The 112768-nt window shown below is 71.6% G+C and carries 102 protein-coding genes, 2 tRNA genes and 1 pseudogene (2 of these 105 running past the window's edge); 51 read left to right on the forward strand and 54 right to left on the reverse strand.

The window, feature by feature from the left end:
* Positions 1-128, forward strand: partial view of a bifunctional FO biosynthesis protein CofGH gene (locus IG84_RS0103460; RefSeq protein ID WP_281179307.1) — the end only. The gene continues 2527 nt to the left of window position 1, outside the view; the window shows 128 of its 2655 coding nt (coding positions 2528-2655); the start codon falls outside the window, past its left edge; it ends in the stop codon at positions 126-128.
* A 77-nt stretch (positions 129-205) separates the two neighbouring features.
* On the opposite strand, the gene IG84_RS0103465 is transcribed toward IG84_RS0103460, so the two are convergent.
* A complete protein-coding gene (locus IG84_RS0103465; protein WP_030261803.1) occupies positions 206-463 on the reverse strand; it encodes a hypothetical protein in 258 nt (85 codons plus the stop codon).
* Positions 464-698: 235 nt separating this feature from the next.
* Between IG84_RS0103465 and IG84_RS0103470 the strand changes: the two genes are divergently transcribed.
* Positions 699-1820 carry an ADP-ribosylglycohydrolase family protein gene (locus IG84_RS0103470; protein ID WP_031051150.1) on the forward strand — a complete coding sequence of 374 codons (1122 nt, stop codon included), beginning with the start codon at positions 699-701 and terminating at the stop codon, positions 1818-1820.
* Between the two features lie 111 nt (positions 1821-1931).
* On the opposite strand, the gene IG84_RS0103475 is transcribed toward IG84_RS0103470, so the two are convergent.
* From IG84_RS0103475 to IG84_RS0103495, 5 genes are all read right to left on the reverse strand, one after another.
* Positions 1932-3485, reverse strand: a complete 1554-nt coding sequence (locus tag IG84_RS0103475; RefSeq protein WP_031051153.1) for a sodium:solute symporter family protein — start codon at positions 3483-3485, stop codon at positions 1932-1934.
* A gap of 383 nt (positions 3486-3868) precedes the next feature.
* Positions 3869-5137, reverse strand: coding sequence for an aminotransferase-like domain-containing protein (locus IG84_RS0103480; protein WP_078648577.1), 1269 nt, complete (start codon positions 5135-5137; stop codon positions 3869-3871).
* Positions 5138-5497: 360 nt separating this feature from the next.
* Positions 5498-5707, reverse strand: coding sequence for a DUF397 domain-containing protein (locus IG84_RS0103485; RefSeq protein WP_030261811.1), 210 nt, complete (start codon positions 5705-5707; stop codon positions 5498-5500).
* A 254-nt stretch (positions 5708-5961) separates the two neighbouring features.
* On the reverse strand, positions 5962-6828 hold the full coding sequence (locus IG84_RS0103490) for a helix-turn-helix domain-containing protein (protein WP_031051160.1): 867 nt from the start codon (positions 6826-6828) through the stop codon (positions 5962-5964).
* Positions 6829-7635: 807 nt separating this feature from the next.
* Positions 7636-8397 carry a GOLPH3/VPS74 family protein gene (locus tag IG84_RS0103495; protein ID WP_031051163.1) on the reverse strand — a complete coding sequence of 254 codons (762 nt, stop codon included), beginning with the start codon at positions 8395-8397 and terminating at the stop codon, positions 7636-7638.
* Positions 8398-8621: 224 nt separating this feature from the next.
* On the opposite strand from IG84_RS0103495, the gene IG84_RS0103500 reads away from it, so the two are divergent.
* Both IG84_RS0103500 and IG84_RS0103505 read left to right on the forward strand, forming a co-directional pair.
* Complete coding sequence (locus tag IG84_RS0103500) at positions 8622-11417, forward strand: D-alanyl-D-alanine carboxypeptidase family protein (protein WP_245659206.1); 2796 nt, start codon at positions 8622-8624, stop codon at positions 11415-11417.
* A 192-nt stretch (positions 11418-11609) separates the two neighbouring features.
* The gene (locus tag IG84_RS0103505) at positions 11610-13094 is read left to right on the forward strand and encodes a glycosyltransferase family 39 protein (protein WP_051861327.1); all 1485 of its coding nucleotides are present in this window, start codon (positions 11610-11612) and stop codon (positions 13092-13094) included.
* 89 nt (positions 13095-13183) lie between these two features.
* Here the strand turns inward: IG84_RS0103505 and recQ are convergent, their stop codons facing one another.
* From recQ to IG84_RS0103520, 3 genes are all read right to left on the reverse strand, one after another.
* Positions 13184-15301, reverse strand: coding sequence for a DNA helicase RecQ (gene recQ, locus IG84_RS0103510; protein WP_078648578.1), 2118 nt, complete (start codon positions 15299-15301; stop codon positions 13184-13186).
* A 156-nt stretch (positions 15302-15457) separates the two neighbouring features.
* Complete coding sequence (locus tag IG84_RS0103515) at positions 15458-16186, reverse strand: excalibur calcium-binding domain-containing protein (RefSeq protein WP_078648579.1); 729 nt, start codon at positions 16184-16186, stop codon at positions 15458-15460.
* Positions 16187-16275: 89 nt separating this feature from the next.
* Positions 16276-17034, reverse strand: coding sequence for a VC0807 family protein (locus IG84_RS0103520; RefSeq protein WP_051861329.1), 759 nt, complete (start codon positions 17032-17034; stop codon positions 16276-16278).
* A 149-nt stretch (positions 17035-17183) separates the two neighbouring features.
* On the opposite strand from IG84_RS0103520, the gene IG84_RS0103525 reads away from it, so the two are divergent.
* The 3 genes from IG84_RS0103525 (at position 17184) to IG84_RS0103535 (ending at position 19435) form a co-directional block, all read left to right on the forward strand.
* Entirely contained in the window at positions 17184-17771 is a 588-nt protein-coding gene (locus tag IG84_RS0103525) for a PadR family transcriptional regulator (protein ID WP_031051180.1), read from the forward strand.
* Between the two features lie 140 nt (positions 17772-17911).
* Entirely contained in the window at positions 17912-18997 is a 1086-nt protein-coding gene (locus IG84_RS0103530; protein ID WP_157848805.1) for a terpene synthase family protein, read from the forward strand.
* A 198-nt stretch (positions 18998-19195) separates the two neighbouring features.
* Entirely contained in the window at positions 19196-19435 is a 240-nt protein-coding gene (locus IG84_RS0103535) for a hypothetical protein (RefSeq protein ID WP_031051183.1), read from the forward strand.
* Between the two features lie 100 nt (positions 19436-19535).
* On the opposite strand, the gene IG84_RS0103540 is transcribed toward IG84_RS0103535, so the two are convergent.
* From IG84_RS0103540 to IG84_RS41460, 7 genes and pseudogenes are all read right to left on the reverse strand, one after another.
* Entirely contained in the window at positions 19536-20327 is a 792-nt protein-coding gene (locus IG84_RS0103540) for an ABC transporter permease (RefSeq protein ID WP_245659207.1), read from the reverse strand.
* Positions 20328-20586: 259 nt separating this feature from the next.
* A pseudogene (locus IG84_RS0103545) lies at positions 20587-21354 on the reverse strand (ABC transporter ATP-binding protein); the annotation flags it as partial.
* A 206-nt stretch (positions 21355-21560) separates the two neighbouring features.
* Entirely contained in the window at positions 21561-22631 is a 1071-nt protein-coding gene (locus tag IG84_RS0103550) for a polyprenyl synthetase family protein (RefSeq protein ID WP_245659208.1), read from the reverse strand.
* Positions 22632-22940: 309 nt separating this feature from the next.
* Positions 22941-23615 carry a GOLPH3/VPS74 family protein gene (locus tag IG84_RS0103555; protein WP_031051194.1) on the reverse strand — a complete coding sequence of 225 codons (675 nt, stop codon included), beginning with the start codon at positions 23613-23615 and terminating at the stop codon, positions 22941-22943.
* A 174-nt stretch (positions 23616-23789) separates the two neighbouring features.
* A tRNA-Arg gene (locus IG84_RS0103560) sits at positions 23790-23862 on the reverse strand.
* A 146-nt stretch (positions 23863-24008) separates the two neighbouring features.
* Positions 24009-24365, reverse strand: a complete 357-nt coding sequence (locus tag IG84_RS0103565) for a hypothetical protein (RefSeq protein ID WP_031051197.1) — start codon at positions 24363-24365, stop codon at positions 24009-24011.
* Positions 24362-24520, reverse strand: coding sequence for a hypothetical protein (locus IG84_RS41460; RefSeq protein ID WP_169749851.1), 159 nt, complete (start codon positions 24518-24520; stop codon positions 24362-24364). The genes IG84_RS0103565 and IG84_RS41460 overlap by 4 nt, the downstream gene beginning before the upstream one ends.
* Before the next feature lie 138 nt (positions 24521-24658).
* Here IG84_RS41460 and IG84_RS0103575 point away from each other — a divergent pair, with 138 nt between their 5' ends.
* Positions 24659-25288 carry a TetR family transcriptional regulator gene (locus IG84_RS0103575; protein ID WP_031051200.1) on the forward strand — a complete coding sequence of 210 codons (630 nt, stop codon included), beginning with the start codon at positions 24659-24661 and terminating at the stop codon, positions 25286-25288.
* A gap of 29 nt (positions 25289-25317) precedes the next feature.
* Here IG84_RS0103575 and IG84_RS0103580 read toward each other — a convergent pair whose 3' ends face one another.
* On the reverse strand, positions 25318-26775 hold the full coding sequence (locus tag IG84_RS0103580; protein WP_051861332.1) for a M6 family metalloprotease domain-containing protein: 1458 nt from the start codon (positions 26773-26775) through the stop codon (positions 25318-25320).
* Positions 26776-27041: 266 nt separating this feature from the next.
* Between IG84_RS0103580 and IG84_RS0103585 the strand changes: the two genes are divergently transcribed.
* Both IG84_RS0103585 and IG84_RS0103590 read left to right on the forward strand, forming a co-directional pair.
* The gene (locus IG84_RS0103585) at positions 27042-27695 is read left to right on the forward strand and encodes a TetR/AcrR family transcriptional regulator (protein ID WP_031051203.1); all 654 of its coding nucleotides are present in this window, start codon (positions 27042-27044) and stop codon (positions 27693-27695) included.
* 161 nt (positions 27696-27856) lie between these two features.
* Positions 27857-29383 (forward strand): MFS transporter, encoded by a 1527-nt coding sequence (locus tag IG84_RS0103590; protein ID WP_031051204.1) that lies wholly within the window; start codon positions 27857-27859, stop codon positions 29381-29383.
* Between the two features lie 63 nt (positions 29384-29446).
* Here IG84_RS0103590 and IG84_RS0103595 read toward each other — a convergent pair whose 3' ends face one another.
* Complete coding sequence (locus IG84_RS0103595; protein WP_031051205.1) at positions 29447-29944, reverse strand: MarR family winged helix-turn-helix transcriptional regulator; 498 nt, start codon at positions 29942-29944, stop codon at positions 29447-29449.
* Positions 29945-30151: 207 nt separating this feature from the next.
* Here IG84_RS0103595 and IG84_RS0103600 point away from each other — a divergent pair, with 207 nt between their 5' ends.
* Together IG84_RS0103600 and IG84_RS0103605 are read left to right on the forward strand one after the other, a co-directional pair.
* On the forward strand, positions 30152-30577 hold the full coding sequence (locus IG84_RS0103600) for a pyridoxamine 5'-phosphate oxidase family protein (protein ID WP_031051208.1): 426 nt from the start codon (positions 30152-30154) through the stop codon (positions 30575-30577).
* 54 nt (positions 30578-30631) lie between these two features.
* Entirely contained in the window at positions 30632-31159 is a 528-nt protein-coding gene (locus IG84_RS0103605; RefSeq protein ID WP_245659209.1) for a pyridoxamine 5'-phosphate oxidase family protein, read from the forward strand.
* 63 nt (positions 31160-31222) lie between these two features.
* Here the strand turns inward: IG84_RS0103605 and IG84_RS0103610 are convergent, their stop codons facing one another.
* Together IG84_RS0103610 and IG84_RS0103615 are read right to left on the reverse strand one after the other, a co-directional pair.
* Positions 31223-31642 (reverse strand): hypothetical protein, encoded by a 420-nt coding sequence (locus IG84_RS0103610; protein WP_031051214.1) that lies wholly within the window; start codon positions 31640-31642, stop codon positions 31223-31225.
* A gap of 53 nt (positions 31643-31695) precedes the next feature.
* Entirely contained in the window at positions 31696-32232 is a 537-nt protein-coding gene (locus tag IG84_RS0103615; protein WP_031051216.1) for a GNAT family N-acetyltransferase, read from the reverse strand.
* A 187-nt stretch (positions 32233-32419) separates the two neighbouring features.
* On the opposite strand from IG84_RS0103615, the gene IG84_RS0103620 reads away from it, so the two are divergent.
* The 4 genes from IG84_RS0103620 (at position 32420) to IG84_RS0103635 (ending at position 37621) form a co-directional block, all read left to right on the forward strand.
* A complete protein-coding gene (locus IG84_RS0103620) occupies positions 32420-33421 on the forward strand; it encodes a sigma-70 family RNA polymerase sigma factor (RefSeq protein WP_031051217.1) in 1002 nt (333 codons plus the stop codon).
* A 312-nt stretch (positions 33422-33733) separates the two neighbouring features.
* Positions 33734-34495: a DeoR/GlpR family DNA-binding transcription regulator gene (locus tag IG84_RS0103625; RefSeq protein WP_030261865.1), complete on the forward strand. Its 762-nt coding sequence runs from the start codon at positions 33734-33736 to the stop codon at positions 34493-34495.
* Positions 34492-35439 carry a 1-phosphofructokinase gene (pfkB, locus tag IG84_RS0103630; RefSeq protein ID WP_031051221.1) on the forward strand — a complete coding sequence of 316 codons (948 nt, stop codon included), beginning with the start codon at positions 34492-34494 and terminating at the stop codon, positions 35437-35439. The genes IG84_RS0103625 and pfkB overlap by 4 nt, the downstream gene beginning before the upstream one ends.
* 118 nt (positions 35440-35557) lie before the next feature.
* Complete coding sequence (locus tag IG84_RS0103635) at positions 35558-37621, forward strand: PTS fructose transporter subunit IIABC (RefSeq protein ID WP_031051223.1); 2064 nt, start codon at positions 35558-35560, stop codon at positions 37619-37621.
* A gap of 90 nt (positions 37622-37711) precedes the next feature.
* On the opposite strand, the gene IG84_RS0103640 is transcribed toward IG84_RS0103635, so the two are convergent.
* Positions 37712-38995, reverse strand: a complete 1284-nt coding sequence (locus IG84_RS0103640) for a L,D-transpeptidase (RefSeq protein ID WP_031051225.1) — start codon at positions 38993-38995, stop codon at positions 37712-37714.
* 79 nt (positions 38996-39074) lie between these two features.
* The gene (locus tag IG84_RS0103645) at positions 39075-40262 is read right to left on the reverse strand and encodes a CaiB/BaiF CoA transferase family protein (RefSeq protein WP_382467562.1); all 1188 of its coding nucleotides are present in this window, start codon (positions 40260-40262) and stop codon (positions 39075-39077) included.
* Positions 40263-40766: 504 nt separating this feature from the next.
* Between IG84_RS0103645 and IG84_RS0103650 the strand changes: the two genes are divergently transcribed.
* Positions 40767-41018, forward strand: a complete 252-nt coding sequence (locus tag IG84_RS0103650) for a hypothetical protein (RefSeq protein ID WP_031051231.1) — start codon at positions 40767-40769, stop codon at positions 41016-41018.
* A gap of 29 nt (positions 41019-41047) precedes the next feature.
* Here IG84_RS0103650 and IG84_RS0103655 read toward each other — a convergent pair whose 3' ends face one another.
* The 3 genes from IG84_RS0103655 to IG84_RS0103665 all read right to left on the reverse strand — a co-directional run bounded on the left by IG84_RS0103655 (position 41048) and on the right by IG84_RS0103665 (position 43761).
* The gene (locus tag IG84_RS0103655; protein ID WP_078648583.1) at positions 41048-41653 is read right to left on the reverse strand and encodes a YIP1 family protein; all 606 of its coding nucleotides are present in this window, start codon (positions 41651-41653) and stop codon (positions 41048-41050) included.
* A gap of 77 nt (positions 41654-41730) precedes the next feature.
* Entirely contained in the window at positions 41731-42882 is a 1152-nt protein-coding gene (locus IG84_RS0103660) for a P1 family peptidase (protein ID WP_078648584.1), read from the reverse strand.
* Between the two features lie 54 nt (positions 42883-42936).
* Positions 42937-43761: a hypothetical protein gene (locus IG84_RS0103665; RefSeq protein ID WP_031051240.1), complete on the reverse strand. Its 825-nt coding sequence runs from the start codon at positions 43759-43761 to the stop codon at positions 42937-42939.
* Positions 43762-44164: 403 nt separating this feature from the next.
* On the opposite strand from IG84_RS0103665, the gene IG84_RS37640 reads away from it, so the two are divergent.
* Positions 44165-44716, forward strand: a complete 552-nt coding sequence (locus IG84_RS37640; protein ID WP_245659210.1) for a group III truncated hemoglobin — start codon at positions 44165-44167, stop codon at positions 44714-44716.
* A gap of 16 nt (positions 44717-44732) precedes the next feature.
* Here IG84_RS37640 and IG84_RS0103675 read toward each other — a convergent pair whose 3' ends face one another.
* Positions 44733-45833 carry a methyltransferase gene (locus IG84_RS0103675; RefSeq protein ID WP_342668392.1) on the reverse strand — a complete coding sequence of 367 codons (1101 nt, stop codon included), beginning with the start codon at positions 45831-45833 and terminating at the stop codon, positions 44733-44735.
* Positions 45834-46127: 294 nt separating this feature from the next.
* On the opposite strand from IG84_RS0103675, the gene IG84_RS0103680 reads away from it, so the two are divergent.
* Together IG84_RS0103680 and IG84_RS0103685 are read left to right on the forward strand one after the other, a co-directional pair.
* Positions 46128-47378 carry an amidohydrolase gene (locus IG84_RS0103680; RefSeq protein WP_031051247.1) on the forward strand — a complete coding sequence of 417 codons (1251 nt, stop codon included), beginning with the start codon at positions 46128-46130 and terminating at the stop codon, positions 47376-47378.
* Positions 47379-47516: 138 nt separating this feature from the next.
* Positions 47517-48623 (forward strand): MerR family transcriptional regulator, encoded by a 1107-nt coding sequence (locus IG84_RS0103685; RefSeq protein WP_063761737.1) that lies wholly within the window; start codon positions 47517-47519, stop codon positions 48621-48623.
* A gap of 29 nt (positions 48624-48652) precedes the next feature.
* Here IG84_RS0103685 and IG84_RS0103690 read toward each other — a convergent pair whose 3' ends face one another.
* Complete coding sequence (locus tag IG84_RS0103690) at positions 48653-49897, reverse strand: NAD(P)/FAD-dependent oxidoreductase (protein ID WP_051861336.1); 1245 nt, start codon at positions 49895-49897, stop codon at positions 48653-48655.
* Positions 49898-50147: 250 nt separating this feature from the next.
* On the opposite strand from IG84_RS0103690, the gene IG84_RS0103695 reads away from it, so the two are divergent.
* Positions 50148-50660 (forward strand): AMP-binding protein, encoded by a 513-nt coding sequence (locus tag IG84_RS0103695; protein ID WP_078648585.1) that lies wholly within the window; start codon positions 50148-50150, stop codon positions 50658-50660.
* 236 nt (positions 50661-50896) lie between these two features.
* Positions 50897-51115 (forward strand): hypothetical protein, encoded by a 219-nt coding sequence (locus IG84_RS0103700; RefSeq protein WP_031051261.1) that lies wholly within the window; start codon positions 50897-50899, stop codon positions 51113-51115.
* A 44-nt stretch (positions 51116-51159) separates the two neighbouring features.
* Here the strand turns inward: IG84_RS0103700 and mscL are convergent, their stop codons facing one another.
* The 5 genes from mscL to IG84_RS0103725 form a co-directional block, all read right to left on the reverse strand.
* Positions 51160-51675 carry a large conductance mechanosensitive channel protein MscL gene (gene mscL / locus IG84_RS0103705; RefSeq protein ID WP_031051263.1) on the reverse strand — a complete coding sequence of 172 codons (516 nt, stop codon included), beginning with the start codon at positions 51673-51675 and terminating at the stop codon, positions 51160-51162.
* A 671-nt stretch (positions 51676-52346) separates the two neighbouring features.
* Positions 52347-53180 (reverse strand): S-methyl-5'-thioadenosine phosphorylase, encoded by an 834-nt coding sequence (locus IG84_RS0103710; protein WP_031051267.1) that lies wholly within the window; start codon positions 53178-53180, stop codon positions 52347-52349.
* 97 nt (positions 53181-53277) lie between these two features.
* A complete protein-coding gene (locus IG84_RS39525) occupies positions 53278-53607 on the reverse strand; it encodes an FmdB family zinc ribbon protein (RefSeq protein WP_078648586.1) in 330 nt (109 codons plus the stop codon).
* A 69-nt stretch (positions 53608-53676) separates the two neighbouring features.
* On the reverse strand, positions 53677-54897 hold the full coding sequence (locus tag IG84_RS0103720; protein ID WP_051861367.1) for an MFS transporter: 1221 nt from the start codon (positions 54895-54897) through the stop codon (positions 53677-53679).
* 482 nt (positions 54898-55379) lie between these two features.
* On the reverse strand, positions 55380-56885 hold the full coding sequence (locus IG84_RS0103725) for a potassium/proton antiporter (RefSeq protein ID WP_031051275.1): 1506 nt from the start codon (positions 56883-56885) through the stop codon (positions 55380-55382).
* A gap of 193 nt (positions 56886-57078) precedes the next feature.
* Between IG84_RS0103725 and IG84_RS0103730 the strand changes: the two genes are divergently transcribed.
* A complete protein-coding gene (locus IG84_RS0103730) occupies positions 57079-59793 on the forward strand; it encodes a penicillin acylase family protein (protein WP_031051276.1) in 2715 nt (904 codons plus the stop codon).
* Positions 59794-59873: 80 nt separating this feature from the next.
* Here the strand turns inward: IG84_RS0103730 and IG84_RS0103735 are convergent, their stop codons facing one another.
* Entirely contained in the window at positions 59874-60506 is a 633-nt protein-coding gene (locus IG84_RS0103735; RefSeq protein ID WP_078648588.1) for a 5-formyltetrahydrofolate cyclo-ligase, read from the reverse strand.
* Positions 60507-60562: 56 nt separating this feature from the next.
* On the opposite strand from IG84_RS0103735, the gene galU reads away from it, so the two are divergent.
* The 7 genes from galU (at position 60563) to IG84_RS0103770 (ending at position 66067) form a co-directional block, all read left to right on the forward strand.
* Complete coding sequence (galU, locus tag IG84_RS0103740) at positions 60563-61465, forward strand: UTP--glucose-1-phosphate uridylyltransferase GalU (RefSeq protein WP_031051288.1); 903 nt, start codon at positions 60563-60565, stop codon at positions 61463-61465.
* A 4-nt stretch (positions 61466-61469) separates the two neighbouring features.
* Positions 61470-62786 (forward strand): molybdotransferase-like divisome protein Glp, encoded by a 1317-nt coding sequence (gene glp / locus IG84_RS0103745; RefSeq protein ID WP_031051290.1) that lies wholly within the window; start codon positions 61470-61472, stop codon positions 62784-62786.
* A 152-nt stretch (positions 62787-62938) separates the two neighbouring features.
* Positions 62939-63442: a cyclic pyranopterin monophosphate synthase MoaC gene (gene moaC / locus IG84_RS0103750; RefSeq protein WP_031051293.1), complete on the forward strand. Its 504-nt coding sequence runs from the start codon at positions 62939-62941 to the stop codon at positions 63440-63442.
* Entirely contained in the window at positions 63439-63969 is a 531-nt protein-coding gene (locus IG84_RS0103755; protein WP_051861337.1) for a MogA/MoaB family molybdenum cofactor biosynthesis protein, read from the forward strand. Before moaC ends, IG84_RS0103755 begins: the two co-directional genes overlap by 4 nt.
* Before the next feature lie 14 nt (positions 63970-63983).
* Positions 63984-64598, forward strand: a complete 615-nt coding sequence (locus IG84_RS0103760; protein WP_037799145.1) for a GNAT family N-acetyltransferase — start codon at positions 63984-63986, stop codon at positions 64596-64598.
* A gap of 151 nt (positions 64599-64749) precedes the next feature.
* On the forward strand, positions 64750-65919 hold the full coding sequence (gene sepX / locus IG84_RS0103765) for a divisome protein SepX/GlpR (RefSeq protein ID WP_031051299.1): 1170 nt from the start codon (positions 64750-64752) through the stop codon (positions 65917-65919).
* Between the two features lie 75 nt (positions 65920-65994).
* A tRNA-Ala gene (locus tag IG84_RS0103770) sits at positions 65995-66067 on the forward strand.
* Between the two features lie 88 nt (positions 66068-66155).
* Here the strand turns inward: IG84_RS0103770 and IG84_RS38710 are convergent.
* From IG84_RS38710 to IG84_RS37650, 3 genes are all read right to left on the reverse strand, one after another.
* A complete protein-coding gene (locus IG84_RS38710) occupies positions 66156-67028 on the reverse strand; it encodes a DUF2637 domain-containing protein (RefSeq protein WP_245659211.1) in 873 nt (290 codons plus the stop codon).
* A gap of 77 nt (positions 67029-67105) precedes the next feature.
* Complete coding sequence (locus IG84_RS0103780; RefSeq protein WP_031051304.1) at positions 67106-67306, reverse strand: hypothetical protein; 201 nt, start codon at positions 67304-67306, stop codon at positions 67106-67108.
* 483 nt (positions 67307-67789) lie between these two features.
* Entirely contained in the window at positions 67790-68320 is a 531-nt protein-coding gene (locus IG84_RS37650) for a murein hydrolase activator EnvC family protein (protein ID WP_037799147.1), read from the reverse strand.
* A gap of 199 nt (positions 68321-68519) precedes the next feature.
* Between IG84_RS37650 and IG84_RS0103790 the strand changes: the two genes are divergently transcribed.
* On the forward strand, positions 68520-71570 hold the full coding sequence (locus IG84_RS0103790; protein WP_031051307.1) for an alpha-mannosidase: 3051 nt from the start codon (positions 68520-68522) through the stop codon (positions 71568-71570).
* Here the strand turns inward: IG84_RS0103790 and IG84_RS0103795 are convergent.
* Positions 71567-72001: a hypothetical protein gene (locus IG84_RS0103795; protein ID WP_031051308.1), complete on the reverse strand. Its 435-nt coding sequence runs from the start codon at positions 71999-72001 to the stop codon at positions 71567-71569. The two genes, IG84_RS0103790 and IG84_RS0103795, sit on opposite strands and share 4 nt — an antisense overlap.
* A gap of 89 nt (positions 72002-72090) precedes the next feature.
* Here IG84_RS0103795 and IG84_RS0103800 point away from each other — a divergent pair, with 89 nt between their 5' ends.
* Positions 72091-73011 (forward strand): helix-turn-helix domain-containing protein, encoded by a 921-nt coding sequence (locus IG84_RS0103800; protein ID WP_245659212.1) that lies wholly within the window; start codon positions 72091-72093, stop codon positions 73009-73011.
* Here the strand turns inward: IG84_RS0103800 and IG84_RS0103805 are convergent.
* The 6 genes from IG84_RS0103805 to IG84_RS0103830 all read right to left on the reverse strand — a co-directional run bounded on the left by IG84_RS0103805 (position 73008) and on the right by IG84_RS0103830 (position 78114).
* A complete protein-coding gene (locus tag IG84_RS0103805; RefSeq protein ID WP_031051314.1) occupies positions 73008-74303 on the reverse strand; it encodes a glycosyltransferase in 1296 nt (431 codons plus the stop codon). The genes IG84_RS0103800 and IG84_RS0103805 overlap by 4 nt on opposite strands.
* Positions 74300-75091 carry a MerR family transcriptional regulator gene (locus tag IG84_RS0103810; protein ID WP_031051317.1) on the reverse strand — a complete coding sequence of 264 codons (792 nt, stop codon included), beginning with the start codon at positions 75089-75091 and terminating at the stop codon, positions 74300-74302. The genes IG84_RS0103805 and IG84_RS0103810 overlap by 4 nt, the downstream gene beginning before the upstream one ends.
* Positions 75092-75190: 99 nt before the next feature.
* Positions 75191-75577 carry a GntR family transcriptional regulator gene (locus IG84_RS0103815; RefSeq protein WP_031051319.1) on the reverse strand — a complete coding sequence of 129 codons (387 nt, stop codon included), beginning with the start codon at positions 75575-75577 and terminating at the stop codon, positions 75191-75193.
* A gap of 49 nt (positions 75578-75626) precedes the next feature.
* Positions 75627-76592: an ABC transporter permease gene (locus IG84_RS0103820; RefSeq protein WP_031051322.1), complete on the reverse strand. Its 966-nt coding sequence runs from the start codon at positions 76590-76592 to the stop codon at positions 75627-75629.
* The gene (locus IG84_RS0103825; RefSeq protein WP_031051324.1) at positions 76589-77518 is read right to left on the reverse strand and encodes an ABC transporter ATP-binding protein; all 930 of its coding nucleotides are present in this window, start codon (positions 77516-77518) and stop codon (positions 76589-76591) included. The genes IG84_RS0103820 and IG84_RS0103825 overlap by 4 nt, the downstream gene beginning before the upstream one ends.
* Positions 77519-77631: 113 nt before the next feature.
* Positions 77632-78114: a GNAT family N-acetyltransferase gene (locus IG84_RS0103830; RefSeq protein ID WP_031051325.1), complete on the reverse strand. Its 483-nt coding sequence runs from the start codon at positions 78112-78114 to the stop codon at positions 77632-77634.
* Positions 78115-78181: 67 nt separating this feature from the next.
* On the opposite strand from IG84_RS0103830, the gene IG84_RS0103835 reads away from it, so the two are divergent.
* A complete protein-coding gene (locus IG84_RS0103835; protein WP_031051327.1) occupies positions 78182-78979 on the forward strand; it encodes an exodeoxyribonuclease III in 798 nt (265 codons plus the stop codon).
* 96 nt (positions 78980-79075) lie between these two features.
* Here IG84_RS0103835 and IG84_RS40990 read toward each other — a convergent pair whose 3' ends face one another.
* The 3 genes from IG84_RS40990 to IG84_RS0103845 are packed head-to-tail and all read right to left on the reverse strand — an operon-like array spanning position 79076 to position 82312.
* Positions 79076-79720, reverse strand: a complete 645-nt coding sequence (locus tag IG84_RS40990) for a hypothetical protein (protein WP_157848807.1) — start codon at positions 79718-79720, stop codon at positions 79076-79078.
* A 4-nt stretch (positions 79721-79724) separates the two neighbouring features.
* On the reverse strand, positions 79725-82010 hold the full coding sequence (locus IG84_RS0103840) for a DUF6571 family protein (protein ID WP_031051330.1): 2286 nt from the start codon (positions 82008-82010) through the stop codon (positions 79725-79727).
* A complete protein-coding gene (locus IG84_RS0103845) occupies positions 82010-82312 on the reverse strand; it encodes a hypothetical protein (protein ID WP_342668393.1) in 303 nt (100 codons plus the stop codon). Before IG84_RS0103845 ends, IG84_RS0103840 begins: the two co-directional genes overlap by 1 nt.
* A 403-nt stretch (positions 82313-82715) precedes the next feature.
* Here IG84_RS0103845 and IG84_RS42545 point away from each other — a divergent pair, with 403 nt between their 5' ends.
* Complete coding sequence (locus IG84_RS42545; RefSeq protein ID WP_031051334.1) at positions 82716-83705, forward strand: hypothetical protein; 990 nt, start codon at positions 82716-82718, stop codon at positions 83703-83705.
* A 55-nt stretch (positions 83706-83760) separates the two neighbouring features.
* Here the strand turns inward: IG84_RS42545 and IG84_RS0103855 are convergent, their stop codons facing one another.
* On the reverse strand, positions 83761-84522 hold the full coding sequence (locus IG84_RS0103855) for a MerR family transcriptional regulator (RefSeq protein ID WP_031051337.1): 762 nt from the start codon (positions 84520-84522) through the stop codon (positions 83761-83763).
* A gap of 212 nt (positions 84523-84734) precedes the next feature.
* Between IG84_RS0103855 and IG84_RS0103860 the strand changes: the two genes are divergently transcribed.
* The 4 genes from IG84_RS0103860 (at position 84735) to IG84_RS40995 (ending at position 88364) form a co-directional block, all read left to right on the forward strand.
* Entirely contained in the window at positions 84735-86261 is a 1527-nt protein-coding gene (locus tag IG84_RS0103860; protein WP_031051339.1) for a flavin-containing monooxygenase, read from the forward strand.
* Positions 86258-87250, forward strand: a complete 993-nt coding sequence (locus tag IG84_RS0103865; protein ID WP_037799151.1) for an alpha/beta fold hydrolase — start codon at positions 86258-86260, stop codon at positions 87248-87250. The genes IG84_RS0103860 and IG84_RS0103865 overlap by 4 nt, the downstream gene beginning before the upstream one ends.
* Positions 87247-88128, forward strand: a complete 882-nt coding sequence (locus tag IG84_RS0103870) for an SDR family oxidoreductase (protein WP_031051341.1) — start codon at positions 87247-87249, stop codon at positions 88126-88128. Before IG84_RS0103865 ends, IG84_RS0103870 begins: the two co-directional genes overlap by 4 nt.
* Positions 88129-88217: 89 nt before the next feature.
* On the forward strand, positions 88218-88364 hold the full coding sequence (locus IG84_RS40995; RefSeq protein WP_157848808.1) for a hypothetical protein: 147 nt from the start codon (positions 88218-88220) through the stop codon (positions 88362-88364).
* A 64-nt stretch (positions 88365-88428) separates the two neighbouring features.
* Here the strand turns inward: IG84_RS40995 and IG84_RS0103880 are convergent, their stop codons facing one another.
* The gene (locus IG84_RS0103880) at positions 88429-91698 is read right to left on the reverse strand and encodes a S41 family peptidase (protein WP_051861373.1); all 3270 of its coding nucleotides are present in this window, start codon (positions 91696-91698) and stop codon (positions 88429-88431) included.
* Between the two features lie 436 nt (positions 91699-92134).
* Here IG84_RS0103880 and IG84_RS0103885 point away from each other — a divergent pair, with 436 nt between their 5' ends.
* The 4 genes from IG84_RS0103885 to IG84_RS0103900 all read left to right on the forward strand — a co-directional run bounded on the left by IG84_RS0103885 (position 92135) and on the right by IG84_RS0103900 (position 96118).
* Positions 92135-93289 carry an energy-coupling factor ABC transporter permease gene (locus IG84_RS0103885; RefSeq protein ID WP_031051347.1) on the forward strand — a complete coding sequence of 385 codons (1155 nt, stop codon included), beginning with the start codon at positions 92135-92137 and terminating at the stop codon, positions 93287-93289.
* Position 93290: 1 nt separating this feature from the next.
* Positions 93291-94052 carry a cobalt ECF transporter T component CbiQ gene (gene cbiQ, locus IG84_RS0103890; RefSeq protein WP_031051348.1) on the forward strand — a complete coding sequence of 254 codons (762 nt, stop codon included), beginning with the start codon at positions 93291-93293 and terminating at the stop codon, positions 94050-94052.
* Positions 94049-94807 (forward strand): energy-coupling factor ABC transporter ATP-binding protein, encoded by a 759-nt coding sequence (locus IG84_RS0103895; RefSeq protein ID WP_031051352.1) that lies wholly within the window; start codon positions 94049-94051, stop codon positions 94805-94807. Before cbiQ ends, IG84_RS0103895 begins: the two co-directional genes overlap by 4 nt.
* A 102-nt stretch (positions 94808-94909) precedes the next feature.
* Positions 94910-96118: a serine hydrolase domain-containing protein gene (locus IG84_RS0103900; RefSeq protein WP_031051354.1), complete on the forward strand. Its 1209-nt coding sequence runs from the start codon at positions 94910-94912 to the stop codon at positions 96116-96118.
* 29 nt (positions 96119-96147) lie between these two features.
* On the opposite strand, the gene IG84_RS0103905 is transcribed toward IG84_RS0103900, so the two are convergent.
* From IG84_RS0103905 to IG84_RS0103920, 4 genes are all read right to left on the reverse strand, one after another.
* Positions 96148-96999 (reverse strand): EamA family transporter, encoded by an 852-nt coding sequence (locus IG84_RS0103905; RefSeq protein WP_031051356.1) that lies wholly within the window; start codon positions 96997-96999, stop codon positions 96148-96150.
* Positions 96996-97511 carry a YbaK/EbsC family protein gene (locus tag IG84_RS0103910; RefSeq protein WP_031051357.1) on the reverse strand — a complete coding sequence of 172 codons (516 nt, stop codon included), beginning with the start codon at positions 97509-97511 and terminating at the stop codon, positions 96996-96998. The genes IG84_RS0103905 and IG84_RS0103910 overlap by 4 nt, the downstream gene beginning before the upstream one ends.
* 90 nt (positions 97512-97601) lie before the next feature.
* Positions 97602-99257, reverse strand: coding sequence for a penicillin-binding transpeptidase domain-containing protein (locus IG84_RS0103915; RefSeq protein WP_031051360.1), 1656 nt, complete (start codon positions 99255-99257; stop codon positions 97602-97604).
* 196 nt (positions 99258-99453) lie between these two features.
* Complete coding sequence (locus tag IG84_RS0103920; protein ID WP_031051362.1) at positions 99454-101232, reverse strand: dolichyl-phosphate-mannose--protein mannosyltransferase; 1779 nt, start codon at positions 101230-101232, stop codon at positions 99454-99456.
* Positions 101233-101317: 85 nt separating this feature from the next.
* Here IG84_RS0103920 and rsmI point away from each other — a divergent pair, with 85 nt between their 5' ends.
* From rsmI to IG84_RS0103965, 9 genes are all read left to right on the forward strand, one after another.
* A complete protein-coding gene (gene rsmI / locus IG84_RS0103925; protein ID WP_031051363.1) occupies positions 101318-102187 on the forward strand; it encodes a 16S rRNA (cytidine(1402)-2'-O)-methyltransferase in 870 nt (289 codons plus the stop codon).
* A gap of 178 nt (positions 102188-102365) precedes the next feature.
* Positions 102366-102800, forward strand: coding sequence for a hypothetical protein (locus tag IG84_RS0103930; protein ID WP_031051365.1), 435 nt, complete (start codon positions 102366-102368; stop codon positions 102798-102800).
* A gap of 31 nt (positions 102801-102831) precedes the next feature.
* Entirely contained in the window at positions 102832-103701 is an 870-nt protein-coding gene (locus IG84_RS0103935) for a TatD family hydrolase (RefSeq protein WP_031051369.1), read from the forward strand.
* A 103-nt stretch (positions 103702-103804) separates the two neighbouring features.
* On the forward strand, positions 103805-105352 hold the full coding sequence (locus IG84_RS37655; protein WP_078648589.1) for a resuscitation-promoting factor: 1548 nt from the start codon (positions 103805-103807) through the stop codon (positions 105350-105352).
* Complete coding sequence (gene rsmA, locus IG84_RS0103945; protein ID WP_031051380.1) at positions 105349-106230, forward strand: 16S rRNA (adenine(1518)-N(6)/adenine(1519)-N(6))-dimethyltransferase RsmA; 882 nt, start codon at positions 105349-105351, stop codon at positions 106228-106230. The genes IG84_RS37655 and rsmA overlap by 4 nt, the downstream gene beginning before the upstream one ends.
* Entirely contained in the window at positions 106227-107141 is a 915-nt protein-coding gene (locus tag IG84_RS0103950) for a 4-(cytidine 5'-diphospho)-2-C-methyl-D-erythritol kinase (protein WP_031051382.1), read from the forward strand. The genes rsmA and IG84_RS0103950 overlap by 4 nt, the downstream gene beginning before the upstream one ends.
* A gap of 95 nt (positions 107142-107236) precedes the next feature.
* Complete coding sequence (locus IG84_RS0103955; RefSeq protein ID WP_031051386.1) at positions 107237-109033, forward strand: ABC-F family ATP-binding cassette domain-containing protein; 1797 nt, start codon at positions 107237-107239, stop codon at positions 109031-109033.
* Positions 109034-109292: 259 nt separating this feature from the next.
* Complete coding sequence (locus IG84_RS0103960) at positions 109293-111152, forward strand: outer membrane protein assembly factor BamB family protein (protein ID WP_031051388.1); 1860 nt, start codon at positions 109293-109295, stop codon at positions 111150-111152.
* Positions 111153-111419: 267 nt separating this feature from the next.
* Positions 111420-112127 (forward strand): helix-turn-helix transcriptional regulator, encoded by a 708-nt coding sequence (locus IG84_RS0103965; RefSeq protein WP_030617335.1) that lies wholly within the window; start codon positions 111420-111422, stop codon positions 112125-112127.
* A gap of 12 nt (positions 112128-112139) precedes the next feature.
* Here IG84_RS0103965 and IG84_RS0103970 read toward each other — a convergent pair whose 3' ends face one another.
* Positions 112140-112463 carry a hypothetical protein gene (locus IG84_RS0103970; protein ID WP_031051389.1) on the reverse strand — a complete coding sequence of 108 codons (324 nt, stop codon included), beginning with the start codon at positions 112461-112463 and terminating at the stop codon, positions 112140-112142.
* Between the two features lie 19 nt (positions 112464-112482).
* A protein-coding gene (locus tag IG84_RS0103975) for a sodium:solute symporter family protein (protein WP_031051392.1) crosses the window boundary here: on the reverse strand, positions 112483-112768 show its 3' portion. Its footprint extends 1385 nt past the window's final position; the window shows 286 of its 1671 coding nt (coding positions 1386-1671); the start codon falls outside the window, past its right edge; the stop codon is at positions 112483-112485.

The raw sequence follows: 112768 nt of genomic DNA on the forward strand, positions 1-112768 counted from the left end.
TCGCCGAGGAGGCCGGGCGTCCGGCCCGGGCGCGTACGACCACGTACGGGCCGGTGTCGGAGGAGCGCCAGGAGGCGGCGCTCCGCTCCGACGGACACCTGCCGGAGCTGCTGCCGGTACTGGAGTAGCGCACGGGGTCTCCAGGGGCCTCCGGAGCTTCTCCGGAGGCCCCGACGGGTCTCCAGAGGCCCCTGGTGACTCGTTCTCACCCCTCCCCGCTGTGCTCCGTCTCGTGCTGGAGGATGCACTGCTGCCAGCGTGCGAGGGCCTCCGCCCGGTCGCCGCCGGCGTCCTCCGCCGCGGTGATGAGCGCGTCGGCGGCCATCGCCGCGAGCCGTACGGCGATATGGCAGGTGTCGCGCTGGGGGAGCGGGCGCAGCAGCTCCACCGCCCCCTCGCTGTCCCCGGCCAGCGCGCACGCGACGACGGCCATGGTCGTGCGGTCCCACTCGTACTCGGACATGGTCGGAGCATGCCCACACCAGGGGCGGAGGATGACTCCTGCGCCGATATTGCGCAGGTGACCGGAAAGTTCCGGAAGCGATCAAAAGCCGCCTCCTGGTCGCCTCTTCGCATTCCCTTCCTGCCCATTAGTGGCCGAAACCCTGTCGATTACAGTGCCCTGCGTCAGCGAGCGTCAGAAGGGCGTCGGAAGCGGCAGCACGGGTCCAGGAGGGCACAGTGCCAGGAGGGACACAGTGAGCGCAGCGGGCGGCGGCAACGCCATCTGGGGCCGCGCCGAGCAGCAGGACTTCCGCAGCCGGGTGCGCGGCTGCCTGCTGGGCGGGGCGATCGGCGACGCGCTCGGCTCGGGCGCCGCGCACGCCTCGCTCGACGCCCTCCGCCAGGCACACGGCGCTGAGGGCCTCACGGACTACGCCGTGGTCTTCGAACAGCGCGGCGCCATCACGGACGCCACCCAGCTCACTCTCTTCACCGTCGACGGCCTCATACGGGCCCAGGTGCGCCGTGACACCGGCGCCTGGCACCCGCCCACCGACCTGTACCGCGCCTACCGGCGCTGGGCCGTCACACAGCACGACTGGGGCCCGGACGAGCGCCGTACCGACGACGGCTGGCTGGCCCGCGAGGAGTGGCTGTACGCCCGCCGCGACCCGGCCCGCGAGTGCCTCTCCGGCCTCGGTGACGGCGTCATGGGCACCCTGGACGCGCCCCGCAACCCGCAGGCCAACGGAGGCGGCGCGGTGATGCGCTCGGCCCCCTTCGGGCTGCTGGTCGGCTGGGAGCCGCAGCTCGTCTTCCAGCTCGCCGTGGAGTGCGCGGCACAGACCCACGGCCACCCCACCGGCTATCTCGCGGCCGGCGCGCTCGCCGTCATCACCCACTCCCTCGCCCGCGGCGAGGACCTCGACAGCGCTGTCCAGAAGGCGCTGGCGCACTTGGCAACCCGCCCCGGCCACGACGAGACCACCGACGCGCTCAAGCGGGCGCTGGGCGCCGTACGGCAGGGCATGCCGACCCCCGCCCGGGTCGAGGCACTGGGCGAGGGCGGACATGCCGGCAGCGCGCTGGCCATCGCCGTGTACTGCGCGCTGGTCGCCGAGGACATCCGGCACGGGCTGCTGCTCGCGGTCAACCACGGCGGCGCCTCCGACCTCACCGGCGCGATGTGCGGCAACCTCCTCGGCACGCTGCACGGCGAGACGGCGCTGCCGCCGGTCTGGCTGGTCGAGCTGGAGGGCCGCGCCACCGTCCTCCAGCTCGCCGACGACTTCGCCATGGAGATGACCCAGGGACCGGCGCTCCACGGACCCGGCAACTCGGCACCGGGATGGCTGGCGCGGTACCCGAGGGCGTGAGCCCGTAGCGCTGCTTCATGGGCCGAGCGCTGCCTTACGGGCACAGCGCTGCCCTACGGGCACAGCGGCGCCTCCCGGTTGCGGCGGCTGCGCGGGACTTCGTTGCGGCGACTACACCGGCTTCTTCTGGTCCTGCCGAGCGGACTGCCCGGGTACGGCCAGTGCCGCCGCACCGGGACCGTCGTCGTCCCCGTCGGAGTTGATCCGGGCCAGTACCGCGTCCCGCTCCGGCGTGGCCTCCGGCTTCACCAGTCCGATCAGCACGAAGAGCACCAGCGAGACGGCGACCGGCGAGACGATCTGGATCTGCAGCGAGACGTCGGCGATCCCGTAGTTCGTCAGCCAGAACGCGAACAGGCCGGCTGCCCAGGAAGTCAGCGCCGCGATCGGCCCCGACCTGCGGAAGAGCGGCAGCATACCCAGCAGGAACGGGATCGAGATCGGCCCGACGAGTCCGGCCACCCACTTGATCACGACCGAGATGATGCCGGCGAAGGCCGGCGAGTTCACCTGCGTCGCGATCGCCATCGACAGGCCGAGGAAGGCGAGGGTGGACAGCCGCGCGGCCACCAGCCCCGCCCGGTGCGACCAGTCACGTGCCTTCGCCGAGACGGCCGGCGCGATGTCCCGGGTGAACACCGCCGCGATGGCGTTGGCGTCCGACGAGCACATCGCCATCGTGTGCGAGAAGAAACCCACGATGACCAGGCCCAGCAGCCCGTGCGGCAGCAGCTGCTCGGTGAGCAGCGCGTACGAGTCCGACGCGTCCGGCTTCTCCGCCTTCACGAGCAGCGGCGCGACCCACATCGGGAAGAACAGCACCACAGGCCAGACGAACCACAGTGCGGCCGACAGCAGTGCCGAGCGCCGCGCCTCACGGGCGCTGCTCGTGGCCATGTAGCGCTGCGCCTGGTTCCACATCCCGCCGCTGTACTCGAAGGTCTTGATGAACAGGTACGCGAGCAGGAACGTCAGCGTGTACGGGCCGACCGTCGGCTGGGTGTGGGTGTCCGGCAGCCGGTCCCACACCGTCCACAGCGCGCTGACGCCGCCCAGTTCGGACAGCACGGTCACCAGCATCGCCACGCCCGCCAGCAGCTGGATCACAAACTGCCCCAGCTCGGTGAGGGCGTCCGCCCAGAGCCCGCCGACCGTGCAGTACACGGCCGTGACCACGCCCGTGATCAGGATGCCCTGGTTGAGCGACACCCCGGTGAAGACGGACAACAGGGTCGCGATCGCGGCCCACTTGGCGCCCACATCCACGATCTTCAGCAGCACGCCCGACCAGGCGAGCGCCTGCTGGGTGGGCAGGTTGTATCGGGTCTTCAGGTATTCGAGTGGCGAGGCGACGTGCAGCCGGGAGCGCAGCCGGTTCAGCCGGCCGGCGAAGAGCCTGGCCCCGATGGCGATGCCGATCGCGATGGGGAAGGACCAGGTGACGTACGAGGTGATGCCGTACTGGTAGGCGATGCCCGCGTACCCGGTGAACATCACGGCGCTGTACCCGGACATGTGGTGCGAGATGCCGGACAGCCACCAGGGCATCCGGCCACCCGCGGTGAAGAAGTCGCTCACGTTGTCGACGCGTTTGTGCGACCACACGCCGATGGCGACCATGACGCCGAAGTATCCGATGAGCACAGTCCAGTCGAGACCGTTCATGCCCCCTCCAAGGGGTCCGCCTTGTGAACGTGCAAGAACGCAAACGCACTTCGCCTCGGCGGCGCCCCCGTGCGGGAGTGGGGACTTCCGGGATTGAACCGTTGGCACGGTGCCTGGTCAAGGGGGCCCGTAGGTCACGGATGTGAACCTGGGTCACCTAACCGAACGATTTTACTTTCTCTTGACCCCACGCCTCGTTGTCGTGCCTACGACGGCGCCCGCACCATGAACGGACACTTCGCCAGGCTCAACACAGCAAATCCGCACAGAAAAAAGCACCACACGGGAGCGGGATCCCGTGCGGTGCAGGAGGGGAGGTCGTATACGGAGCCACCCGACGGTTCGTACGACGCGTCGCATGACGGGCCGTAGGCGGAAGGGCGTCAGCGAAGGGCCGCGCCCAGTCGCCGCAGACCTTCCCGGATCTCCTCCGGGGAGTGCGTCACGAAGGACAGCCGCATGGTCGCCGCGTCGGCCTGCCCTGCGAAGAACGGCGCCCCCGGGACGTACGCGACGTCGTGCTCGACCACCGACGGCAGCAGCTCCGTCGCGTCGTACCCGGCCGGCAGCTGCGCCCACACGAACATGCCGCCCGTGGGACGGTTCCAGCGCGAGCCCTCCGGGAGCGCGTCGCCCAGCCCCGCGAGCAGCGCGTCCCGCCGCTCGCGGTACGCGACCTGCACCCGGCCCAGGTGCGCGGCCAGGTCGGCGTGCGCCAGGTAGTGCGCCGTCGCTGCCTGGTCGATCGTCGAGGTGTGCAGGTCGGCGGCCTGCTTGGCGATCACGCAGGCGCGCCGCAGCGCGGCGGGCGCGCGCAGCCAGCCCAGCCGCAGCCCCGGCGCCATGATCTTGGAGAACGAGCCGAGCAGCGCCGTACGGTCCTCGGCGCCCGGGAAGGTCGCCACCCACGGCACCGGCTCGCCCTCGAAGCGCAGCTCGCCGTACGGGTCGTCCTCCACGATCCACAGCCCGCGGCGCGCCGCCACCGCACCGATCGCGGCGCGGCGCTCGGCGGGCAGCGTGCGCCCGGTCGGGTTCTGGAACGTCGGCACGGTGTACAGCAGCTTCGGCCGCTCCCGCGCGACGATCTCGTCCAGCGCCTCGGGGTCCAGCCCGTCGTCGTCGCACGGCACGGACACCACCCGGGCGCCCGCGAACGAGAAGATCTGCAGCGCCGCGAGGTAGCAGGGCGCCTCCACCACGACCGTGTCGCCCGGCTCCAGCAGCGCGGTCGACAACAGGGTGAGGCCCTGCTGCGAGCCGGTGGTGATCAGCAGGTCGTCGGGGCCGGTGGCCAGGCCGCGCGCGGTCGCCCGCCCGGCGACGATCCCGCGCAGCGCCGGGTCGCCCTCGGTGGTCGAGTACTGCAGCACCTGCTGCGGACGGTCCGCCAGTACGTGCCGGAAGGCGTCGGCGATGCCCTCCGCGTCGAACAGCTCCGGCGCCGGCAGCCCGCCGGCGAACGAGATCACCTCGGGCCGCGCGGTCAGCGCCAGGATCTCCCGCACGGGCGAGGCCCCGGTCCGCGACGCCCGCCCGGCGAGCTCCGGAACGGGCGCTGCGGTTACGGAGCCGGCGGCGAAGTCGGCGGTCGTGGCCAGGGATACGGCCGTGGAGACGGTCGTGGCAGTGGCGGATGCGGCTCCGGGCATGGTGGCTGGCTCCAATCGCTCGTCTCGCACTCACGTCGTTAACCGGCGTTAGCTGCAAGGTGCAGGGAGCTTATGTCTCCGGACGTACGGCTCGCACAGTTATCCGCATTGTGGGCACTCCTGGGTGTTCCTGCCTGCGCCAACTGCCGCCGGGCGGCGCGTCGTCGGGGAGGCGTGACGCCGGACCGGCGGGAAGGCCGAGCCCCCTCGGCCGGGACGGCGATCCAGTCGAGAGGGCTCGTTGCGGTGGTGCGGTGTGGTGAGGCGATGGAGTTGTAGAACTGTGGAGTTGTAGAGATGTGAGGCTGTGCGGATTTGGGTGCGGAATCTGAACTTCTGAGGGGCTGGACGACGGGCCGCTCAGGCCACGTCGTACGAACCGGCGCCGACCTCCGCCACGAACGTGCTCCAGGCGGCGGTGTCGAACGTCAGGCGGGGACCGTCGGGGTCCTTGGAGTCGCGCACCGCGATGGCCTCGGTCGTCGGGACGGCGATCTCCACACAGGCGCCGTTGCCACCGGAGTACGAGGACTTCGTCCAGGAAAATGCGGAATTGGGCTTGGTTGCCATGTTTACTCCGACTCACTCTGGGTTGCCGCGACTTGGCGCGGATTCGGTATGCATGACGCTACGCGCCAACATCACCGACGCCAGAGGGGTGTCACTCATTCGTATGGCATATTCCTTGATCTCTTTTCAAGGAAACCGGCCCAGGTGTACCGTGCCCACTTCCGATCCGGAATTCGCTATTCGGCCGCCTTGCGGGCCGTTTCCCGCCAGGTGAAGTCCCGCCGGGCCGGCTCATTCGCCGCCCGGCCCGCGCCTCACCTCGTGCTGTCGGCATGCCGCTTGGCGGCCTCGGCGATGAACTCCCGGCTCTGGTCGGCGTTGAGCGCCTGGGCCCGCAGATGCTCGTACATGATCGTGTACTTGTGCACGTCGTTGGTCTTCTCCAGGTACAGGTCGCTCGTGACGCCCTCGATGTAGACCACGCTGGAGTCGGCCGCGTCGTCGAACTCCAGGATTGAGAACGTCCCCGACATCCCGGCGTGCGCACCCGTGTCGTACGGCAGCACCTGGACCGTCACATGCGGCAGCTTGCTGACCTCCACGAGGTGTTCGAGCTGCTCGCGCATGATGAGGTGGCTGCCCACGACGCGACGCAGCGCGCTCTCGTCCAGCACGACCCACAGCCGCAGCGGGTTGTGCGGATCGCTGACCCGCTCCTGACGCCGCATGCGGACCTGGATGCGCTTCTCGAGCTGGTCCGGCGCCAGCTCCGGGACGGTCCCCGGGATCACCGCCTCCGCGTAGCCGGGCGTCTGCAGCAGACCCGGCACGAGCAGCGATTCGTACACCCGCAGCGAGGCGGCCTCGGTCTCCAGGCCGATGTAGACGCTGTACGGGATGTCGCCGAAGGCGTGCCACCAGCCTTGCTGGCGCGAATCCTTCGCCATCTGCATCAGCGAATCGACGATGCGGTGATCCTCGACTTCGTACACCCCGCAGAGGTCTCGGACGTCGCGCTGGCTGATGCTGCGGCGGCCGTTCTCAAGCCTGCTGATCTTCGATTGCGAGACCAGCAGCCGCTCCGCGACCTCCTCCGCGGTCATGCCCTTGAGCTCCCGGAGCCTGCGCAGCTCCTGGCCCAACCGGCGTCGCCTGACGGTGGGATTCACATTGGACGCCACGGGACGTGCACCTCCGGCTCCGGACTGCTGTTTTTTCCTGTTCAGCAGATTGCCACCACTGGTCGGCGCCGCGCTGGGAAATGGCCGGACAAGGTGGGCACGGGTACGAGACGTCCTACGGGATGCGCCGGGCCGGACGGCGCTCGCTGCGACGTACGGGCGGATACCGGGAGCGCGTACGGGCGTGTACGGGGCGTGTGCGCGAGCGCGCACGGAAGCGGAAGCGGAACCGGCGTGCGGGGTCTGGGCCGGAGGAGCCGGGGCGGGGGCCTGGAAGGCGGTGTGCGGCCCGTACGCGCCCGCTGGGGAGCCGCGGGAGCGCCGTTTGGGGCGCGGGCCGACAGGCGGTCCGGTGGGGCCGGGAAAGGGCGCAAAGGGGCGCGGGGTGGTGGGCTCGCCGTCGTCCAGAACGGCAGGTCCACCACCCCGCGCTTGGTGCGGCTCCCGGACGGGATCTGGGGACGGTGCTGCGGTGTGTTGCCGGGTGCTGCGTTACCGGCTGTTCGGCCGCCGGGTACTGCGTGTTGGCGGCCGGTTCGGCACCGGGCGCTACGTTGTCGGTACTGCGGTCGTGCGGAAGGGGTGCTGCTGCGGACGGGAGGGGTCCGGCAGGCAGTCGTCGCGCGCTGCTGCCGCGCGAACGCTGCTCGTGCCGGTGCCGCCCTGGGGTCGGCGGCGTCCTGCTGCTGTCCCGTCCTGTGAGGTGCGTCCGGTTCCTGTCCGTCCCGGTCCTGTCCGCCCCGGGAATCCGTCCGTACCGGGGCGTTGTCCGCCCGGTTCTGTCCGTACCGGGGTGCTTCCGTCCGGCTAACGGGCGCCGACGCGGGCCATGCTGCCCCGCATTGGCTGTGCCGGAACGCCTGGCGTCCCGTCCGTGGCCCGGGCGGCCGGCTGCCGGCCGGCTCCGGGGCCGGGCCCCGCTGCCGTTGCGCGCCTCGGCTGCGCCGCGACGCCGTTCTGCACGTCCATGACGGCGTGCGCGACCAGCCCGCCCATGGGGTCGTGCCGGATGAGATCCCGGAGGCGGGAGCGCGATGAACGCCCCTCGTTACCGGGGTAGAGGTGCTTGCCGAGGCCGACCGCGTGGGCCAGTGCGGCGAGCGCCGCGGTCCGCGGGTCCGGTGGTACGCCGGTGCGGATCGCGTTGTCCAGCCGGGCCCTGATTTCCCGGCTGATGGCCGTGTCCGTCGCTTGGTAGCGAGTCGTCGGCAGCACCCCGCACATCTGACCCGCCACGGCATGCACCATGCCGCACCGCTCCAGATGCGTGAGGTAGGTCTGGCGCAGCCCCAGCCGGGGCCCGCCGATCCAGTGGACCGCGCGCACCGGGCTGCCGCGCCGTCGCAGCAACTCGAGCGCCGAATCCAGTGTCGGATCTCCAGTCGGCCGTGGCATCACCACGGCGATACGATCCCCGTCAGGGGCTATCCGTCCTGCCAGAGCCAGCTCTACTAGCTGGGCCCCGGCCAGGCCGAGGTCGAGCGACTGCGGCTGCGCTGTGGTTCCCGTGGCCGGGTCCAAAGCGAGCAGCAGAAGCTCCTCCGGAATTGTTCTGCGGCTCCTGCCCATCCATGCCTCCCCGCGTGGATGAATGACAGGGTGACCCCTCTCACATTCATCTGTCGAGAGTGCCTGGGTGATTCGGCAGGGAACCGGTAGGTATGTCGTTCTCGTCTACTGCGAGGGCGACAGCCTCTGAGGGCGGGGCGCGAGCCCCGGACCGCGCGGCGGCGGCGCCGCGCTTCTCGCACACAGGACACTTGGCAACACTGGGCAGATCAGCAGCGCGACGTATGAAGGAGATACCGGTGGCGGGCGAGTCCCCCGACAGGTCGGAGCAGAAGCAGTCGTCGGGGGAGACGGCGGAGAGCGAACGCGATCCGCGGCTCGCGGTCTTCCGTGATGCACCGACGGATACGGAGACCTCCGAGAAGGAACCCGAGTCCGGGGAAGCATCCGAGAAGGCGTCCACGGAAGCGTCGACGGAGACGCCTGCGGAGCCGGATCCGGTTGCGGCGGCCGGGGAGAAGAGCGATTCCGAGGGCGACCTGGACGGTCAGGACGGCCAGGACGGTGCGAAGGGCGACTCGGACGACCCCGAGGACGGCTCGGACGCGCCCGAGGGTGGCGAGGGCGGCGATGCTCGGCTCAAGGCTGCGGTGGCCGCTTGGGTGGCGGGCAAGGATGCCCCGGAGGGCGCGGAGGGCGCGGAGGGCGCGGAGGGCGCGGAGGCCGCGGGGGGCGCGAAATCGGGCGCGGACGCCCCTGAGGCCCCTTCCGGCGCCTCTGAGGCCCCTGCGGGCGACGAGGCCGCCGAGGGCGCGGCCGGCGCCGAAGCGGAGTCCGCGCTGCCCGTACGGAAGCCCGGCGGCAAGGCCAAGAAGGGCGCCGGTCAGCCGGACCAGCCGACGGCCGTCTTCCGCGCCGTGACCCCGAAGTCGGCCCCCACCGATGACGCCACCCGAGTGTTTGCTGCCGTAAAGCCGAAGGGTGCGGAGGAGGCTCCCGCCAAGGACGCCGAGAAGGCCGCGGAGAACGGCGCCAAGAAGGACGCGGAGGCCCGGAAGGCCACGGCGGCTGCCATCCCCAAGCGGTCCGAGACGGCGAAGAAGGCCGAAGCCGCCGCCACGCCCAAGGACGCCGAGCCCACCGGCAGCGAGGCCAAGAAGGACGCCAAGAAAGACGCGGAGAAGGACGCGAAGAAGAGCGACGGAGGCGGCGCCAAGAAGGACGCCGAGGACAGCAAGGCGTCCGAAGACAGCAAGGCGTCCGAGAGCAGCAAGGAGTCCAAGGGCGGCGAGGAGCCCAAGGACAGCAAGGACGCCAAGGGCACCGCGGCCGCAGCCAAGAGCGCCAAGGACAGCAAGAGCAGCAAGGGCGAAGAGGCCGGCAAGGCCGGCAAGGGTGGCGAGGCGTCCAAGAGCGCCGAGAAGCCCAGTAAGGAATCCGGTAAGGACTCCGGTAAGGAAAAGGAAGACGCCGAGAAGTCCGGCAAGGCGGCTGCCGAGCGGGACGCCGAGCGGACCAGTCAGTTCGTCGCGCTGAAGTCGGCGGACGAGCGGCCGGTCAAGCCGCCGAAGCCGGTCGGCAAGGCCGTCGACAAGCCGGCCGCCAAGGCCGGCGCCGCCTCGGACACCGCCAAGGACGCCAAGGACCCCAAGGTCCTCGGCGGCACCGCCGCGTCCGCCCCGCTCCCGCCGGCCGCGGCCCCGGCCACCACCCAGCCGCAGCCGGCCGCCCAGCCGTCGTCCGCTGCCCCCGAAGGGGCCCCGCTGCCCGAATCCGAGCGTACGAAGCAGCAGCCGCTGCCCCCGCTCGACCTGCTCGCGCAGCTCACCAACACCCCGCCGCCGCCCGAGACCCCGATCCGCACCATCGTGCGGCGGTTCAAGATCTGGACCCCGCTGGCCCTGCTGGTCCTGCTGGTCTTCGTGATCGTGCAGGCCGTGCGCCCGCTCCCGGACCCGGCGCTCACGCTGACCTCGGACGCCACGTACTCCTTCGACGGCGGCAAGCCGTCCCTGCCCTGGCCGACCGAGGGCCAGGCGTACGTCGAGGTGTCCGGCCTGGGCCCGATCGGCTCGTACGGCGCGCAGAAGCCGGTCCCGATCGGCAGCGTCGCCAAGACGATGACCGCGTACATCATCATGCGCGACCACCCGCTGAAGCCCGGCAAGAAGGGCGACATGATCCGGGTGGACAAGCAGGCCGAGGAGGACGGCAAGAAGGGTGCCGGGCACGGTGACGAGTCGGTCCTCGACACCGTCAAGGAAGGCGATCACATCTCGCAGAAGGACGCGCTGTCCGCGGTCATGATCCCCTCCGCGAACAACATCGCCCGGCTGCTGGCCCGTTGGGACGCCGGTTCCCAGGAGGCGTTCGTCAAGAAGATGAACGCCACCGCCAAGGAACTCGGCATGAAGAACACCACCTACACCGACCCCAGCGGACTGATCGAGACCACCGTCAGCACCGCCCAGGACCAGGTGAAGCTGGGCAAGAAGGCGATGGAGATCCGCTCGCTGGTGGACATCACCAAGCTGCCGTCGTGGACCGACCCCTCCGGCAAGACCTGGCGGAACTTCAACACCCTGCCGCCCTACAACAACGCGATCGGCCTCAAGACCGGCTCCACCTCGAAGGCGGGCGGCAACCTGCTCTTCGCCGGACAGCAGCAGGTCGGCGACACGACCCAGCTCATCGTCGGCGCGGTGCTCGGCCAGCACCGGCCGCCGATCATCGACACCGCCAACGCCATCAGCAAGGACCTGCTCACGACCACCCAGGGCGCCCTGGAGGACCGTACGGTCGTGAAGGAGGGCGACGTCGTCGGCGTGGTGGACGACGGCCTCGGCGGCACCACGCCGGTCGTGGCGACCGAGGACCTCAAGGCGGTCGGCTGGAACGGCCTGACGGTCAAGCTGGGGCTGACGGACAAGGGTAAGGCCATCCCGCACACGGCGAAGGCCGGCACGAAGGTCGGCGTGCTGACCGCGGGTAGCGGGCCGGGCCAGGCCACCGTCCCGGTGGCGCTCCAGAAGGACCTCGCCGAACCGACCTTCGGCGCGAAGCTCACGCGCGTGGGCTGACCCGGCGACCCGTCCCGTACGCACCGCAACGCCCCGGTTCCGCCGGGGCGTTGCGCGTACCGTAGGGCGGGCGATCCGTCCGGGGCGCCAGACCCGATTCCGACCGCTCGGGAGCCCGCCATCGATACCGCGCTGAACGTCCGGACCGCCACGGGCCACGTACGCGCCGAGTCCGCGCCCTGGACCAGGGTCGTGCCGGCGCCGTGCGCGCTGTCGCTGGCGCTGGGCCTGTGGGGCGTCCGCCGCCAGGGCAGCATGTGGCGCGACGAGGTCGTCACCTACGACATGGCGCACCGCAGCCTCCCCGAGCTGTGGGACACGCTGCAGAACGTCGACGCCGTGCACGGCTTCTACTACCTCTTCATGCACGCCCTCTTCGACGTCGTGGGCGGTGGCGTGCTGACCCTGCGGCTGCCCTCCGTACTGGCGATGACCGCGGCCGCCGCGGGGGTCGCGCTCCTGGGGGCGCGGGTGGCCGGGGAGCGCGCGGGCGTGGCGGCGGGGCTGGTCTTCCCGCTGCTGCCGCTCGTGCAGCAGTACGCGCAGGAGGGCCGGTCGTACGCGCTCGTCTGCGCGCTGGTCACCTGGTCCACGTACTTCCTCGTCCGGGCGCTCGCCGCGAGCCCTGCCGCCGTGGACGCGCCGCGACTCGGGCTGTTCGGCGTGCCCGGTGCCGCGCGGCGCTGGTGGACCGCGTACGTGCTCGTGACGTTCGTCGCCTGTCTGCTGCACGAGTTCGCCGTGCTGGTGCTCGTGGCGCACGGCACGACGGTGGTGCTGTCCGGCGTGCGGGGAGCGGTCCGCGGTGCCGTCCGCCGTACCTGGCTCGTGGCCGCCGGGGTGGTGATCGCCGGTCTCGCGCCGATGGCGCTCTTCAGTGCGGGACAGTCGGCCCAGCTCGGCTGGGTGTTGTGGCCCGACCCCGTGCAGTTGGTGACCTTCGGGGTGCTGGCGGTGGTGGGCGTGGTCTGTGCTCGAGTACCGGTACGGACGCGCGGGCCGGCGCACGGTCCGGTCCGGCTGCGCCCGCTCGCGCTGCCGCTGCTGATCGCGCCGCCGGCCACCCTGCTGCTGCTCTCGCAGCTCAAGCCGATGTACGTCGACCGCTACGTCCTCTACTACGTTGTCGGCTTCGCCCTCCTGATGGGCGCCGCCCTGGACCGGGTGTTCCGGCCGCTCGGCGGCGACGGCGGCCGGGCCCGCAGGCGGCGCGCGGTGGGGGCGCTGGTGGCCGTGCTGGCGGCGCTGCTGCCCGCCGCCGTGTACCTGCGCACCCCGGAGAGCCGGAAGGACGACGCCACCGCCGTCGTCCGGGCCGTACGGGCGGTGGCGGAGCCCGGTGACGGGCTGCTCTTCATGCCGGCCCGGCGTCGGGTGTGGACCCTGTCCGAGCCGGAGCGGTTCCGCGACCTGACCGATCTGGCGCTGTCCCGGGCGCCGGACTCCTCGGGCACGCTGTACGGCACGGAGGTACCCGCCGACGGCATCCGCGCCCGGATGCTCGCCACCGAGCGCATCGTCGTGCTCAGCGACCCGCGCGGCGAGCCGGAGGACGAGAACTCCCGGGAGGTCACCAAGCGCACCACCCTCCGCGACGCCTTCACCCCGTGTCGCACCCAGGACGTCACCGGCGCCCGCGTCACGGTGTACGCCCACCGGGGCCACTGCGACGACTGACGCCTGACCTCGCGGGGGACTGGCGGCGCCGGGGCCGATGACGCCGGGAGCTGACCGCGGTATGGGCCCGTCCGTGGGCCCTTCGGCTTCTACCAGTCGTCCATGGGCGGCTCTTCCATGTCCCAGTCCCAGGGCTCGTCGGGCTCAGGTGCAGCGACCTTCGCGCCGGCCGTGGCAGCGGCGGCCGCCACCGGGGCCCCACCGGCCGGACCGCCACTCGTCCCGACGGCGGCCGGGCCGGCACCGGTCGCCGGGGCGCCGCCCGCCGGGGCGCCGCCCGCCGGGGCACCGCCCGCCGGGCCCTCGGCGAGGACCTCCAGGATCGACTCGCCGTACTTCGCGAGCTTGTTCTCGCCGACGCCGTTGACCGTACCCAGCTCGGCGATGGTGGACGGCCGGGCCGTGGCGATCTCGCGGAGCGTGGCGTCATGGAAGATCACATACGCCGGGACCCCCTGCTCCTTCGCGGTCGCCCCGCGCCACGCCCGCAGCGCCTCGAACACCGGCAGCAGCTCCGCCGGCAGATCGACCGGCGCGCGCTTGCCCTTCGCGGCCTTCGCCCTGGCCGCCCGGGCCGGCTTCTCCGGCTCGCGCCGCAGCAGGACCTGGCGGTCGCCGCGCAGCACCTCGCCGCTCGTCCCGGTCAGCACCAGCGTGCCGTAGTCACCCTCGACCGCCAGCAACTGCTGCGCCAGCAACTGCCGTACGACGCCCCGCCAGTCGGCCTCCCGCAGGTCGGCGCCGATCCCGAACACGCTCAGCGCGTCATGGTCGAACTGGATGACCTTGGCGGTCTTCCGGCCCATCAGGATGTCGACGATCTGGCCCGTGCCGAACTTCTGCCCGCGCTCGCGCTGCAGCCGGACGACCGTCGACAGCAGCTTCTGCGCGGGCACCGTGCCGTCCCAGGACTGCGGCGGCGCCAGGCACGTGTCGCAGTTGCCGCACGGCTTGCTCTCCTGGCCGAAGTACGCGAGCAGCCGCACCCGCCGGCACTCCACCGTCTCGCACAGCGCGAGCATCGCGTCGAGGTGCGCGGCCAGCCGCCGCCGGTGCGCCTCGTCGCCCTCGGAGCCGTCGATCATCTTCCGCTGCTGGACCACGTCCTGCAGGCCGTACGCCAGCCAGGCCGTGGACGGGAGGCCGTCCCGCCCGGCGCGGCCGGTCTCCTGGTAGTACCCCTCCACCGACTTCGGCAGGTCGAGGTGGGCCACGAAGCGCACGTCCGGCTTGTCGATGCCCATCCCGAACGCGATGGTGGCGACCACCACGAGGCCGTCCTCGCGGAGGAAGCGCGACTGGTGGTGCGCGCGCGTACGCGGGTCGAGACCGGCGTGGTACGGCACGGCAGCGATGCCGTTCTCCACCAGGAACTGGGCGGTCTTCTCCACGGAGGCGCGGGAGAGGCAGTACACGATGCCGGCGTCCCCGGCGTGCTCCGTGCGCAGCAGGTCCAGGAGCTGCTTCTTCGGCTCGCTCTTGGACGCGATGCGGTACTGGATGTTCGGCCGGTCGAAGCTGGCGACGAAGTGCCGGGCCTGCTCCATCCGCAGCCGCGAGGTGATCTCGGTGTGGGTGGCTTCGGTGGCCGTAGCGGTGAGCGCGATCCGGGGGACCTCGGGCCAGCGCTCGTGCAGCATCGACAGGGCGAGGTAGTCGGGGCGGAAGTCGTGGCCCCACTGGGCGACGCAGTGCGCCTCGTCGATGGCGAAGAGGGAGATCTTCCCCCGGTCCAGCAGACCGAGCGTCTGCTCGACGCGCAGCCGCTCCGGCGCGAGGTAGAGCAGGTCCAGCTCGCCGGCCAGGAACTCCGCCTCCACCAGGCGGCGCTCCTCCATGTCCTGCGTGGAATTCAGGAACCCGGCGCGCACGCCGACCGCGCGCAGCGCGTCGACCTGGTCCTGCATCAGCGCGATGAGGGGGGAAATGACGACGCCCGTGCCGGGCCGCACGAGCGAGGGGATCTGATAGCAGAGCGACTTGCCGCCGCCGGTCGGCATGAGGACGACGGCGTCGCCACCGCCGATGACGTGCTCGACGATCTCCTGCTGGCTGCCGCGGAACGCGTCGTACCCGAAGACCCGGTGCAGCACCTCCAGGGCCTCACCGCCCGGCGCCCCACCGGTCCGCGCGTCACCGCCGCCCGGGCCGGGGACTGCCCCCGTGCCACCCGGGGCTTCGTCCAGCCCATCGTCCACGTCGTTCATGCCAGGCAGCTTACGAGCCCGACCCACCCCGCCGCTGAGCCTGTGGACAACTCCCCCCGAGCGGGACGGTCAGGGAGCGGGCGGCCGCCGAACGGCGTGGGCGATGTCACGCAAAACAGCAGCCCGGGACTGGGCGCCGTCCGCCGCCGCCCGAGATCACGGCTCGTACGGTTCGCAGGCCGTGCCGTCATGATCACGGTCCAGGTGCTCCGCGTAACCCGGTTCGCCGGACTGGATCGGGGCCGCGCCCGCGTCACGGGCATCGGCGCAGACCCGGTAGTACGGCGCCGCCCCGGACTCCTCGGGCGTGGACCCGGACTCCTCTGGCGTCACACCCGGCTCCTCGGGCGTCGATCCGCCGACGTCCCGTACCGACGCGCCGGTGATGACGCCCTCGCTCACGGTGTAGGTACCGGCGAAGGAGCGCACCGAGCCGTCCGTCTGCAGTGCGTCGAGATGGACGGTGACCACGCCGCCGTCGACACCGAGGATCTGGACGGTGTCCTGCACCGTGTCCGCCAGACCGTCGGTGAACGAGCTGTACGAGCCGCCGAGGTTCTTGCCGCCCAGCTCCCACGCCTCCTGGTAGTCGCCCGCGTTGATGGCGTCGAAGTACGCCTCGACGGTGGCCGCGGGGTCGCGGACGGTCGCCGGAGCCGATGTCCGTGCACCTTCCGAATGCTGCGACGACGGCGGAGTGTGGGCGGCGGAGGAGCCGGGCCGGGTGGTGACGGTCGATGTGCTGGTGACCGTCTTCGAGGCGCTGCCGGACGAGTCGCCGGACGAGCAGCCGCCGAGGACCAGGGCGACTACGGCGGACCCTGCCAGCAGGCCCGCGGCGCTTCGTGCGCGGGCTGTACCGAAAGTGCGGGACCGGTGCCCCATAAAGATCACCCACCACTATGGGTACGGGGCACTGCTCTCTCGGAACTGCATGGCGCACCCTGTGCGTCGGGTTCGGGTGCCCGTTGGGTTCATTGTCCGCTGCATGCGGCCGCTGCGCCTGGGGAGCGCGGAGGGACCGCGGTGCGGCGGGTGGCCAGTTTGCGGTGGATGACGGTGTAGAAGGTGAGCAGGACGAAGGTGGCGATCTGCAGCAGGCCGGAGAGGCCGGTGGCCGCGTCGACCGGCAGCATGTAGATCATCGGGAGCCTGAAGACGGCCTCGGCCAGCATGCTGGCACCCCACACACAGGTCATGATCGTCACGGTGCGCCGGAACGCGGGCTCACCGGCCCACCGCTGGTCGAGCTCGGCACGGGCCCGCGCCGTGCGGCCCTGCGTGCGGCGAATGACGGCGAAGATCATCGGTCGTCCGGCCACCGCCGTACCCAGGAAGATCAGTCCCGCGAGGCCGGTCGGTACCGAGTCCTTGGCGAGTACGAACCGCGCGTCGCCGCTCACGAAGGACAGCAGCAGGCCGACGCCCCATACGGAGAGCATGAACGCCGCGAACACATCGAAGCGGCGCGGGAGAAGCGCCACGTATGCCACGCGGAGCGCGGCCGCGAGTGTGGCGCCGAGCATCGACACGTACACGCTCGTCCCGAACGCCCGCAGGGCGTAGTACACGCCGATCGACAGTCCCACGTCCCAGACGAGGGTCGAGATCGTCTGCCACAGGCCGGTCGACCAGCGCTCGCCCGATTCCCGTCCGCCCGCTGCCTGTTCGTCCGCTTCCCGCTTGCCGGACTCCGCCGGCTGTCCTGATGCCGTGTTCGGTCCCAGCCTCATGCTCTCCGCCCCCGTATGCAGCGTTAGTTCTTCTTGGACACGTAGAAACTGACACGTGGTGCGACACATGTCAACTTCTACCTGTCACTCGACTAAGGTGAGCGCAGCAAGGAGACGGGGCGGAGAGGCGAAGAGGCGGAGAAGACGCGATGTCGCTGCGGTACGCACTGCTGGGGCTGCTGGCCGACGAGGCCGGCAGCGGCTACGAGCTGACCAAGAAGTTCGAGCGGAGCCTCGACAGGTACGCCTGGCACGCCAAGCACAACCAGGTCTACCAAGAGCTCAACCGGCTGGCCGCCGACGGCCTCGCCGAGGTCGTCGAGGAGGGCGCGCGCGGCCGCAAGACGTACGCGATCACCGAGGCCGGCCGCGCGGACCTGCGGCAATGGCTGCTGAATCCGCCCCGTAACCCGGTCGTACGCAACGAGTTCGTACTCCGGCTCTTTCTCCTCTTCGCGCTGGACCCGAAGGAGGCACGCGTCGTGCTCGCCGAATACGCCGCGGCCGTCCAGCGGGATCTCGACGCCCTGACCGCCCTGGTGGAGTCCGCGGACGTCGACCCGGCCGACGGCGTACTGCCCGATCCTCTCGCCTTCGGCCACCTCGCGGCCGGCTTCGGCCTCCACATGCTCCCCGCCTCGCGCGACTGGGCGCACTGGGCCATCGCTCAGATCGACAACTGGACGGAGGAGGGGGAGGAGAAGAGCGAAGCCGAGGACGGAGCGCGCGGCGCGTGACCGTCAACGTCGGACAACTTCTGCCCTGTTAGAGGGGAATGCCTGCCAGGGGCATGTACGTCACTGCCGCCCGGCGACGACCGTTGCAGGATGAGGCCCGTTCGTGCCGTCGTCGTCAGCAAGGGCAAGAGGTGCTGTTCATGGCCATGACCGTCAACGAGATCGATCTCCCGCCGATCTTCTGCCCCCTGGAATCCGCCAGGCACCCGCGTGCCCACATTGTCGATGAACGGGCCAAGGAGTGGATCCGGACCAGCCCCATGTGCGCGACCGCCGAGGAGCGCACGTGGGTCACCGCCTCGTGCAGTACCGACTTCTTCGCCCGCTTCGCTCCCGACGCCGCCACCGACGACCGTCTGCTGTGGACCTCCCTGTGGGTGTACTGGGGCTTCGCCTTCGATGACCACCGGTGCGACAACGGCCCGTTCAGCACCCGGCCCGCCGACTTCAGCGCGCTGGCCGGCCGTGTGCAGCGCGCGCTGGAGGCGCCGTCCGCGCGGGACGAGTCGGACGGGTTCATCCCGGCGCTGCAGGAGATCGCGGCACAGTTCCGGTCCTTTGGTACGCCCCTCCAGGTGCGGCGGTTCGCCGCCGCCCACCGTGCCTGGCTCTCCGGCGTGACCTGGCAGATCGGCAACGCCGCGGCCGGCCGGATGCCGGGCCTGGACGAGTACGTCGCCATGCGGTTGCTGTCGGCGGGTGGCGAACCGCCGTTCGCCATGCTGGAGTTGGCCACCGGACTGGAGGTGCCAGCGCAGGACATGGAGCGGCCGGCCGTTCGCGCGCTCACCGAGATGGCCATCATGGTCGCGGCCCTGGACAACGACCGGCACTCCCTCCGCAAGGAGTTGGCCCGCGACCAGACCGATCAGAACGTCTACAGCGTGCTGATGCACGAGACGGGGGCGCCGCTCCCGGAGGCCGCCGCGACCGCCACGCGGCTGCGGGACCGGGTACTGCTGCGCTTCATGGCCGTGCACGACCGGGTGCGTCCGGGAGCCGGACTGGAGCTGAGCACTTACCTGCAGGGCCTGCGGTACGGCATTCGGGGCAATGCGGAGTGGGGACTCCGAGTACCGCGTTACCTGAGCCTCGGGCGCGTACCGGACCCCATGGACGAGGCGCCCTTGGAATGGGCCGAATCGCCCGCGGACGACGACCGATCGGCGCCCCGGGGGCTGCCCACGGTGGCGTGGTGGTGGGACGACGCGCTGCTCGGAGTTTGAGGCTCGTCTCTCAGTTTTTCACGAAAATCGATTTTCTACTGTGCTGCCAATGTGCTGCCAACTCCCCTTGTTTTCCGGCCTTGTCGTACCCCTTTGAGGGAAGAAACGCGGAAACTCCGGGAACCCCGTGATTGCGGCCGGTGTCGCTATTAAGGTTTCGGTGTCCGGCAGAAATCCCGCCCCATACAAGGAGAATTCATGTCGTTCCTGCGACGTGCCGCGGCCGCATCCGTGATCGCTGTCGCCCTCGCCACGTGCGGCGCCGCTCCGTCCGCGCTGGCTGCCCCGTCCACGTCGTCGGCGTCGTCCGCGTCGGCCGCGGTTCCCTCGGACGGGGAGCCCGGTGCCCGCCCGATCCAGATGGGCCCGTTCATGTTCCCCTCCACGGGCCAGCTCCAGGGCGGCTTCGGCTGGAACACCTCGGGTGGTGGGTACTGAGACGCCGGTACACGTTCCGGCAGGACGCAGTGAGGTGGGTCCGGCGGTTGAGCCGGGCCCACCTCACTGTCGTACCCGCCCGGCTTCTCCGCTCAGTGGCTCAGCGCTTGAGCGTGGCCGCGCTGGCGAGCAGTACGACGATCACGCACCCCAGGATCAGCAGCGCGTCCCGTACGAAGAGGCCGGTCACCCCGTCGTGCCGGGCGGCCTCGCCGGCGGCCTGGACCGCGTACGTCATCGGCATCACCTTGGCCACCGCCGAGAGGCCGTCACTCATGTCCTCACGGGGCACGAACAGGCCGCATACGAGGAACTGCGGCAGCACTCCGGCCGGCAGGAACTGCACCGCCTGGAACTCGTTCCGCGCGAAGGCGCTGACCAGGAGGCCCAGCGCGAGCCCGAGGAGCGCGCCCAGCATCGCGATGATCATGAGTAGGTACGGCGGCCCCTTGATGTCCAGCCCGAGTGGCCCCACGGAGAGCAGCGTCGCCAGTACGGCCTGGAGCAGCGCCAGGAAACCGAACGCCAGGCTGTAGCCGAGCACGATGTCCAGCCGCTGCACCGGCATGGTCAGCAGCCGCTCGGCGGTGCCCGAGGTGCGCTCGCGCAGCGTCGAGACCGACGCGACCAGGTACATCACGATGAGCGGGAAGATCCCGAAGACCTGCGGACCGATGCGCTCGAAGGCGCCGTCCGCGTCGTCGAACATCAGCTTGAGGATCACCATCAGCATGCACGGGATGGCGAGCATGAGCGCGACGCTGCCGCGGTCGCGGACGATCTGCTGCAGCACCCGTTGCGCAGTGGCCAGGGTGATGCCCGGGGTGAGCGGCAGGGCGCGGGCGGTGCGGACCGCCCGGGTCACGACCGACGGCCGGTACTCGGTTCTCACGTTATGGACCTCGGCACTCGGACGCGAAGAAGGACGCGTGGGGGTCGGGGAGCAGGCCACCGTCGAAGAGCGGCTGAGTGGGGGGCGGGACGGTGTCTGGGGGAGTGGATGCGGGGGCCGACTCGTAGGCCGGTTCAGAGGTCGTCTCGGGGCCCGATGACGGCGGTACGGAGTCCGTGGGAACCGGTACGGGATCAGGGCGGCCCGACGCGGAAGCGGCACCGGACGCGGTACTGGATGCGGTACCGGACGCCGCCCCCGCCCCCGGCCGTACCAGCCGCATGAAGGCGCCCTCCACGCTCGCGCAGCCCGTGTGTGCCAGCAGTTCCGACCGCTCGCAGGAGGCCAGCAGCCGGCCGTCGCGCATGAGCAGCAGCCGGTCGCAGCGGTCGGCCTCGTCCATGACGTGACTGGAGACGAGCAGGGTGGTCCCCTCGTTGGCCAGCCGCCGGAAGACGGTCCACAGTTCCTGCCGGATGAGCGGATCGAGGCCCACCGTCGGCTCGTCCATGACCAGCAGCTCCGGCGAGCCGAGCAACGCGACGGCCAGCGAGACACGGGAGTACTGGCCGCCGGACAGCCGGCCGACCGGCTGGTCGGCCCAGTCCGCCAGGTCGACCTCCTTCACCACCCGCACCACGGCGTTCTCCCGGCGCCAGCCCCGCAGCCCCAACGCGGCCGAGAAATACCGCAAGTTCTCGAGAACCGTCAGGTCGGTGTAGACGGACGGTGCCTGCGTGACATACCCGACGCGGGTCTCCAGGGCCGCGGCACCGGCCGGATGACCGAGTACCTGGACATGTCCCGCCGCACACGCCTGAATTCCGACGACGGACCGGAGCAGTGTGGTCTTTCCGCAGCCGCTGGGGCCGAGCAGGCCGACGATCGCACCGCGGGGCGCGGCAAAACTGATGTCGTCGAGCAGGGGCCGGTCCCCGCGCGTGACCCGGAGGCCGTACACACTGACCGCCGGAGGCCCGACAGCCGCTGGCTTTTCCGTGTGAAGAGTGTGCTGTCTCTGTTCCAAAAATCCGCCGCCCCCGGCTGGGTCCCGCAATATCCGCCAAGAAAGCGCAATGGCCACTAGAAGAAACGGCTGCGGGCCTTATGAGTTACGTCCCCGACCGTATCGATCGCGCACGTCACCACATTTCGCTTACGCGGCCGAGGGCGAGTTGCTCGGCCGGCGACCAGTGACCCTGCAGGCCATGAGTGCCCCGCCCCGTCCGGTCATCAGTGATCCCGCCGCGTCATCAGCAGAGCGAGATCGTGCAACTGCCGGTACACCGACGGTACGGGCTCCGCGCGGGCCAGCGCCCGCATCGCGGCGCCCACCTGCCGCCTGGCCTCCACCGCGGTCGCCTCGCGCCCGCCGGCCTCCTCGATCAGCTCGGTGGCCGTCACGATGTCGGCGGCCGACAGCGGCTCCGTACGGTCGTACAGCTCCGCCAGCCGCCGGCCGGCGGGCCCGGTGTCGGCGAGCGCCACGACCACCGGCAGCGACTTCTTCCGCGCCGCGACGTCCGCGCCCACCGGCTTACCACTGCGCAGCGTGGTGCCCCAGATGCCCAGCAGGTCGTCCACGCACTGGAAGGCGATGCCCAGATGCCGGCCGAAGTCCCGCAGCCCGGCGGTGCGCGCCTCGGACGCGCCGGCCAGCAGCGCCCCCAGCGCGCACGCGCACCCCATCAGTGCGCCCGTCTTCCCCGCCGCCATTTCGAGGTACTCCTCCGCGCGCACCCGGGGCGTGCTCTCGAAGGCCACGTCCTGACTCTGGCCGCGCAGCAAGTCGTTCAGCGTGCACGACAGTTCCTTCATGGCGGCCGCGGCGTGCGGGGTGGAGTCGGCGGCCAGTACGGCCAGGGCGCTGATGAGCAGGGCGTCACCGGTCAGCACCGCGGCCGGCGTACCGTACTGCCGCCATACGGCGGGCCGGTGGCGGCGCAGGGGGTCCGCATCGATGACGTCGTCGTGCAACAGCGAGAAGTCGTGTACGAGTTCGACCGCGACGGCCCCCGGAACCACGCTGTCGGCGGGTGCGCCGACGGCCAGCGCGGACAGGAAGACCAGGGCCGGGCGGACGGCTTTCCCGCCGCACTCCGTGGCCGGCTCGGCGGCCGCGCTCCCATCGGCCCCGTTCCAGCCGCGGTGGTACCCGGCGACCTCCCGCTGCGGCGCGGGCAGTTCCTCGATGACCCGGCGCAGCGCGGGAGTGACGAGCTCCCTCGCCCACCCGAACAGGGCCGTGTCAGAGGCGGGCGCGCTCCGGGGCGCGGCGGCGGCCATGCTGCTCAGCGCAGACACGTGGGTCCCCCCGTCCGCCGGCACCCGCCGGCGCGTGAAAAGTTCGTATGGCACGCATCCCAGCTAAGCGCGCCCGCCCACGCGAATCCCCTCATGGCCCGCTCCACCACACCAAGATCACTGGAGCGGCGTAACAACTTCCGTGCCGACGCGCTCATCACACAGCTCCCGCCCCTCAACTTCACATGCGCACAAGGAACTTGATAAAACGTTCCGCCGCGTCACCTGCCGCTGCGGACGATCAACGCGCTGATGACTGACGGCTGATGGCAGATGCCTGGTGGCAGATGCCTGATGGCAGCGATGCCGTCAGATACCGCCGCGCCAGACATTGTCGAACGCAGCGTCTTCGATGGCCCGCCGCTGCCGCACGGCTTCCAGCTCCCGCAACGCGTCGCTGACGACGGCCAGCACGGTCACTACCGGATCGTCGCCCGCATCCCCGCCCACGCGCGGCGACTCCTCGTTCCCCCCGTTCCCCCCGTTCTCCCCGTTCCTCTCGCTCGTCTCGTTCTCCTTGCTCTCCCCGCCCCCGATGCCGACGGCCGTGGCGAGGGTGATCAGTGTGGGTTCACCCGAAGCCCACCGGTCCGCCGCCCGGAGGCGCTCGGGCGAATCGACCGGCACCACCTGACCGGCCCGGCCGAGCATCCAGCGGCCTCGCTGCCGAGCGATCTGCCCGTCCGCCTCAAGCTCGGCCAGATACGCCGAGTACAGCCCACGCCCCCGCCGCCACAGCCACTCCTCGACCGTCTCGTACGGCGCTTGCCGCACAAGTGACGCTGCGGCCTCGTCCAACAGTCGATCATCCATCGCCGGCCGATACCCCGGCACGATGTCCTCACCGTCCAGCCCCACGGCCTGGACGGCCAGCAGATCGATCAACTCGGCCCCCGCCAGCGCCAGCGACAGCTCACCTTGCTGCAGAGAACGCCTGGACGGCACGTCCAGGGCAGTGATCACCAGATCCCGTGCTGTGCTCATGGACGGCTCCATCCCAGGCGCACCCGTAAGCCAACGCTCGCCGACCCGCCCAGGCTAGACAACGAACCCCCCTCAGGGCTGCCGGAACCAGCGCCCTGACCGTAAGACACGGCCCACTACAAGCCGAAGGGCCAGTCCAAGAAGCTGACGCTTCCGAACTGGCCCTTCTTCGTGTGCCCCCGGCAGGATTCGAACCTGCGACACCCGCTTTAGGAGAGCGGTGCTCTATCCCCTGAGCTACGGAGGCGGGGCGGTCAGCGGTGGTGCGGTGCCCTTGGGTGGGCGGTGGGGCGCACCATCGGCCGGCCGTGAACAGGGTAGCGGATGGGGTCGTGCCCGGTCTCGCCACTGGGTGAGCAAAGGTGATCAAGGGGGCCTTGCGGCCGGCGGCGGTCAGGCGGGGAAGTTCCAGCTGACGGTGCCGTCGGCGGTGACCAGGGCGGCGAGCACGATGAGGTCGGCGACGCCCAGGGTCATGCCGAGGAGGGCGCGGCCGCGGCGGTCGGTGCCGCGGAAGAGGGCGAGGGCGCCCAGGATCAGCGACAGCGGGCCCAGGACGACGTTCATGACGAGCAGGCCCACCAGGGCCAGGATGAAGGAGGCCACGGCCATGCCGTCGGCCTGGTTCCCCTTGCGGCGGGGGGTGGTTGTGGGGGTGGTCACCCTGTCGGTCGCGGTGCGGTCCTCGGTACGCGCGGAGGTCTCGGCCTCGGCGGTTCGGGTCTCGGCGCGGTGGGTGAGCGTGGTCATCGACGGGCCTCCTTCGTGCGGTACTCGCGGATGGCGAAGATCAGCAGCCAGACGGCGATCGCGGCGGCCGCGGTCAGCGTCGCGCCGAGCGGGAGATGTGCCGCGGTGCCCAGGAGAACTCCCAGGAGGAGCAAGGCTGCGACGAGGAAGATCATTTCTGGCCCTTCCGGGTGAGGTGAGTGGCCTTGATCGACGGTTAGGTGAACAGTTGGTGTGACACTTGTTCACTGACTTATGAGTCTAGCGCGACCCCGGGGTGGATCGCGTCGGAGAACGGATGTTTACTGAATGGCATGAGTCACACCATCGGCGTCCGGCAGGCCCAGAAGCAGAAGACCCGGCAGGCGCTCCTCGATGCCGGGCTGCGGCTGCTGGCGGAGCAGAGCCTGAGCAGCCTCGGGCTGCGCGAGGTGACGCGGGTGGTGGGGGTGGCGCCGGCGGCGTTCTACCGGCACTTCCGGGACATCCCCGACCTGGGCGTCGCGCTGGTCGAGGAGTCGCTCGGCAGCCTGCACGTCGTGATCCGCGCGATCCTCGCCGAGCAGCCCGGCGCCGAGGAGCGGATCGACCGTACGGTCGCGGTCGTCGAGCAGTACGTACGGGAGAACCCGGCGCACGTCCGTTTCATCGCGCGGGAGCGGCACGGGGGCGTGCGCGCCGTGCGGAAGGCGATAGCCGCCGAGCTGGCGCGGTTCGCCGCGGAGGTGGCGGCGGGGCTCAGGGAACAGCCGGTATCGGACGCCTGGAGCGACGACGACGTGCTCATGCTCGCCGAGATGTACGTCGATCATCTGGTGATGACCGCGTCGGCGATCCTGGATGCCGCGGACGACGGTGACGCGGCCGCCTGCGACCGGATCGCCGAACGCGCCCGCCGGCAGCTCCGGCTCATCAGTCTGGGTCGGTTGCATTGGACGGATTGAGGGCGAGTGAATGAATGCGCTGGATGCCCTCAGCGGCGTTTCGGCGTGGTGATGCGTACTCGGAAAGTGTCCGAGGCGTTCGAGGTGTTCGAGATGCCCGAAGAGCTGTCCTCCAGGACCGAGAGCGTGATGCCGGCCGCGCGGAAGGTCTGGCCCGGGCGGTACGTGGCGTCGGTCAGGCCCGCGCGGACGTTCGGGTCCTTGCGGTAGCAGCCGGCGCTCTTCGGGGTGGCGTCGGCGACGCGTACCGGGCCCCGGCCCGAAGGGGTGTCGGTGCTGACGCGGTAGACCAGGACGCCCGGACGGCACGCGGTCGGGTCGAGCGGGCCGGTGCGGCGGGCCTCCACGACGTACGCGCGGTACCGGGAGACGGGAATGACCGCGATCTTCGTGCCGCCGGGGGCGGCGGCCGGGGTGAGCCGGTGGGTGGTGACGGAGCCGGGGCGGCTTACGCAGTCCACCTGGTCCGGGGCCAGCCAGCCGAGCTTCCACTTGTGCCAGCCCAGGAAGTCGTTCTCCGGGCCCCAGTCCACGTCCATGGGGTCCCAGTGGCCCACCGGGTGCGGATCGGCGCGCCCGTCGGTGAAGTACAGGTCCGGCAGGCCGAAGGAGTGGGCGTTCTCGTGGTTGAGGACGCGGTAGGCGCTCGGGCCGGTCTGCCGGCTCCAGATGAACGAGACGTTCCTGAGCTGCGTACCGTCGCCCGTCCGCAGGCCCAGCGGGCCGCCGCTGAAGGTGACGGACCAGACGTTCTTGGTCGCGGGCGGGCCGGCGTTCGGTGTGACCAGGACGTTGACCAGGTCGAAGGCGCGGAAGTCCACATCGCGGTCGACGGCGCGCACGATCTCCTTCGCCACCGCGTAATAGCCGTTCTTCGAAGCGGGGTTGAAGGAGGTGCCGCGCCCGATGTCGTACGAGGCCAGCGGGCGGGACATCCGTATCCACTTCAGGACGGGCGTCGAGCGGTAGTCGAGCCTGCCGTAGGAGCTCTGGCGGAAGAAGCGTGGGACGGCCGGGAAGAACTCGCCGTAGCGGGCACGGGGGCTGATCCCGGCGCGTACGTCGGGGAAGTCGACGAGCACCGTGAGGGCCCGTACGCGGCCGTTGGCGCGCGTGAAGCCGCGGGGAGTGGCGGCCGCCTCCGATACGCCGGTGAGGGTGCCGGGAAAAGCGCCGGGGAGGGCGCAGGGGCCGGAGGGGAGGGCCGCGGAGGGGGCACGAGGGGAGCGCGTGGGGGAGCGCGGGGGAGGCGCTGAGGATGTCTCGCGCGCGGTCGTCCCCGTCTTCGTCCCCGTTTTCGATCCCGTGGGGTGGGGAGCGGGAGCGTCCGTCCGTTCCCGGGTGTCCGGGGGCGGGGAGGTGGCCGGCCGGCTGTCGCCGTGCCGGGCGGTGCCGGTGGGGCGGGGCGCGGTGGGGTTGAGGGCCGGTACGGCCAGCGTGGCCGCGAGCGCCGTGGTGGCGAGCAGGGCGGACGGTATCTGCCTCATGTCCTCACCCTGGGACGGCGGGCGGCGGCCTGCCCGTCGGGTTACGTCATCCGGGATCGGGAGTGGTTTTCGCGGGGGCGCGGGGGAGTGATGCAGGTCACAAGGGGCGCGGGAAATAACCGGGGAGCGGATCCCCGTTTAACCAGGCGTCCGTGCGAAACGGGGACCCGCTCCCCGGTTTCGCCCCGCAGGCCAGGAAGCACCCGGAAGAAGAGGCCGTAAGAGGCCGTAAGAGATCCACAAGTGCCCGGAAGGAGTGAGCCGACGTGACCGTCCCCCCGACCCACGCCGCCAAGGCGACCCAGCCCCGACTGCGGGCCGACGCGCAGCGCAACCGGGAGCGGATCGTCGCGGCCGCTCGCGAGATCATGGTCGAGCACGGGGCCGATGTCCCGCTCGACGAGGTCGCCCGCCGGGCCGGCGTCGGCAACGCCACCCTCTACCGGCACTTCCCGGACCGCGCCGACCTGATCCACCACGTCACGCTCTCCGTCATGGACCGCACCGCGGACCGTGCGGAGCGCGCGCTCGCGGCGGAGGACGACGCGTTCCAGGCGCTCCGGGTCTTCGTGCACGCCGCCGTCGAGGAGCGCATCGGAGCGCTCTGCCCGCTCCTCTCCGACGGCGTCGACAAGGACCACCCCGACCTGCTCGCCGCGCGGGACCGCCTGGAACGGTCCGTCGAGGCCCTCATGGGTGCCGCGCGCGAGAGCGGCCGACTGCGCGCCGACATCGCCGTCGGTGACCTGATGGTCGCGATCACCCAGCTCACGCGGCCGTTGCCCGGCTCCGGCTGTACCGACTTCGATCGCTTCGTGCACCGCCATCTCCAGCTGTTCCTGGACGGCCTGATGGCGCCGGCGCGCTCCGAACTGCCCGGCTCGGCGGCCACGTTGGAGGACCTCCGGCAAGGCCGGTGACCCTCGGCGTGCCGCCCCGCGCGACCGCCACCCCGCACCTCGTACTGCGTAACCCGAACTCCGCACCCCGTACTGCGTCACGCGTCACTCGTACTCGTACTCGTACTCCGTAACCGTCCCCGGATCTTTCTTTCTCTCCGCATCACTAGGTGGACCCACTCATGCCTGAATCGGCCAAGAACATCCCAAATGTCGACCCGAGGCGCTGGAAAGCGCTCATATTCATCGCCCTCGCGCAGCTCATGGTCGTGCTCGACGCGACGATCGTGAACATCGCGCTGCCCTCCGCCCAGGCGGACCTCGGGACCTCCGACGGGAACCGGCAGTGGGTCATCACCGCGTACGCCCTCGCCTTCGGCGGACTGCTGCTCTTCGGGGGCCGCGTCGCCGACCTGTGGGGCCGTCGGCGCACCTTCGTCATCGGCCTGATCGGCTTCGCCCTCGCCTCCGCGCTCGGCGGTGCGGCGGGCAGCGCCGGGATGCTGCTCGGCGCCCGCGCGCTGCAGGGTGTGTTCGGCGCGCTGCTCGCCCCGGCCGCGCTCTCGCTGCTCGCGGTGACCTTCACCGAGGCGCGCGAACGTGCCAAGGCGTTCGGCATCTTCGGTGCCATCGCCGGTGGCGGCGGCGCCGTCGGACTGATCCTCGGCGGCGTACTGACCGAGTACATGGACTGGCGCTGGACCTTCTTCGTGAACATCCCCTTCGCCGTGGTCGCGGCGGCCGGCGCGCTGCTGGTCATCCGGGAGTCCGCCGAGGGCCGTAACTCCTCCCGGCTCGACGTGCCCGGCGTCCTCCTCGCCACGGCCGGACTGGTCGCGCTCGTGTACGCGTTCACGCGCGCCGAGTCCGACGGCTGGAGCGCCGCGCCGACCATCGGCCTCTTCGTGGCGGCCGCTGTGCTGCTGCTGGCCTTCGTGGTCGTGGAGTCGCGGGTGAAGGCGCCGCTGCTGCCGCTGCGCGTGGTCACCGACCGCAACCGCGGTGGCGTCTACGCCTCGCTCGGCCTCGCCGTGATCGGTATGTTCGGTCTCTTTCTGTTCCTGACCTACTACTTGCAGATCGTGAAGGGATACACGCCGGTCGCGACCGGTCTGGCCTTCCTTCCGATGATCGCGGGCATGATCACCGGCTCGACGCAGATCGGCGCCCGGCTGATGACCCGGGTCCGGCCGCGGCTGCTGATGGCCCCCGGCTTCCTGCTGGCCGCGATCGGCATGCTGTCGCTGACCCGGCTCGACCTGGACAGCTCCTACCCGGCGCTGATCCTGCCCTCGTTCCTGCTGCTCGGCCTCGGTATGGGCACGGCCTTCATGCCGGCCATGTCGCTGGCCACGCACGGTGTGCAGCCGCGGGACGCCGGTGTCGCCTCCGCGATGGTCAACACCTCGCAGCAGGTGGGCGGCGCGATCGGTACGGCGCTGCTGAACACCATCGCGGCCGGCGCGACCACGGCGTACGCGACGGCGCACGCGGCCGGGGCGCGCTCCGCCGACGTCCTCAAGCTGCAGTCCATGGTGCACGGTTACACCGCCGCCATCTGGTGGGCGGCGGGCATCCTGCTCCTCGCCTCGGCGATCGCGTTCGTCTTCGTCACCACGGGACGGCCCGGTGCGGGTACGCCGGTGGCGAGCTCGGCGGACGGTGCGGACGCGGCGGAGGACGTGCGGGTACCGGTCATGGCGCACTGACGCGCTGAGGCGGACGTGAAGAAGGGGCGCCCCTCGGGGCGCCCCTTTCGTGTGCGCGGGCGTTCAGCGCAGCCAGGGCAGGTCGGCGCCCTGCGGCTGCAGGCCGTCCGCCACCGAGCGGCAGATCTCGGCGAGTTGGCGTACCTGCTCAGGGGAGAGCCGGTCGAACAGCGCGGCCCGTACGGTCGCGACGTGGCCCGGCGCGGACTCCTCCAGGACCTTCATGCCCTCGTCCGTGAGCACGGCGTTCTGGCCGCGCTTGTCGGAGGGGCAGTCCTCGCGGCGGACCCAGCCGTTCTTCTCCAGGCGGGCGATCGCGTGCGAGAGCCGGGACCGGGTGATCTTGGCGTTCTGGGCCAGCTCGGTCATCCGCAGTCGGCGCCGCGGCGCCTGGGAGAGCTGGACGAGCAGGCCGTAGTAGATGTGCGGCATGCCGGCATCACGCTGCAGCTGCCGGTCGAGGTGGTCTTCCAGAAGCGTGGTGGCGTGCAGGTACGACTGCCAGGCGTACTGCTCCTCGTCGTTGAGCCAGCGCGGCTCACCGGCCATGTCGTTGCTCATACCATCCACTGTCTCATTGCCCGTGGCGTTCTTGAAGTTTTAACAACGAAGTGAGCGGCCGTTATGCCCCCGCCCGCGCCGGAATGCCCCGCGGCTGCCCTTCGTTGTGAAGGTGTACCAGGACGTGCGGGGTCCGCCTCGCACGTCCCCGCAGGTTCACTCGACATCCCGCAGCCCACGCACATCGACGCCCCAGGAGGCGCAGCGATGCCGCTCACCGTGGAAGAACGTGATCAGTTGCTCGCCGAGCCGCACGTAGCCGTGCTGGCCGTGGAGTCGGGGAGCGGACGCGCTCCGCTGGCGGTGCCGGTCTGGTACAGCTACCGCCCCGGCGGCGACTTCCTCGTCTTCACAGGCCGTACGTCCCGCAAGGCGCGGCTCATCGAGGCGGCGGGCCGGTTCTCGCTGGTCGTGCAGCGCACCTCGCCGACGTACCGGTACGTCACGGCGGAGGGCCCGGCGAAGCTGGTCCCGGTCACCGCCGAGGACGTCGAGGAGGTGGCCGGGCGGTACGTGCCGCCGGAGGGCGTGGCCGAGTACGTACGACAGGCGCTCTCCGAGGCCGGCGCCGAGATGGTCGCCGTCCTCCTCACCCCGGAGCGCTGGATCTCGGCGGACGCGGGACCTTCCTGAGGCGGTTCGTAAAGCCTGACAGGAGGTGTCGGGTATCCCCGCCAGCCTGGGGCCATGACGAACAGGAGCATGAAGACGGCGGGCTGGCCGGAGTTCTCCGCGGCGGAGCCCGCGCTCGCGGCGTGGGCGGAGCGGCGGTTCGGTGCGTACCGGCATCATGTGCTGGCGACGCTGCGGGCCGACGGTTCGCCGCGGCTGGCCGGCCTGGAGGCCGATTTCCGGCACGGGGAGCTGTGGCTCGGCATGATGCCCGGCTCCCGGAAGGCGCTGGACCTGCGGCGCGATCCCCGGTTCGCGCTGCACGCCAATCCGGGCGCCGATCCGGGTGCCGGTGACGGCATGGCGGACGGGGACGTGCGGGTCGCGGGGCGTGCCGTGGAGGTCACGGAGGCGGACGCGCTCGCGCGGTACGCGGACGGGGCCGGGACGCCGCTGCCGTTCCACCTCTTCCGGGCGGAGCTGACCGAGGTGGTGCGGACGTACGTCGAGGACCCGCACATCGTGCTGGTGACCTGGCGCCCGGGGCGCCCCGTACGCACTGTCCGGCGCGGCAATGACGACGCCCCGCCGACGGTCGACTGACGACGGTCGGCGGGGCGGCGCGGGCGTGGTTGCCCGTGGCTGTCCGTGGGTGCGCGGTGGGGGTTACCGGCGCGCCCCCGGGGTGCCGTGTGTGCGGAAGAGGTACAGGGAGACGACCAGCATGATCACGCCGAAGAGGGCGCCCATGCCCGATGCCTTCAGCGCCGTCGACGTCCCGGCGAGGCTGTAGAGGAAGCCCATCGTGGCGCCGAACATCACGGCGTACGAGAGAGCGCGGACCTCGGTGATCATGCGGGACTGGCTGTGCATCAGGACCAGCCCGAGGACCACGGTCACCGCGGTGGCGAGCAGGCCGAGCACGAACGCGTGGACGCTGGACGAGCCGGTGCTGTGGTCGAGCAGCCCCGCGTAGATGCCGTAGGCGATGCCGCCCACGACGGGGACCCCGGTCGTGACGGCCAGGTGGTGGCGGGGGGCCGCGGCCGTGGTGGCCGTGGAGCGGGTGCGAGCGTGCGTCTGCATGACGGCTCCTCTCTCTCGCCCTCCCTCCAGGCGACACCCGGGCAGGGCCGGCGTCAACCGGAGCCGAGATCCTTCTCGTACCAGGCCACGTCCCAGTAGCGGCCGAATTTGTGGCCGACCTCCGCGAACGTACCGACATGCCGGAAGCCGAAGCGGGCGTGCAGGGCCGCCGAGCCGGGGTTGGGCAGCGCGATGCCCGCGTACGCGCGGTGCACGTCCTCGCCCTCCAGGGCCTCGAAGAGCGCCTTGTACAGCAGGGTGCCGACGCCGCGGCCGGTCGCCTCGGGCGCGAGGTACACCGTCGTCTCCACGGACGTGCGGTACGCGGGCTTGGGGCGGAAGGGGCTGGTGGTCGCGTACCCGAGGAGGCGCCCCTGCCGCGCGCCCGCGCTCTCCCGGGCAACCAGAAGGCGGTACGGACCGTCTTCGGGGTGGGAGTGGAGCCAAGGTCTCCGCTCTTCGGGGGTGAAGGGCTCGGTGTCGAATGTGATCGCCGTCTCACGGACGTAGTGGTTGTAAAGCTCCGTGAGGCCCGCCAGATCGGCCTCGGTGCCCGGCCTGACCTGCACTTCCCTGCACTCCGGCGACATGGGACCTCCCTCGGTGGGGACGCAGGGTACTGCATGATCAGAAAAACGAAGGGTCGCCGTGGGAATTCTGTCCGGTTTCCAGCCGTTGTTTCCTTCAGACGGGGGCACCCGCCCCGGCAGACAGCAGGGATCAGGTGTCCCGGCCGCCACCATCCCGCGACCGACTCATCGCAGAGGGAGCACACGCATGGCAACCCGTGCCGTCGCCCGTCGTCAGCCCACCACCAGCGGTGCTGAGACGGCAAACAGCGTTCGCGCCGTAGGCGGGGAGATCGCCGACCGCGACCTGGTCGGCATGTACCTCGACGAGATCGCGCGCACGCCACTGCTCGACGCCGCGAAGGAGGTCGAGCTGTCGCAGACCATCGAGGCGGGTGTCTATGCCCGGCAGATCCTGGACGGCGAGGTGACCGACGGCAACGCCGCCGGCGCGACGCCCGAGGAGCTGCAGGCGCTGGTCGACGAGGCCGAGAAGGCCAAGGACGTCTTCATCCGTTCCAACCTCCGCCTGGTCGTAGCGGTCGCCCGCCGCTATCCGCGCAGCGGCCTGCCGCTGCTGGACCTGATCCAGGAAGGGAACGCCGGCCTGGTGCGCGCGGTCGAGAAGTTCGACTACGCCAAGGGCTTCAAGTTCTCCACGTACGCGACGTGGTGGATCCGCCAGGCCATCACGCGGTCCATCGCCGACCAGTCCCGTACGATCCGGCTGCCCGTCCACCTGGTCGAGGAGCTGGGCCGGATCCGCCGTGTGCAGCGCGAGTTCAACCGCGAGCACGGCCGCGACCCGGAGCACGCGGAGATCGCCGCCGAGCTGGGCGCCAAGCCCGAGCGGATCAGCGACGTCCTGGACTGGGCCCGCGACCCCGTCAGCCTGAACATGTCCGTGGACGACGAGGGCGAGACGCAGTTCGGTGACCTGCTGGAGGACACCTCCGCGGCGTCGCCCGAGCAGTCCGTGCTCACGCTGCTGCGCAGCGAGGAGCTGGAGGACCTGATCGACCGCCTCGACGGCCGCACCGCCTCGATCATCAAGGCGCGGTACGGCATAGAGGACGGCCGTGAACGGACCCTGACCGAGGTCGGCAAGCAGCACGGCCTGACCCGTGAGCGGATCCGCCAGATAGAGAAGCACGCGCTGCTGGAGCTGAAGCGCATGGCACACGACACGGGCTTCGACGCCGCGGCGTAACGCTTCTTCACCTCATAACGGGCTTCATTTGGAGCCCCGCACACCGGGACCCCGCCCGAAGAGGGTCCCCCCAGTACGAGCCCCGGCACCCTCCCCCGAGTGCCGGGGCTCTTTGCTGCCTGCTTGCCGGCCACCTGCTCCCGTCGGCCGCCCGCTTGCTGCCCGCGCGAGACGGGCTGTCATTCCCGTCGTGCCCGTTTGTGTCTGTCCTTTGCCCGAGTCTGTTTACTTTGCAGAAATGCGGGCGTAGCCTGCTGGTGAAACCACACGTTCGGGCATCGCACGGACAGGAACGGAACGGACCCAGGTCGCATGTACGCAGCGGAACGACAGCAGGAGATCCTGCGCCTCGCCCGGGACAGCGGGCGGGTCGACGTCCTCTCTCTCGCCGAGGAATTCCAGGTCACCGCCGAGACCGTGCGGCGCGACCTGAAGGCGCTGGACCGCGCCGGACTGGTCCGGCGGGTGCACGGCGGTGCGATACCGGCGGGCCGGCTGGACTTCGAGCCGGACCTCGCCGAGCGGGACACCGTCGCGGCCGACGAGAAGGACCGCATAGCGCGCGCCGCGCTCGCCGAGCTGCCCGACGACGGCAGCGTGATCCTGGACGCGGGCACCACCGCGGCCCGGCTGGCCGCGGAGTTCCCGCTGGAGTCGGACGTCACCGTCGTGACCCACGGCCTCCCGGTCGCCGCTCGCCTCGCCGACCACCCCGGACTCACCCTGCACCTCGTCGGCGGCCGCATCCGGCACCGTACGCGGGCCGCCGTCGACGACTGGGCGCTGCGCGCCTACCGCGAGATCAACGCCGACGTCCTCTTCCTCGCGACGAACGGCTTCTCGCTGGAAGGCGGCCTGACCACGCCCGACCTCGCGGAGGCCGCCGTCAAGCGGGCGGTGATCGCCGCCGCCCGGCGGGTCGTGCTGATCGCCGACTCCTCGAAGTTCGGGCAGCAGCACTTCGCCCGCTTCGGCGACCTCTCCGATGTCGACGTCCTGATCACCGACACCGGGCTCAGCCCCGAGAACGCCCTCGCCATCGAGCGCGCGGGCACGGAAGTAGTACGCGCATGATCCTCACCGTCACTCCCAACCCCAGCCTGGACCGCACGTACGAGGTGCCCGCCCTGGAGCGCGGCGCCGTGCTGCGGGCCGGCGCCGACCGGGTCGACCCCGGCGGCAAGGGCGTCAACGTCTCCCGGGCGGTCGCGGCCGCCGGGCACGAGACGCTCGCCGTGCTGCCGGTCGGCGGCCCGGCCGGGCAGGCGCTCGCGAACCTGCTGGTGACCGAGGGGATAGAGGTCGCGCCGGTCCCGGTCGCCGGGGCCACCCGCTCCAACATCGCGGTCGCCGAGCCCGACGGCACCCTCACCAAGATCAACGCGGCCGGTCCCGAGCTGTCGGCGACCGAGTCCGAAGCGCTGCTGGAGACCGTGCGGGAGCGCTCGGCGGGCGCCGCCTGGATCGCCTGCTGCGGCAGCCTGCCGCGCGGGCTGGCGCCCGAGTGGTACGCCGACCTGGTCGCCCGCGCGCACCGTGCCGGGGCCCGGATCGCCCTGGACACCTCGGGCCCGTCGCTGACCGCGGCGCTCCGCGAGCGCCCCGACGTGGTCAAGCCCAATGCCGAGGAGCTGGCGCAGGCCGTCGGCCGGCCGCTGGCCACGATCGGCGACGCGGTGAAGGCCGCGGAGGAGCTGCGGGCCATGGGCGCCCAGGCGGTACTCGCGTCGCTGGGCGCGGACGGGCAGCTCCTGGTCGACGCGACCGGTACGTACTACGGCACCGCCGAGGTGGATGCCGTACGCAGCAACGTCGGCGCGGGGGACGCGTCGCTCGCCGGGTTCCTCGCGGCCGGCGGTACGGGGACGCGTGCGCTGGCCGAAGCGGTGGCACACGGGGCTGCCGCGGTGCAGTTGCCGGGCAGTGTGATGCCGACGCCCGATGATCTGCGGCCGTCCGAGGTGACCGTCACCGATGCGGTGCCGATGGACCGGCCGTTGACGGAGGCCGTGTCATGAACGGTTCTGTGCGCGGGGGTTGCCCGCCATTCGATTGTCCTCAAACTCCCCCAGCTACCGCTGGGAGGTGCCCCCAGGCCGGGCAAGATCTTGGGCTGGTTTCTGAAGGGAGCCCGCGATGAGTGAGTTGATCACCGCGGACCTGGTCGACCTCGACCTGTCCGCCGACACCAAGGAAGCGGCCGCCAGGTCGCTGGCCGAACGGATGGTGGCGGCCGGTCGCGTCACCGACCTGGAGGGTTTCCTCGCGGACGTCGCCGCGCGCGAGGCCCAGATGCCCACCGGCCTGGACGGCGGTATCGGCATCCCGCACTGCCGGAGTGCCCATGTCACCGAGCCGACGCTGGCCTTCGGGCGCAGCGCCGCCGGCATCGACTTCGGTGCCGCGGACGGCCCGGCCGACCTGGTCTTCCTGATCGCCGCGCCGACCGGCGGCGACGCCGACCACCTGTCGATCCTCTCGACGCTGGCCCGGCACCTGATGGACGCGGAGTTCACCGGCGCACTGCGCTCGGCGGACGACCCGGAGCGGGCGGCCGCGCTGGTACGGGGCGACGAGCCCGAGGCCGCCGAGCCCGCGGCCGAGACCGCCGAGCCCGCAGCGGAGACCCCGGCGGCGGAGCCCCCGCAGACCGAGGCCCCGGACGCCGCGGCGGCCGGTGCCCCGGAGCCCGAGGCCGCCAGTACGTTCAAGATCGTCGCTGTCACCTCCTGTCCCACCGGCATCGCGCACACCTACATGGCCGCCGAGTCGCTGACGAAGGCGGGCGAGGACGCCGGCGTGGAGCTGGTGGTCGAGACGCAGGGGTCCGCCGGGTTCACCCGCCTCGACCCCGCGCTGATCGCGGCCGCCGACGGCGTGATCTTCGCGCACGACGTGGAGGTCCGGGACCGGGAGCGGTTCGCGGGCAAGCCCGTCGTCGACGTCGGCGTGAAGGCGGGCATCAACCGCCCCGCCGAACTGATCGCCGAGGTACAGGAGAAGGCGGCGCGCGGCGAGGTCGGCGCGCCGGCCGCGCACCACGACGCGCCCATGGACCGGGACGGCGAGCAGGGTGACGGCTACGCCACCCGGCTGCGCAAGTGGCTGATGACCGGCGTCAGTTACATGGTGCCGTTCGTCGCCGCGGGCGGTCTGCTGATGGCCCTGGCGTTCGCGATCGGCGGCTATGAGATCAACAAGGCGCCGTCCGTCGCCGAGCACTTCATCTGGACCGAGACCGGCAGTTGGGCCGCGCTGCTCTTCCAGATCGGCAACGTGGCCTTCACCTTCCTGGTGCCGGTGCTGGCCGGATTCATCGCGTACGGGATGGCCGACAGGCCGGGCCTCGTGCCGGGCTTCGTCGGTGGCTCCATCGCGCTGACGATCAACGCGGGCTTCCTCGGCGGCCTGATCGCCGGTCTGCTCGCGGGCGCGGTGGTGATGGCGATCCAGCGGGTCAGGGTGCCGGCGCCGCTGCGCGGCATCATGCCGGTGGTGGTGATCCCACTGGTCTCCTCGGCCGTGGTCGGGTTCCTGATGTTCCTGGTCATCGGCAAGCCGATCGCCGCGCTCCAGAAGGCGCTGACCGACTGGCTGTCCGGCCTGACCGGCGCCAACGCGGTCATCCTGGGCGTCATCCTCGGCCTGATGATGTGCTTCGACCTGGGCGGCCCGCTGAACAAGGTCGCGTACGCCTTCGCGGTCGGCGGCCTGGCCAACCCCAACGAGGGCAGCCTCAAGGTCATGGCCGCGGTGATGGCGGCCGGCATGGTCCCGCCGCTGGCGATGGCGCTGGCCACGACGGTGCGCGGCAAGCTGTTCACCAAGGCCGAGCGGGAGAACGGCAAGGCAGCCTGGGTGCTGGGCGCTTCGTTCATCACCGAGGGCGCGATCCCGTTCGCGGCGGGCGACCCGCTGCGCGTCATCCCGTCCGCGATGGCGGGTGGCGCGGTGACCGGCGCCCTGTCGATGGCCTTCGGCTGCACGCTGCGCGCCCCGCACGGCGGCATCTTCGTGGTCCCGCTGATCGGCCAGCCGCTGCTGTACCTGGTGGCGATCGCCGCCGGCGTGGCCGTCAGCACGGCCCTGGTGGTCGTCCTGAAGGGGATGCGCAAGACCGGTACGGAGGCGGCGGCACCCGCCGCGGAGGACGAGCCGCAGTCGGCCGCCGAGGCGAAGAGGGAGCCGGTCGCCGCCTGAGAACCGGCGCCTGCCCCTCCCGAGAACACACCACCCCGCTGCCAGTGCCCGGCAGCGGGGTGGTGTACGTCTGCGTGCGGCGCCAGTGGGTCAGGCCGCGCTGCCCGCCGTCCACTCGTCCCACGACATGTTCCAGCCGTTGAGGCCGTTGTCGGGCTTGACGGTCTCGTCCTTGGAGTTCTTCACCACGACCACGTCACCGATGAGCGAGTTGTCGTAGAACCACTTGCCGGGGGTGTCGCCGTTGGCGCCCTTCGCGTCCCGCAGACCCACACAGCCGTGGCTGGTGCCGGCCTGGCCGAAGATCGAGGGCGCGCCCCAGTAGTTGCCGTGGATGAAGGTGCCGGACGCGGACAGCCGCATGGCGTGCGGCACGTCCTTGATGTCGTACTCGCCCTTGCCGTCCTTCTTGGTGAAGCCGACCGTCGAGCCGTCCATCCGGGTCTCCTTGAACTTCTCCGAGATCACCATCTGACCGTTGTAGGTCGGGTTCTCGGGGCTGCCGCCGGAGATCGGGATCTTCTTGAGGGGCTTGCCGTCCCGCTCGACCGTCATCATCTGGGTGTTCATGTCGACGGTGGAGACCTGGGAGCGGCCGATGGTGAAGCTGACGGTCTTGTCCTGGACGCCGGTGACGCCGTTCGCGCCCTCCACGCCGTCCAGGTCGATCTTCATCGTGACCTTGGAGCCGGCCTTCCAGTAGTCCTTGGGGCGGAAGTCCAGGCGCTGGTTGCCGAACCAGTGGCCGACGACCTGCTGGCCGCTGCTGGTGCTCACCGTGATGTGCGACTGCACGGCCTTCTGGTCGGTGATGGCCTTGTCGAAGTTGAAGGAGACCGGCATGCCCACGCCGACGGTCTTGCCGTCGTCCGGGGTGTAGGTGCCGATGAAGCTGTTGGCCGGCGAGACCGTGGTGAAGGTGGAGTTCTCGGCCGCCGAACGGCCTTCGGAGTCCTTGGCGCTGGCGGCGAGCTGGTACTTCGTACCGCGCTCGAGCTGTACGTCCGGCTTCCAGCCGGAGCCGTCCGCGGATATGGATCCGGCGACCTTCTCGCCGGTGTCCACCCGCGTCAGCGTCACCTTCGTCAGCTTGCCGCCGCTGACCTTCACGTTCGTTCCGTTGATGCTGGCGCCGCTGGAGCCGTCCTTCGCCGACACCTTGATCTTGGCGTCGGAGGCGTCCTTGGCGGCCGCGGCGTCGGCGCCGGCCTGCCCGTCCTTGTTGTTCGCGCCCGAGGCGTCACCGCCGCAGGCGGTGAGGGCCAGGGCGCCGGCTGCGAGCAGTGCCGCTGCAGCGAGGCCGCGCCGCAACGAGCGCGAAGTGCGGGGCTGTGCGGGCGCTGCGTTGTCCGGCGTTGTCACGAGCTGCTCCAGGCAAGAGTGTTGGTCCACTGTTCTTAAACAGCGACTGTGAGCCGTTTTGGTTGCAGCTCTCCATATCTTGTGATGGATGTCACACGAGTGGGGGAAGCGGCTGGTCGGACGGGCCGGCCAGCCACTCGCGGAGCTGCGTTCCATGTTCGTCCAGCCGCGGCGGCGCGACAGGTTCGGCCACCGGCGTGCGGGACAGCCGCAGGGGGCTGCGTACTTGAGGTATCCGCCCCTCGCCCACGGAAACGACCGGATCAAGCCCCAGCCCCGCCGCGAACTCCAGGGCCTCGCTCAAGGTGTTGACGGGCCCGCACGGCACCGACACCTTGCCGAGCCGCTCCGTCCAGCCCCGCGCGGTGTCGGCCGCCAGCCGCTCCTCCAGCTCCTTCACCAGCTCCGTGCGGTGCACCACCCGGTCCGGGTTGGTCGCGAAGCGCGCGTCCTCGGCCAGCTCCGGCGCGCCCAGCGCGGCCGCCAGCGCCCGGAACTGACGGTCATTTCCCACCGCCACCGCCAGCAGCCCGTCACGGCAGGCCAGCGTCTCGTACGGCGCGATGCTCGGGTGCCGGTTGCCCATCGGGCCCGGGTCGCGGCCGGTGGCCAGGTGCCCCGATGCCTGGTTGACCAGCGAACCCAGCAGGGAGGACAGCAGGTTCACCTCGACGTGCTGCCCCTGGCCCGTGCGGTCCCGGTGGCGCAGCGCCGCCAGGATGCCGGTCGTGGCGTCCTTCGCGGTCAGTACGTCCACCAGCGCCACGCCCGCCTTCAGGGGCGGGCCGCCGGGCTCGCCCGTGATGCTCATCAGCCCGCCGACCGCCTGCACGACGAAGTCGTACCCGGGCAGACGGGCGCCCTCGCCCGAGCCGAAGCCGGTGATCGAGCAGTGCACCAGGCCCGGGTTGGCGGCGAGGGAGGAGGCCGGGTCCAGGCCGTACTTGGCGAGCGCGCCGGGCCGGAAGTTCTCGATCAGGACGTCGGCCCGCACGGCCAGTTCGCGGGCCGCCTCCGCGTCGTCCGGCGCGGAGAGGTCCAGGGCGAGGCCGCGCTTGGAGCGGTTGGCGGCGTCGAAGTACGCGGCCGTGCCGTCCGCCGCGAACGGTGGCCCCCAGGCCCGGGTGTCGTCACCGGCGCCGGGCCGCTCCACCTTGACGACCTGGGCCCCCAGGTCCGCCAGGGTCGCGGCGGCCAGTGGCCCCGCCAGCACCCGGCTGAAGTCGGCGACGAGCACTCCGTCGAGCGGCTTCGGCAGGTCCGTACACTCCACGCGCACTCCTCCGTCATGGTGAACCGGCGCTCCGGTCACCCGTATCGGTGGTCCGGTTGTCGTATCGGGTGAGTGGTGCGCCGCCATGCTCGCGGACGATCTTGGCCGGACGGAACCCGCCGATGCGTCCAACGCGCACCGCCCGACTCGGCCGTGCAGGAGTGGTGGGGACGTACCGGTGAAACGGGCGGAAGCCGGGACGCCGCGCCGCCGGCCGCCGGATTCTTACGGACACGGCGCGGAATTGTGGCGGAATTCGTTCGGTGTTTCCGGCGATTCTTGAGGGCCTCGCACCTGATGCGGTGGGATGAGGGATGGTTGCGGCGTGATGCGGGAAGAACCCTGAGTGATGCAGGAAGGTCCGATAGTGGTGGGAGATGCATCACTTCGGGCCTTAAGTCCTATAAAAACCTGTCATAAAGCCCGAGGCGTGGTGTCTACTGTTCCGCGTCAGCCGTCGGTGCCGAGCGCGCCGGCGCAGCGCCACGCCCGTACGCCATGGAGGACTGGATGCTCCCCTCCGTCTCGACCCTGCAGCAGATCGGCCTGGCCGTGCTGCTGCTCGCGACCCTCGCCTGGGCCATCGGGCTGGTCCGGACCGTGCGCCGGGACCGGCACGCGCCCCAGCCGCCGGGCGCGGCCCCGCGGCTGCTCAAGGCCGTACCGCGGCAGGTCGTCCCGCCGTCGGAGAGCGTCGAGCTGACCGCGGCCGAGCGCGAGGCGTTCGCCGGGCTGGTTCGGGAACTGACGCGAGGTCACTGACAGGGCTCGGGGCCGCCGGGCCCGGTCCCTCAGCCGATCGGGCCGAGCTTGAGCAGCGCCAGCGACGCCAGCATCTGTACCGCCACCGCACCCACCGACCGCAGCGTCGGCAGATGGTGCTGACCCCGTATGAGCAGCACGGCCAGCGCGCAGCCGAACCCCCACGTGGTCAGCGACACCGCCTGCGCGAAGGGATGGTCCGCCGGCAGCAGGAACGAGAGCGCGAGACGCGGCAGGTCCGTCACCCAGAACACGACGATGAACAGGCTGACCGTCGGCCGCAGCCGGCCGTTGCCGCCCAGGGTGCGCGCGATGGCGTGCGTGACCAGCCCCAGCCCCAGGCTCGCGACCAGCACGCCCGCCTCGGTGAGGCCCGCGAGCTGCCAGACCACCTCCAGCGGCCCGGTCGCCCACTGCGACCGGAAGGACTTCGACGCCAGCAGCCCGAGCGCGCCGCCGACCAGCGTCAGCAGGACCGCCGCGCTCCACGCCCCGCGGTCGCGCGCCTCGTCCAGTACCTCCACCGGCCGGTACCAGAGCCCCAGGATCAGCCGGTGCCACCACAGCCGGCGCCGCTTGGCGGCGGGCTGGGGTGCGGAGGCCGGCTGGACGAGGGTGGGCGGCGGTACGGGCATATGGCCGTTTCTACCACCGGGATTCGCAGGGGGACGAGGCAGGGACCGGTGCGCGCGGCAAGGCCGGTGCGGTAGCGCTAGCCGGTCCCGTACAGGTCGGTGTACGAGGGGAAGACGCCGCCCGGGCCGTCCACACCCTCCGCCGCCAGCATCGCCTTCACGACGGCACGGGTCAGTGCGTCGGCGCCGGCCGCCAGGATCTCGTTGACCGCTCCGGCGTCGGCGTGCACGGCGAACGCCGGGTCGGTCTCCGCGCTCTCCGGCGCAGCGGGCCGCTCCCCGGTGGCCAGCGCGAAGACCGTGTCGCCGTCCGAGAGCAGATGTACCGGCCGTATGGCCCGGGCCAGCCCGTCGTGCGCGGTACCCGCGAGCTTCTGTGCCTGGGCGCGGGTGAGGGCGGCGTCCGTGGCGACGACGGCGAGGGTGGTGTTCAGGGGCGGGCGCACGGAGGCCGCCGAGCGCGCCGCCGACTCCGCGCGGGCGGCGGCCAGTCGGCGCGTCGCCGCCGTGTGCGTCTCGGGCGCGGGCGGCCGTGCCGTGCCCTGGTACAGCCGTCCGTACAGCAGCCCGGTCACCGGGTCGACCGGCGAGCCCGCCGCGTTGACCGCCGCGAGCACCGCGACCGTCACCCCCGACGGCAGGACGATGCTCGCCGTGCCGATGCCGCCCTTCAGGCCGCCGGCCACCGCGCCCGTACCGGCGCCCACGTTGCCCTGCGCCACCGGCGATCCGGGCGCGCCGCGGTGCGCCGCCTCGATCGCCGCGCGGCCGAGCGCCGCGTCCGGGCGGGCCCGCCAGTCGCCGCCCCGCCCCAGGTCGAAGAGGGCGGCGGCGGGCACCACCGGCACCACCTGCGCGGGGTCGGGCCCCACCTGGAAGCCCCGGCCGTGGTCCTCCAGCCAGCCCGCCACGCCGGAGGCCGCGTCCAGCCCGAAGGCGCTGCCGCCGGTCAGTACCACGGCGTCCACGCGCTGCACGAGATTGCGCGGGTCCAGGGCGTCGGTCTCGCGCGTGCCGGGGCCGCCGCCCCGTACGTCGACGGCGGCGACCGCGCCGCCCTCGGGCGCGAGGACGACGGTCGTGCCGGTGAGGTTGCCCGCGTCCGTGCGCTGCGCGTGCCCGACCCGGAGGCCCGGTACGTCCGTCAGCGCGTCATGGGGGCCGTGCGGGGTGAGGGACTGCTCGGTGCCCGCGTCGGGGGACTGTCCGGTACGTGTGGGGTCAGCCATGGCCCATGCGTACCACGTGCGTGCGGTGCCGGAGGGGATTGCCCGGGGCCGGTCTCAGCGGCCCGACGGGCCCATCACGATGACGGGATGCTTGGCCGGATCCAGCGTACGCAGCAGCTCGCGCATCACGTCGGCCTTGAGGCTGATGCAGCCCTGGGTGGGGCCGTCGTGGTCGACGTGCAGCCAGACACCGCCGCCCTTCGCCGCGCCTTCGGGGCGCCGCGGGTCCAGGGGCGAGGAGCCCGGCACGCGGTTGTAGTCGATCGCGATCACGTAGTCGAACGAGCCGGCCAGCGGCTCGCCCTCCACGCCCGACCCGTTGGCGACGAAGGAGGAGTTGTGGTCGTACGGGAGCTTCGTGCCGCGCGGCGGAGCCAGCTTGCCGCCCGCGTCGCTGAGCGAGAAGACGCCCTCGGGCGAGCGGAGGTCGCCGTAGTGGTGGTCCTTGGTCCAGCCCTTGGCGGCGTTGTGCGCGGCCCACGCCGTGCCCGCGCGCCACTTCTCGGAGTCCTTGGCGCGGGTGTAGAGCGTGACGGTGGAGTCGTGCGAGTCGGCGTCCTCGCCCGTGACGACGAGCACCTGCCGGGAGTCGGCCGGAATGCGGTCCCGGGTGGCCGCGTCGAGGCCGGGGATGTGGCCCGGCTCCGTACGGACGGGGGAGCCCTGCTTGAGGCCCGTGGGGCGCTGCTTGGAGGAGGCGGTCGCGGTGGGCTCGTCCTGCGCCGTCACCGAGACGCCGTCTGTGCGGTGGTCGTCCCCCGAGGCCGGCCAGGCGCACAGCGCGGCGCCCATCAGCACCACTACGGCCGCGCCACCGACGGCCTTGCCCCGTCGGGACAGGCGTATTCGCTCACTGGGCTGGGCGTGCCGGCCTGCCATGGTGTGACAACTCCTCGCGCGACGGCGCTTCGTGGGCATAAAAGGGGGCAATATGCACCCTACCCTTCACAGGGTGGGTTTAGCCCCGCGGGCCCCTTGTTCCGCTTGTTCTGCACATCATGCCGTGTGGCGATCGGTGCCGGCGCGGAGTGGGTATCCACCGTTGCGGGGCGGACAGTTGGCGCGGCGTACTGTACGGCGGCCCGGGCAGCCGCTGCCTCCCGGTCGCCGGGGGTTGACCGGATTTGGTGCCCGGCGGTGCGCCGGGCAGTGCGGCGGGATCGGGCACCATGGGAAGCCGGGGATGTGGTGAGCGGTGGAGACGGCGAGAGTGGCGGGAGGACCGGCGGTGACGGAGTCGTACGACGGTGAGGTGCCGGCCGGTACAGGGGATGAGCGGCGTGTGTCCGAGGGGCCGGTGCCGGGGCGCGCCCCGGAGGGCCGCGCGTCGGAAGGCCGTGCCCCGGCCGCACCCGCCCCAGACGGCCACGCGGACCTCGCCGGCCGCCCCGACCTCGACCGGCTGCTGCGCCGCTTCTACGCCGCCGCCTTCGCCGACCCGCTGATCGGCCCGTTCTTCACCGACGTCGCGGGCACCGACCTGACGGCGCACCTGCCGACGATCACCGACTTCTGGGAGCGGGCGCTGTTCCGCACCGTGGACTACCGCGGTGACGTCTTCGCCGCGCACGCCGTCCTGCACGCCGTCCGGCCGCTGACCGCCGCGCACTTCGGGCGCTGGGTCCAGCTCTGGCACGCCACCGTGGACGGGCTGCACGCCGGGCCGCGCGCCGAACGCGCCAAGGCGCAGGGCGAACGGCTCGCGGTCGCGATGCTGCGCCGCCTGTACGGCCCGGCCGCCGACACCGGCGGCGGCCCCGGCGGCTTCGTACCGCTGGCCGCACTGCGGCTGCGGGCGGCGGGGCCGCGCGTACAGCCGGCGGCGGCGCTGTGACGCGTACGGCAGTCGGCTAGCCGTTGCCCTCCGCGACCCGGGGCGCCGTCCGCTCCGCCGGTACCGACTCCACGATGGAGGGGAAGGCGGGCGTGGACAGCACGCGGGTCAGCCGGAAGTCCGCTGCCGAGAGCAGCGTGGCGTACTCCTCGGCGGTCCGCTCCCTGCCGTCGAGGACCGCCATCATCGCCACGTCCATCGCCTTGCCGTAGTGCGGCGCGTTGCCCTGCGGCAGCACCGAGTCGACGATCAGCAGCCGTCCGCGCGCCGGGATCGCGGCCCTGACCTGCCGCAGGATGTCCACGCAGGCCGCGTCCGGCCAGTCGTGCAGCACGTGCTTGAGTACATAGACGTCGCCGCCTTCCGGTACGGAGGCGAAGAAGTCGCCCGCCTCGGCCCGCCAGCGGCCCGCCAGCTCCGGTACGTCCAGCAGGTGCCGGGCGATCGCGGGCGCCTGGTCGTAGAGCACCCCGGAGAGCGAGGGGTGCAGCTCCAGGACGGACCGCAGCAGGCCGCCCCGGCCGCCGCCGACGTCGACCACCGTGCTGCCCTCGGGGAACGGATAGCTCTCCGCGACCAGCCCGTCCACCGGGCCGGACAGCGACGCCATCCCCGAGTCGAACAGCTCGCGCGTGCCCGGGTCGGAGGCCAGGAACTCGAAGAGCGGCGCCCCGAAGAGCCGGTCGAACGAAGGCCCGGCGGACCGTACGGTCTCCGCCAGCGCGGCCGAGGACCGCCGGAACGTCTCGTCGGTCAGCATCAGCACCGCGTCCCGCAGGGAGTGCGGCACGTCCGAACGGAGCGGCTGCGCCGCCGGCGTCAGCCGGAAGGCGCCGGTCGCGTCCTCGCGGAAGATGTCCCGGGTGGCGAGGTAGCGCAGTACGCGCCGCAGGTGGGGGCCGTGCGTGCCGGTGGCCTCGGCGAGCTGGTCGGCCGTGCGCGGACCGGCCGCCAGGTGGTCCGCGATGCGGTACTCGACCGCGGTGCGCAGGGCGGCGGAGAACAGGTGTCCCAGCGCGTGCTCCATCAGAAAGGCGACCGGGTCCTCCGGCGGCCGGCCGGCGGCCGGGCGGTCAGCCGGCCGCCCGGTGGGCCGGCCGGTCGATGACGTGGTCAAGATCTGCCTCCCGTCACTCACACAAGGTGAGAGCTGGTGTCCGGGCCGAGGTGGCCGGCCGGGGCGTCCCGTACCGGATGGCCACCGTGCCCGCACCGGACGACCACCGTGGCAGCGCCCGGCCCGCCTGTCACCGGCACCTCCCGCACCACCCGCGAACTCCGGCCACCGATCCGTACCTTCTGTCCCCTCCGGCCGCGTGGCACGCGGCGGCCGCCGTACGGGCCGCGCCCCCTGCGTCGTATGGGCGGCGCCCCCTGTGCCGTGCCAGTGTTCCGTGATCGAATACGGCGCATGAGCGATCGTGCGCGTGAGATGGTCCTGGCCCCGCTCGACGCCCGCATGGCGGACCTCGAAGCCCTCTACGAAGATCTGCACCGGCACCCCGAACTGTCCTTCCAGGAGACCCGCACCGCCGCCGAGGCCGCCCGCCGCCTGGAGGCCGACGGCTACGACGTGCTCACCGGCGTCGGCCGCACCGGCGTGGTGGGCGTACTGCGCAACGGCGAGGGGCCGACGGTCCTGCTCCGCGCCGACATGGACGCGCTGCCCGTGACCGAGCAGTCCGGCCTCCCGTACGCCTCCACCGAGCCGGGCGTGATGCACGCCTGCGGCCACGACGTGCACGTCACCTGCCTGGCCGGCGCGGCCGGCCTGCTCGCCGCCGGACGCGACCACTGGTCCGGCACCCTCGTCGTCCTCTTCCAGCCCGCCGAGGAGGACGGCGGCGGTGCCCAGAAGATGATCGACGACGGTCTCTACAGCAAGGTCCCGGTGCCGGACGTGGTCTTCGCACAGCACGTCGCGCCGCTCGGGGCCGGTCTGATCGCGTACCACGACGGCGCCTGCATGGCCGCCGCCGACAGCCTGCGCATCACCTTCCACGGCACCGGCGGCCACGGTTCCCGCCCCGAGACCACGGTCGACCCGATCCTGATGGCCGCCTCGTTCGTGCAGCGGGTGCAGTCCGTCGTCGCCCGCGAGACCGCGCCCAGGGAACAGGCCGTCGTCACCGTCGGCTCCTTCCACGCGGGGGACGCCCCGAACGTCATCCCCGACCGGGCCACCGTCCAGCTCAGCATCCGCACCTTCGACGAGGAGGTACGCGCCCGGGTACTGGCCGCCGTCGACCGCATCGCCCGCGCCGAGGCCGCCGCGTCCGGTGCGGCCCGCGCGCCCGAGACCGAGACGATCGCGACCTTCCCCGTCACCCGCAACGACTCCGAGGCGCTGCGCGAGGTCAACACCGCCTTCGCCGGGCTCTTCGGCGAGCAGGCGCTGTTCCCCACCGATCCGGCCTCCGGCAGCGAGGACGCGGGCCTGCTCGCCACGGCGGCGGACGCCCCGCTGTACTACTGGTGGCTCGGCGGCTGGGACCCGGCCGCCTTCCGCAAGGCGATGGAGGCCGGCCGGCTCGCCCAGGACATCCCCTCCAACCACTCGGCGTACTTCGCGCCGGTCCAGCAGCCGACGCTGTCGATGGGGACGCGGGCACTGGTGGCGGCGGCGCTGACCCGACTGGCGAAGGACGGGGCGGGGGCCTGAGAAAGGGGCTTCGGTGCCGGCGTTGACCTTGCCCTTGGGGCAGGCCCCAGCCTCGGTCCTGGAAGGCGAACCAGGGGCCGGTGTCCAGACACCGGTTCTCAGGGCGCGGCGTTCCAGGAGACAGGAGAGGGGCAACGGGTGGCGGAGGACGGTCTGCTGACGATCGGTGCGTTCGCCCGCGCCTCCCGGCTGTCACCGAAGGCGCTGCGGCTCTACGACGACCTGGGCCTGCTGCGCCCGGCCCGCGTCGATCCGTTCAACGGCTACCGCTTCTACGCCCGCGACCAGCTCGAACGGGCCCGCCTGGTGGCGTGGCTGCGCCGCCTGGACATGCCGCTGGCCCGCATCCGGACGGTGTGCGGTCTGGCCCCGGCCGAGGCCGCCGCGGAGATCGCGGCGTACTGGGCCGGGGTCGAGGCGGACACCGCTGCCCGCCGGGACCTGGCCGCCTTCCTCATCGACCAGCTCAGCGGAGAGGACACGGCCATGACCCACGAGACGATCACCGGCATCCGGTACGCAGCCCTGTCGGACACCGGCCTGGTGCGCGAGGGCAACCAGGACACGGCATACGCGGACAGCCGCCTGCTCGCGGTCGCCGACGGCTTCGGCGCTGACGGAGCCGCGGCCGGTACCGCCGCGATCGAAGCCCTGCGCACCCTGGAGAACACCCCGGCCCCGCTCCCCGGCGACATCCTCAACACCCTCAGCGAGGCGGTGGGGCGGGCGAACCGGGCCGTGGCGGAGCGGAGCACGGGCGGCACGGGGGAGGACAGCGGCACCACCCTCACCGCGATGCTGTGGACCGGCTCCCGGCTGGCACTCGTGCACGTCGGCGACTCCCGCGCCTACCTGCTGCGTGACGGCGGCTTCTTCCGCATCACGCACGACCACACCCTCGTCCAGTCCCTCGTCGACGAGGGCCGGATCACCCCCGAGGAGGCGTCCGCGCACCCGCAGCGGTCGCTGCTGCTGCGGGCGCTGGACGGCCGTGACGGCGACGGCTCCGTACCGGACGTGAAGCTGCACGACGCCCGGCCCGGCGACCGCTACCTGCTCTGTTCCGACGGTCTGTACGGCGTGGTCACGGACGCGGAGCTGCGTCGCGTACTGGCCACGTGCTCCACCCCGGAGGAGGCGGTGCGCGACCTGATCGCACTCGCCCACGAAGCCGGCGCCCCGGACAACGTGAGCTGCGTCGTCGCGGACACGGTCACGGCAGCGGGTCGGCGTACGGCGTCCTGAAAGCCTGTCTCAGCCCGGCGCGTTGAGCATCACCCCAGTCCCTTGAGCATCCCGTGCCAGTAGAACTGCGGGAGTCCGTACCGCTTGAGGAACCACATGTCCGTCCGCTCCTTCGTCGTGTCCAGGAAGGGCAGCGAGGGAGCGGGCTTCAGTTCGTAGTCGAACTCCGCCAGCAGCATCTTGTGGCGCGCGGTGACCAGCGGGCAGGAGGTGTACCCGTCGTAGCGGGCGCGGAGCGGTCGGCCGCGCAGCGTGTCCCGGAGGTTGGCGACGACCACCGGGGCCTGCTTGCGCACCGCCGCGCCGGTCTTCGAGGTCGGCAGGTTCGCGACGTCCCCGAGCGCGAACACCTCCGGATGGTCCGGGTGTTGCAGCGTCGCCGGGTCGGCCTTCACGTACCCGAAGGGCGAGGCCGGGTCGGCCAGTGGCCCGCCGGCGATCCACTCGGGGGCGGCCTGCGGCGGCACCGCGTGCAACAGGTCGTAGGAAATCGTCTCCTTGTCGCCCGTCGCATGGTTCACGATCACCGCCTCGCGGGCCGCCCCGTCCACGGACACCATCTCCGACCGCAGGCGTACCTCGATGCCGTACCGCCGTGCCACGTCCTCCAGCACCCGGCCGAACTCCGGCACCTTGAACATCGCCGTCTCGGGCAGCACGAGGATGACTCGTATGTGGTCCAGCACGCCCCGCTTGCGCCAGTGGTCGGCGGCCAGGTACGCGATCTTCTGCGGCGCGCCGCCGCACTTCACCGGCCCGGCCGGCATCGTGAACACCGCGGTACCGCTCTTCATGCGGCGGATCAGATCCCAGGTGAGCGGGGCCAGTTCGGGCAGGTAGTTGCTGGTCACGCCGTTGTGCCCGAGAGCCTGCGCGAGACCGGGCACACCGTCGGGCTCCAGCCGCAGCCCCGGCGCGAGCACCAGCCGGTCGTACGACACGGTCCGCCCTGACGCCGTACCGACCGTGCGCGCACCCGGATCGACGGACACGGCGGCCTCCCGCAGCCAGTGCACGCCGGACGGCATGACCTCGGCCTCGGTGCGTAACGACGCCCGCAGCGGCGCCTGGCCGCCGCCCACCAGCGTCCACAACGGCTGGTACCAGTGCGTACCGGACGGCTCCAGCACCGCGACGTCCGGCGCCCCGGCCCGCCGCAGCCGCGCGGCCACGGTGATCCCGGCGGTGCCGCCGCCGACGACAACGATGCGATGGTGCACGCGGCCCGACCGCTCCGCGGGCCGCGTGACGGGCTGACTGGCTGACGTAGACATCCAAGCCTCCTGATCCGAGGGGCGCCAAGCGCCCGGACGGGGTCCTGTGGGCGGGGACTCATGGGCGAGGGCCCGTGGGCGGGGTCCCGGCCGCTGGACGGGTCCCGCCCAGCCTTCCAGGGGTGGGGGATGGGGGCGAGGGCGCGTGGGGCCCGTATTTTCGGCCGCGAGGCGGCGCCTCCGCTTCCGTTGGTGGACGCATCTATCGCACGTTCAACAAACGTTGATCCGTGATCTCCAAGCTGGGCGTATGTTGCGCTGCGTTCCCTCCGAGCCCATTGATCCGAGTCCCGACCCGCACGCTCCGGAGATCGCCCTGAGCTGGACCGGTGAGCCGGGGCGAGTCGAGGAGCTGACCCACAGCCAGCTCATCGGCCGGTCGTCCCGGGCCGCCGCCGCCCTGACCCGCTTCGGTGTACGCGCCGGCGACCGGGTGGCCGTCCATCTGCCCCTGGTGCCCGAGTCGGTGATCGTCACGCTCGCCTGCGGCCGTATCGATGCCGTACGCACCACCCTGCCGGTGTCGCTGACGGCACCCGAACTCGCCGCCCGTGTTCGGGAGTCCGGCGCGCGCGTGGTGATCACCGCCGATGCCGCCTTCTGGGAAGGCGCGGTCCGTCCGGTCAAGTCCACGATCGACCGGGCCCTGTCGCGCGGCGGTACGGACGTGGAGTCCGTACTGGTCGTGAACCGCTGCCCGCGCCCCATCGCCTGGCACCCGGACCGCGACCACTGGTGGCACGAGATCCTCGCCGCGGACTGAGCCCTACGGCGGATGCGCGGGCGGAGACGTGGGCGGGCGCATGGGCCAATGCGTGGACGGACGGGTGGGCGAGCTCTCAGCTCTGCGGGGCCGGTCACCGAGGAAGGGGCACCCGGCGCGGCAGCGCTCGAAGAAGTACCACCTGGCACCGTCGCGCCGGGGTAGGCAGCGCACGGGGCGAGAGCGCCCGGTACAGCCGCGTCGGGGACCGCACCCGGTGGCCGTACCCTGGAGGAATGAGTGAGACCGCGGACGCCGCAGCCGAGAATGAGCCGCAAGAGGCCCCGCAGGCTCCGGCCAAGCCCGCGACTGCCGCGTTGATCTTCAATGATCCGCTGGACCAGCAGTCGGCGGACGACACGGACCGGGGATGGGGCGAGCGGCCCGGGTCCGGGAACAGCAGCGCTGCCGACCTGGCGCGCTTTCTGGACGAGAAGCCGCCCCACCACATCTGACGGCTCCGGAGAGCAGCGCCGGAGGCGTGGGGCGGCGGCTCGCGTCAGCTCTGCGACTTCTCCGTCGAGACGGGGCCGGGGATCGCGCCCGCGGCCACGCCGTCCTCCGAGCCGTTGCGCTGGGTGATCAGCGCGTCGCGGATCTGCGCCAGCAGCTCGACCTCGGTCGGCTCCACCGGGGTGTCCTCCACCGGCTTCTTGGCGTCCTGGCGCGCCTTCCACTTGTTCATCGGAAGGATCATGAGGAAGTAGACGACCGCGGCGGTGATCACGAAGGTCAGCGCGGCGCTGAGCACCGAGCCCCAGAGGATGTAGATGCCGTCGGTGAATTCGCCGGTCTTGGGGTCCGGGTGGCAGGTGGAGCTGAGGCAGCTCTTGTAGTGGTCCAGGTTCTGCGAACCGAGCGCACCGACGAACGGGTTGATGACGCCCTTCACCACAGCGTTCACGATGTTGGTGAACGCGGCTCCGACCACGACGGCAACCGCAAGCTCGATGACGTTGCCGCGCATCAGGAATTCCTTGAATCCCTGCAGCACGCCGTTCTTCTCGTCGCTCACCTGACAGCCTCTTTCCACGCTTACTACGGACGCCGCGCCTTTCCGAGGCGCCGGCGCAACTTACGGCGAGGTGGGGCACAGCTGTCCATGAGGTCAAAAGGGACCGGGGGCTGGACGGAGTGTCAGTACGGATCAGCATGGCGTTACCGCCGTACGGGACGAAATCGCCACATTGCGACATCGGGGGATCGCCCCACCATCCGTCACAGTTTTGCGTGCCTGATGCGTATCGGCCAGTAGAACGGAATTGCTGAAACGGCCTTCGGCACGTGTTTCACCACCCGGTGAGGCGATGGCGAGAGCGGCCGCCATGGCGGCCAGGCCAGCGGAAACGGCGTACCACGGGACCTTCGGCAGGGTCGGTGTCCGGCGCCGCGCACCGCGAATCCGGAATGGCTCGAAGTGCGGAACCTCACACAACGGGGGTGCGGGCAATGGGGGATTGGTGTATGAGCTGGTGGTCATCGTCGTCACCGCCGGAAAGAGGGGAATTGCACGCCCTCGGGTCGGTGCGCCGGGGCGTCGGACGAGAACCACCCTGACCGAATCCGGCGAAACTCGCGGCGGCCTGTGGACAGCCGATCCCGCTACCCGTCGGTTGTGTACAACTCCCTCACCCGCAAGGGGGTCACGGGGCGCCCGCGAGGACGGCTGCGGCGTCCGTGAGGCGGTTACGGCAGCTCGATCCCCAGTTCCAGGTCCGCGTGGACCTGGGCGCAGGCACAGGTGCGCGCAGTGGAGGCGGGAAGGGCGGCCACCGCGTCGAAAAGGACCTCGCGCAGCCGGCCCACGTTCTCGGCGAAGACCCGCAGAACCTCGTCGTGCGAGACGCCCTCGCCGGCCTCGGCCCCCGCGTCCAGGTCCGTGACCAGGGCCATGGAGGTGTAGCAGAGGCCCAGTTCGCGGGCCAGGACGGCTTCGGGGTGGCCCGTCATGCCGACCACCGACCAGCCCTGCGCGGCATGCCACCGCGACTCGGCGCGCGTGGAGAAGCGCGGGCCCTCGATGACCACGAGCGTGCCGCCGTCGACCGGCTCCCAGTCGCGCCCGCGGGCGGCGTCGGCGGCGGTCCGGCGGCCGGCCGGGCAGTACGGGTCGGCGAAGGCCGCATGCACGACGTTCGGGACGCTGCCGTCCGGCAGGGGCACCCCGTCGAAGTACGTCTGGACGCGGGTCTTCGTGCGGTCCACGATCTGGTCCGGCACCAGGAGCGTGCCGGGGCCGTACTCCGGGCGCAGGCCGCCGACCGCGCACGGCCCGAGGACCTGGCGGACGCCGACGGAGCGCAGTGCCCACAGGTTGGCGCGGTAGTTGATGCGGTGCGGCGGGAGGTGGTGGCCGCGGCCGTGCCGGGGCAGGAACGCGACCTGCCGGCCGGCGACCTCCCCGAGGAAGAGCGAGTCACTCGGCGGCCCGTAGGGCGTCTCGACGGTGACCTCGGTCACCTCGTCGAGGAAGGAGTAGAAGCCCGAGCCGCCGATTACGCCGATCTCCGCGTCCGCCATGCGGGTCACCCTATCCGCGACGGCCCGCCCGCGGTGGTGTGCGGCACAACGCCGCGGACCCCGCCGTCAATGACGGCGGGGTCCGCGAGAATGGCTGTCAGGCGGCGGAGCTGCTGCTCGACGTGGTCGAGGAGGAGCTGCTCCCGGACGTGGTCGACGAGGAGCTCGACGACTTGCTGTCGGAGCTGCTCGACGCCGAGGAGGACGTGCTCGACGAGGAGGACGACGCGGGGCTGCTGCTCGACGAGGAGCCGCGGCTGTCGTTCCGGTAGAAGCCGGAGCCCTTGAAGACGATGCCGACCGCCGAGAAGACCTTCTTCAGGCGTCCGCGGCAGCTCGGGCACTCGGTGAGGGCGTCGTCGGTGAACTTCTGCACGGCCTCAAGGCCCTCGCCGCACTCGGTGCACTGGTACTGGTAGGTCGGCACGTTGTCTTCCTCCTGGCACTCTCACTCAATGAGTGCTAACGACGATCCATAGTGCAGTATTCCGGCGCGTCAGTCCACTGTGACCGGCGTACGGTGACCGACCCCACGTGCCGCGATCCGTCCTGTACCGGGCGGAATCAGGCGTCCCCGCAGCGCCGCGAGCACCAGGAAGGCCAGCGCCGTACCGGCCAGCGGCACGAAGAACCCGGCGCTGGGACCGAAGCGGTCGGTGAGCTGCCCCGCGGTCGTGGCGGCCGCGGCCTGACCCAGTGCCACCGCGCCGGTCAGCCACGTGAACGCCTCCGTGCGGGCCGAGGCCGGCACCAGGGACTCGACCAGGGTGTAGCCGGTGATCAGGGCCGGTGCGATGCACAGGCCGACCACCAGGCCGGTCAGGCCCAGCAGCGGTACCGCGGTGAGGGCCCACAGCGGGGTGGTGGCCAGTGCCAGCAGTCCGTAGGCGACCAGCAGCCGGCGGCGCGGGCCGACCTTCCAGGCGATCGCGCCGCACACGATGCCCGCGGTCATGTTGCCCGCCGCGAAGATCCCGTACAGCACGCCGTTGATGCCCGGCTGCCCGATGGACTCCGTGAACGCCGTCAGTGAGACCTGCATGCCGCCGAAGACCGAACCGATACCGAGGAAGACCGCGATGAGGACCCGCACACCGGGGACCGAGAGGGCCGAGGTACGGGGCGCGTCGCCCTCCTTCGTACGGTGCGCGGCCGGCTGGCTCCGGTGCTGCGCCGCGAAGAGCAGGCCGCCGGCCAGCGTCAGGACGGCCTCGGCGATCAGGCCGGCCGCCGGGTGGACGCTCGTGCACAGCGCGGTCGCCAGTACCGGGCCCACCACGAAGGTGAACTCGTCGGTCACGGACTCGAAGGCGGCGGCGGTCGACATCAGGGGGCTGTCGCTCAGCCGCGCCGCCCACCGTGCGCGCACCATCGGACCGACCTGCGGTGTCGAGGCTCCCGTGGGGACGGCGACGACCAGCAGCGCCCACAGAGGCGCGTCCAGCAGCGCAAGAGTGAGCAGCGCCGCCACAGAGGCGGCGTGCACGGCCACACCGGGGAGCAGGACGGCGCGCTGCCCGAAGCGGTCGGCGAGCTTGCCGCTCTGCGGGGCGAACAGCGCCATCGAGATGCCGGTCGCCGCGGAGACCGCGCCCGCGGTCCCGAAGGAGCCGGTGGTGTGCTGGACGAGCAGGACGATGCCGATGGTGAGCATCGCGAAGGGCTGCCGGGCCAGGAAGCCGGGCAGGACGAAGGTCCACGCTCCCGGGGTACGCAGGAGCTGTCCGTATCCGGGGCGCTTGCCGGACGGGCCGCCTGCGGGAGCGCTGTCTGGGTGCTGCGACTCGTCGTGGGCCGTCGAAGCGTTCTGGACCGTGGATGCCACGGCCGGGCCTTTCCGCCGCCTGGTGACGCGCCCGTGAGGTGATCACGGAGAGCGCGCCGAGAGCTGTCCTCTCGCGCTGGACCGAGTGATACCGGGTCCGCACCTGAGAGGTGGCTGCGTGCGCAGGGGACCGCGGCCGCCGAGCGGTCGCGCCAGCTCTGCATCAGGCAGAGTGGGTGTCGTGCATTGCTTCTTCAATGCTACAGGCGAGAGGGGGTTGCGACCTGCGATCGACATGGTGAGATCTGTCCCACACCTGGGATCGGACGGGGTCTTGCGCGATGCGCCGAGGTTCTGCGCACGCGGCGCACCGAGGTACTGACCGCCGCCTCGCGAAGAGGCGTGCCCGCCCTCGTCTCCGGCGAGCCGACCCCTCAGCTCCGGGGCGCCGACGCCCCGCCCGTGCCCAGCCAGCCCGCCAGCTTGCCGCCCTGGGAGACCGCCTGGAGGCGCCGCTCGGCCGCGTCCCGCACCGGGTCGGTGGCCACGACCAGAAGCTCGTCGCCGCGCCGCAGGACGGTCGTGGGGGACGGTACGAAGCTCGTGCCGTCCCGGACGACCAGCGTGACCGCGGCACCGGCCGGCAGCCGCAGCTCGGCGATCTCCACGCCGTGCATCCGGGACTTCGGCCCGATCGCCGTCGACAGGAGGTGGCCGCGCAGGCGCTCCAGAGGGGCGGACTCGATACCGAGGTCGGCGGCCTCCTCGTTGTCGCCGATCCGCAGCCGCCGGGCGAGCCAGGGCAGCGTCGGGCCCTGCACGAGCGTGTAGACGACCACGAGGACGAACACGATGTTGAAGACGCGCTCGCTCTCCGGGACCTCGCCCACCATGGGGATCGTCGCCAGCACGATGGGCACGGCGCCGCGCAGCCCCGCCCAGGAGAGCAGCGTCTGCTCGCGCCACGGCATACGGAACGGCCGCAGGGTGAGCAGGACGGACAGGGGGCGGGCGATCAGCGTGAGTATCAGGCCGATGATGATCGCGGGCAGGATGTCGTCGCCCAGGTTGTGCGGCGTGACGAGCAGGCCGAGCAGGATGAACATGCCGATCTGGCCGAGCCAGCCCAGGCCCTCGGCGAAGCCGCGAGTGGCCGCGGAGTGCGGCAGCTTGGAGTTCCCGAGGACCATCGACGCCAGATAGACCGCGAGGAAGCCGGAGCCGTGCGCGAGAGCGCCCGCGGCGTACGCGGAGACCGCGATGGCCATGACGGCGATCGGGTACAGGCCGGAGGCCGGCAGGGCCACGTGCCGCATGCCGTACGCGCCGAGCCAGCCGATCGCCACGCCGATCGCGGCGCCGATGGCCAGCTCCAGGGCGATCTCGCCGATCAGGACGTACCAGTGGTCGACCGGGCCCGCCGTGGAGAACGCGACGACCAGGATGACCACGGGGGCGTCGTTGAAGCCCGATTCGGCCTCCAGGACGCCCGTGAGGCGGGCCGGCAGCGGGACGCTGCGCAGCACCGAGAAGACCGCCGCGGCGTCGGTGGAGGAGACCACCGCGCCGATGAGGAGCGCCTGCCGCCATTCCAGCCCGACCAGGTAGTGCGCGCCGGCCGCGGTGACCCCCACGCTCACCGCGACGCCGAGGGTGGAGAGCAACGCGGCCTGGGGGAGCGCCGGTCTGATCTCTTTCCACTTCGTACCGAGGCCGCCTTCGGCGAGGATCACCACGAGCGCGGTATAGCCGAGGATCTGGGTCAGTTCGGCGTTGTCGAAGACGACGCCGATGCCGTCGGACCCGATGGCGACGCCGATCCCCAGGTAAACGAGCAGGCTGGGGAGCCCGCTGCGCGAGGAGATCCGTACGGCCGCCACGGCGATGAGCAGTACGAAAGAGCAGACCAGCAGGAGTTCGTTGAGGCGGTCGACAGTCAGGGGCCGGGTCCTTCCACGTGGCTTTCCGGGTGAACGCTCCCCGGATTTTTACTTACTGTATCTAGTTACTGACCCTAACAATTTACCATTACTTGAATGTCGGACGCGTTGGTGGTGACTCCGCGTAGGGGTCGCCGAACCGGTGCGCCTATGGTTGCTCCAGCACTCCCACCCTGCCCCTCGAAGGACAGAGATGCCCGCCAACAAGTCCGGCCCCGCTCCGAAGAAAAAGGGGCGGCGCGCCCGCCTCGTCGTCATCTTGGTCGTGCTTCTGCTCGTGGCGGGCGTCGGCTACGGGACGTTCTGGGGCGTCAGCACCGTCCGTGCCTCTTACCCGGAGACCACCGGGTCGTTGAAGATGCCCGGACTGTCCAGCCCCGTGGACGTCATGCGGGACGGCAACGGCATCCCGCAGATCTACGCCGACACCGATGAGGACCTCTTCCGCGCCCAGGGCTACGTCCAGGCGCAGGACCGCTTCTGGGAGATGGACGTCCGCCGCCACATGACGGCCGGACGGCTCTCGGAGATGTTCGGCAAGAGCCAGGTGAAGACCGACTCCTTCCTGCGCACCCTCGGGTGGCACGAGACCGCGCAGAAGGAGTACGACACCAAGCTGTCGGCGAGCACGAAGAAGTACCTCGACGCCTACTCGGCCGGCGTCAACGCCTACCTCGGGGACCACGAAGGCTCGGCGCTGTCCCTGGAGTACGCGGCGCTCGGCCTGCAGAACGACTACAAGCCGGGCAAGTGGACGCCGGCCGACTCCGTGGCCTGGCTCAAGGCCATGGCCTGGGACCTGCGCGGCAACATGCAGGACGAGATCGACCGGTCCCTGATGACCAGCCGCTTCACCCAGAAGCAGATCGCCGAGCTCTACCCGTCCTACCCGTACGACCGCAACAAGCCGGTCGTGCAGGGCGGCGCCGTCGACCCCGGTACCAAAGAGTTCGACCCCAAGGCCACCGCGAGCGGCACGCAGTCCGGGAGCGCGGCCGGCGCGGCGCAGTCCCTTCAGAGCCAGCTCTCGTCGCTCTCGAACACCCTCGACGAAGTGCCCGCGCTGCTCGGCCCGAACGGCAACGGCATCGGCTCCAACTCCTGGGTCGTCTCCGGCAAGCACACCACCACCGGTAAGCCGCTGCTGGCCAACGACCCGCACCTGGCGCCGCAGATGCCCTCGCTCTGGTACCAGATGGGCCTGCACTGCCGTACGAAGAGCCCGCAGTGCAACTACGACGTCTCCGGCTTCACCTTCTCCGGGATGCCGGGCGTGGTGATCGGCCACAACCAGGACATCTCCTGGGGCATGACCAACCTCGGGGCCGACGTCTCCGACCTGTACCTGGAGAAGGTCGGCGAGAACGGCTACCTGTACGACGGCCGTGAGGTGCCCTTCACGACCCGCAGGGAGACCATCAAGGTCGCCGGCGGCTCCAGCCGCACCATCACCGTACGGTCCACCAACAACGGGCCCGTGGTCTCCGACCGCGACGACGAGCTGGCCAAGGTCGGCAAGAACGCGCCCGTGGGGAACTCCGCGCCCGACCGCGGTGACGGCTACGCCCTCTCCCTGAAGTGGACCGCGCTCTCCCCCGGCCGCTCCATGGATGCCGTATTCGAGCTGAACCGGGCCGCGGACTGGGACAGCTTCCGCAAGGCCGCGCAGCACTTCGAGGTGCCGTCGCAGAACCTCATCTACGCCGACCGCAAGGGCAACATCGGCTACCAGGCGCCCGGCCGCATCCCCGTACGCGGCAAGGGCGACGGCTCGCTGCCCGCGCCGGGCTGGGACCCGGAGTACCGGTGGACCGGCTACATCCCGCAGTCCGCGCTGCCCTGGGAGCTCAACCCCAAGAGCGGCTACATCGTCACCGCCAACCAGGCCGTGATCGACCAGGACAAGTACCCGTACCTGATCACCCGGGACTGGGGCTACGGAGCGCGCAGCCAGCGGATCAACGACCTGATCCAGTCCAAGATCAAGGACGGCGGCAAGATCTCCACGCACGACATGCAGACCATGCAGCTCGACAACAGCAGCGAGATCGCCGAACTGCTCACGCCGTACCTGCTGAAGCTCGACATCAAGGACCCGTACGTCCGCGAGGCCCAGCAGCTCCTGGAGGGCTGGAACTACACCCAGGAGTCCGACTCGGCGGCCGCCGCCTACTTCAACGCGGTCTGGCGCAACACCCTGAAGCTGGCCTTCGGCGACAAGATGCCCAAGGAGCTGCGCGTCGACGGCCAGTGCCTGACGGTCCACCCGGCCGACGAGACCGGGCCGGCCGACGACCTGCAGAAGTGGGTGCGCGAATGCGGTGAGCGGGCCAAGGACAACGGGCAGCCCGACGGCGGCGACCGCTGGTACGAGGTCGTGCGGAAGATCCTCGACGACCCCGGCAACGACTGGTGGAAGACCGAGGACAAGCCGGGCCGCCCCGGTGACAAGAACCGCGACCAGCTCCTCGCGCACGCCATGCAGGACGCGCGCTACGAGCTGACCGCCAAGCTCGGCAAGAACATCAACACCTGGAGCTGGGGCCGCCTGCACCAGCTCACGCTGAAGAACCAGACGCTCGGCACGGACGGACCCGGCATGCTGCAGGGCCTGTTCAACCGCGGCCCGTGGAACCTCGGCGGCGGCGAGGCGGCCGTGGACGCCACCGGCTGGAACGCGGCCGGCGGCTACCAGGTCGTCTGGGTGCCCTCGATGCGGATGGTCGTCAACCTCGCGGACCTCGACAAGTCGCGCTGGATCAACCTCACCGGCGCCTCGGGGCACGCGTACAACGCGCACTACGACGACCAGACCGGCAAGTGGGTCAAGGGCGAACTGCTGCCGTGGGCCTTCTCGGAGAAGGCCGTCAAGGCCGCGACGAAGGACACGCTGACGCTGTCGCCGTGACGCTGTCGCCGTGACGCGGTAGCCGGTGCGCAACGGTCGCCGGGCGGTCCCTCGAGGGGGACCGCCCGGCGATCGGCGTTTCAGGCGTCTGCCGGGCGCTCCGTGAACCGGTGCACGCCCGACGGCGTCACCGCCGCCTGCACCGGCCGGTCGTGCGGATCGGCCGGTACCTCCTCCAGGATCTCGCCGTCGTACAGCAGCACCACCAGCGCGGGCGTGGCACCGGCGCGTTCCAGCCGCGCCAGCACCCGGTCGTAACTGCCGCCCCCGCGACCGAGCCGCAGGCCCCGCCGGTCCACCGCCAGTCCCGGCAGGAACACCGCTCCCGCGTCCGTGACGGCCTCGGGGCCGAGCCGGGGCCCCGCGGGCTCCAGCAGCCCCCGTCCGGCCTTCACGAGCCGCTCAGGGCCCTCGTACGCGGCCCAGTCCAGGTCGTTGTCCGGCAGCAGGACCGGCAGCAGTACGCGCACGCCCGCCTCCCGCAGCCGGTCCAGCAGCGCGCGGGTGGACGGCTCGCGGCCGATCGACACGTAGGCGGCGACCGTCCGGGCCTCCGCCAACTCCCTGAGCTGCAGCGCTCGCTCGGACAGAACCGATCCGGCCGCCGATACGTCACTCAGGGGCAACGAGTTCCTCATCTCGATGAGGTCTCGCCGCAACCCGCGTTTCCTAGCGTCGTTCGTGGTCACTGTGTGCCCTTGCTCCACTCTCATGCGCTTTTCACCGGACCATCATGAACTGCCACAAAGCTCCGGTTATCGTGTGGCGCATGACTGAATCACGTACTCGGATCCGTAAGGCTGTCATCCCGGCGGCCGGTCTCGGCACCCGCTTCCTGCCCGCCACCAAGGCGACCCCGAAGGAAATGCTGCCGGTCGTCGACAAGCCGGCCATCCAGTACGTGGTGGAGGAAGCCGTCACCGCCGGGCTCTCCGACGTCCTGATGGTCACCGGCCGCAACAAGCGCCCCCTGGAAGACCATTTCGACCGCAACTACGAGCTCGAAGAGGCGCTGAGCCGCAAGGGCGACCAGTCCCGGCTCGCCCGGGTGCAGGAGTCCAGCGACCTCGCGACCATGCACTACGTACGGCAGGGCGACCCGCGCGGTCTGGGCCACGCGGTCCTGTGCGCCGAGCCCCACGTGGGCGACCAGCCCTTCGCCGTCCTCCTGGGCGACGACCTGATCGACCCCCGGGACCCGCTGCTGCAGCGCATGGTGCAGGTCCAGGAGGAGTACGGCGGTTCCGTCATCGCCCTCATGGAGGTCGACCCCGCCCAGATCGGCCTCTACGGATGCGCGGCGGCGGCCCCCACCGGCGACGACGACGTGGTGACCGTCTCCGACCTGGTCGAGAAGCCCGACCCGGCCGACGCACCCAGCAACCTGGCCATCATCGGCCGCTACGTGCTCGATCCGGCCGTCTTCGAGGTGCTGCGCAAGACCGAGCCGGGGCGTGGCAACGAGATCCAGCTCACCGACGCCCTTCAGGCGCTGGCCTCCGACCCCTCGCTGGGCGGCCCCGTGCACGGTGTCGTCTTCAAGGGGCGCCGCTATGACACCGGGGACCGTGGCGACTACCTGCGTGCCATTGTCAGACTGGCATGCGAACGTGAGGACCTGGGCCCCGACTTCAGGACCTGGCTGCGCAGTTACGTCACCGAGGAGATGTAGGGATTTGAGCGCCACCACCGACCGGACCAGCCGACCCGACCGCGTCTGGTCGGTGGCCGATCACATCGAGGACGTCCTGTCCAAGATCCGTCCGCTGGAGCCGATCGAGCTGCAGTTGCTGGACGCCCAGGGCTGCGTCCTGGTCGAGGACGTCACGGTGCCGGTCGCGCTGCCCCCCTTCGACAACAGCTCCATGGACGGCTATGCCGTCCGCGTCGCCGACGTGGCGGGGGCCACCGAGGCGTACCCCGCCACCCTCACGGTGATCGGCGATGTCGCGGCCGGCAGCGGCGACCTGCCCCCTGTCGGGCCCGGCGAGGCCGCCCGCATCATGACGGGCGCCCCGCTGCCCCCGGGTGCCGAGGCCGTCGTCCCCGTGGAGTGGACCGACGGCGGCACCGGAGGCGGCCCCGCCACCACGATGCGCGCGCGCAGCACCGACCCGGCCGGCGCGAGCGGCGAGGTCCGGGTGCACCGCCCCGTGGAGGCCGGCGCCCACGTGCGCACCCGGGGCAGCGACGTCTCCGCGGGCGAGCCGGCCCTCGACGCCGGCACGGTCCTCGGGCCGCCGCAGATCGCCCTGCTCGCCGCCATCGGACGCGCGACCGTCAAGGTACGGCCGCGCCCCCGGGTCGTGGTCATGGGTACCGGCAGCGAGCTGGTCCAGCCGGGGGAGCCGCTGGGTCCCGGCCAGATTCACGATTCGAACAGCTTCGCGCTGACCGCCGCCGCCCGGGATGCCGGCGCGCTCGCCTACCGGGTCGGCGCGGTCGCCGACGACGCCGACACGCTGCGCGCCGCCATCGAGGACCAGCTCATCCGCGCCGACATCGTCGTCACCAGCGGCGGCGTCAGCGTCGGCGCGTACGACGTGGTCAAGGAGACGCTGGCCGACTTCTCCGGCGAGGAGGGCAGCGTGGAGTTCCGGCGCCTCGCCATGCAGCCGGGCAAGCCGCAGGGCTTTGGACTCATCGGCCCGGACCGCACCCCGCTGCTGGCGCTGCCCGGCAATCCGGTGAGCTCGTACGTGTCCTTCGAGCTGTTCGTCCGCCCTGCCATCCGCGCCCTGATGGGCCTGCAGGACGTGCACCGGTACACGGAGCGGGCCCGCTGCACCCAGGACATCGCCTCCTCGCCCCGGGGCAAGCGGCAGTTCCTGCGCGGCCGCCACGACCCGGTGTCCGGCACGGTCACCCCGGTGGGCGGCGCGGGCTCGCACCTGGTCAAGGCGCTCGCGCACGCCAACTGCCTGATCGCGGTGCCCGAGGACGTCACGGAGGTCGCCGCGGGGGACGAGGTGGACGTGGTCCTGCTCGGATAGCCGCTCCTCCGGTGGGGCGGCCGGCCCGGGTGGCGCGCTGCCGCCCCCGGGTGGCCCGCTTCTCCCGTAGCGCCCGGCTGCCCGGGTGACGGTCCTCCGCTGCGGGTACGGTGTCGTCGCACAGGCGCGGCACGGTCCGGACCAGGAGAACGATGAGCAGCGGCCAGCAACACCTCACCCACATCGACGCGGCGGGCGCGGCCCGCATGGTCGACGTATCCGAGAAGGACGTCACCGCGCGCACGGCCCGCGCCAGTGGCCGGGTCCTGGTAGCGCCGCGGGTGATCGAACTGCTGCGCGGGGAGGGCGTCCCCAAGGGCGACGCCCTGGCCACCGCTCGCATCGCCGGCATCATGGGCGCCAAGCGCACCCCCGACCTGATCCCGCTGTGCCACCCGCTGGCCGTCTCCGGTGTGAAGGTGGAGCTGTCGGTGGCCGACGACGCCGTGGAGATCCTGGCGACGGTGAAGACCACCGACCGTACGGGCGTGGAGATGGAGGCGCTCACCGCGGTCACCGTCGCCGCGCTGACCGTGATCGACATGGTCAAGGCCGTCGACAAGGGCGCGGTCATCACCGACGTACGGGTGGAGGAGAAGAGCGGCGGCAAGTCGGGCGACTGGGTGCGCGAGGGCGGCGCGGAGGCGGGCGCATGAGCGCGCACTCCGCCCCGGACGCCCCCGGACGCCCGTACCGGGCCATGGTCGTCACGGCGTCCAACAGGGCCGCCGCCGGGGTCTACGCCGACAAGGGCGGCCCGCTCATCGCCGAGGCACTCACCGCGCTCGGCTTCGAGGTCGAGGGCCCGCGGGTGGTGCCGGACGGCGACCCCGTGGAGGCCGCGCTGCGCGACGCGGTGGCCGGCGGCTTCGACGCGGTGGTCACCACCGGCGGTACGGGCATCTCGCCCACCGACGCCACCCCGGAGGCGACCCGCCGGGTGCTGGACTACGAAGTGCCCGGCATCCCCGAGGCGATCCGGGCCGAGGGCCTGGCCAAGGTGCCCACGGCGGCCCTCTCGCGGGGCCTGGCGGGTGTCGCGGGCCGCACCCTCGTCGTGAACCTGCCCGGCTCCACAGGGGGCGTCCGCGACGGCCTCGCCGTACTGGAGCGCCTGCTCGTCCACGCCGTCGACCAGCTCCGCGGCGGCGACCACCCCAGACCGGCCGGGAGTACGCACTGAACGCGCCCTGGCCGGTGGAGCTGGCGGACGGCGACACGGCCCTCCGCCCGATAAGGCTGCGCGACCAGCGGGCCTGGCGCGAGGTCAACCGGCGCAACCGCGACTGGCTGCGCCCCTGGGAGGCCACCATCCCGCCCGCACCGCCCGGTGCGCCGCCGGTCCAGCGGCCGACCTACCGTCAGATGGTGCGCCACCTGCGGGCGGAGGCGCACGCGGGCCGGATGTTGCCGTTCGTCGTGGAGTACCAGGGCCGGCTGGCCGGGCAGCTCACGGTCGCCGGGATCACCTGGGGATCGATGTGTTCGGGCCATATCGGCTATTGGGTCGACGAGGCCGTCGCGGGGCGCGGTGTCATGCCCACCGCGGTCGCGCTCGCCGTCGACCACTGCTTCCGTACGGTCGGACTGCACCGCATCGAGGTGTGCATTCGCCCGGAGAACGTGCCCAGCCGCCGGGTGGTGGAAAAGCTCGGCTTTCGCGAGGAGGGGCTGCGGCCGCGCTATCTGCACATCGACGGCGCCTGGCGTGACCACCTGGTTTTCGCGCTGACGGCGGAGGAGGTGCCGGGCGGGCTGCTCGCCCGGTGGCACCGCGAGAAGCCGGGCACCCCGGGGACATCCCACAAATAAAAAGTGTGTTCGAATTAATCCATCAATTCGGCACATTCGCAGTGCGTTGATCGCAACAATCACAAAAAAAGTTCGAGATATCAGCCAGATCGTGCGACACACCGGCTCAATTGGCGGATGGCCCCGCTCAAACCCCTCTACCGTGTGAGGCGTGAGCAGCAGCGGCCTCATCTACGCAGTCATCGTCGGGGCCTGGGCCGCCTACTTGGTGCCGATGTGGCTCCGTAGGCAGGACGAACTCAATGAGGCCCGTCCTACGGAGCGTTTCAGTACCGCCATCCGGCTCCTGTCCGGGCGGGCGGCGATGGAACGCCGTTACGCCAAGGGGCAGGAAGGGCGCCCCGCCGACGATGCGAGCGGGGAACGGGACCCGGACGCCCCGGCCGACGCGGCCGGCGTCCGGTCAGCAAGCACGCCCGCGGACGAGGACCGCCCGCCCGGAGCGGAGGCCCGCGCCCCCGAGGAGCGCGAGGCCGCACCCACGGCCGTCCAGCCGCACGGCCCGGTTCCTTCGCACGCCCCCGCGCCCCAGCGCCCCTCGTCCGCCGAGCGCACGAAGCGGGCCCGGGTCCTCGCGCGGCGCCGCCGTACGATCACGGTCCTCTTCCTCGTCTTCACCGTCGGCGCGGTCGTCGCCGGGGTGGGCGGCATCACCTTCCTGTGGGCACCCGGCGTCCCCGCCCTCCTGCTGAGCGCGTACATCGTGTACCTCCGCCTTCAGGAGCGCCGCCGGTTCGCCTTCACGATGGACCAGCGGGGGGCCGAGGCCGCGGCCCAGCGGCTGCGGGAGGGCCGGGGCGCCCGCCCTCCGCGGGCGGGCCACCAGCCGCCCGCCGAGGAGACCCCCGCCGAACCGGCCGGCCCCGCGCCTGAGCCGGTGCGCCCCGAGCCCGCCCCCAGTGCGGGCCGCCGCCCTCTTGTCGAGCAGGCTGGCCACACGGAGTGGACCGAACCGCAGCGCCCCCGGGGCCGCCGCGACGGGGACGGCTGGGAGCCGGTCCCGGTACCGCTGCCGACGTACGTCACTGCCCCCGTGGCGCCGCGCGCCAACGGCCATGTCGACCTGGCCGCCGACGGCGCCTGGAGCTCCGCCCGGTCCGGTACGGCGGGTGGCTCGGGAGCGCCCGCCGACGGTGCGGCCACGGCCCCGCCGTCCGGCACCGGTCCGGTCGCGGGCGGCGGTGCCGCGGACGCGGACCCCCGGCCGGCGCCGGGCCGGGATCGTCCCGCCGGCGGCCGCCGCGGCCGTACCCCGCTCTTCGACCAGTTCGCCGCTCCGGCCGACGAGGGGCTGGACCGCCCGCGCGCCGCGAACGAGTGAGCCGCCACTCCTGACCAGCGCCGGAAGCGATTTCCGAGCACGGCCGCAAGGATGCTAGAGTTTCACTCGTCGCAAGGGCCTGTGGCGCAGCTGGTAGCGCACCTCGTTCGCAACGAGGGGGTCAGGGGTTCGAATCCCCTCAGGTCCACAGACAACAGAACCCCTGCCGGGAACTCCGGCAGGGGTTCTTTCGTATACCCAGCGGGTGGCGCGCTCGCGGCCGGGCGGGGTGTCGCTCAGGACCCCACGCGCTGGCGGTGGCTGCCGCCCTTGGTGTTCTGGGCGTGGCGGGTCACGGCCTGGGGCGCGGGGGAGAGGTCGAGCTGGCGGACGAGCTGGTGGAAGCAGAGGAGGACGGTCACGGGCGGCAGTCCGGCCACGGTGATGCCGGCCGGTGTCGCGGGGGTGTGGGCGATGCACAGCAGCATGGCGACGGCCGCGAAGAAGATGACGACGAGCCAGGACTGCGCGGTGCGGCGGCGGTAGGCGCGCGCCCGCAGGATGGACAGCGTGGCGGCGATCCAGGGGCCGTAAATCAGCAGCGGCCACAGGTCGGCGATGTGGCGCGGCGCGACGCCGCCGGCCAGGGCGCGGAGCGAGGGGTAGGACGCGAGGGCGCCCAGGATGCTCACCGCGATGACGATCAGGGCCGTCAGGGTCACTGACACCAGGCTCAGCACGCGCTGCCAGGTCCAGGTGGCGATGTGTGTGCGGAGGAACGAGGTCTTGCGGTGCCGGGTGGGCGGCGCGACCGGAGTGGGCTGCGGCGTCACCACGGGCTGCTCGGCCGTCTCCAGGAGCTGCGCCAGCTCCCCTTCCAGCTCCTCCACCACAGCGGCGTCCCAGCCGTCCGACGTGTGGCCGAGCGCCATGTCGTCGTGGCCGAGCAGCATGTCGTCGCGGAAGAGCGGCATGCCGGCGAGGCTCGGGGCGGTGTCGAGCCCGTCGGCGGTCTGGCGCGGCAGCCGGTGCCGCCCGGAGCCGTCGGTGTGTCCGGTACTGCCGCCCGGGAATCCGGGGCCGTCCGGGTAGCCGGGGCCGCTCGGGTAGCCGGTGCCTCCCGGGTGCGCGGGACCGGACGGAAAGGGGGCCTGGGGAGTGTCGTACACGTCGGCTCTCGTGGGATCGATGGGACCGGGGCGGGAGGCCGGTGCGGACCGCGTGGCGGCCGGACCGGTGGCGGCTCCTACCGTCTGATGCGCGGCGGGCGCTCCGCGCGGTCCCGCGGCCCCAGCGTGGCCTCGATCCCGTCGAGGGCCGAGAGCAGTACCTCCAGCAGGTCGCCGGTGTGCTCCAGCCGTACGCGCTGCCCGGCGCGCTCCAGGTGTACGTCCGGGCGGCCGGCGGCGACTGCGGAACTCAGGTGCCAGCCACCGAGTTGCCGCATTCGCGGAATGGTTGTTTCAGGCATACTCCGTCAACGAAGAAAAAGCCGCAAAGAAACGTGGCATCCAGGTAATTCGAGTTTGATTTTCCGGCCGTCGGGAATGCCGACCGGTTCATGTTTTTCTGCAATAGAAGGCCCTTGGGTAAATATGCTGAGCGGCCGCGTCCGTGGCCGGTGGTCCGTTGGCCAGGGGCGCGGGCGGGTGGGTCGGCCCGGTCCGGCGGCCCCTGGCTGGGCCGCCGGACCCCAGTAGTACGTCGTCACCGGACGCGGCAGACCGTCCGGGACAAGGACCGGCGCGGCCTCCTTGAAATAGCCGGAGGTTTATATCTTCGACCGATGGCCGTCGGGGCCGCGGAGATAAACGTAAAAAGCATTGGACACACGACCGTGTGAACCCCCTGGACGCAGATCGGCCAACCCGGAAGTACCGCCCGGACCGCGGACAACACCCGTTTCTCCGCGGGGTCTTGTCCGCGCCTCTCAGCCCCGTTTGCCCATGTGCACGCCGTGGCGGGACAGGTATCGCAGCGGGTTGACGTCGTTGCCGTAGCCGCGTCCGTCACGCACCTCGAAGTGCAGGTGCGGGCCGCTGGAGCGGCCGGTCGAGCCGCTGGACCCCAGCCGGGTTCCGGGGCCCACGTGGCGGCCCTTCCTGACGGCGATCCGGGAGAGGTGGCCGTACACGACGTAGTGCCCGTCGCGCATGCGAACGGTCACCGCCTTCCCGTAGTCGCCGGAGCGGCGGGCCAGTACCACCGTGCCGGAGCCCACCGAACGGACGCGGGTGCCGGTCGGCACGGCGAAGTCCACCCCTGGGTGGTGCCCGGCAGCCCATTCGCCGGGCACGCCGTACCGTGCCGTCACGTGGTAGGGCGCGGTGATGGGCCGCGCGTAGCTGCCTGCTGCTTCGACGGCGGCCGCCTCATGAGGGGCCGTCAGGGCCAGCGCCGAGGCGGCGGCGACGGCGACCGGGACTGTGCGACGCAGTGTCAGATCCTTGAACGCTGTCATAGAGGCGACCTCACCGGTTCCGACGGTCCGTCGCAATGCGGAAACCCGCCGCACGGCTTAATGGCGTGGACCACTCGGTACGGCGGGTGCGGGCACGCATACGGCGGGCGCGCCGTGCATGGCTGTCCGCCTCCGCCGGGCAGGCTGGAGGCAGGGCCGTACTCGCCGGGTCTCCCCACGCACCCACCGGAGCAGCCGCATGCACGACGACCGCAGCATCGTGGAACACCGCCTCCGCCGCGTCCTCGAAGAACGCGTCAAGCCCGCTCTGTACAGCGCGTCCGTGCCGCTGACCGTGGGCCGCTGGGACGCGCCCGGCGAGCCGGTGCCGGTCGCCGAGGGGCTGGCAGCGCCGTACGCGCCGGCAGCGGCGGGCGAGGCGTGGGGGCCGGCCTGGGGCACGAGCTGGTTCAAGGTCACCGGGCAGGTGCCGCGGGAGTGGGCGGGCCGGGCCGTGGAGGCCGTACTGGACCTGGGATTCGAGCGGATGAGCCCCGGCTTCCAGAGCGAGGGGCTGGTGTACCGGGCCAACGGCGAGGCGGTGAAGGGACTCCACCCGCACAACGCCTGGGTGCGGATCGGCGACCGGGTGGCGGGCGGCGAGGAGGTCGAGCTGTACGTCGAGGCCGCCGCCAATCCGGTACTCAACGTCCAGCGGCCCACCTATGAAGGCGACCGGCTCACCTCCGGTGACGCGCCGCTCTACCGCCTGAACCGCCTGGACCTGGCGGTCTTCGAGCCCGTCGTGTGGGAGCTGATCCAGGACCTCGAGGTGCTGGCCGGGCTGATGGAGCAGCTTCCGGCGGACGACGCGCGCCGTCACGAGATTCTGCGCGCCCTCGAACGTGCCCTGGACGCTCTGGACATCGACGACGTACCGGGTACGGCCGAGGGCGCACGTGCCGAGCTGGCCGCCGTACTCGTCGCACCCGCGCACGCCTCCGCGCACCGTCTCAGCGCGGTCGGCCATGCCCACATCGACTCCGCCTGGCTGTGGCCGCTGCGCGAGACCGTCCGCAAGGTCGCCCGTACCTGCGCCAACATGACCGCGCTCATGGATGATCACCCGGAGTTCGTCTTCGCCATGTCCCAGGCGCAGCAGCTCGCCTGGATCAAGGAACACCGGCCCGAGGTCTTCGCACGGGTGAAGGAGAAGATCGCGGCCGGGCAGTTCGTGCCGGTCGGCGGGATGTGGGTGGAGTCGGACACCAACATGGTCGGCGGGGAGGCCATGGCCCGGCAGTTCCTTTACGGGAAGCGGTTCTTCCTGGAGGAGTTCGGGATCGAGACCGAGGAGGTCTGGCTGCCGGACTCCTTCGGGTACACCGCGGCCATGCCACAGCTCGTGAAGCTCGCGGGCGCGCGGTGGTTCCTCACCCAGAAGATCTCCTGGAGCCAGACCAACGCCTTCCCGCACCACACCTTCTGGTGGGAGGGCATCGACGGCACCCGCGTCTTCACCCACTTCCCGCCCGTGGACACCTACAACTCCGAGCTGAGCGGCCGCGAGCTGGCGCACGCGGCACGCAACTACCGCGAGAAGGGCCGCGGCACCCGCTCCCTCGTCCCCTTCGGGCACGGCGACGGCGGGGGCGGTGCGACGCGCGAGATGCTGGCGCGCGCGGAACGGTGCCGTGACCTGGAGGGCTCGCCGCGTGTCGCGATCGAGCGGCCCGCCGCCTTCTTCGAGCAGGCGCACGAGGAGTACGCAGCGGCCGCGCCCGTATGGGTCGGCGAGCTGTACCTGGAGCTGCACCGCGGCACGTACACCTCGCAGGCGAAGACCAAGCAGGGCAACCGTTTCAGCGAGTCGCTGCTGCGCGAGGCGGAGCTGTGGGCGGCGACGGCCGCGGTCCGCGTACCGGAGTACGCGTATCCGTATGAAGAACTGGAGCGGCTGTGGAAGACGGTCCTGCTGCACCAGTTCCACGACATCCTGCCCGGTTCGTCGATCGCCTGGGTGCACCGGGAGGCCCGGGAGACCTACGCGCGGGTCCACGCCGAGCTGCGGGACATCGTCGACGGCGCGCAGCGGGCGCTCGTCGGGCCCGGCAGCGACGAGATCGTCTTCAACGGGGCGCCGCACGCCCGGCACGGTGTACCGGCGGGCGGCGCGGGCCGCGCGGTGGCCGGCGGACCGGACACGGAGGTCACCGTGGCCGAGCGCCCCGGCGGGGGGTGGGTCCTCGCCAATGGGGTGCTGCGCGCCGAGATCGACGGGCGCGGGCTGCTGGTCTCCGCGTACGACCTGCGCGCCCGCCGCGAGGCGCTGGCGCCGGGCCGGGCCGGCAACCTCCTCCAGCTCCATCCCGACCTGCCCAACTTCTGGGACGCCTGGGACATCGACGCCTTCTACCGGCACCGCGTCACCGACCTGACCGAGGTGGAGGAGCTGCGGCTGATCGCCGACGGGCCCGACGCGGCCACGGTCGAGGTCCGTCGTGCGTTCGGGAACTCCACGGCCGTCCAGGCCGTTACTCTCCGTGAGGGTTCCGCCACCCTGGAAATCACCGCTGATATCGACTGGCACGAGAAGGAGAAGATTCTCAAGGCCGCCTTCCCGCTGGATGTGAAGGCCGACCGGTCCGCGGCCGAGACCCAGTTCGGGCATGTCCACCGGCCCACCCACACCAACACCTCATGGGAGGCAGCCAAGTTCGAGATCTGTGCGCACCGCTGGCTCCAGGTCGAGGAGCCCGGTTGGGGCACGGCGCTGGTCAACGACTCCACGTACGGGCACGACGTCACCCGCGACGTACGCGCGGACGGCGGCCAGACCACGACCGTCCGGCTCTCCCTGCTGCGCGCCCCACGCTATCCGGACCCGGAGACCGATCAGGGCCGGCACCGGCTGCGGTACGGGCTGGTGCCCGGCGCGGGGGCGCTGGACGCGGTGCGCGAGGGCCACTGGATCAACCTCCCGGAGCGGGTGGTGCCCGGCTCCCGGGAGGTCGCGCCGCTGGTCGGCGTGGACAACGACGCGGTGGTCGTCGAGGCGGTCAAGCTCGCCGAGGACCGCGGCGGGGACGTGGTCGTGCGGCTGTACGAGGCGGTCGGCGGGCGGGCTTCGGCGACGCTGACGGCCGGCTTCCCGGTGGCGGAGGTGTACGCGACGGACCTGCTGGAACGGCCGCCGGCGGACGCGCTTCCGTACGCCGTGACGGACGGCGGGCAGGTGACCGTCGCGCTGCGGCCGTTCCAGATCCTGACGCTGCGGCTGTCACGGGACGCCCGGGGGGCGCGCGACTAAGCCGTACGAATGCGGCGCAGGCCCACGTACTCCAGCTCCGCGAAGACCGCGACGATCACGGCCCCCGCGGCGAGGAACACCCGCCCGAAGCCGGTCAGCGGGACGAGGCCGGTGCAGGCCAGGACGGCGAACACGGCGCCGCACACGGCGTTCAGCGCGATCGCGCCGGCCACGAGGCGGCGCGGCAGTACCGGCTGCCGGGCGAGCAGCCAGAACGCCGCCGCGCCGCACACCATCCCGCACCCGGACACCACCGCCAGCTCGCGCGGCAGCCCCAGCGGGGTGGTGGTCAGCGCGGCGGCGGCCAGCATCAGCACGGCGAACGCGGCCGTGCTCGCGCTGTCGGTCCGCAGCACCGTCCGCAGCAGCCAGGACGCGTCCTGGGCGGGGCGCCGCCCCGGTGCGGCGAGGGAAGAGGTCGAGGTGGTCATGCGGGCCTCCTTGGCCTGTGGCGGTGCGTACATACGGGGGGTCTGTACGAGGTGGTCCGTACGCAACGAACGGTGGCAAGGGGCGGCTGGTGCGGGCAATGACCTCCGAGGTCATGGACGCCGCGACCGGCGACGTTAGGCTCAAGGCCATGACCGCCGAACTCGCCGACGCAGCAGGACCGTTCGCCCGCGAAGCGCCGCCCGCCGACCGGCCGCGCGTCGGCACCCTGCTGCGCGACTGGCGGCAACGCCGTCGGCTCAGCCAGCTCGAACTGGCGCTGCGCGCGGGGAGTTCGGCCCGGCACCTGTCCTGCGTGGAGACCGGCCGGGCCCGCCCCAGCCGCGCCATGGTGCTGCGCCTCGCCGACCACCTCGATGTGCCGCTCCGTGAGCGCAACAGCCTGCTCCTGGCAGCCGGTTACGCGCCCGCCTATCGGGAGAGCGCGCTGGAGGACGACGGGCTGCGGTCGGTACGCGGCGCCCTCGACATGATGCTGGCCGGCCATCTGCCGTACCCGGCGGTGGTCGTCGACCGCGGCTGGAACGTCGTCACCGGCAACCGCGCCATGGGCGTCCTCCTCGACGGCGTACCCCCGGAGCTGCTCGCACCCCCGGCCAACGTGGCCCGCATGGCGCTGCACCCCGAAGGGCTCGCCGCCCGCTGCACCAACCTCCACGAAGTCCGCGGCCATTTCATGGAACGTCTGCAACGCGAGGCCGAGGCCACCGGCGACCCGGAACTGCGCGCGCTCTACGAAGAGGTGCGCGCCTACGGCCCTACGGAGGCGCCGACCGCGCCCGCCGACGCGGACACCGCCCCCCGCACCCCGGAGGCCGTCATCCCCCTCCGCTTCCGCACCCCGCACGGCGAACTGGCCCTGTTCAGCACCATGGCCGTCATCGGCGCCCCCAACGACGTCACCCTCTCCGAACTGGCCATCGAACTCTTCTTCCCCCTCGACGACCACACGGCGGAGGTACTGCGCACGCTCGACGACGCGGCCGGCTAGCCGAACACCGTCCGCTCCGGACCGCCCTCGGCGATCCGCTCGACGGCCCGCAGTACCTCTCCGGCGCCGTCCTCCGTGGCCAGCCGGGCGGCCGCGTTCCGGGCCCGGTCGCGTATCACCGTGTCGCGCAGGGCCCTCTCGACGGCGGCCGCCAGGCGGTTCTCGGCGTCCGCGCCGGACAGGGCCTTGAAGGGCAGGGGAGTCGTTGCCGCGCCCAGGGCGGACAGGCGGGTGGACCAGAAGGGCTGGTCGGCGGTGACCGGGACGGGGACGGTGGGGACACCGGCGCGCAGGGCGGCTGCTGTGGTGCCGGCGCCGCAGTGGTGGACGACCGCGGCGACCCGCGGGAAGAGCAGCGCGTGCGGCAGGTCCCCGGCCGAGAGGATGCCGTCCGCTGCCTCGTCGGCCGCCAGCCCCGCCCAGCCCGCTTGGAGGATGCCGCGTGCTCCCGCGCGGCGCAGGGCCCGTACCGCCAGTTCGCCGAGGCGTTCGCCCTCCCCTGCGGCCATGCTGCCGAAGCCGACGAAGACCGGTGGGGGACCGGCCGCGAGGAAGTCCTCGACGGCGGGCGGCAGGCGGTCGTCCGGCGCCGCGTGCGGCCACCAGGTGCCGGCCACTTCCAGGCCCGGCCGCCAGTCGCCGGGCCGGGGTACCAGCAGCGGGCTGAAGCCGTGCAGTACCGGCCAGCGCGCGGCCTCCCTGCGGGCCCGCATCGCGGAGAGGGCCGCGGGAGGGAGGCCGAGCCGGGCGCGCAGGGCGCGTACGGGGCCGGCGTAGAGGCGGTCGACGACCTTCAGGGCCGCGGCGCCCGCGAGGCGGTTGCCCCAGCGGCCCAGTGGGCGTCCGCTGCCCATGGCCGGCGGGTACTCCCGGGTGGGGTGGGTGGGTTGGAGGTACCCGCCCATGCTCGGGGTGCCGGTGGCCTCGGCGAGCTGCCAGCCGAGCGGGGCGGTGGTCGTGGACAGCAGCATCAGGTCGGTGCCGGGCGACGCGGCGTCGGCGAGTCCGTCGCCGAGCTGCGCCAGGAAGGCGGCGGCCCGGGCCATCAAGCCCCGCCCGCCAGGGCCGTCCCCAGGTCCGTCCCCGGAGGCGGGCCAGGCCGCGCGCAGTCCGGCCGTGCGCGGATCCGCAGGCAGCGGCCGGAACTCCAGCCCCGCGGCCCGTACCGCCTCCGCGTACGCCTCGTGCGTGGCCAGCGCCACCTCGTGTCCGGCCGTCCGCAGCCGCGCGCCGAGCCCGGTGTACGGGGCCACGTCCCCGCGTGAACCGGCCGCCGTGATCAGGATCCTCATCGCGCGCCCCCCTCCGCCGGGCCCCGGTGCACCGCGTTGGCCCGTACCGCCGTCAGCAGGTACGCGGCGAGTCCGGGGCGCTGTTCGGACGGCGGGACGGTGAGGGCGAAGGCCCGCGGGTCGGCGGCGAAGTCCTCCGCGATCCGGCAGTGCATGTCGGGCGGGCAGGGCGTGAACCAGCGGGTGATGTGCTGCCGGTGTTCCTCGGCGAGCTCCATCGCCCGCTCGCCCTCGGCCGGTTCGCCCGTGTCGAAGGCCGTGGTCAGCCGCTGTCGCCAGGCCGTCGCCTCGGCCATGAGACGGGCCCAGTCCTCCTTGCTGTGCGCGGCGGCGCGCGCCATCGAGCGCTGGTGGCCCTCGCTGTGCTGCCACTTCAGATGGGCTTCGGTGGCGTACGTGAGATCGAACGACACCTCGCCGAAGACCGCGAACCGTTCCTCCGGAGTCAGCGTGATGCCGGTCTGCTGGACCTCCATGGCCCGTTCGGCGACCTCGACCAGGCGCTGCAGCTTCTCCATCTGTTCGGTCAGCAGGCGGTGCCGGGCGCGCAACTGCTCCAGGACATTCGCCTGCGGGTCGGCGAGGATCGCCTTGATCTCCTCCAGGGAGAAGCCCAGTTCGCGGTAGAAGAGGATCTGCTGGAGGCGGGCCAGGTCGGCGTCTCCGTAGAGCCGGTAACCGGCCGGGCTGCGCTCGCTGGGCGAGAGCAGCCCGGTCCGGTCGTAGTGGTGCAGGGCCCGTACCGTCACGCCCGCGAAGCCGGAGACCTGCCCGACCGAATAGCTCATGGAACAGCCTTCCCCGTCCGTGTCCGACCGTCGGACATCCGCCGTCCGTCCCGCTCAGCCTGCGGCCTGACGTGACGTGAGGGTCAAGACACGGGAACCTCAACTCCTCGGGAAGCGTTCCTCCAGCACCGCGCCGAACAGCGCCTCCACGTCCTCGCGGTCCAGGCCCTCCGTGCGGGCCCGGTCCACCCAGCCCGCCAGCTCGGCCCGCAGCACGGCGTCGCCCTCGGACTCCGGGCGGGCGAGCGTGCGGCTCACGAAGGTGCCCAGGCCCGGGCGCGGCTCCACCAGGCCCTCGCGCTCCAGCTCGCGGTATGCCTTCAACGTGGTGTTCGGATTGACCTTCGTGGTGGCGGCGACCTGCGCGGCGGTCGGCAGCCGGTCGCCCTCCACCAGCGTGCCCAGCCGCAGCGCCTGCCGGACCTGCTGGACGATCTGCTGGTACGTGGCGACGCCGCTGCGCCGGTCGATGCGGAATTCGACCATGGTCAGCGCCTCTCCGCTCGGTGTGCGCGCCGGTGTGCGCGGTGGGTTTTCAGAGCGGCCGCCGGCGAGTCCACTGCACGATGAACGCCACGATCAGCGCGGTCAGGACGAGCAGCAGAGCGGCGCCGCGCCACTGCATCCCCGCCATCTGGTCGAGGCTGAAGTACTCGACGATCTTATGCACGATGCCCTGGTCGGCCTGGCACGCCGCCTCGTTCTTGGCGTCGACGCAGGTGCCCCAGCCCAGGAGGCGGCCGTCGGCGGTGCCCAGCCACTGGTCGAAGTTGATCGCGGAGTCCGGGATGGCCGGGAAGTCGCCGGAGGCGGGGCCGGTCGCCGTGTGCGGGGTGGCCAGCCGGGGCCGCAGCCAGTCCAGGACGAACGAGGTGCCGGTGGTGACGACGAGCGTGAGCAGCATGGCCGGGACCACCCGGCGTACGAGCATGCCCACGGCCATACCGCAGCCGGTGAGGAAGAGCGCCAGGGCGACCGGCACCGGGCCCGTGATGTCGAAGATCGTCCCGCCGAGCCAGTCGCCGTAGTTCACGAGCTGGTTCGCCGGCGTCCACAGGGCGGTGAAGGCGAGGGAGATCAGCGTGGTGCAGACGAGGACGGCCAGCAGCGGCAGCCCCACGGTCGCGGCGATCCAGCGGGTCCGCGAGACGGACTGGGTGGTGGCCAGCCGTACGGTGCCGTGCTCCTGCTCGCCCGCGATCAGCGGGGCGCCGAGGAAGATGCCGAGGAGGGCGGGCAGGTAGGACAGGTCGTACGTGCGGTCGAACACCTCCTTGTACGCCTTCTCGAACTTCTCGCTGTAGCGGATGGTGTTGCCGTACTGGGCGACAAAGTCGAGCACGCCGGCGCGGTGGTAGAGGCAGTACCCGCACGACACCACGGTGACGGCGGCCAGCAGCAGGAACGCCGTGCGGTTGCGGCGCCACACCAGCCAGGTCAGGCCGTGCAGCGGGCCGCGGCTGCGGGCGGTGGCGGGACGGGTGTCGGTCAGCGTGCTCACGCCGCCTCCAGGGGGGTCGAGGGCCGGGCAGCGGCGGTGATCAGGGGCGGTGCTTCGGAGGGGCGGAGGTGGCCGAGCAGGACCTCCTCAAGGCCGGGCACGGCCGTCTCCCACGGGCCGTCGGGCAGCTCGGCCCGGGGCCCCTCGCTCCGTACGAGCGCGGTGAACTGCCGCCCCGTGACGCGGTGCTCCACGACCGTGCAGCCCTCGGTCAGCTCCCGGGGCAGGGCGCCGTCCTCCGCCGCGCCGGTGAGCAGCGTGTGCGCGGGCAGCAGCGCGTCGGTGTCGCCCGCCATCCGCAGCCGGCCCCCGGCCAGTACGAGGAGGAAGTCGCACATCTCCTCCAGGTCGGCGAGCACATGGGACGACATGAGCACCGTCGTGCCGTGCTCGGCGGCCTCGGCCAGCAGCAGGCCGGACAGCTCGTGCCGGGCGAGCGGGTCGAGGTCGGCCATCGGCTCGTCGAGCAGCAGGAGCTGCGGCCGCTTCCCGAAAGCCAGCGCGAACGCGACCCGGGTGCGCTGCCCTCCGGACAGCGTCCCGACCTTGGCGTCCAGGGCGATGTCCCCGGCCCGCACGATCCGCTCCGCCGCCGCCTGGTCCCAGCCGGGGTTCAGCTCGCGGCCCGTGCGCAGCGTCTCGGCGACCGTGAACCGCTTGTACAGCGGCTTGTCCTGCGCCAGGAAGGCGAACCGGGGCAGCACTGCCGGGTCGGTGACCGGCACGCCGAACAGCTCCAGCGTTCCGGTGGTCGGCCGGACGAGCCGGGTGGCGGCCCCGAGGAACGTGCTCTTGCCCGCGCCGTTCGGCCCGACGAGCGCGCAGACCCGTCCGGCGGGCAGCCGGAAGGACAGATCCCGCAGCGCCCAGCCGCGCCGGTACTTCTTGCCCAGCTCCCGGGCTTCCATCGCGATGGCTTCACTCATCCCGGTCCCCCCTTTCACTAGTTAATTAGTGGAATGAGTATGGAAGGGTGCCCGGGAGGATGTCAACAAAGATCGCGAGCGAGGGGCGGAGGGGCCGCCTCAGCCCGTCGGCGTCACAGCGGCTTGGCGAAACAGCGGCTGTCCTCGTACTCCCGGTAGTGCCCGAACTTCGGCACCGGCCGGTAGCCGCTGGACGCGTACAGCTCCAGCGCCTCCGGCTGCTTGGTCCCGGTCTCCAGCACCATCCGCGTCCGCCCGGCGGCGCGCGCGTCGTCCTCCAGCGCGGCCAGGATCCGGCGCGCCAGCCCGCGCCCGCGCGCCTCGGCCGTCACGAACATCCGCTTGATCTCGGCGTCGCCGTCCGAGTACCCCTCGTCGTTCGCGTCCTGCCGGCGCCAGCCGCCGGTCGCCAGTGGCCGGCCGTCCTCGTACGCGAGCAGATAGATCCCGTGCGGCGGCTCGAACATCGCGGGGTCGAGCGGGGTGATGTCGGGATCGCCGTACCGCAGCACGTACTCCTGCTGCACCAGCTCGTCGAGCTTCACGGCGTCGGGGTGGTCGTACCGCACCGGGCGGACAACGGGCGAAATCTCCATTCATGGAATCGTACGGGCGTCCGACCGCCTGGGGCGAGCGCGTTTCGTGAGTCGGTATCGTGCCCGGATGCTCACCGTGACCACAGTAAACGTCAATGGCCTGCGGGCCGCCTCGAAGAAGGGCTTCGTGCCGTGGCTGGCGGAGACCGCCGCGGACGTCATCTGCCTGCAGGAAGTACGTGCCGAGCTGGACCAGCTCCCGGTGGAGGTGCGGGCGCCCGAGGGCTGGTTCGCCACGTACGCGCCGGCCGCGGCCAAGGGGCGGGCCGGCGTGGCGCTGCTCACGCGCCGGGAGCCGGACGCGGTGCGGGTGGGCTTCGGATCGGCGGAGTTCGACACCAGCGGCCGCTACGTCGAGGCGGACCTCCCGGGCGTCACGGTCGCCAGCCTCTACCTGCCCTCCGGCGAGGTCGGCACGGACCGGCAGGACGAGAAGGAACGCTTCATGGCGGAGTTCCTGCCGTACCTGGTCGAGCTGAAGGGCAAGGCGGCGGCGGACGGCCGGGAGGTCGTGGTCTGCGGTGACTGGAACATCGCCCACCAGGAAGTGGACCTGAAGAACTGGAAGGCCAACCAGAAGAAGGCCGGCTTCCTCCCCGAGGAGCGCGCCTGGCTCACCCGCGTCCTGGACGAGGCGGGCTACCGGGACGTCGTCCGCACCCTCCACCCGGACGTCGCGGGCCCGTACTCCTGGTGGTCCTACCGCGGCAAGGCGTTCGACAACGACGCGGGCTGGCGCATCGACTACCACATGGCCACCCCGACCCTCGCGTCCCGCGCCCTGAAGGCATACGTGGAACGCGCCGAGTCCTACGACCGGCGCTGGTCCGACCATGCGCCGGTTACCGTCACTTACGAACAGTAACGACGGGGTGGCGCCTATGGTCTACGGTCTCTGAGGAGTCGGGGCGCTGAGGGACTCCCGCAGTTCCCGCGCCCCAACTCTCCTCGACCGCCGTCGCTACGAGTCGCCGGGCAGCTTCGAAGGCAGGTCGCACTTGGCCCGTGAATGCGCATGCCGCGCTGCGTCAAGCAACAATGCCTTGAGGCTGCGCTCGGCCACCTCCGGGTCGGCAGAGGGCTGCGACATGGCTCGCGCCACCACACTGACGTTTCGGACACCGCCCGGAATTTTCCCGTCCGACACGCACGGCACATAAACGGCCGCAAAACGCTTCCCGGACAGTGCGCTTTCACCGGCGTCGAATGTCTTTGCCTGCCGCGATCCCACGTATTCGTTGTTCGCTACGGAGTGCTTGGCCCACAATCCGGCCGAAGCGGCCCGCACCATCTCCGTCCGAACGCTGAGAGCGGTCTTGCCATCGGCAGATACGAAGCAAGAGGACTCAAAGGTGCTCTGGCTCGGGTCGGAACGTGCCGGGTCGTCGTCCTCGAAGGTGTACTCTTCCGCCGCAGGCAGAACATTTTCTACATCTTCGGGTGTCGCGTCACCGCCGCCCAGAGAGGTGCAGACGGAGGCGGAGTCGACGGTCCCCTTCTTCTCGAAGGGGGGAAATCCTGCCACGGAGAGTGCGACTACCGCTGCGGCCAGCATCAGCACCCCGGTCGCCAGGATTATTGCGAGTCTTTTACGTGCCACGCTCATTCCATCACTTTCCGGCCGCAGGCGGTCCATGTTGGCCGTAGACGTAGTCGCGCACATTTCCCACAGCAGTCCCGAAGCCGAGTTCGACCTGGCCGCCGGAAGTTGCCACAATGTTCTCTGATGCGTTACCGGAGCGCTCTCCAGCCTTTTCGGCGCCTTGCTGAATGAGCAGCGAGGTGGATTTTTTCACGTCGTTCCAGTCCTCCCCGTTCCGGTAAAGAATCTCGGTTGAACCGTCCTTTTTCAGGCCGTCGACGATCGAGCCCAGGACCTGGTCCGTCGCCGTCCCGGCCAGCCCGCCTGCAACAGCTCCACCTGGCCCGGTGTAGGGGGCTGTGACCAGGCCGACGCCGATGCCCGCTGCGCTGCTTGCCCAGGTCTTGGTGGTCTCCAGAGCCTTATTGAACTCTTCGTCCTTCTCCGCCCCGGACTGCTCAATCTCGAAAGTCCTGCCGGCCGCGATCGTGCCTTGGATCTCACCGGATTGCCTTGCGAGGGCGTGCACCGCTTCCTTGAGGTTTTCCGTCTCCGAGAACTTCGCATCGGAGATGTATGCGCCGGGGTGTTCGTAGTGATACTCCAGCAGCGCATTCGTATAGGCGTGTTGTCCAGCCGTCACATACTTGAACCCATCGGGATTCTGGCCCAATGTGTGAAGGAAGCGCGTGGTGTCGGATTCCTTTATATCTGCCGCTGAGCCGGCTACGGGATACAACTTGGCAACACCCAACTCATCTGCGCACAGTGATCGGTTGATGTCCGGCATGTACTCGCCCGACATTCGTCCGAAGCTGTCCGACATGAAGCCGTGTTTCGTCAGGCGTTCGGGATTCTCCGAGATGGATTCGACGATTCCCTTGTACAGGTCGGCCTGTTCCTTGCTGTGTGCGTAGTCCTCCGGTGACGGCTGGGTGCCCACGGGGTGCCCGGTGGTGGCCGCCTCCAGGGCCAGGGCCAAGGAGTCCCGGCCGGTGACGCTGTCCTTGCCCTCGCTATTCTGGTCCTGTGGCCAGTCCCGCTCCTCGAAGAGGTACTGGAAGTTGCTGAGCCCGACCTTGCCCTTCTTTTCGTCGCCGTCGGTGTCGCGCTCGAAGTCGTGATCCTCGTCCTTCGTGACGAAGGGGTCGTGGAAAAACTCGGTCGCGGCGTCGGGGCTCTTGGAAAGGGCCTTCATGAAGCCGGTCATGGGATCCGAGCCCGAGTCCGTACCGGTACGGTTGAGGAACGGATCGATGGCCTTGTGCTGCCAGGGCAACGGCTCGTGGCGCCCATTGTCGGTGAGCTTTTTCTCGGTCGCGATGAGCTTGTTGCCGTAGTCGTTGAGGAACTTGTCGTCGAAGTCGCCCCAGCGCATGAGGTTGCTCATCACCTGGAAGCCCATCGGGCCACCCGACCTGCCCACTGGCTCGGGCCCCAGTTGAACCATGTCCCGTTTCCAGTTCGTCATCGCCGGACTGTCGCTCTGGGTGGCGTTGGCCAGGGTGAGGCTCAGGTTCTTCTGGAGGTCGTCGTACTTGTCGACGCGGGAGTGCCCCAGCTCGTAGTTGGTGTGCGGGTCGTTGATCCCGGCCCACAGCTCCAGGGTTCCCTTGGCCTTGAGCTTTCCGGCGAAGGTGACGGCGAAGAGTGGATCGTCCGCATACTTCTTGAGGCCGGAATTCAGCTTGTCGAAGTCCTTGGCGGTCAGGTCCTTGGGGTCCTTGGCGCCGATCCGAGCCAAGTCCTCGGCCGCCTTGATGGCCTCCGAGGCGGAGTCCCGGTCCTTGTAAGAAGCGTCGGAGAAGCCATATGTGGCCTGGTCAGCGATGGCACGGAGAGCCTGCGCGGCGGTGCTGTCGCTCTCGGTCGCCTTGTTGAGGATGCCCTGAAGCTCGTCGCGGAGGGCTGTCATGTCCTTCTCGGCGTCTTTGGGCTCGGGATGGACGTTGACGTAGACCTTGAAGCCGCCGCCTTGCGTACCGACGACACTGAGGTGCTTGTCCCAGCCGCGGTCGATGGCGGCATTGAGGGCGTCGCGGTGTTTGATGAGCTCACCGCGGGTGTCCCGGAGAATGTCGCGAATGGTGGTGGCCTGGGTCACCGCATCCGAGAATTCACCGGCGGTCTTCGTGATGAATTCACGAGTGACGCTGGCGTTGAGGCCAGCCCAGTTGGCTTTGTCGGACTTCTTCTTGAGGTCGTCCTTCGCGCGTTCTTCGAGGTCCTTGAGGTGACCGATCATGTCGGTCCAGTCGCTGATGGCGTCCCCGAGCAGGGAGAAGTTGCCGTGCCGCAGTGCTTCGAGGTCCATCAGCGCTGAGTCCGCTCGTCGAATCCGCTGTCCAGCCGGGAGATGCTGCTGATGGTCGAGGCGACGTGGTACTCATCGCCCTGGTGCGCCTTCTTGGTGTAATCCAGATGATTGGAGATGTGGGCGCAGGCATCCAGGAGTGACTGGAGCTGCTTCTCCCACCGTGCCTGCACGTGGTGCAGCGCACCGCCGATCTCGTACTCCTGGCTCTTGAGATCCTTGGCCGCGGTCTGGCTGCTGGACCAGGCGTCACGCCCGTACCGCCCCAGGTCCTCGAACAGCGAGAAGGCGCTGTTCCCCACGGCGGCCAGGTCCTTCTGGCTGACCCGTAGGTCCCCTTGCCCCCCTCCGCCGCCACCTCCGGTGCCGGCGAGTTGCATCCCGGGTGACGTCTGGCCGGCCGTGTCGGCCTTCAGCTGTTCCCACTCGTCCCAAGCCAACTGCTGACTCCCCCCGCACGCGTCCCTCAGATGGACGATGGCTCAATCTAGCAACACCGTCCGCACGAGCGGTCACCTTGCCTGTGCGGAGCGCAGCCGGTGTTCACTCGCGTGCCCGAGTCGGGGACTCCAGGGCGACGTTTCTTTCACTCGTTCATGCGTGTTAGTCGGCATATCTCCTGGTTTCATGCTTTGTTGCGTTTTGTCGACATTGTCGCCGCGGGCCGTTTCCGGTCCTGCGGCACGCCAGGAGAGGAAACGCAACATGCGGTACAGGATCAAGGCTGTGTCCGGCGCGGTGGCCGGAGCGGCGCTGCTGCTCGCCCAGGCGGGGACCGCCATGGGTGACCCCGGCGGCCGGCCCGCCGCTCCGGGGAAGGGGGACTTCCGCATCGCCAGCGCCGCCGACGGCCGCTGCCTGGCCCCCCGTGCGGCCAAGGGAATGCTGGATCTGTCGCTCATCACCTGCGGCAGCCAGGGCGCGACCGACGTGTTCGCGCTGAAGCCGCACGCCGAGCGGTTCCAGCTGCGCAGCGACGCGAAGAAGGGCTGCCTCGGCATCAACCCCGGACGGAAGCTGATGTTCCCGTCCTGCTCGCTGAAGCAGATGACGGACTGGACGTTCACGAAGCACGGCGCGGGTTACCAGATCCGCAGACCCGGCACGGACCCCAGTCGGGGACAGCTGCGCGGTGAGGTCCGGCACGACTGCGTCACCGAGGTCATCGACCGGAAGAAGGGCGACCGCGTCTCCCTGAAGCCGTGCTCCGACAAGGACCCGCTGCAGATCTGGAAGCTGACGGAGGTCCGGCAGGCGGCGGCCCCGCAGCAGCAGACACCGCAGCAGCAGGACCCGGTGCAGCAGCCGCAGAACGGGAAGGCGGGACCAGCGAAGCCGGAGCCGGGCCACCACGACGCGGCCAAGCCGGACCCGGCGAAGCCGGACGCGATGAAGCCCGAGCCCGGTCACCACGAGGCCACGAAGCCCGAGCCCGCCAAGCCGGAGCCCGGTCACCACGAGTCCGGCCACCACGAGGGCGCGAAGCCGGACCCGGCGAAGCCGGAGCCCGCCAAGCCGGAGCCCGCCAAGCCGGAGCCCGGTCACCATGACGCGGCCCAGCAGCAGCCCGGCCACCATGACGCGGCCAAGCAGCAGCCCGGCCACCACGAGGCGGCCAAGCCCGACGGCGCCCAGCCGCAGGCGACCGCGCCCGCGGCCGGGAAGCCGCAGGTGGCGAAGCCGGCGGGGACGTAACCGGCCGTAGTGCGATGAGTCCGTTCCCGGCGCGCGCAGGCCGCCGGGGGCGGGCTCAGTCCGTTTCCGGGTCGCCCGCGTCCGTATCGCCCGCCGCCGTACCGCCCGCCCACGCGGACAGTTCCGTGCCGATGCGGCGGTCCATGGCCATGGACAGTTCGGCGTCGACGATGCTCTTGGAGAGCGGGCGGAGCTTGTCGATGGTGCCCGCGATCCTGGCGAGCTCGTCCGGGCCGGGCGTGCCGCCGGCCTCCGCGCGCGCCAGCACGTCCTGCAGGACGTGGGTGCGGATGACCGTGATGAACAGCTCGGCCAGCGCGTCGGCGTGCGCGCGGACCTGGCGCCCGGCGTCCAGCACGGCGGCGAGCGGCACGCCCTCGGCGACCAGGTCCGTCGAGGCGTCCAGCAGCCGGCGGCTGATGTGCACGAACTCGTCGCCGTCGACGGCGAGATAGCCGATGTCCAGGGACTTGGCGAGGTTGTCGACCGTCACATGGTCCTTGAAGTGGTCGGCCAGCTCCTCGGGGGTGAGCCGGACCGGCGTCTCCTCCGAGAAGGGGGCCACCAGCGAGCCGCTGTCCAGGCCCAGCAGCTCGCCGACGTCGCGGCCGCTCTCGAAGGCGGTGAGGAGCTGCGCGATGCCGCCGAGGTTGTGGCCGCGCTCCAGCAGGCCCGCGATCGTCCGGAGCCGGGCCAGGTGGTGCTCGTTGTACCAGGCGATGCGGCCCTCGCGGCGGGGCGGCGGGATGAGCTTGCGCTCGCGGTAGAAACGCAGCGTACGCACCGTGATGCCGGCCTCCTTGGCCAGCTCGGTCATGCGGAACTCGCGTTCCTTCGGGCCGTCCTTGGTGCCTGTCTTCGCTTCCACGGCTTCAGCCTATGCCGCGGGCCCGGACGCGCCGCGAGGTGCAACCGCCGGTAACTTCCTCCCGCTCAACCCCTACCGCTCAGTACGTACCTGCCCTACTCTCCGACTGTGCCAGTGATTACTGGCGCGGTTCGGAGTCAGGGACGGACAGGAGGCGCGGCATGGCCGAGCGCGAGCACGAACACGTACGGGTGGCGGTGATCGGATCGGGATTCGGCGGCCTGGGGGCCGCCGTCCGGCTGCGCCGCCAGGGAATCACCGACTTCGTCGTCCTGGAACGGGCCGACTCGGTGGGCGGCACCTGGCGCGACAACAGCTACCCGGGATGCGCCTGCGACGTCCCCTCGCACCTGTACTCCTTCTCCTTCGCGCCCAACCCCGAGTGGCCGCGGAACTTCTCCGGACAGCCGCACATCCGGGCGTACCTGGAGAAGGTCACCGACACCTTCGGGCTGCGCCCGCACATCCGCTTCAACGCGGAGGTGCGCAGCGCGCGCTGGAACACCGACGAGCTGTACTGGGAGATCGAGACGGCCCAGGGGGCGCTCACCGCCGACATGGTCGTCTCGGCCACCGGGCCGCTCTCCGACCCGCAGATCCCCGACGTCCCCGGCCTCGACGGCTTCCAGGGCAAGGTCTTCCACTCGGCCCGCTGGGACCACGACTACGACCTGCGCGGCAAGCGCGTCGCGATGATCGGCACGGGTGCCTCGGCGATCCAGATCGTGCCCGCGATCCAGCCGACCGTGGACAAGCTGACCGTCTTCCAGCGGACGCCCCCGTGGGTCATGCCGCGCGCGGACCGGAAGATCACCCGCGCCGAGCACTGGCTGCACACCAAGGTGCCCGCCACCCGGGCGCTCCGCCGCCAGCTCCTGTGGAGCATCCGCGAGCTCCAGGTCTCCGCGTTCACCAAGCGGCCCAAGGAACTGGGGCTGGTCCAGGCGCTGGCCAAGGCGCATATGCACCGGGCGGTCAAGGACCCGGCGCTGCGCGCCAGACTCACCCCCGACTACACCATCGGCTGCAAGCGCATCCTGCTGTCCAACAGCTACTACCCGGCGCTCGCCCAGCCCAATGTGGACGTCGTCGCCTCCGGCCTGAAGGAGGTGCGCGGCAACACCCTGGTCGCCACGGACGGCACCGAGACCGAGGTCGACGCGATCATCTTCGGTACGGGCTTCCACGTCACCGACATGCCCATCGCGGAGCGGGTGACCGGCGCGCACGGCACCACCCTCGCCGAGGAGTGGAAGGACGGCATGGAGGCGCTGCGCGGCAGCAGCGCGGCCGGCTTCCCCAACTTCCTCACGATCATCGGGCCCAACACCGGGCTCGGGAACAGCTCGATGATCCTCATCATCGAGGCCCAGCTCAACTACATGATCGACTACCTGCGCCAGCTCGACGTGCTCGGCGGCCGGATAGCCCTGGACGCTCGCCCCTCCGCGGTGCACGCCTGGTCGGCGGCCATCCAGCAGCGGATGGAGCGCACCGTGTGGAAGACCGGCGGCTGCGACAGCTGGTACCTGGACGCCAACGGCCGCAACACCACCGTCTGGCCCGGCACCACCGCCGAATTCCGCAAGGTCACCCGTCAGGTCGACCTCGCCGAGTACGAGGTGCTGCGGACGCAGCCCGGCAAGGTGACCGAGGACGCCGGCACGACCGTGGAGGCCGTCGCATGAGCCGCCCGCCGCACGCCACCAGCGGGCGCTACGCCCCGCCCGCCGCCCGCCGCGAGCTGACCGTCACCTCCGCCGACGGCTCCCGGCTGCACACCGAGATCCACGGCCCCGAGGGCGCGCCCGCCGTCGTCCTCGCGCACGGCTGGACCTGCTCCACCGCCTTCTGGGCCCCGGTTGTACGGGAGCTGGCCACCGACCACAAGGTCGTCGTCTACGACCAGCGCGGCCACGGCCGCAGCCCCGCGGCCGGCCCCGGCGGCTACAGCACCGAAGCGCTCGCCGACGACCTCGAAGCCGTGCTCGGCACGGCCCTGGAGCCCGGCGAACGCACCGTACTGGCCGGGCACTCCATGGGCGGCATGACCGCGATGGCCGCGGCCCGCCGCCCCGGCCTGCGCGAGCGCGCCGCCGCGGTACTGCTGTGCAGCACCGGCGCCGCCGACCTCGCGGCCGAGTCCCGGGTGATACCACTGCGTTCGCCCGGCGCGCGCCGCTTCGCGCACCGCGCCGTCCTCGGCTCGCGCGCCCCGCTGGGCCCCGTCACGCCGCCCGGCAAGCGCGTCCTGAAGTACGCCACGATGGGCCCCCACGCGACGCCCGAACAGGTCGAGGCGTGCGCCCGTATCGTGCATTCCTGCCCGGTCGGGGTACGTGCCCAGTGGGGCAAGGTCCTCGCGAGCCTGGAGCTGACCGGCGAGGTGGCCCGGCTGGACGTGCCCACCGCGATACTGCAGGGCACCGCCGACCGGCTCACCCCGGTCGTGCTGGCCCGCCGGCTGGCCTCCGTACTGCCCAACTGCCTGGGTCTGACGGAGCTGCCGGGCCTGGGCCACATGACGCCCATCGAGGCGCCGGACGTGGTCACCGGCAAGATCCGCGAGCTGGTCCGGGACCACCTGACCGCGGCCGCCCCCGAGCCGGCCGTGCTCGCCCCGCAGCAGAAGAAGAAGGCGCGGCGCGCCGGGGAAGCGAAGGAGAAGACGGCATGAGCGGACGCAGGACCCTGGAGGGCCAGGTCGTCGTCGTCACCGGGGCGGCCCGCGGCGTCGGCGAGCTGCTGGCCCGCAAGCTCTCCGCGCGCGGCGCCACGCTCGCGCTGGTCGGCCTGGAGCCGGACGAGCTGAAGAAGGTCGCCGCCTCGCTGCACGGCGAGGCCGCCCACTGGCACGCGGACGTCACCGACCACGAGGCGCTCGCGCAGGTCGCGCAGGAGGTGAAGGCCCGCTTCGGCAAGGTGGACGTGGTGGTCGCCAACGCGGGCGTCGCCACCGGCGGCCCGTTCGTCGACTCCGACCCGGTCGCCTGGAAGCGCGTCATCGAGGTCAATCTCATCGGCGGCGCGGTCACCGGCCGCGCCTTCCTGCCCGTACTGATGGAGTCCCGCGGGTACTTCCTGCAGATCGCCTCGCTCGCCGCGATCACCCCGGCGCCGATGATGACCGCGTACTGCGCGTCCAAGTCGGGCGTCGAGGCGTTCGCGCACAGCCTGCGCGCCGAGGTCGGGTACAAGGGCGTGAAGGTCGGCGTGGGCTATCTGAGCTGGACCGACACCGACATGGTGCGCGGCGCCGACCAGGACGACGTGATGCGCGAGCTGCGCCAGCGGCTGCCCTGGCCGTCGAACAAGACGTATCCGCTGAGCCCCGCCGTCGACCGGATCGTGGCCGGCATCGAGCGCCGCTCCGCGCACGTGTACGGGCAGTGGTGGCTGCGCGGCATGCAGTCGATCCGGGGCTACCTGCCCGCCCTCATCGGGTCGGTGGGGCAGCGCGAGATGAAGCGCTTCGGCAGCCGGCTGGACGGGATGAAGGTCGGCCTGGTGGGCGCCGGCGGCGCGGCGGACGAGAGCGCGCGCTCGCAGCGGTAACCAACGATTCACCTGTCCGAAATGATGCTTCTGTGGGTTTATGTCACACTGGTGTACGTTCTGTCGTCACCCCCACGGGAGTACACGTCATGGGCCTCATAGACCAGTTCCGGGCGAAGCAGCGGGAGCTCGACGAGCGGGCGCGGCAATTGACCGGTGACGAGGACGTGCCGGAGCGCACCCAAGAGGCGGCGTCCCGCCCGCGCAAGACCTCCGAGGAGGGCCTGGACGCCTGAGGCCGGACTTCGCGGCACGAGGGGCGCACCCGAAGCGGGTGCGCCCCTCACGCGCGTCACATGTTCATTCCCGCGGCGGCAGCGCCGGCCGGCTGTTGTCGGGGACATTGGCGAGCCCGGGCGGGTCCGTCGCCGGGTGCCGCTCCAGCAGCTCCAGTGCCGTACGGACGGCGACGCCGAGCTGCGGGTTGCGGCCCTCCGCCCACTGGAGCGGCGAGCGCAGCGCCTGGATGTCGGCCTCCACGCCGTGGTTCTCCACGTCCCAGCCGTACGCGTCGAACCACGCGGCGTTCATCGGGACGGTGATCGACGTGCCGTCGCCGAGGCGGTGCCGGCCGGTCATCCCGACCACCCCGCCCCAGGTGCGCAGGCCCACCACGGGCCCGATGCCCTGGAGTTTGAAGGCCGCGATGATCATGTCGCCGTCGGAGGACGTCATCTCGTCCGCGACCGCGACGACCGGGCCGCGCGGCGCGTTGGACACGTACGTCACCGGCTGCGCGTCCCGGGTCAGGTCCCAGCCGACGATCGTGCGGGTCAGCTTCTCGATGACCAGCTCGGAGATGTTGCCGCCGGCGTTGCCCCGTACGTCGACGATCAGCGCCGGGTGCGAGACCTCCATCCGCAGGTCGCGGTTGAACTGCGCCCAGCCGGAGCCGCCCATGTCGGGGATGTGCAGATAGCCGCACTTGCCGCCGCTCAGCTCGCGGACCACCTCGCGGCGCTTGGCCACCCAGTCCTGGTACCGCAGCGGCCGCTCGTCGATCAGCGGCACGATGGCCACGCGGCGCGAGCGGCCGTCGCCCTCGGGGGCCTCGAAGGTCAGCTCCACTGTGGTGCCGCCCGCCGCCGCCAGCAGCGGGAACGGGCCCGTCACCGGGTCGACCGCGCGGCCGTCGATGTGCGTGAGCACCGAGCCCTCGCGGATGCCCGTACCGGCCAGCGGGGAGCGGGCCTTGGAGTCGGAGGAGTCGCCGGGCAGGATGCGATTGAGGATCCAGCGGTCGTTGCGGCACACGAAGTTGGCGCCCAGCAGGCCGATCGCGCGCTGGTAGTGCGGCGGGCCTTCGTTGCGCCGCGCGCCGGTGACGTACGCGTGCGAGGTCCCCAGCTCGCCCATCACCTCGCGCAGCAGGTCGGCGAACTCGTCCGGGGAGGCGACCCGTTCGACCAGCGGGCGGTACTGGTCCAGCACGGCGCCCCAGTCGATGCCGCACATGCCCGGGTCCCAGAAGTAGGAGCGCACGATCCGGCCCGCCTCGTCGAACGCCTGCCGCCACTCCGCCGCGGGGTCCACGTCGTGCAGGATGCGCCGCAGGTCCAGGAAGACCGTGGAGTCGGCGTCCGGGGTCTCCAGCGCGGGCACGGACCGGAGGTCGCCCTCGTCGTTGATCACCAGACGCGTGCCGTCGCCGCTGAGCGCGTAGGAGTCGATCGAGCCGGTCAGCTCCGTGCGCTTGGCCTTGACCAGGTCGAAGTGTTCCAGCGTCGGCTGGCCCGAGGTGTTGTCGGGGTTGGCGAAGGTCTCGCCCAGCGCGCCGGAGATCGGCCAGCGCAGCCACACCAGCCCGCCGCCGGCCACCGGTGAGAGCGCGGAGTACTTCGAGGCCGCGACCGGGAACGGCGTCACCCGGCTGGCCAGCCCCTCCACCTCCACCAGCACCATGCCCTCGGCCGCCGTGTCCACCGGGTCCAGGCCGCCGGCCGCCGGCCGGCCCTCCGGGGAGAGCGCGAAGGGCGAGGGGGTGGCCGAGGAGAGCGGGACCAGATAGGGGCGGCAGCCCAGCGGGAAGGACAGGTCGCCGGTGTGCACGTCGTAGACCGGGTCGAAGCCGCGCCAGGACAGGAACGCCAGGTAGCGGCCGTCGCGGGTGAAGACCGGCTGCTCGTCCTCGAAGCGCCCGTTGGTGACGTCCACGACGAGGCCGTCACCCAGCTTGGCGATCTTGATCTTCCGCAGCGACCGGCCGATGCCCGGATGCGACCAGGTCAGCCACTTGGAATCGGGGGAGAACGCCAGGTCGCGCACCGGGCCGTTGTCCGAGCGCACCAGCTCGGTGACCTCGCCGTCGCCCTCCTCGGAGGCGTCCACCAGCAGCAGGCGCCCGTCGTTCGCGGCCACCGCCAGCCGCTCGCCGTCCGGCGCCGACACCAGCTCGTGCACCCGGCCGAGCTGCCCGGCGGCGAGCCGGCGAGGCTCCCCGGGCCCGGACGCCTTCGGCAGGTCGGAGATCTCGATGGCGTCCTCGCCCACCACGTCGGTGACGTAGGCGATCCGGCCCGTGCCGCCCAGCATCTCGGGCAGCCGGACCCGCACACCGGGGATGTCGTGGATCGTGCGCGCCGGGCCGTCGCGGTGCGTGAGCCAGTACAGGCTGCCGCGGACGCCGACCGCGCTGGCCCGGCCCGTGGCGTCCACCGCGAGGGAGGTGACGTTGGCGGCGGCGGGCACCTGATGCGTGCGGCGGCCCGTGCGCGGCCCGCCGAGCCGGACCGGCAGCTTGCGCGGCCTGCCCGCCGGACTCAGATCGTCCACCAGCCACAGCTCGCCCGCGCACTGGTACACGATGCGCTCGCCGTCGCTCGCCGCGTGCCGGGCGTAGAAGTCCGCGTGATCGGTGTGGCGGCGCAGGTCCGTGCCGTCGGGGAGGCACGAGTACACGTTGCCGACGCCCTCGTGGTCGGAGAGGAAGGCGATGCGGCCGTCGACGAACATCGGGGTGTCCAGATGGCCGTTGATCTCCGGCACGAGCTGTGTGCCGTGCAGCCACAGCCGCCCCGTCGCGCCGCCGCGGTACCGCTTCCAGGCCGCGGGCTCGTGCGGCGGGGTGCCGCTGAGCAGCAGCGTCTGGTGCTCGCCGTCGATGTCGGCGACCGCGATGTTCGACACCGGGCCCCACGGCAGCCGCCCGCCGGGGCTCCCGTCCGTCGGGACCTTGTACGCCCAGGAGTAGTACGAGAACGGCTGGCCGTGCGAGGAGACCGCCAGGATCTCGCCGTCCGGGGTCCAGCCGCACACCCGGGCGTCCGTGCTGCCCCAGTAGGTCAGCCGGCGGGCCGGGCCGCCCTCGGCCGGTACCAGATGGATCTCCGGGTCCAGGCTGCGCCACGTCATGAACGCGATCTCGCTGCCGTCGGGGGAGAAGCGCGGATGGCTCACACGGGTACGGTCCACGGTCAGCCGCCAGGCGCGGGGCGGCTCGGCGTCCTCCGGGACGACGGGTGCCACCCACAGGTCGTCCTCGGCGGCGAAGCACACCGTGTCCCCGTGGATATGGGGAAAGCGCAAGTAGGACCCGCCGGTGGTGCCTCCGTCCGGCTTGACCGGCCGCAGGCGGCCGCGGGCTCTGGCGGGGGCGGACTGCGTCTCCGAGGGCGGCTCGACGGCCTCCTGTGCGTCGCTCACCCGTCCATCGTTTCGGCCTGGGCAAGCCGCGGCAACTCGACTCCCATAAGTCACCCCAAGGGGTGACGGAGCGTGGTGCCATGCTCCACGCTTCCCTCCGGGCGTGCGCCGGTGCCGTATGCGGTGGTGTCCGATGTCATATCGCGCCCCTTCCGGTACGGAACGAAACGTTCCGCGGCCGCCGCAGACCCGGTGGAAAGTGGTGGATTGCCACTGTTTGCCGGTACCGGTCTGGGGATGCCCCCGGCGGACGCAGGGGTAGTGACCTCCCCGAACGGACAGTTCCGCGGTACGGGCGCTCTTGCACATGATTTGCAGTACGACCACCATGAGTGGGTTACGACCACGAGCGGAGAGCCCAGCCATGCATGTCCCCGACGGATTCATCAATGCCCCGGTCTCGGTGGCGACCGGTGCGGTCGCCGCGGCCGCCGTCGCGGTCAGCCTGCGCGGCGCCCGCCGCGAGCTGGGCGGCGACGGCCTGGGCGGGGAGCGCACCGCGCCGCTCGCCGGCCTCGTCGCCGCGTTCATCTTCGCCGTACAGATGCTGAACTTCCCGGTCGCCGCCGGGACCAGCGGCCACCTCCTCGGCGGAGCGCTGGCCGCGATACTCGTCGGCCCGTACACCGGCGTCCTCTGCGTCTCCGTCGTCCTCCTCATGCAGGGCGTCCTCTTCGCCGACGGCGGCCTCACCGCGCTCGGCGTCAACATCACCGACATGGCGGTGACCACGACGGTCGTCGCCTATCTGCTCTTCCGCGGCCTGGTGAAGGTGCTGCCGCGCAAGCGCCGCTCGATCACGGTCGCGAGCTTCGTCGCCGCGCTGGTCTCCGTCCCCGCCGCCGCCCTCGTCTTCACCCTGATCTACGCGCTCGGCGGCACCGCCGACGTCTCCACCGGCAAGGTGCTGACCGCCATGGTCGGCGTGCACGTCCTCATCGGCATCGGCGAGGCCGTCATCACCGCCCTCACGGTCGGCGCGGTGATCGCCGTACGGCCCGACCTCGTGTACGGCGCCCGCGGCCTCAGCAAGCCGCTCGAACTGAAGGTCGTTCCCGTCGCCGCGCCCGCGGCACCGGGCGCGCCCCGCCCCGAGCCCGCCGCCGCCCCGGTGGCCGCGTCCGAGGCGGCGCCCACGGCCGAGGCCGAGCCCAAGGCCCCCGCGCCGGCCCCCGCCCACCGCTCCACCAAGCGCGTCTGGCTCGCCGGCGTCGCCGCCGCCCTGGTCTGCGCCGGCGGCGTCAGCTACTACGCCTCCGCCAGCCCCGACGGCCTGGAGAAGGTCGCCCACGACCAGGGCATCGACAAGCAGGCGAAGGACCACGCCGCCAAGGACTCCCCGCTCGCCGACTACAGCGTCAAGGACATCACCGACGCCCGGCTCTCCGGCGGCCTGGCCGGCGTGATCGGCGTCGGCGCGACCCTGGCCGTCGGTACCGGCGTCTTCGTGGTCGTACGCCGCCGCCGCGACGCCGCGGAGACCGCCATTACCGACGACCGCACCCCGCAGCAGGTCTGACATGGGTGCTGGACACGCGCACAAGCTCTACCGGCAGGGGCGCTCGCCCGTGCACGCGCTCCCCGCGCACTGCAAGATCGCGGCCGTCTTCGGCTTCGTCCTGATCGTCGTCTCCACGCCCCGCGAGGCGGTCTGGGCCTTCGGCCTGTACGCAGTCCTCCTCGCGGCGGTCGCGGCGGCGGCCCGCATACCCGCCGGCTTCCTCCTCAAGCGCCTCCTCATCGAGGTGCCGTTCGTCGCCTTCGCGCTGCTCATGCCGTTCGTCGCCGAAGGCCCGCGGGTGCACGCGCTCGGCATGTCGCTCAGCGAGTCCGGCCTGTGGGGCGCCTGGAACATCCTCGCCAAGGGCACCCTCGGCGTCGCGGCGTCGGTCCTCCTCGCCTCCACCACCGAACTCCGCGCGCTCCTCCTCGGCCTGCAGCGCCTGAAGATGCCCCCGATGCTCGTCCAGATCGCGTCCTTCATGATCCGCTACGGCGATGTGATCACCGACGAGATGCGGCGGATGCGCATCGCCCGCGTCTCGCGCGGCTTCGAAGCACGCGGCATCCGCCACTGGGGCGTCCTCGCCAAGTCCGCCGGCGCGCTCTTCATCCGCTCCTACGAGCGCGGCGAACGCGTCCACCTCGCCATGGTCAGCCGCGGCTACACCGGCACGATGCCGGTCACCGACGAGGTGCGGGCCGACCGCGCCCAGTGGACCTCCGCCGCGCTGCTCCCCCTCGCCGCCCTCGCCGTCTGCCTCCTCGGATGGACCCTATGAACACCACAGCCCCCTCCCTCGAGGTCGCCGGCCTCGCCTACGCCTACCCCGACGGCCACCAGGCCCTCTTCGGCGTCGACCTGACCGTCGCCCGCGGCGAGCGGGTGGCCCTGCTCGGCCCGAACGGCGCCGGCAAGACCACCCTCGTACTCCACCTCAACGGCATCCTCGAAGCGGGTGCCGGCACCGTCGCCGTCGCCGGCCTCCCCGTCGCCAAGCGCAACCTCGCGGAGATCCGCCGTCGCGTCGGCATCGTCTTCCAGGACCCCGACGACCAGCTCTTCATGCCGACCGTGCGCGAGGACGTCGCGTTCGGCCCCGCCGCCGCGGGCCTGCGGGGCGCGGAGCTGGAGGAACGGGTCATCGAGGCCCTCGACCGGGTCGGCATGGCCGGCTTCGCCGACCGCCCGCCGCACCACCTCTCCTTCGGACAGCGCCGCCGGGTCGCGGTGGCCACCGTCCTCGCCATGCGCCCCGAGATCCTGGTCCTGGACGAGCCCTCCTCCAACCTCGACCCGGCCTCCCGCCGCGAACTCGCCGACGTACTGCGGTCCCTGGACGTCACGGTCCTGATGGTCACCCACGACCTGCCGTACGCGCTGGAGCTCTGCCCCCGCTCCGTCGTCCTCTCCGGCGGGGTCATCGCCGCCGACGGCCGCACCCAGGACCTGCTCTGCGACGCGGACCTGATGGCCGCCCATCGCCTCGAACTGCCTTTCGGCTTCGATCCCCGCTCGGTGACCGCCCCGGTGTGACATGCCCGCGGCGGTTCCTGTGACCCTCCCCACGGCCGACGGGTTCCTGGTCATCAGCACTGATCGGCGCGTTGCACCATGGATGGGTCACAAACGCGACGGATGAGTGGGAAGCGGGAACCAGTGGTGGACGTCCACGGCACGGTCGAGGCCGGCTATGAGCCGGTCCGCGATGCCTTCGCGGCGAACTTCGCGCGGCGCGGCGAGCGTGGGGCGGCGGTCGCCGCCTATCGGGACGGGCGCAAGGTCGTCGATCTGTGGGCGGGCGACCGCGACGGCGACGCGGCTGCCGCGGGTACCGAAGCCCCCTGGGAAGAGGGCACCGCGCAGCTCGTCCGCTCCGCGACCAAGGGCGTCGCCGCCGTCGTCCCGCTCCTCCTCCACCAGCGCGGCCAGCTCGACCTGGACGCGCCGGTCGGCACGTACTGGCCCGAGTACAAGGCCGCGGGCAAGGAGCGCACACTGGTCCGCCACCTGCTCTCGCACCGCGCGGGAGTACCGGTACTGGACACCCCGCTCACCCCCGCCGAGGCCGTCGACGGCGTCAGCGGCCCGGCCGCGGTGGCCGCGCAGGAGCCGGCCTGGGCCCCCGGCACGGACCACGGCTACCACGCCCAGACCTACAGCTGGCTGCTCTCGGAACTGGTCCTGCGGGTCACCGGCCGCACGATCGGCGCGTTCGTCGCCGAGGAGATAGCCGGGCCGCTCGGCCTCGACCTGTGGATCGGCCTGCCCGAAGCCGAGGCCGCACGCGGCCGGGTCGGCCGCCTCGCCGAGGTCGCCCCGCCGCCGGCGCCCGAGGGCGCGGGCCTGCGCGTACGGCCCAAGCGCTCCGTGGCCGAGGCGTACGAGGACCCCACCTCCCTCACCCGCCGGGCCTTCGCCGCGATCTCCCCGCACGCCGACGAGAACGCCCCCGAGTTCCGCGCCGCGCAGCTCCCCGGCTCCAACGGCATCGCCACGGCGCGCGCCCTGGCCCGTCTGTACGCGGCGCTCATCGGCCCCGTGGACGGCCACCCCCGCCTCTTCGCGCCCGCGACCCTGACGCTGGCCCGTACCGAGGAGTCCGCGGGCCCGGACCGTACGCTCATCGCCTCCTCGCGCTTCGGCCTGGGCTACATGCTGCACGGCCCCGCGGCCCCGCTGCTCGCCCCCGGCTCGTTCGGCCACCCGGGCCGCGGCGGCGCCCTCGCCTTCGCCGACCCCGAGTCGGGACTCTCCTTCGGCTACATCACCAACGGCATGCAGAAGAACGTCACGGCGGACCCGCGTGCGCAGGCGCTGGTGCGCGCGCTGCGGACGACGGTCTGAGGCTGCGGACGACGGCCTGAGGGCCACGCCTAACCGGTGTGCAGCATCAGCCCGATGCCGACGACCATCAGCCCCGCCGCCGCGATCCGCGGTGCCCCGAAGCGTTCCTTCAGGAAGATCGCGCCGATCGCGGCGCCGACGATGATCGAGGACTCGCGGAGCGCCGCGATCGGCGCGAGCGGCGCGCGGGTCTGGGCCCACAGGACCAGCCCGTACGCGAAGACCGACAGTACGCCGCCGAGCAGCCCGCGGGCGGCGAACGGGCGCAGCTGGGCGAAGAGCGCGCGGCGCCGCGAGGCCACCGCGTACGCGGGGATCGCGAGGCCCTCCAGGAGCATCAGCCAGCCGATGTAGCCCAGCGGCGTGCCGGAGGCGCGGACGCCCACGCCGTCGACCGTCGTGTACGAGGCGATCGCCAGGCCCGTGGCGACCGCGGCGGTGATCGCGGGCCAGTGCGGCCGGGCGCCGGAGCCGCGGATGCCCCACAGGGCGACGCCGAGGAGGCCGGCGGAGGCCAGTGCGACGCCGGTCAGCGCCCAGGCGTCGGGCAGCTCGTTGACGAAGACCGCGGCGAGGACGGTGACCACGAGCGGCGCGGTGCCGCGCGCGATCGGGTACATCTGCCCGAAGTCGCCGAGCCGGAAGGACCGCATGAGCAGCGCCTGGTAGACGACGTGCAGCAGCGCGGAGGCGATGAGCAGCGGCCAGGCGCCGGCGGCGGGGAGCGGCGACACGGCGACGAGTACCGCGCCGCAGACGGCGCCGCCGGAGCCGACGAGGGTGAAGGCGAGGAGCTGGTCCTTGATGCCGTGGGCGATCGCGTTCCAGGCGGCGTGGGTGACGGCGGCGGTCAGTACCGCGACGACGACGAGCGGGGTCACGGGGTGTGCTCGCGGACGTCCACGACGCGGCCGCCGGCGTGCTCGATGAGCGACTTGGGGTCGAGCGGGAAGACGGTGTGCGGGGTGCCGGCGGCGGCCCAGACCGTGCCGTGGGCCAGCAGCCCCTGGTCGGCCAGGACGGTCGTACGGGTGCGGTGCCCGAAGGGCGGTACGCCGCCGATGGCGTAGCCGGTGGTCTCGCGGACGAGGTCGGCGTCGGCGCGGCCGACGTGCTGCGCGCCCAGCTCGGACCGCACCTTGTCGAGGTCCACCCGGGAAGCGCCGTCCATGAGAACGAGCACCGGTACCCCTCCCCCACTGCTGGACGCGTGGGGGGACCCCCATGCCTCGAAGATCAAGGATTTGACGATCTCGGCGGGCTCGCAGCCGACAGCGGCCGCGGCCTGCGCCGCCGTACGGGTGGCGTCGGGGAAGCGGCGTACCGCGACTTCGAGGCCCAGCTCGCGCAGCGCCGCGGCGAACAGGGGATGAGCGTCGGCTGAAGTACTCATGGCCCGCACGCTAGCGAAAGCTGTACGGGCCATGCGACCGGGAAAAGGGGGCCGTCCGTGATGTGGACGACCCCCTTCCGGGGAAGGCGCTCAGCCCTGGTTGAGGATGGCGCGGACCACGGGGCCCGCGTTGTCGCCGCCGTGGCCGCTGGCCGGGACGACGGCCGAGGCCGCGAGGTCGCCGCTGTACGCGGTGAACCAGGCATTGGGCTTCTTCTGGTTGTCGACCTCGGCGGAGCCGGTCTTGGCGCCGATGTCACCGCTGAGGCCGGACATCGCCTTGGCGCCCGTGCCGGACGTGGCGGTCAGCTTCATCAGGTACTTCAGCGCGGACGCGGTCGCCGGCTTCATGTTCCGGGACGCCTTGGCCAGCGTCCGGTGGTCGACGTCCGGGGAGACGATGTACGGCTGGTGGAAGCTGCCGGACTGGACGGTCGCCGCGATGGAGGCGACGTTCAGCGGGTTCATGCGCACCCCGCCCTGGCCGATCAGCGAGGCGGCCATCTGCGCGTCGCTCTGCACCGGGACGTTGCCGTCGAAGCTGGGGATGCCGGTGTTCCAGGTCTGGCCGAGGCCGAAGACGTCCCGGGCCTGCTTGGTCAGGTCGTCGTCCTTCAGCTTCTCGGCCTGCGAGATGAAGGCGTTGTTGCAGGAGGCCGCGAAGCTCTGCGCGAAGGTGCCGTCCTTGATCTCGGACTTGTTGAGGTTCTGGAACTTCCAGCCGCCGTACGTCACGTACTTCGGGCACGGGTGCTTCTTGTTCGGCGAGGTCAGGCCCTTGTCGATGAGCATCGACGAGGTGACGACCTTCATCGTGGAGCCGGGGGCCAGCGAGCCCTGCGTGGCGACGTTGAAGCCCTTGGTGGGCGCGTTGGCGATGGCCAGGATCTCGCCGGTGCTGGGCTTGACCGCGACCGCCGACGCCTTGCTCTTCCCGGCGACCGCCTTCTGCGCGGCGGCCTGCAGCTTGGCGTCCAGGGTGGTCTTCAGCGTGCCGGGGGTGCCCTTGGAGAGGACCTTCAGGGTCTGGTCCGGCTTCTGGGTGGCCTTGTCGCCGCTCTTGGCGCGCTGGATGAAGAACTCCACGCCCGGGGTGCCGCCGGCCTTGTCGCCGTACCGGTCCCGCAGGCTGTCCAGGATGCCGGCCAGCTCCGGGTTGCTGTCCTTGGAGATCGCGGTGCCGTTGCGGTCCACCGCCTTGATGGGCGGCGCCTCGCTCTCGCCCGTGCGCAGCGTGTCGCCCTCGCCGAGCCCGGGGTGCACGATCGTCGGCCGCCAGTCGACGACCGGCTTGCCGGTGGCCTTGTCCCGCTCGACGGTGAGGGAGGTGGCGTACGAGACGGGGGCGCTCTTGCCCTGGTACGAGATCTGCCCGGAGACCTGGTACGGCACCTCGTCGCCCTTGCGGGTCCCGGGGGTGAGCTTGAGCTGACCGATGTGGGCCTGCTTGGTGACACCGGTCAGCGCGGTGCCGGCCGCCTTGGTGTCGTCGGTCAGCTTCGCCGCCTCGGCGACGTCGCCCGACTGCCAGGCGTTCAGGAAGCCACTGGCGGCGGTCTTCACTTCCTTCGCGGAGAGCGGCCCGGTCCTCACCGTCGCGCCGCCGTCGGCGGACTTGCCGTCCGCCGCCGTGACCTGCTGCGGGGCCTCGTCATCGGAACTTCCCATCAGGGTGTACCCGCCGACGCCTCCCGCGACCAGGGCGATCGCCCCGCCGATCAGCCCGTACCTCACCTCGCGGCGCATGACTTACCGTTCCCCTCCTGAAGCAGCGTGGCCGTCCCTGGAAACCCGACACAAGAACGTGCAGCGCACTCTATGGGACACGGGGTATTGGAGTGACCTTCGCGCGTCTCGTTACAGCATCGGTACGGTGACACTCAGTCGATGCCGCCGTCACGGAATGGTCACATGCGGGGCCGGTCGTTCCCCGCCGCACCCCTCATACCCAGGTGTCCAGCCACATCCGCGCCTGCCATGCGCTCTTGGGGATCGGTAGCCCTGTGTATACGGGATAGAAATAAATGAAGTTCCACACAATGAGCAGGACCAGGATGCCTGCCGCTACGATGCCCGCCGCGCGGCGGCGGTCGCCGGTGAGGAGCAGCCCCGGTTCCGCGACGGCGCCGTCGTGCGGCCGTCCGATGACCGCGCCGAGCATCATGGCCAGCGCCAGGCAGAGGAACGGCACGAAGACGACCGCGTAGAAGAGGAAAATCGTGCGTTCCTGGTAGAGGAACCAGGGGAGATAGCCCGCCGCGATGCCGCAGGCGATCGCGCCGGCCCGCCAGTCCCGCTTGAACAGCCAGCGGTAGAGGACGTAGAGCAGCGCGAAGCAGCCGGCCCACCACAGGAGAGGGGTGCCGAGCGCGAGGACCTCGCGGGCGCAGCCCTCCGCCGCGGTGCAGCCGTCCTGGCCGGCCTTGGGGTCCTCGTAGAAGTAGGAGACCGGGCGGCCCAGGACCAGCCAGCTCCAGGGATTGGACTGGTAGGTATGGGTGCTGGTCAGGTGGGTGTGGAACTCGTACACCTCGTGCTGGTAGTGCCACAGGCTGCGCAGCCAGTCCGGCAGCCAGGTCCAGCCGGCGGCGCGGCCGTCGGCGCTGGTGGCCCAGTCGCGGTAGTAGCCGCCCTTGGTGACGATCCAGCCCGTCCAGGACGCGAGGTAGGCGGCCGCCGCGAGGACCACGGTGGAGAGGAACGCGGGGACGACGTCGCGGCGGAGGACCGAGCGGTACGGGTGGCGGGCGCCCGCCGTGCGCCGGGCGCCGGCGTCCCACAGGACCGACATCAGGGCGAAGGCGGCGAGAAAGTACAGACCGTTCCACTTGGTCGCCGCGGAGAGGCCGAGGCAGAGCCCGGCCGCCAGGCGCCAGGGGCGCCACCCGAGCCGCAGCCGGTCGCCGACCTCCTCATCCGGGCGGGCCAGCCCGTCCTCCCCGAGTGGCAGCGCCGCGGCGAGCCGGGCGCGGGTGCGGTCCCGGTCGAGCAGCAGGCAGCCGAAGGCGGCCAGCGCCCAGAACATCACGATGATGTCGAGGAGCGCGGTGCGGCTCATGACGAAGTGCAGGCCGTCCACGGCCAGCAGCAGGCCCGCCAGGCAGCCCAGGACGGTGGAGCGCAGCAGGCGGCGGCCGATGCGGCAGAGCATCAGTACCGACAGGGTGCCGAGCAGGGCCGTCATGAACCGCCAGCCGAAGGGGTTCATGCCGAACGCCCACTCGCCCAGCGCGATCATCCACTTCCCGAGGGGCGGATGGACGACGTAGGAGTGCTCGGGGTTGAGCAGGAGGTGCGGCGGATTGCCGACCAGCGCGTCGTTGGCGTTCTTCGCCCAGGTGCCCTCGTAGCCGTACTGCAGCAGGGACCAGGCGTCCTTGGGGTAGTACGTCTCGTCGAATATCACCTTGTCCGGGCTGCCGAGGCGCCAGAAACGCAGGATGCCGGCGAGCAGCGCGACCAGGACGGGCAGGCCCCACGCGGCGAGGCGGGCCGTGCCGGGGGAGAGGCGCGACGCGGGGAAGGGTGCGAGGAGCCGGGTCCGCACGTCCCGCTCCGGGCGTGCGGTGTAGCCGAAGCGGCGCAGCCGCCGCAGCCAGGCGGTCGGCGCCGGGACGCCGCCCTGGGGCGCCTGCGCGGCGCGGGCGGCGGCCCCGGCGGCCACCGGGGCCCTGCCGTGGTCGCCGGCGCGCCGGTCGTTGGTCGCGGTGTCACTCGTCACCGGGCCATCGTAGGGAAGCGGCCTGTGAGAGGCGCGTCTCTCGGCGCGGCGGGAAGGATGCGGTCACGCCTGAAAGGATGGGGCCGTGACTGGAACGCTCGTACTCGCAGGGACCCCCATCGGTGACACCGAGGACGCGCCGCCGCGGCTGGCCGCCGAGCTGCTCGCCGCCGACGTGATCGCGGCCGAGGACACCCGCAGGCTGCGCCGCCTGACGACCGCCCTGGGCGTGCACACCACGGGGCGGGTGGTGTCGTACTTCGAGGGGAACGAGTCCGCGCGCACCCCGGAGCTGGCCGACGCGCTCGAAGGCGGCGCGCGGGTACTGCTGGTCACCGACGCGGGCATGCCCTCGGTCTCCGACCCCGGCTACCGCCTGGTGGCCGCGGCGGTGGAGCGCGGCGTGAAGGTGACGGCCGTGCCGGGCCCGTCGGCCGTGCTCACCGCGCTCGCCGTCTCCGGGCTGCCGGTGGACCGCTTCTGCTTCGAGGGCTTCCTGCCCAGGAAGGCGGGGGAGCGGACCGGCCGGCTGAAGGAGGTCGCCGACGAGCGGCGCACGCTCGTCTACTTCGAGGCGCCGCACCGGCTGGCCGACACCCTCGCCGCGATGGCGGAGGTCTTCGGAGCGGACCGGCGCGCCGCCGTCTGCCGCGAGCTGACGAAGACGTACGAGGAGGTGCGCCGCGGCCCGCTGGAGGAGCTGGCCGGGTGGGCGGCCGACGGCGTACGCGGCGAGATCACGATCGTGGTCGAGGGGGCGCCCGAGCCGGGGCCCGGCGATCTGGCCCCCGAGGAGCTGGTGCGCCGGGTGCGGGTCCGTGAGGAGGCCGGTGAGCGGCGCAAGGAGGCCATCGCGGGGGTCGCGGCCGAGGCCGGCGTACCCAAGCGAGAGGTCTTCGATGCGGTCGTGGCGGCAAAGAATGCGGAGCGTGGTGATTCTCGTTCGGGTAAATGACCGGTCTCAAAGGTAAAGAGCAGGTCGGCCCGGTGCGGTTCTTTTCCTCGGCCCGCTCAAATCTGGGCCAATAGCAAGAACCTTTGCTGCATCGCAGCTCGGAAAGGCGTCCACTGGAACCGGGGCGTTCGTCGGCGTTCGCCTCCGAGAGCTTGTCCAGCGGACAAGAGGAGCTGCGATGACTGAATCTGTGGAAACCACGAGCGGGAGCCCGCACACGCCCAGGACCGAACCCGCCGCGCACGAGGCGTACTCCTTCGCCTGCATGAAGTGCGGGCACGGCTGGGAGCAGTCCTACGACATCGAGCACCACGTGGACGTGTCCGGTGAGCCGCGCGTCGTCTACTACACGGACGGCGAGCGCGTCCCGTCACCGCTGACCAGGCCCACCTGCCGCCAGTGCGGCGGGCACATAGTCCGGATCATGCGGGCCGGTCAGGTTTCCATGGTCTCGGCGGCCGCCGAGCGGCTCTACTCGCCGCGCAAGCCGCAGCCCACGACCGGTCCGGCCGGGGACCCCGGCGACTCCGGCGGTGACGCGTCCGCGCGGCGCGGCCACCACCACTGGCACCTCTCCGACCTGCTGCACCCCTTCCAGCACCACCGCAGGTAGCCCGGTGCCGCGGGGCTCATAGGATCGAGGTATGAGCTCGAAGGACGCACCGCCGCCGCTGCCCGAACCGCTCGGGGTCTCCGTAGCGGACTCGCACACCCACCTGGACATGCAGGAGGGCACGGTCGAGGAAGCGCTCACCAAGGCCGCCGCCGTCGGCGTGACGACGGTGGTCCAGGTGGGCTGCGACGTGAAGGGCTCGCGCTGGGCCGCGGAGACCGCCGCCGCGTACGACGCGGTGCACGCGGCGGTGGCGCTGCATCCGAACGAGGCGCCGCGCATTGTGCTCGGCGACCCCGACGGATGGTCGCGCCAAGGGGCGCGGGAGCCCGGCGGGGACGCGGCGCTGGACGAGGCGCTCGCGGAGATCGACGCGCTGGCCGCGCTGCCGCACGTCCGCGGCGTCGGCGAGACCGGCCTCGACTACTTCCGTACCGGCCCGGAGGGCATGGCCGCGCAGGAACGGTCCTTCCGCGCGCACATCGAGATCGCCAAGCGGCACGGCAAGGCCCTGGTCATCCACGACCGGGAGGCGCACGACGACGTGCTGCGGGTGCTGCGCGAGGAGGGCGCGCCCGAGCGGACCGTCTTCCACTGCTACTCCGGCGACGCGGAGATGGCGAAGGTGTGCGCCGAGGCCGGGTACTTCATGTCCTTCGCCGGGAACGTCACGTTCAAGAACGCCCAGCCGCTGCGGGACGCGCTGGCCGTCGCCCCGGCCGAGCTGGTGCTCGTCGAGACCGACGCCCCCTTCCTGACCCCCGCGCCGTACCGCGGTCGGCCTAACGCGCCGTACCTCATTCCGGTCACGCTGCGGGCCATGGCCGAGGTCAAAGGCATGGACGAGGACGCGCTGGCCACAGCCGTCGCGGCCAACACGGCCCGCGCTTTCGACTACTGAGCCACCGTCAGCAAGCACCCTGCGTAGTCGCGCGACTTTGGGGAGTGATCCCCCTCTCCGCTACATTCCCGCCCGTCAACCGGTCCCGGGCACGTGGAGCGTCGTGAGTCATTCGCAGGGATACGGATACGGGCCGCCGCAGGGCCACGCGTACGCCCCGGTCTTCGAACCGCCGCAGTCGTACGGCCGGCCGGAAAGTCCCCGGACCCAGGGCTACGGTCCGTACGGACCGCCGGACGAGGCCCAGGTGTACGACACGTACGTCGCGCAGTCGTACGCTCCGTCGCCCCCGCAGCCGTACGCACCGCCCCAGTCGTACGCACCGCCGCAGTCGTACGCACCGCTGCCTCCCGAGCGGCAGTCGTACGCACCGGAGCTGCTCCCCGAGCCGCAGTCGTACGCACCGGAGCACCCCGAACCGCAGTCGTACGCACCGGAGCCGCTCGAGCCCCAGTCGTACGACCAGTGCGACCAGTGGTCGGAGCCGGTCACCCGGGGCCGGTCGGCCGGCCGGGCCGCCGCCCGGCGCGCGGCCCGGCGCAAGCGATTCGTCGAGCGGCCCGAGGGGCTGCGCAGGCTCGTCCCGCAGGCACTGGTCGTCGCGTTCCTCGCGGGCGGCACCACCGCGTTCGTCGCACACGACAAGGCCGTACGCCTCAGCGTCGACGGTGATCCGCGCCGGCTGCACACCTTCGCCGGGGACGTCGGCGACCTGCTGGCCTCCGAAGGCGTGCCGATCGGCCCGCACGACATCGTCGCGCCCGGCCCGGACGCCCCACTGACCAGCGGCGACGAGGTGGCCGTGCGGTACGGCCGGCCCGTCGTGCTCACCGTGGACGGCCACCGCCGCCGGGTGTGGACCACCGCGCGCACCGTCGAGGGCGCGCTGCGCCAGCTCGGCGTGCGGGCCGAGGGTGCGTACATCTCCGCCTCGCGGTCGCTGCCCATCGCGCGGCACGGCATCGAGCTGGCCGTCCGCACCGAGCGCACGGTGACCTTCATGGCCGACGGCCGCGCGCGCAGCATCCGTACCAACGCCGCCACCGTCCGCGCGGCGCTCGCCCGGGCCGGTATCGCACTGCACGGCCAGGACACCACCTCCGTACCGCTGGACAGCTTCCCCCGCGAAGGCCAGACCGTCTCCGTGCTGCGCGTCACCGGCTCCCGCGAGGTCCGCGAGGAGCCGATCGCCTACGAGACCCGGCGCGTCCCCGACCCCACGCTCTTCAAGGGCACCGAGTCGGTGGTCCAGCAGGGCCACCAGGGCGTGCGCCGGGTCACCTACCAGCTCCGCACCGTCAACGGCGTCCGGCAGCGGCCGCGGCTGCTGCGCCAGGAGGTGATCAGCGCGCCGCGCGACGAGATCGTGCACGTGGGCACCGCGACCGTGCCCAGCAGCGTGGCCGGCGCCGACCACCTGAACTGGCAGGGGCTCGCGCAGTGCGAGACCGGCGGCCGGGCCGACGCGGTCGATCCCTCGGGCACGTACGGCGGGCTGTACCAGTTCGACCGCGCCACCTGGCACTCGCTCGGCGGGTCCGGCGCCCCGCAGGACGCGCCCCCCGCGGAGCAGACCTACCGGGCCAAGAAGCTGTACGTCAGCCGGGGGGCGAGCCCGTGGCCCGTGTGCGGCCGTAAGCTTCACCAGTGACCAACAGCAGCACCGAAGAGCCCGGCCCGCTCCTGGGCCCCGCCGACATCCGCGAACTGGCCGCGACGCTCGGCGTGCGCCCCACCAAGCAGAAGGGCCAGAACTTCGTCATCGACGCCAACACCGTCCGCCGGATCGTGCGGACGGCCGAGGTGCGCCCCGATGACGTGGTCGTCGAGGTGGGGCCCGGCCTCGGCTCGCTGACCCTGGCGCTGCTGGAGGCCGCCGACCGGGTCACGGCCGTGGAGATCGACGACGTACTGGCGGCCGCGCTGCCCGCGACGGTCGAGGCCCGGATGCCGGAGCGCGCCGACCGCTTCGCGCTCGTCCACTCCGACGCGATGAAGGTCACCGAGCTGCCGGGCCCGCCGCCCACCGCCCTGGTCGCCAACCTCCCGTACAACGTCGCCGTCCCGGTCCTGCTCCACATGATGGCGACCTTCCCGACCATCGAGCGCACGCTCGTCATGGTCCAGTCCGAGGTCGCCGACCGGCTCGCGGCCCGCCCCGGCAACAAGGTCTACGGCGTGCCGTCGGTGAAGGCGAACTGGTACGCCGAGGTCAAGCGGGCCGGCGCGATCGGCCGGAACGTCTTCTGGCCCGCGCCCAACGTCGACTCCGGACTGGTCTCCCTCGTACGCCGCGACAAGCCGCTCGACACCACGGCCAGCCGGGAAGAGGTCTTCGCCGCCGTGGACGCGGCCTTCGCGCAGCGCCGCAAGACGCTGCGCTCCGCGCTCGCCGGCTGGGCGGGCTCGGCCGCCGCCGCCGAGGCCGCGCTGGTCGCGGCGGGCGTCTCGCCGCAGGCCCGCGGCGAGGCCCTGACCGTCGAAGAATTCGCCCGCATCGCCGAGCACAAGGAAGCCGCAGCCCAGTGACCCCGTCCAGCCCCCGCGCCGTCACCGTCCGCGTCCCCGCCAAGGTCAACGTCCAGCTCGCGGTCGGCGCCGCACGCGCCGACGGCTTCCACGACCTGGCCAACGTCTTCCTCGCCGTCGGCCTGTACGACGAGGTCACCGCGGCCCCCGCCGACACCCTGACGATCACCTGCGAGGGCCCGGACGCCGGGCAGGTCCCGCTGGACCGTACGAACCTCGCGGCCCGCGCCGCCGAGCTGCTGGCCGCCCGGCACGGCATCGAGCCGCGCGTCCATCTGCACATCGCCAAGGACATCCCGGTCGCGGGCGGCATGGCCGGCGGCAGCGCGGACGGCGCGGGCGCGCTGCTCGCCTGCGACGCGCTGTGGGGGACCGGCGCGAGCCGCGAGGAGCTCCTCGACATCTGCGCCGAGCTGGGCAGCGACGTGCCGTTCAGCCTGGTCGGCGGCGCCGCGCTGGGCACGGGGCGGGGCGAGCGGCTGACGCCCCTTGAGGCCGGCGGTACGTTCCACTGGGTCTTCGCGGTCGCCGACGGCGGGCTGTCCACGCCCGCGGTCTACCGCGAGTTCGACCGCCTCACCGAGGGCACCGACGTGCCCGCGCCCGAGGCGTCCCCGGCGCTGCTGGACGCGCTGCGCGCGGGCGATGCCGCGGCCCTGGCCAAGGCCCTCTCCAACGACCTGCAGCCCGCGGCCCTCTCGCTCTTCCCCTCGCTCGCCGCGACCCTGGAGGCGGGCACGAAGGCGGGCGCGCTGGCCGCCCTGGTCTCCGGCTCCGGCCCGACCACGGCCTTCCTCGCCGCGGACCGGGAGAGCGCCGACCGCATCGCCGAGGCCCTGCCGGCCTCCGGCACCTGCCGCGCGGCACGCGTCGCGGCCGGCCCGGCCCCGGGCGCGACGGTCACCGGCTGAACGCGGTCCCCGGTACCGGTCACCCACGCGATGCGGGGGTGACCGGTGTGCCGGACTAGGCTGGAAGGCCGACCGATGTGAAGCCCAGGAGTGAGATGGCCGCGAACCTCGTCAATCTGGAAGCCGTCAGCAAGGCGTACGCACTGCGCGCGCTGCTCGACGGCGTCTCCCTCGGCGTCAACGAGGGCGACCGGATCGGCGTCGTCGGCCGCAACGGTGACGGCAAGACGACCCTGATCCGCATCCTCGCCCAGCTCGAGTCCCCGGACGACGGCCGCGTCACGCACGTCAACGGGCTGCGCCTCGGTGTGCTGACCCAGCACGACTCGCTCGACCCGGAGGCGACCGTCCGGCACGAGGTGATCGGCGACCTCGCCGACCACGAGTGGGCGGGCAACGCCAAGATCCGGGACGTGCTGACCGGTCTCTTCGGCGGCCTGGACCTGCCGGGCTTCGCGCAGGGCCTGGACACCGTCATCGGCCCGCTCTCCGGTGGCGAGCGGCGCCGCATCGCGCTCGCGAAGCTGCTCATCGCCGAGCAGGACCTGATCGTCCTCGACGAGCCGACCAACCACCTGGACGTCGAAGGCATCTCGTGGCTGGCGCGGCACCTCCAGGCGCGGCGCTCGGCGCTCGTCGTCGTCACCCACGACCGGTGGTTCCTGGACCAGGTCTGTACGCGGATGTGGGACGTGCAGCGCGGCGACGTGCACGAGTACGAGGGCGGCTACAGCGACTACGTGTTCGCGCGCGCCGAGCGGGAGCGCATCGCCGCCAGCGAGGAAGCCAAGCGGCAGAACCTGATGCGCAAGGAGCTGGCCTGGCTGCGGCGCGGCGCTCCGGCCCGTACGAGCAAGCCCCGCTTCCGCATCGAGGCCGCCAACGAGCTGATCGCGGACGTGCCGCCGCCCCGGGACAACGCCGAGCTGATGAAGTTCGCGAGCTCCCGGCTGGGCAAGACGGTCTTCGACCTGGAGGACGTGACCGTACAGGCCGGGCCCAAGGTGCTGCTGAAGCACCTCACCTGGCAGCTCGGTCCCGGCGAGCGGGTCGGCCTGGTGGGCGTGAACGGCGCGGGCAAGACCTCGCTGCTGCGGGCGCTGGCCGACGCGGCGCGCACGCAGGGCGACGTGCAGCCCGCCGGCGGAAAGATCATCGTCGGCAGGACGGTGAAGCTGGCCTACCTCTCGCAGGAGGTCGCGGAGCTGAAGCCCACCCTGCGGGTGCTGGAGGCCGTGCAGCAGGTGCGGGAGCGGGTGGACCTCGGCAAGGGCCGGGAGATGACCGCGGGCCAGCTCTGCGAGAAGTTCGGGTTCACGAAGGAGAAGCAGTGGACGCCGGTCGGTGACCTCTCCGGCGGTGAGCGGCGCCGGCTGCAGATCCTGCGGCTGCTGATGGACGAGCCGAACGTGCTCTTCCTCGACGAGCCCACCAACGACCTCGACATCGAGACGCTGACGCAGCTCGAGGACCTGCTCGACGGCTGGCCCGGCTCGCTGATCGTGATCAGCCACGACCGGTACTTCGTCGAGCGGACCACCGACCGGGTGTTCGCGCTGCTGGGCGACGCGGCGCTGCGGATGCTGCCGCGCGGCCTGGACGAGTACATCGAGCGGCGGGAGCGGATGGCGCAGGCCGCTGCCCCGGCGCCGGCGGCCGCCGCGCCCAAGCAGAAGGCCGCCGCGGTGGACCGGGCGACGCAGAAGGAACTGCAGAAGATCGAGCGGCAGCTCGACAAGATCGGTACGAAGGAGGCGAAGCTGCACACGCAGATCGCCGACAACGCCACCGACTTCACCAAGGTCGCCGAACTGGACGCGCAGCTCCGGGAGCTGAGGGACGAGAAGGACGAGCTGGAGATGCGCTGGCTGGAGCTGGCGGAGGACGCGTAGCGCGGGCTCCGCGGCCCGGAACGGCGGCGTGCGTAACGGGTGCGTCGCGGGAGTGTCCCGGGCCGGTCTCGCCCTCTTGGTGGCCGCATACCGTACCGGTGCGATGTCGGTGCCGAGTGGTACAAAGAACTCCCGCTCAACTGCCGTTAATTGCCGAGCCTTATGTCTGATTCACTCCATCCTGGGGGGCTTTGCCGCTCGGGATCGCGGGGGAGGCCGATTCGGAGCCATGGGGCCGGCGTGAAGAGGTAACGACCCGATGACCCAGCCGCCGCAGCCGCCACCACCGCCCGGTCAGCCGCCGTCCGGCGGCTTCGGCGCACCCCAAGACCCGTCGTACGGCTACCCGCAGCAGCCCGGTCGGCCGCCGCAGCCGGAGCAGCCGCCGAACCAGCCGCCGCAGGCTCCGCCGCAGCCGCCCCAGGCCCCGCCGCAGCCGCAGCAGGCTCCGGATCAGCCGCCGCAGGGGCCGCCGCCCCCGCCCGGTCCGTACGGCGCGCAGCCCGCATACGGCTACCCGGCCCAGGGCCCGGGCTACGGCTATCCCCAGCAGCCCGGTCAGCCCGGTCAGCCCGGTGCCCCCGGCCCGTACGGCGCCCCCTACCCGCCCGGCGCGCAGTTCCCCGGCGGCATGCCCCCGCAGGGTGGCGGCGGCAATCAGCAGCGCACCCGCATCATGATCGTCGTCGCGGCGGTGGTCGCGATCGCGCTGATCGTCGGCGGCGGCGTGTGGTTCGCCAACAGCGGCGGCGGGGACGACCCGGCGCCGAATGCCCAGGGCTCCAGCGAGGGCACCTCCGGCGGCAAGGGCGGGGACGCGCCGACGTCGCTCAAGGGCGGCAAGGTCGCGCTGAACGCCGAGGCCAAGCCCGGCAGTTCCACGGGCAAGCTGCTCTTCAATGTGCCGCTGCCCTCGCCGGACAAGTCGGTGGTGACGCTGAACGGCGCCTGGGCGACGGCGAAGACGTACGCCAAGGTCAGCAAGGGCGAGATCGTCGGCTACGACGTGGACGCGAGGAAGCCGAAGTACAAGCTCCCGATGGACGGCATCATCTGCGGCGCCTCGAACTACGCCACCGAAGAGGGCAAGGCCGCGGTCGTCTTCGAGGCCGGCCCGCGCAAGGGCGAGAACGACCGGGAGCCCTGCAGCCAGATGGCGCTGCTGGACATCGACTCCGGCAAGTTCGACTGGCAGAAGACGATGCCGGGCGGCGAGCAGGCGTCCAGCATCGGCATGGGCGTCACCTTCAGCCAGGGCGCGGTCGTCGCCTCCTGGCCGGGCAACGGCGAGGCCGCGTACGACATCTCCGGCAAGGAGCTGTGGCACCAGCGCGACAACGGCAACGACGCCTCCATGCAGTGCCTGGACAGGGGCATCGGCGGCGGCAAGAAGCTCGTCGCGGTGGTGCGCTGCGGTGAGTACGGCTCGCAGACCACGCAGATCCAGGAGATCGATCCGGCCACCGGCAAGCCCAAGTGGACCTACGACGCGCCCAAGGGCGTGAAGAGCGCCGAGGTCGTCTCCACCAACGGCCCGGTCGTCGTCGGCATCTCCGCGGGCGAGTCCGGTATCACGGACATGGTCGTCATCGACGACTCCGGCAAGCGGCAGGCACAGATCTCGCTGCAGGACGACAAGTACAAGCCCAACTGCGGCATCACCGGCGGCGTGGAGCGGTGCGTCACCGCGACGGCGGACGACAAGTACCTCTACATGCCCTCCAAGTCGCACGACGCGGTGGGCGGCGAGTCCTTCGACAACCAGAACGAGATCGTCGCCTTCGACCTGAAGACCGGCTCCGCGACCTGGAAGGCGTCCTCGGAGGTCAACCAGGAGCTCGTGCCGATCCGCATGGCGGGTGACCAGCTCATCGCCTACCAGGACGGTTACAGCGACAAGGGCGGTCAGGTCGTCAGCATCGACCCGGCCCAGCAGGGCAAGAAGACGGTCTTCCTCAACCTCCCGAAGCAGACCGCCGACGCGGCCCGCTCGCTGCGCCCCGGCATGACCCGCGCGGTGTACGAGCACGGCCGGCTGTTCCTGAACCAGGACATCATGTCCGGCACGAAGTACGGCCTGGGCGACGGCAAGTACCTGGGCCTGGCTTTCGGCAGCTGAGAAACCCGCAGGCCCGAGGGCCTGTCCGGCGGCCCCGTCCTACGCACTGTAGGGCGGGGCCGCCGTCGTATCGGGTCCGTCCGCCTCTGGAAATAAATGATCGGCGGCTGACGGCAAGTGGCCCAGAATGGCCGGGATTTCAGCATTCCGACGGGCTTCTGCCCGGTAGGGGGCGCGCGATGTCGAACAAGCGTGTAGCTTCCGGATGCAAAGGGGCCCGGCGAAGGGCCGGGGGGCTGGGTTCGCCGGGGAATGGGGGGTTGCTGAATGGGCGTGCGGCTCATGGTGGTCGACGACCACCGCCTGCTCGCCGAGGCGCTCGCCTCGGCACTGAAGTTGCGCGGGCACAGGGTGCTCGCCGCGGCCGCGCCGAGTGCCGGGGCGGCGGATCTGGTGGTGAGCAGAGCGCCGGAGGTGTGCCTCCTGGGGACGGCAGCGCCCGCTGAGCCGGGAGTGTTCGACCCGGTGGTACGGATCAAGAAAGAGCGGCCGCAGGTGGCGGTCGTGGTGCTCGGTCCGGTGCCCAACCCGCGGGGCATCGCCGCGGCGTTCGCGGCCGGTGCGTCCGGTTACGTCCGCCACGACGAGCGGATCGAGGGCGTGGAGCGGGCGATGATGAAGGCCAGGGCGGGCGAGGCGGCGATCGCGCCGGCCCTGCTCCAGCAGGCGTTCGAGGAGCTGCTGCATCCGGCGGCGCAGCCCGACGACGAGGGCGCCCGGCTGCTGCAGATGCTGACCCCGCGCGAGGTGGAGGTGCTGGTCCGGGTCGCCGAGGGCGAGGACACCCGGCTCATCGCGGCCGGTATGGGCATTGCGCCGAGCACGGCCCGTACGCATGTGCAGCGGGTGCTGATGAAGCTGGGGGTGGGCTCGCGGCTGGAGGCGGCGGCGCTGGCGGCCCGTACGGGCCTGCTGGACCGGGCCGCGGTCAGCAACGCGAACGCGGCGGGGCCGCAGCAGGCCCCGCCGCAGTGAGCGCGCGGCGCGTCAGTCCGTCGTGCCGGACGCGCTGCCGCTCGTGCCGCCGGCCGCGGCGCCGGTCTCCTCGGGGGCCGGTGCCACGACCGGGCGCAGCTTCATCCAGGCCAGGAAGAACAGGCCGAGGGCGAGCATCCCGAGGCCGGTCCAGAGGTTGATGTTGATGTCCTGGGCCTTCTTCAGGTCCGCGTCGGACGCCGTGATGCCGGCGATCGTGACGATCACGCCGTAGACGACGAAGAGTCCGCCGATGATGCGGCGTACGTCGAAGAGCCGGGCCGCCGTCGCGGACTTGCGCTCCAGCTCCTCGACCTCGTGCTGGTAGTCACTCATGGTGTGCTCCTTACGGCCCTTAGAAGGAGAAGGGGATGTAGCAGAGGGCGGCGAGGACGACCGCGCTCCAGCCCAGCAGGGCGGGCTTGCGGTACCACGCGTCGTCGCCCTCGGCGGGCAGCTCCTCCATGCCGGGCGAGGTGGTGCCGTAGACCAGGCCGGCCAGCGACTCGGCGGACTTGGGCTTGGTCACCAGGGTGATCACGAACATCACGACCGCGCCGACGACGAACGCCACGATCGAGGAGACGAAGTTGGCGCCCTGGTCGGACGGGATCGAGATGATGCCCTGCTTGTAGAACCAG

It is taken from the genome of Streptomyces ochraceiscleroticus (genome assembly GCF_000720485.1).
In the GTDB taxonomy this organism is placed as follows: Bacteria; Actinomycetota; Actinomycetes; order Streptomycetales; family Streptomycetaceae; genus Streptomyces; species Streptomyces ochraceiscleroticus.

Excerpts from the sequence above, each read along its gene's own strand:
- IG84_RS0103465 (WP_030261803.1), bottom strand. The coding sequence starts at position 463 with ATGTCCGAGTACGAGTGGGACCGCACGACCATGGCCGTCGTCGCGTGC.
- IG84_RS0103475 (WP_031051153.1), bottom strand. The coding sequence starts at position 3,485 with ATGAACGGTCTCGACTGGACTGTGCTCATCGGATACTTCGGCGTCATG.
- IG84_RS0103480 (WP_078648577.1), bottom strand. The coding sequence starts at position 5,137 with ATGCCCGGAGCCGCATCCGCCACTGCCACGACCGTCTCCACGGCCGTA.
- IG84_RS0103485 (WP_030261811.1), bottom strand. The coding sequence starts at position 5,707 with ATGGCAACCAAGCCCAATTCCGCATTTTCCTGGACGAAGTCCTCGTAC.
- IG84_RS0103495 (WP_031051163.1), bottom strand. The coding sequence starts at position 8,397 with ATGGGCAGGAGCCGCAGAACAATTCCGGAGGAGCTTCTGCTGCTCGCT.
- IG84_RS0103500 (WP_245659206.1), top strand. The coding sequence starts at position 8,622 with ATGAAGGAGATACCGGTGGCGGGCGAGTCCCCCGACAGGTCGGAGCAG.
- recQ (WP_078648578.1), bottom strand. The coding sequence starts at position 15,301 with ATGAACGACGTGGACGATGGGCTGGACGAAGCCCCGGGTGGCACGGGG.
- IG84_RS0103515 (WP_078648579.1), bottom strand. The coding sequence starts at position 16,186 with ATGGGGCACCGGTCCCGCACTTTCGGTACAGCCCGCGCACGAAGCGCC.
- IG84_RS0103520 (WP_051861329.1), bottom strand. The coding sequence starts at position 17,034 with ATGAGGCTGGGACCGAACACGGCATCAGGACAGCCGGCGGAGTCCGGC.
- IG84_RS0103525 (WP_031051180.1), top strand. The coding sequence starts at position 17,184 with ATGTCGCTGCGGTACGCACTGCTGGGGCTGCTGGCCGACGAGGCCGGC.
- IG84_RS0103530 (WP_157848805.1), top strand. The coding sequence starts at position 17,912 with ATGGCCATGACCGTCAACGAGATCGATCTCCCGCCGATCTTCTGCCCC.
- IG84_RS0103535 (WP_031051183.1), top strand. The coding sequence starts at position 19,196 with ATGTCGTTCCTGCGACGTGCCGCGGCCGCATCCGTGATCGCTGTCGCC.
- IG84_RS0103555 (WP_031051194.1), bottom strand. The coding sequence starts at position 23,615 with ATGAGCACAGCACGGGATCTGGTGATCACTGCCCTGGACGTGCCGTCC.
- IG84_RS0103565 (WP_031051197.1), bottom strand. The coding sequence starts at position 24,365 with ATGACCACGCTCACCCACCGCGCCGAGACCCGAACCGCCGAGGCCGAG.
- IG84_RS41460 (WP_169749851.1), bottom strand. The coding sequence starts at position 24,520 with ATGATCTTCCTCGTCGCAGCCTTGCTCCTCCTGGGAGTTCTCCTGGGC.
- IG84_RS0103575 (WP_031051200.1), top strand. The coding sequence starts at position 24,659 with ATGAGTCACACCATCGGCGTCCGGCAGGCCCAGAAGCAGAAGACCCGG.
- IG84_RS0103580 (WP_051861332.1), bottom strand. The coding sequence starts at position 26,775 with ATGAGGCAGATACCGTCCGCCCTGCTCGCCACCACGGCGCTCGCGGCC.
- IG84_RS0103590 (WP_031051204.1), top strand. The coding sequence starts at position 27,857 with ATGCCTGAATCGGCCAAGAACATCCCAAATGTCGACCCGAGGCGCTGG.
- IG84_RS0103595 (WP_031051205.1), bottom strand. The coding sequence starts at position 29,944 with ATGAGCAACGACATGGCCGGTGAGCCGCGCTGGCTCAACGACGAGGAG.
- IG84_RS0103600 (WP_031051208.1), top strand. The coding sequence starts at position 30,152 with ATGCCGCTCACCGTGGAAGAACGTGATCAGTTGCTCGCCGAGCCGCAC.
- IG84_RS0103605 (WP_245659209.1), top strand. The coding sequence starts at position 30,632 with ATGACGAACAGGAGCATGAAGACGGCGGGCTGGCCGGAGTTCTCCGCG.
- IG84_RS0103610 (WP_031051214.1), bottom strand. The coding sequence starts at position 31,642 with ATGCAGACGCACGCTCGCACCCGCTCCACGGCCACCACGGCCGCGGCC.
- IG84_RS0103615 (WP_031051216.1), bottom strand. The coding sequence starts at position 32,232 with ATGTCGCCGGAGTGCAGGGAAGTGCAGGTCAGGCCGGGCACCGAGGCC.
- IG84_RS0103620 (WP_031051217.1), top strand. The coding sequence starts at position 32,420 with ATGGCAACCCGTGCCGTCGCCCGTCGTCAGCCCACCACCAGCGGTGCT.
- IG84_RS0103625 (WP_030261865.1), top strand. The coding sequence starts at position 33,734 with ATGTACGCAGCGGAACGACAGCAGGAGATCCTGCGCCTCGCCCGGGAC.
- pfkB (WP_031051221.1), top strand. The coding sequence starts at position 34,492 with ATGATCCTCACCGTCACTCCCAACCCCAGCCTGGACCGCACGTACGAG.
- IG84_RS0103635 (WP_031051223.1), top strand. The coding sequence starts at position 35,558 with ATGAGTGAGTTGATCACCGCGGACCTGGTCGACCTCGACCTGTCCGCC.
- IG84_RS0103650 (WP_031051231.1), top strand. The coding sequence starts at position 40,767 with ATGCTCCCCTCCGTCTCGACCCTGCAGCAGATCGGCCTGGCCGTGCTG.
- IG84_RS0103655 (WP_078648583.1), bottom strand. The coding sequence starts at position 41,653 with ATGCCCGTACCGCCGCCCACCCTCGTCCAGCCGGCCTCCGCACCCCAG.
- IG84_RS0103660 (WP_078648584.1), bottom strand. The coding sequence starts at position 42,882 with ATGGCTGACCCCACACGTACCGGACAGTCCCCCGACGCGGGCACCGAG.
- IG84_RS0103665 (WP_031051240.1), bottom strand. The coding sequence starts at position 43,761 with ATGGCAGGCCGGCACGCCCAGCCCAGTGAGCGAATACGCCTGTCCCGA.
- IG84_RS0103680 (WP_031051247.1), top strand. The coding sequence starts at position 46,128 with ATGAGCGATCGTGCGCGTGAGATGGTCCTGGCCCCGCTCGACGCCCGC.
- IG84_RS0103690 (WP_051861336.1), bottom strand. The coding sequence starts at position 49,897 with ATGTCTACGTCAGCCAGTCAGCCCGTCACGCGGCCCGCGGAGCGGTCG.
- IG84_RS0103695 (WP_078648585.1), top strand. The coding sequence starts at position 50,148 with ATGTTGCGCTGCGTTCCCTCCGAGCCCATTGATCCGAGTCCCGACCCG.
- IG84_RS0103700 (WP_031051261.1), top strand. The coding sequence starts at position 50,897 with ATGAGTGAGACCGCGGACGCCGCAGCCGAGAATGAGCCGCAAGAGGCC.
- IG84_RS0103710 (WP_031051267.1), bottom strand. The coding sequence starts at position 53,180 with ATGGCGGACGCGGAGATCGGCGTAATCGGCGGCTCGGGCTTCTACTCC.
- IG84_RS0103730 (WP_031051276.1), top strand. The coding sequence starts at position 57,079 with ATGCCCGCCAACAAGTCCGGCCCCGCTCCGAAGAAAAAGGGGCGGCGC.
- IG84_RS0103735 (WP_078648588.1), bottom strand. The coding sequence starts at position 60,506 with ATGAGAGTGGAGCAAGGGCACACAGTGACCACGAACGACGCTAGGAAA.
- galU (WP_031051288.1), top strand. The coding sequence starts at position 60,563 with ATGACTGAATCACGTACTCGGATCCGTAAGGCTGTCATCCCGGCGGCC.
- moaC (WP_031051293.1), top strand. The coding sequence starts at position 62,939 with ATGAGCAGCGGCCAGCAACACCTCACCCACATCGACGCGGCGGGCGCG.
- IG84_RS0103755 (WP_051861337.1), top strand. The coding sequence starts at position 63,439 with ATGAGCGCGCACTCCGCCCCGGACGCCCCCGGACGCCCGTACCGGGCC.
- IG84_RS0103780 (WP_031051304.1), bottom strand. The coding sequence starts at position 67,306 with ATGCGGCAACTCGGTGGCTGGCACCTGAGTTCCGCAGTCGCCGCCGGC.
- IG84_RS37650 (WP_037799147.1), bottom strand. The coding sequence starts at position 68,320 with ATGACAGCGTTCAAGGATCTGACACTGCGTCGCACAGTCCCGGTCGCC.
- IG84_RS0103790 (WP_031051307.1), top strand. The coding sequence starts at position 68,520 with ATGCACGACGACCGCAGCATCGTGGAACACCGCCTCCGCCGCGTCCTC.
- IG84_RS0103795 (WP_031051308.1), bottom strand. The coding sequence starts at position 72,001 with ATGACCACCTCGACCTCTTCCCTCGCCGCACCGGGGCGGCGCCCCGCC.
- IG84_RS0103805 (WP_031051314.1), bottom strand. The coding sequence starts at position 74,303 with ATGAGGATCCTGATCACGGCGGCCGGTTCACGCGGGGACGTGGCCCCG.
- IG84_RS0103810 (WP_031051317.1), bottom strand. The coding sequence starts at position 75,091 with ATGAGCTATTCGGTCGGGCAGGTCTCCGGCTTCGCGGGCGTGACGGTA.
- IG84_RS0103815 (WP_031051319.1), bottom strand. The coding sequence starts at position 75,577 with ATGGTCGAATTCCGCATCGACCGGCGCAGCGGCGTCGCCACGTACCAG.
- IG84_RS0103825 (WP_031051324.1), bottom strand. The coding sequence starts at position 77,518 with ATGAGTGAAGCCATCGCGATGGAAGCCCGGGAGCTGGGCAAGAAGTAC.
- IG84_RS0103830 (WP_031051325.1), bottom strand. The coding sequence starts at position 78,114 with ATGGAGATTTCGCCCGTTGTCCGCCCGGTGCGGTACGACCACCCCGAC.
- IG84_RS0103835 (WP_031051327.1), top strand. The coding sequence starts at position 78,182 with ATGCTCACCGTGACCACAGTAAACGTCAATGGCCTGCGGGCCGCCTCG.
- IG84_RS40990 (WP_157848807.1), bottom strand. The coding sequence starts at position 79,720 with ATGAGCGTGGCACGTAAAAGACTCGCAATAATCCTGGCGACCGGGGTG.
- IG84_RS0103840 (WP_031051330.1), bottom strand. The coding sequence starts at position 82,010 with ATGGACCTCGAAGCACTGCGGCACGGCAACTTCTCCCTGCTCGGGGAC.
- IG84_RS42545 (WP_031051334.1), top strand. The coding sequence starts at position 82,716 with ATGCGGTACAGGATCAAGGCTGTGTCCGGCGCGGTGGCCGGAGCGGCG.
- IG84_RS0103855 (WP_031051337.1), bottom strand. The coding sequence starts at position 84,522 with ATGACCGAGCTGGCCAAGGAGGCCGGCATCACGGTGCGTACGCTGCGT.
- IG84_RS0103860 (WP_031051339.1), top strand. The coding sequence starts at position 84,735 with ATGGCCGAGCGCGAGCACGAACACGTACGGGTGGCGGTGATCGGATCG.
- IG84_RS0103865 (WP_037799151.1), top strand. The coding sequence starts at position 86,258 with ATGAGCCGCCCGCCGCACGCCACCAGCGGGCGCTACGCCCCGCCCGCC.
- IG84_RS0103870 (WP_031051341.1), top strand. The coding sequence starts at position 87,247 with ATGAGCGGACGCAGGACCCTGGAGGGCCAGGTCGTCGTCGTCACCGGG.
- IG84_RS40995 (WP_157848808.1), top strand. The coding sequence starts at position 88,218 with ATGGGCCTCATAGACCAGTTCCGGGCGAAGCAGCGGGAGCTCGACGAG.
- IG84_RS0103885 (WP_031051347.1), top strand. The coding sequence starts at position 92,135 with ATGCATGTCCCCGACGGATTCATCAATGCCCCGGTCTCGGTGGCGACC.
- cbiQ (WP_031051348.1), top strand. The coding sequence starts at position 93,291 with ATGGGTGCTGGACACGCGCACAAGCTCTACCGGCAGGGGCGCTCGCCC.
- IG84_RS0103895 (WP_031051352.1), top strand. The coding sequence starts at position 94,049 with ATGAACACCACAGCCCCCTCCCTCGAGGTCGCCGGCCTCGCCTACGCC.
- IG84_RS0103900 (WP_031051354.1), top strand. The coding sequence starts at position 94,910 with ATGAGTGGGAAGCGGGAACCAGTGGTGGACGTCCACGGCACGGTCGAG.
- IG84_RS0103910 (WP_031051357.1), bottom strand. The coding sequence starts at position 97,511 with ATGAGTACTTCAGCCGACGCTCATCCCCTGTTCGCCGCGGCGCTGCGC.
- IG84_RS0103915 (WP_031051360.1), bottom strand. The coding sequence starts at position 99,257 with ATGCGCCGCGAGGTGAGGTACGGGCTGATCGGCGGGGCGATCGCCCTG.
- IG84_RS0103930 (WP_031051365.1), top strand. The coding sequence starts at position 102,366 with ATGACTGAATCTGTGGAAACCACGAGCGGGAGCCCGCACACGCCCAGG.
- IG84_RS0103935 (WP_031051369.1), top strand. The coding sequence starts at position 102,832 with ATGAGCTCGAAGGACGCACCGCCGCCGCTGCCCGAACCGCTCGGGGTC.
- IG84_RS0103955 (WP_031051386.1), top strand. The coding sequence starts at position 107,237 with ATGGCCGCGAACCTCGTCAATCTGGAAGCCGTCAGCAAGGCGTACGCA.
- IG84_RS0103960 (WP_031051388.1), top strand. The coding sequence starts at position 109,293 with ATGACCCAGCCGCCGCAGCCGCCACCACCGCCCGGTCAGCCGCCGTCC.
- IG84_RS0103965 (WP_030617335.1), top strand. The coding sequence starts at position 111,420 with ATGGGCGTGCGGCTCATGGTGGTCGACGACCACCGCCTGCTCGCCGAG.
- IG84_RS0103970 (WP_031051389.1), bottom strand. The coding sequence starts at position 112,463 with ATGAGTGACTACCAGCACGAGGTCGAGGAGCTGGAGCGCAAGTCCGCG.